The sequence below is a fragment of the Leifsonia shinshuensis genome (genome assembly GCF_031456835.1).
Taxonomy (GTDB): Bacteria; Actinomycetota; Actinomycetes; order Actinomycetales; family Microbacteriaceae; genus Leifsonia; species Leifsonia shinshuensis_C.
Genome location: NZ_JAVDVK010000001.1, coordinates 782971 through 895002, shown reverse-complemented (window position 1 = coordinate 895002; position 112032 = coordinate 782971). Strand labels below are relative to the sequence as shown.

Here is a 112032-nt window from a genome sequence, read left to right as displayed (position 1 = left end):
ACACGGCCGTGTCGCCGGCGATGACGATGGGCCGCTCCCCCGCATCCACCACCACGATCTGCGATCCCCGGGTGTGCCCGGGTGCCGGGACGAGTCGGACGCCGGGCAGCAGCTCCAATTCGCCGTCGACCGGGACGTAGTCGACACCCGGAGCATCCACCCACTCCCGGATCGTGTAGTCGTCCAGCGTCCGCGCGTCCTCGAGTTCGGCCCGCTGCACGTAGATCGGGCGCCCCGCGAAGAGGTGGTTCCCGCCGCAGTGGTCGAAGTGCAGGTGGGTGTTGACGATCGCGGTGATGCTGCCGAGATCCACGTCCGACTGCTCGTTCAGGGGCTCCAGCTGCGGGTCCATGTCCGCGACGGCAGGGTCCAGGGCGGTCAGCCCGGTGTCGACGAGGATGCTGCCGTCCGGGTGATCGATGAGGTGGACGAACACCGGCAGCCGTTCATCCTCCCCCACCAGGAGGCTGGCGACACGGATCGGGGTGACGGTCACAGACGCGGTCATGCGGTCACTGTACCGGTCTGGGCACAAAAAAATGCGAGGATATCACCTCGCATTTCCAGAATATATCACGCCAGGGTACTTGCCACAAGAGCCCCCCTGCCGGGCAGAATGCCCTTTCGCAACCGATTCCCACCAAGAAGGCAGGCGCGCGTCATGAGCACCGTCGTCGTCAATCAGACCATCACCGCCGACGGCTACGCGGCCGGGATCAACCAGACCGAGGAGCGCCCGTTCGGCGAGGACGGCGGGGACGGCTGGGGCGACCGGCTCCACGCCTGGATGTTCGACCAGGGCGACGAGAACCGGGCGGAGGTCGAGCAGATGGCCGGCGCGCGTGCACACATCATGGGCCGCAACATGTTCGGGCCGGTGCGCGGCGGGTGGGACCGGGACTGGAGGGGATGGTGGGGCGACAATCCTCCGTTTCACGGTCCTGTCTTCGTGCTCACTCATCACCCGCGCACGCCGCAGCCGATGGAGGGCGGCACCACCTACTACTTCGTCACCAACGGAATCGAGTCGGCGCTGGCCCAGGCGCGCGAGGCGGCGGGCGATGGCGAGATCTCGATCCAGGGCGGTGCGACCACGATCAACCAGTACCTCGCCGCGGGGCTGGTCGACGAGCTGCGACTGCACATCGTCCCGTTCACCCTCGGCGCCGGGGTGCGCCTGTTCGACGACGTGCCACCGCTGGATCTGGAGCAGGTCTCCGCGCGCGCGACGAGCACGGTCATCCACGTCACCTACCGGGTGTCGCCGAACACAGTGAGAAGGAGCAGCTGATGTCCACCGTCCTCTACATGTCGGTCTCGGTCGACGGCTACGTGTCGACGCCCGACGACTTCCTCGGCGGAGCCGATGGGAACAGACTTCACGACTGGTACGAGCCCGGTGGAGACCCGGCTGCGCTCACCGGCGAGGCGAAAGCGCTGGCGGCAGAGCTGGATGAGATCGGCGCGGTGGTCACCGGCCGCCGCACCGCGGAACTGATGGACCACTGGGGCGGCGACGTGCACAACGGGGTACCCATCTTCGTCCCCAGCCACCGGCCGCCCGGACCTGCCGCGCGCTGGGGCTACCCCAACGTGACGTACGTGCTCGACGGCATCGCGAGTGCGATGAAGCAGGCCGTCGCCGCGGCCGGCGATCGCGACGTGTACGTTCAGGGCGGCTACACGGCGCAGAAGGCGCTCGAGGCAGGCGTGCTGGATGAGATCCAGATCCACCAGATACCGGTGCTCCTCGGCGGTGGGCATCGTCTCTTCGACGCGCTTCCCGGCGAGATCGAACTCGAGATCGTCAAAGTCATCGACACTCCGCACGCCACCCACATCCGCTACCGGGTGCTGCGCTGAATGACCGCGATCACTCGAGTCTCCCCGTCCCCGTTCGCCCTCGACGCGCATCCGGCCAAGGCCGAACCCGCCCTGATCGACGACGATGTCCGCCACTTCGCCCGGATCGAGGCCCACCTGGCCGCAGAGCGCGACGAGCTCGACCGTCGTCTCGCCGTCCTGCTGGCGACACCCGGCGGGAACGGGCAGGAGGCCTACGAGCGCGAGGTGGAGATCGTGCGGCTGAACCGGCGGGCACGGCTACTGCGCCGGTTCGGTGCCGACCTGTGCATCGGCCGGGTCGTCGCCGGCACGGGAACGGTCTATATCGGTCGCATCGGCCTGGCGGACGCGGCCGGCGACAGACTCCTGGTCGACTGGCGTACCCCGGCGGCCGAGCCGTTCTTCGGCGCCACGCTCGCGCATCCCATGGGAGTCACCGCCCGGCGCCGTTATCGGTGGACCGACCGCCGGGTGACGGACTACTGGGACGAGACGTTCACCGACGCGGGCGTCCCCTCCCCTGCCGCGCTCGACGACCAGTCCGCCTTCATTGCCAGCCTCGGCGCGAGCCGGACTCCTCGGATGCGGGACGTTCTGGGCACCATCCAGGCGGACCAGGATGCGATCATCCGCGCGGACGGGCACGGCGCCCTCGTGGTGGACGGCGGTCCGGGCACAGGGAAGACGGTGGTCGCGCTGCACCGCGCCGCCTACCTTCTCTACTCAGACCCGCGCCTGCAGAGCGGGCGTGGCGGCGTGCTGTTCGTCGGACCGTCACACGCCTACACCGACTACGTCGCGGACATCCTGCCGGGTCTCGGCGAGGAGGGCGTGCGCACCTGCACGCTTGCCGACCTCGTGCCCGAGGGCGCAGAAGCGGTCCCCGAGACGGACCGCCGCGTCGCCCTCCTGAAGGCGGACGGCCGGATGCCCGGCGCCGTCGAGGCGGCCATCCGGCTCTCCGAAGTGCCGCCGTCGCGTCCGACGGTGCTCGACACACCGTGGGGCGAGGTCCGTATCGGCCCGCGGGAATGGGACGAGGCGTTCGGCGCGGCAGACCCCGCGGCTCCGCACAACGACGCTCGGGCGGAGATCTGGGAGGCTCTGCTCGACATCCTCGTGGACGTCGTGGCGGCGCGGCCGGGCGAGAGCGAGCCGCGGGGCGCGTGGGGTGACGAAGGGTGGGGCGATGCGGGCGCCGGCCGGGACGACGACGCGCAGCGCTGGGGCTTCGACGACGAGGAGGAGTTCGACGCCTACGGGCTCGGGGGTCGGCGGCCCGACGCCGACGCGGTCCGTCGCGCGCTGATCCAGGACACCGACCTGCGGGCGGCATTCGACGCGGTGTGGCCGCTGCTCGACCCGGGCGCGGTCGTGCGGAGGCTGTGGAGTTCACCCGCGCAGGTGCTGCGCTGCGCGCCGTGGCTGACCGCCGACGAGGCTTCGCTGCTCCAGCGCGCGCCGTCCCACCCGTGGACGCTCTCCGACCTCCCGCTGCTTGACGCGGCCCGGCAGCGGGCGGGCGACCCCGAGCGGGACCGCCGCCGCCGGGCGGAGCAGGCGCGCGCGGCCGCCGACCGGGAGGTGATGGACGATGTCATCCAGGACCTCATCGCGACGGACGACTCGGACCTCAAGACGATGTCCATGCTGCGCGGCCAAGATCTCCGCGCTGCGCTGGACACGTATGCGGGACCGGCCGCGACATCCGTCGAGCTGCTGGCAGGCCCGTTCGCGCACATCATCGTGGACGAGGCGCAGGAGCTGACGCCGGCCGAGTGGGCGATGATCACCCGACGCGTTCCGTCGCTGAGCCTGACGGTCGTGGGCGATCGCGCGCAGGCGCGACACGGCTTTCCGGAGAGCTGGACGGAGCGGCTCGCCGCTGTCGGGGTGCCCGGTGCGACGGTGGCGACGCTGTCCGTCAACTACCGGACACCGGTCGCCGTGATGGAGCAGGCGGCGCCGGTGATCCGGGCGGTCCTCCCGGACGCCAACGTACCGACCTCGATCCGCGACAACGGCATCCCCGTGCGCTACGCACCCGCCTTGGACCGCGACCGGATTCTCCGCGAGTGGCTGGAGCATCACGCGGAGGGAACCGCGTGCGTCATCGGCGATCCCGCCTACGCGGGAGCGCCGCGCGTCCGATCGCTCAGCGCGGTCGAGGCGAAAGGACTCGAATTCGACCTCGTGCTTCTGGCGGAGCCCGGTCCACCTCGTCGCGACGGCATCCCGCTCGATCGTGCGGAGGAGATCGAGGCGGGGGTCGACCGCTACGTCGCCATGACCCGGACGACCGGTGAGCTCGTCATCCTGGACTCCGGTCGGTGACCCCGCCTCAGCCAGCGGTGTGCACGGTGTACGCGTCGAACAACACGAGCTCGGCCGGCTCAGGCGCTTCGAACCTGTGCACGCTCTCCTCGAGGACCTCCTGTGTTATCGGCACGACCCCATGCGCCGGGGACGCGTTGCGGGCGTCGAGCCGGCTCCGCAGAACGTCCAACGGGATGTCGAAGTAGTGGAGTTCCGCGCTGGCCTGGCGTGCGCTCGCGAAGCGGCGGATCTCGTCGCGTTCCCCGCGCTTCCAGCTTCCGTCCTCGAGGATGACGCTGACCTGGTGTTCGACCAGTTGCCTCCACAATCTGTCGAGGCGCGCCTGCAGCCGGTCGCGGACCTGGTCGAAGTAGTCGAAGCCGAGATCAGCCATCCACTCGTCGGTGCTGAAACGGACCGCGCCCCTCTCCCGCTCCAGCTTGCGCGCGAACGTCGTCTTGCCTGATCCGGGGAGGCCGCACAAGATGATCACCTCGGGCCGTACCTGAACGTCCATCCCTCGAAGCTACGCCGATCCGTCGCCGGGGACGCCGTGGCACAGACCTCATAGAGTGGTCGCGATGATCACGCTCGTCTCCGCTCCCAGCAACCTGGGACTCCGGCCACCGCAGCCCGGCGGCGTCCCCGGCGCGGCGAAGGCCCCCGAGGCTCTGCGCGAGGCCGGGCTGTACGACCGGCTCTCGTCGGCGGGTGCGCGCGACGGCGGTGTGGTGCTGCCCGGCCGCTACGTGGACGACGACGCGACGCGCGCACCGGGGAGGGTCCGGAATCAGGACCCCCTGGTCGATCACACGTGGCGGCTCGCCGAACGGATCGGGCGCGTCTGGGGCGACGGCCGCACTCCCCTCGTCGTCGGTGGCGACTGCAGCGTGCTCCTGGGCGCCGGGGTGGCGACCGCTCGGCGCGGGCGCGCGGGACTCATCCACATCGACGGCCACACCGACTTCCGTCACCCGGGCAACAGCGACGCGTGCGGCAGCGTGGCCGGAGAGGACCTGGCCGCCGCCGTCGGCCTGCACTGGAGCGGACTGTCCGACCTCGGGGGCCTCTCCCCCTATGTCGAACCCCGCCGCGCCGCGCACATCGGGCACCGCGCGGACGATGAGTACGCTGCCGAAGCGCGCGAACGGCTCGGGTGCGTGCTGCCCGCCGCCGCCCTCTCCGAGGTCGGGGTGGAGGCGGTGAGCGAGCAGCTGCGGAGGGCGGCGGGACCCGACTACTGGGTGCAGGTCGACGTGGATGTGCTCGACCCGTCGATCATGCCGGCGGTGGACAGCCCGGACGACGGCGGGATCACCGCCTCCCAGCTCACGGACCTTCTGCGTGCCCTCGCCCCGGATGCGATCGGCGCCTCCGTGACGGTGTTCGACCCCGATCTCGATCCGCACGGGGACTACGCGCGGCTGCTCGTGGACATCCTGGTCCCCGGCCTGTCGTCGCTCGGCGGCGGTCGCCGGTGATCCGAGTGCGGACGTTCCGGCGCGGGGTCTGAAATGCTGGGGCGGTGACCGTGTCAGACCTCTCCAGCGCGTTCCCTCCGTTCGGCGTCACCATCCGGGCGGGGTCGCTGACCCTGCGCCCGATCACCGACGAGGTTCTTCCGCGGCTGATCCAGGTCGCGGCCGCTGGAGTCCACGACCCCGAACGGATGCCGTTCTACTATCCGTGGACGGACGCGCCCGCCGACCGACTGCCCACAGAGTTCGCGCAGTACCACTGGGGTACGCGCGCAAGGTGGTCGCGCAGCGCCTGGACGCTCGAGTTCGCCGTCGAGGACGACGGGGTGACCGTCGGCACGCAGGCCTTCTCCACACAGGACTACCTCGTCACGCGCTCGGGCGAGACCGGGTCCTGGCTGGGTCTGCAGTACCAGGGACGGGGCATCGGCACGCGGATGCGGCAGGCCGTCTGCGCGTTCGTGTTCGACCACCTGGATGCGGAGGAGATCGTGTCGGGCGCGTTCACCGACAACCCCGCATCCCTCGCCGTCAGCCGCAAGGTCGGTTACCGGACGAACGGGACCAAGCGGGTCGCACGTCGTGACGCCCTGGCCGTCGACCAGCGCCTGATCCTGACGCCGGACGATTTCGTACGCGGCGATCCGATCGAGGTCACCGGCCGGGACGCGTTCCGTTCCTTCATCGGCCTCCCCTGAATCCATTCCTCAGTTGATCCCGCGACACGCCGGCCGCACGCGGATCAAGTGAGGAAGCGATGGCGGAGGTGGGGCCTGTCCGGGAGGGGCGGGGCTGCCGTAGCCTCAGCGGCGAGGAGGGTCGCATGCTGAGCGTCATCGGACAGCTTCTGCCGCTGGCTGTCGCGGTCGCGCTGAGCTCCGTCCCGATCCTCGCCGTGCTGGTACTGCTGCTGGAGTCGTCTCGGCCGCTGGTGCCCACGCTCTTCGTCGTCGGCTACGTGGTCGGCCTCGTCATCATCACGTCGCTGTTCGCGATCTTCCTGCACGCCATCCCGGCGAACACCTCCACCGGCCCGGAGCCCTTCGTCGGCGTGCTGGAGATCGTGGTGGGCATCGCCCTGCTCGTCTACGCGGTGATCGAGGTGCGCCGCCACCCGCAGGCGGCGGAACGCGAGTCGCTCCCCCGCTGGATGGTGGCCCTCGGCCGGATCCGCACGCTGCCGGCTCTGGGACTGGGCTTCGGGCTCAACATCCGGCCGAAGTCCGTCCTGCTCGCCATCGCGGCCGGCCTCGTGATCGGCCCGGCGCAGCTCCCGGTGTCGCAGGACGTCATCGCCATCGCGGTGTACGTCGTGATCGGCGCCAGCTCGGTGGCCACGCCCGCGCTGTTCGCGCTGATCCGGCCGGACAAGGCCCGTCCGGCACTGGCCGCGACCCAGCGCTGGCTGCTCCGAAACGACACCACCATCGCGATCGTCGTCGCGACGGTGATCGGCACGGTCATCATCGGGAACGGCCTCACCCGGTTCTGACCCAGCCTTCTGTCTGCCCGGGGGCGGCCGCTGGGGAGTAGCTTGTGCCCGATCGAGAGAGCGGGCGCAAACATGGACGACCACACCGAACCGCATGCCGCGCGTGTGCACCTGCACGACCCGGCCCCGGCGGGCTTCGACCCGTTCGACGCGGCACCACAGGAGCTGGCCCGGCACGGACTGCCCCGCCGGCCGGACCGCGGTTCCGAACCCGATCTGGCTGCGCTCTGGGAAAGGAAAGCCACGCACTACCGCGACTTCGAGCACCTGCCGCCGCTGGTGATCGAGCCGTCTCCCCCGCTGCCGGGCACAGGTCCCGCGCTCGGACCGGACCCCGTCGACTCGTGCGGCTACTCCCTCACCAGCAGCGCCGGTCCCTTCACGTCCCTCTTCCTCACCTGGACGGTCCCCGACCTCCGGTTCGACCCGGACCCGTTCGGCATAAACAGCATCCACGTCTTCGCGGGACTCGGCTTCCTCGACGTGCACACGCAGCTGACGGTGAACGCGGCCCAGACGGTGACGTGCTCACTCTGGGCGCAGGGCGTGGGGACCATCGGGCTCGGCGTGCGCCCCGGCGACGTGATCAGCGCATCCCTCTGCCTGAACACCAACGCGGCGGGCACGGCCGCCTACTTCTTCACGAACGAGACGACCGGCCAGACGATGAGCGTGAGCGTGGACACGGGCTACCCTCCGGCCGTCACGGTGGATGCGGGGGTGACGAGGGATGGGGTCCTCCGGCCCGGGCAGACGCTCGCCGGGTTCGGGACGGTCTACTTCGACGAGATCAGCGCCTACAACTCGGCGGGCCACCAGTCGCTGCTCTCCGGTCAGGCGATCACGATGACCGACGGCGCCACGGTGCTCGCCACGCCGTACGCGCTCACGGACTACGCGTTCAAGGTCGTGAGAGGGCGGTGACGGGCGGTTCCCGGTCAGTCTGAGGCGGGTCCGAGCGCCTGGGCGAGCATCAGCAGGAAGCCGTCGGGACCGCGCAGGTAGGTGAGCTTGTAGACGTCCTGGTAGTTCGCCACGCCGCGCAGGGGAAGGTAGCCGTGCCGGGCCGCGATCGCGAGTGACTCGTCGATGTCGTCGACGGAGAAGGCCACGCGGTGCATCCCGATCTCGTTGGCGAGCGTCGGGGTCGTCGGGATCGCATCCGGGTGCAGGTACTCGAACAGTTCGATGCGGCCGTAGCCGTCCGGGGTCTGCAGCACTGCGATCTTGGCGTGGTTGCCGTCCAGGCCGACGGCCGTGTCCGCCCACTCGCCGCTCACGGTGTCCCGGCCGACCAGGGTGAGGCCGAGGTCGGTGAAGAAGGCGATGGTCGCCTCGATGTCGCTGACGGCGATGCCGACGTTGTCGAGTCGGATGGGCATCGTGCTCCTCGGGGTGTGAGTGCGGGCGGTGGATATGGGCGTTGGCCGGGATGCTCGTCACACTATCGTCGGAGAAAGGGTTCCAAATCTCCGACGCAACGCTTTGTGGAGGGAGATTTCGGGCGGAACGTCTCGAATCTCCGACGAACGATCGCAGATCTCCGACGATCGTGTGCGGGGGCATGGCGGTCGCGCCGCGTGGCATCATGGCGGCGTGACCGCTCGTCTCAAAGGCCGCCGGCGCGAGGTGGCGCGCTTGCTCGGCAGGTTCGCGGACTGGGCGGCGACCGACACGGCCGTCGAGGCCGTCATCCTCGTCGGGTCGTACGCCCGGGGCGCCGAGCGGATGGCGAGCGATGTGGATGTGGTGATCGTCACGTCCGATCCGGACCGACTCGCACGGAGCGACAGCTTCGCGCCGGTCCTCCGCGGCGCCGCGCACCTCCGCGACGCCCGATGGGGGCCGGTCCGTGAGCGCCGCTACCGCCTGCCGTCGGGGCTCCAGGTGGAGATCGACCTTGCGCCGCGCGAGTGGCTCGCCGTGCCACTCGACGCCGGGACGGAGCGCGTGCTCCGCGATGGGTACCGGGTCGTCTACGACCCGAACGGCCGGATGGACGCGACCGGGGTGGGCGCCCGCTGACGGCTGTCTACTGCCGACGGCGCCCGCGCTCTACGGTGATCCCATGATTCGCACGCGCAAGCTCACCGTGACCCTCACCGTCCTGGTCGCGCTCAGCGCGCTCGCCCTGGGTGGATGCTCGTCGGCGGGTTCCGGGTTCACCGGCTCGTGGGGTTCGACCGCCACCGGGCAGCCCCACCTGACGATCACCGCGGACGGGGGTTTCTCCGGGTCGGACGGCTGCAACGAGCTCTCCGGCACGGGCACCGTGAGCGGCGACACCTTCACGTTCGGGCCGTTCGCGTCCACCCTGAAGGCGTGCGAGGGCGTCAACCCGTGGCTGAGCCGCGCGCACACGGCGAAAGTGTCGGGCGACGAGCTCGTCGTGTACGCCAACGGCGGTCAGAAGGTCGGAACGCTGGCCAAGAAGTGACGACCCTCAGAGGTCGTCGCGCCGCCGGGCGAGGTAGGCGATCTCGGCGCGGTTCGCCGTTGTCGCGATCGCGGCGTCGTACGCGTCGCGCGCCTCCGCCAGGCGTCCCACGCGCACCAGCAGGGCCGCCCGCGCCGCCTGATACGCGTGGTAACCCGACAGCTCCGGTTCGAGCGCGTCGAACTCGGAGAGGGCCGACGCGGCGCCGTCGCGCTCGCCGAGGGCGACCGCCCGGTTCAGGCGGACGATCGGCGACGGGTCGAGCCGCACCAGCTGGTCGTAGAGGGCGACGACCTGGGTCCAGTCGGTCGTCTCGCCGTCCGTGTGCACCGCGTTGATCGCCGCGAGCAGCTGGTGGCGCCCGGGCGCGACACCGGACGCCAGCCGTTCGCGCACCAGGGCGTGTCCCTCCGCGATGAGCCGCGCATCCCAGACGCCACGGTCCTGCTCCCCCAGCGGGACCAGCTCGCCGGCGGACGACACCCGCGCATCACGCCGAGCCTCGATGAGCAGCATCAACGCCAGCAGCCCGGCGACCTCGCCGTCGTGCGGGAGCAGGGTGTGCAGCAGCCGTGCCATCCGCAGGGCCTCGCCGGTGAGCTCCGCACGGACCGGCCCGGCGTCCGCGCTCGAGGCCAGGTACCCCTCGTTGAAGATGAGGAAGAGGACGGTGAGCACCGCATCCACCCGGCGCGGCAGGTCCTCGCGGGCCGGCACCCGGTACGGGATGCGCGCAGCGGCGATCTTGGCCTTGGCTCGGGTGATGCGGGCGCCCATCGTGGTGTCCTGCACCAGGAACGCGCGGGCGATCTCCGGCACCGAAAGACCGCCGACCATGCGCAGCGTCAGAGCCACGCGGGCCTCGACGGACAGCGCCGGGTGGCAGCAGGTGAAGATGAGCCGCAGCCGGTCGTCATCGATCGCGCCGACCGGCGCAGGGTGCGGATCGTGCACGAGCAGCGCCTCCCTCTGTCTCGCTTCTCCGACGCCCTCCCGGCGTAGCCGGTCGATGGCCTTGCGCGTTGCGGTGGTGCTCAGCCACGCGCCCGGGCTCGGCGGGATGCCGTCGGCCGGCCAGCGCTCGGCGGCGACTGCGAACGCCTCCGCGGCCGCCTCCTCGGCGATGTCCAGGCTGCCGAACCGCTTGGCGAGCGTCGCGACCACCCGGGACCACTCCTCGCGGTGTGCCCGGGTGAGCGCGTCACGCGCGTCGGTCACGCGACCAGCAGGGGTCGCAGCTCGAGCCGGCGGTTGCACGCCTTCGAGCCGTCGGCCATGAGCGACAGTGCGACGTCGAGGTCGGAGGCCTCGATGATCCAGAATCCGGCCGCCCACTCCTTGGTCTCCACGAACGGGCCGTCGGTGAAGACCGGCTCCTCGCCGCGGCCGTCGATGACGGTGGATACGGTCGGATCGGCGAGCCCCGCGGCGAACACCCAATGACCGCCCGCGCGCAGACGGTCGTTGAAGGCGTCGATGGCGACGGCCTCCTCCTCGGTCCCCGATTCGCTGCGGTTGTCGATGACGTTGACGAGATACTGCATGGTCACATCCTCCCTGGATCGCGTTGCCTCCGGCAGTGCCGGCCTCACCCCTGCTACGAACACCGACCGGGGATTTCGACAGCAGCCCGGATCTCATGGTGCAGCACCCGCTTGACTGCTCCCACCGACGCGGGTTACGTACTCAGTGAAGACATGCCCGGACCCTGGCGTCTCACGACGAAAGGAGGGGACATGAAAACCGTTGCGACGCGATCCGCGTCCTTCCACACCGGCACCGCGATCGCCGAAGCGGTGCAGTCGTACGCCCTCGAACTGGCGCGCCGGGGTCAGGTCGACGTGGTCGACATCCCCGTGGCGCTTCCCGGCGGCGGCGTCGGCCGGGCGGCCTTCATGGTGGGCTGGCTGATGGATGCCAGCACGGTGGACACCGCCACCGCCGACGCACCCGTCACAGAACACGAAGCGTCCGTCCCGGCGACCGATCGCGCCGAGCTGGCCGACCGGGCCACGCTCGACGATCTGCGGACGCGCTCCGCACTGCTCGCCATGCCCCACGGCGTCCCGTTCTCGTTCGCCGACCTGGCCGCCGACTGGCCCGATCTGGATATGGACTTTCCCGCGGCGCGCGAGCACAGTTGACGTGGAGGGGATCGAAGGGAGCACCCCATGGGCACGCTGCGCTACGACGGGGTCGTGATCGAGTTCGAAGACCGGCTGCTCGCCCACCTGCAGATCGTCATCGCGCAGAAGGTCCGCCGCGGGGAGAGCTTCTTCATGGCGTGGCGGGACTCGCCCGAGACCGGAGACGGCCACAGTTCCATCTGGATCCACCCCACCCAGAACCTGTACTTCAAGTTCAGCGGCAGCCGCTTCCCGAAGATCAACTCCGACTGGGTCGAAGCACTGATGAACTCCGCCAACAGCTCGAAGGGTCTGCTGATCATGACGGAGGACAGCGTGACCACGATCGAGACCGACTCCATCACCCTCGCGACCGCATCGCCGCATCTGCAGGATCTGCGGCCGCGGCACTCCTGAGCGTGATGGATTCGATAGCGTTGGCGGAATGGAGAGCGGCCGCATGAGCGACGACGGGCACGATACGGAGCTGGCGCGCGACGACTACGCCCGTGTCTTCATGGAGGCGCTCCCCGTGGCGGGAACCGCGGTCTCGACCATCGGCGACCTCCTCGGCACGGAGACGGTGTCCGCCAGCGATACTGTCGCCGCCCGCCTCGATGAACTGCAGTTCGACCTCGGCGAGGGGCCGTGCTGGGATGCACTGCGCTCGCGCCGCCCGGTGTTCGAACCGGACCTGAGGGAACGACCGACGTCGCTCTGGCCGACGTTCAGTCCCGCTGCGCTGGACGTCGGCGTCGCCGCACTGTTCGCCTTCCCGATGCTCATCGGTCCGCTCCAGATCGGCGCGGTCGACATGTACGCCCGGGAACCGCTGATGCTGGACGAAGCGGACACCCGGCACGCCGGCCGGCTCGCGGAGCTGGCGGCCCGCCGCATCCTGCACGACGCCCTGAGCACGATGTCCGACGAACTCCGGTCGCAGGACGACAACCCGTTCTCGCGCCGGGTCGTGCACCAGGCCACCGGGATGGTGCTGGCCCAGCTGGATGTCGACGCCGACGACGCACTGATGATCATTCAGGCGCACGCCTACGCGACCGATCGATCGATGATGGAGGTCTCCCGGGAGGTCCTCGAGGGACGGCTCGATTTCGGGAGCTCGAACGCAGGCGGGAGCGGGCCGCGATGACGCTGACAAGGGAGCAGGGCATGCTGCGGGCGTTCGCCGGCCTGGCGGACACGATGGTCGCCGACTACGACGTCGTGGACCTGCTGCAGAACCTCGTCGATTCGTCGAGCCGCTGGCTCGGCGCGTCGGCGGCGGGCGTGATGCTCGCCGACGAGAGGGGCGAACTGGACCTGATCGCGTCCACCAGCGAAGCCAGCCGGCTGGTCGAGGTGATGCAGCTGAGCGCCTACGCCGGCCCGTGCATCGAGAGCTTCACCTCGGGGGCCGTGGTGTCGGTGCCGGACATCTCAGAGGTCCCCGAGCGCTGGCAGGCGTTCCGTGAGCGCGCCGACGAGCAGGGCTTCGCGGCGATCGACGCGATCCCCATGCGCCTTCGCGATCAGACCATCGGCACGCTCAACCTCTTCCGCACCTCCCCCGGCGACCTGCCCGAAGACGACCTGGTCGCGGCCCAGGCCTTCGCCGATGTGGCGACCATCGGCATCCTGCACCAGCGCACACTGGCGGAGAGCGACGCGATCCGTCAGCAGCTGCAGTTCGCGCTGAACAGCCGCATCGTGATCGAACAGGCGAAGGGCGTCGTCGCCCAGACCCGTGGCGTGTCGATCGACCGGGCGTTCGAGCTGATCCGCGACCACGCGCGACGCAACCGGCAGGGCATCTCGGTGGTCTCCTCCGCCATCGTGGAGCGGCGCCTGCGGCTCTGACCCGCGATGCGGTCTAGCCGCGGACCGCCGTCCGACGGGATGCTGTGCGCAGAAACCGCACCATCACGGGAGGGCGTGACATGCCGCAGAACCAGCCGACCGAATCCATCGTCACCGCGAACCGGGCGTGGCTCGACCGAGCGGAGTTCCGCGACACCGCGGACTTCGCGGACGCTGACCGCGGCTTCCTGGGCACCCGCGACGACCCCGCGATCCGGCGCGCCGACGGGACGGTGGTGTTCGACCCCTCCGACTTCGAGTTCCTCACCGGGGACGCGCCCGACTCCGTGAACCCGAGCCTGTGGAGGCAGGGCGAGCTCATCCGGCGCCACGGGCTGTACGAGGTGGTCGACGGGTTGTACCAGGTGCGGGGGTTCGACTTGTCGGTGATGTCGCTCATCGAGGGCGACACCGGCGTCATCGTCGTGGACCCGCTGGTGTCGCAGGAGACCGCCGCGGCGGCGCTCGAGCTCTACCGGGCGCACCGCGGCGACCGGCCGGTGGCCGCCGTGATCTTCACCCACTCGCACATCGACCACTTCGGCGGCGTGCTCGGCATCGTCGACCCGGCTGACGTCGAGGCGGGCCGGGTCGCCGTCGTCGCGCCGGAGGGGTTCCTCGAGCATGCCATCGAGGAGAACGTCTACGCGGGCACCGCGATGGCCCGGCGGGCGAGCTACATGTACGGCGCCGTGCTCCCCCGCGGCCCGCTCGGCCAGGTCGGCTCGGGCCTGGGCCCGACGAACTCCATCGGCACCCCGGGGATCCTGCCGCCGACCCTGAGCATCACTCCGGAGAACCTCCGGCACACCATCGACGGGGTCGAGTTCGAGTTCCAGCTCGCCCCGAACTCGGAGGCGCCGGCGGAGATGCACTTCTACCTGCCGCGCTTCCGGGCGCTGTGCATGGCCGAGAACGCTACTCACAACCTCCACAATCTGCTCACGCTGCGCGGCGCGCTCGTGCGCGATCCGCGGATGTGGTCGCGGTACCTCACCGAGGCGATCGAGCAGTTCGCCGGCCGGTCGGATGTGCTGTTCGCCTCCCACCACTGGCCCACCTGGGGCAACGACCGCATCCTCCACTTCCTGGGCGTGCAGCGCGACCTGTACGCCTACCTGCACGACCAGACACTGCGGCTGCTCAACCAGGGGCTGAACGGCGCCGAGATCGCCGAGGGCTTCCGGATGCCGCCGGCGCTGGAGGCGGAGTGGAGCACGCACGGATACTACGGCTCGGTGTCGCACAACGTCCGGGCGATCTACCAGCGCTACATGGGGTTCTTCGACGGGAACCCGTCGCGGCTGTGGCCGCATCCCCCGGTGGAGCAGGCGCAGCGCTGGGCGGCGCTCGTCGGCGGGGTGGATGCGCTGATCGCCGGCGGCCGGGAGGCCTACGCCGCCGGCGACTACCGCTGGGCGGCGACCGTGCTCGACACGGCCGTGTTCGCCGATCCGCAGAACGACGAGGCGAAGGCGCTGCTCGCGGACACCTACGAGCAGCTCGGCTACGGCGCGGAGAACGCCACCTGGCGCAACTTCTACCTCTCCGGCGCCACCGAGCTGCGCGACGGCAACTTCGGGACGCCGATCCAGGCCAACGCGCCGACGATCGTCGCCCACCTCTCCCCCGACCAGCTCTTCGACGCCATCGCGATCCAGATCGACGGTCCGGCGGCCTGGGACCTCGACCTGGCGATGGACGTCACGTTCAGCGACCTGGGCCGCAGCTTCCGCATCACCCTGCACAACGGGGTCCTGGTGCACGTCGAGAAGGAGCCCGCCGCGGATGCGCAGCTGCACCTGACGGCGACGCACCCGCGGTTCCTGGCCCTCGCCGCCGGAGACACCGCATCCCCGGGTCTCACCCTCGACGGCGACGCCAGTGTGCTGACGCGGCTCACCGCGGTGCTCGACCCGGGCGACCCGGACTTCGAGATCGTGGTGCCGTAGGCGCGGAGACACGCGGCACGCGGCGCCGGCGCCGGCGCCGTCAGGCCGTGATGCGCCCCGGCTTGCCGTGGCCCGGGCAGACGAGGCGGGGTGAGCGGGCGGCGATGAGACGTTCCGTCTCCTCCGCCTGTGCCCGGTCGCTGGTGAGCACGCCCGGCATCTGTACCAGGCGGCCCTTCGACACGCGCACCGAGTCGCCCGCGAACACGATGCCGCGCCACGCCACGATGACGTGTCCCGGCGTGTGGCCGGGCGCCGGGATGGCGACCACTCCGGGCGCGACCTCGGTCTCCTCCGTGGCGGACAGCTCCTGGAGGTCGGCGGGCACCTCGCTCCGCGGCCACACCCGGGCGAGGAAGCGGCGGAACCGGGTCGGCGGTGCATCCTGACCGCGCAGGATGCGCGCATCCCTCTCGCCGATCCACACCCGTGCGCCGGTCTGCCGCTGCAGCACCGCCGCCGTGCCCGCGTGGTCCGGGTCGTAGTGCGTCAGCACGATGTCGGTCACCGGCGACACCCCGCGCTCGTCGCGCAGCTCGGCGGCCAGGGCGGACGCTCCCCCGCGCGTCCCGGTGTCCACGACGACCGACGAGTCGCCAGTGTCGATCAGGTAGGCGTTGGCGCCGGTCGCCTTCTGCAGGCGGTACACGCCCTCGGTCAGGAGCTGCATGCGCTCAGCTTCGCACGGCGCGCGGCACGGAGCACAGCGCCGGACGGGTGAGAATGGGAGCACGACGCCCACCGATCGGAGCAGCCCACGCCACCCCTCTCCGTCCTCCTGACGACCTGGTCGTTCGACCCCGCCGCGGCAGCCCTGCTGGCCGCGGCCGCTGCGCTCTACCTGCTGGGGGTGCTCCGGCTGCGGGCGCGCGGCCACCGCTGGCCCGCCCGGCTCACGGTGGCCTTCCTGGCGCTCGGACTCGGGTCGTACGCCGTCGTCTCCTTCGGGTTCCTCGGGGCGGAGAGCACCGACCTGCGCTGGGCGTTCACGACCCGGATCGCGCTGCTCCTGTTCGTCGTGCCCGCCCTCGTCAGCCTCGGCCGGCCTATTGCGCTCGCCCGGGTGGCGCTGGGACCCGTAGGCCGTCGGCGCGCCGACCGGGCGACGCGGTCGTGGCCCGCGCGGGTGTTCGGCAACGCGATCTTCGCGCCCGCCTTCGCCTGCGCGGTGTTCCTGGTGTTCCTGACGCCGGTCGCGGCGATCCTCCGCGACTCGGTGTGGTCCGAGTGGTCGATCTCGGTCCTGGTTCCGCTGTGCGGGCTGCTGCTGGTGCTCCCGATCGCCGCCCACTCGGTCATCCGCACCGGGTTCTTCATCACGGTGGAGTTCCTGCTGGCGTTCGTCGAGCTGCTGCTCGACGCGATCCCCGGGCTGCTGCTGCGGCTCAACGACGGGGTGCTCGATCACGCGCCGGCGATCCTCGGCCGGCTGCCACTCTGGTTCCCCACTCCCCTGCACGACCAGCACCTCTCCGGCGACCTGCTGTGGTTCATCGCCGAGATCGCGGACGTGCCGGTGCTCGTCCTGCTCTTCGTGCGCTGGATGCGCCTGGACCGCCGCGAGGGCCGGCGCCTGGACGAGCTGAGCGACGAGGAGATGGCGGAGCTGACCCGCCAGCATCTCGGCCACCGCGGCTGACGCGCAGTCCCCTGTTTCGCATCCCCCCGAAATTCTTCGGTATTCAGTGTTGCCAAGTACCGGTACTCAGTGTTACTTTCTACCAGTAGTCAACATCACTGAGTAGGAGCTGACCCGATGGGCAACCAGATGACGGAGATGCTGAAGGGCACTCTCGAAGGCATGGTCCTCGCGATCCTCGCGGACCGGCCGGCGTACGGGTACGAGATCACCGGCCGCCTGCGGGACCAGGGCTTCACCGACCTCGTCGAGGGCACCGTGTACGCGCTCCTCGTCCGGATCGAGCAGCGCGGATTCGTCGACGTGACGAAGGTCCCGTCCGAGAAGGGTCCGCCGCGCAAGGTGTTCTCCCTCAACGACCAGGGCCGCGCGCAGCTCGACGAGTTCTGGACGACGTGGGAGTTCCTCTCGCAGCGCATCCAGCGGCTCCACGGCGACAGCACCGACAGCACCGACAGCAGCACCAGCACCGACAGCACCGACACAGCGGCGGACGCCGCAGACACCGAAGGGAACGACTGATCATGGCAGCGAAGTGGTTCGAAGCCCTCACCGGCTCGCTCGAGCAGAAGAAGCAGTACAAGCAGTACGTCGCGCGCATCGACGCGCTCCCGGAGCCCTACCGCGGTTCCGCCAAGGCCTTCCACCGCTACTTCATGTACCAGGGCGGCCTGGTCGACGGCGAGGTGCTGGTCACCATGCTGGGCGACTTCGCCGACCTGTGGGAGCGCGCGGCGACGGACGGCACGCCCATCCGCGAGCTGGTCGGCGACGACCCGGCCGAGTTCGCCCAGACGTTCACCGAGGCCTACACGGGCCAACGGTGGATGGACAAGGAGCGGGACCGCCTCACCCAGGCGATCGACACGGCCGTCGACGAGGAAACGAAGGGGAAGAACGCATGAGCACCGCAACACTCGAACCGGCCATCCGGGTCCAGGGCATCACGAAGTCGTTCAAGGACCTGGAGGTGCTGCGCGGCGTCGACTTCGAGGTCGCGCCGGGCACCATCTTCGCCCTCCTCGGCTCCAACGGCGCAGGCAAGACCACGCTCGTCCGCATCCTCGCCACCCTGATCGCGGCCGACGGCGGCGCCGCCTCCGTGCACGGGTTCGACGTGGCGTCCGCCCCGGCGGACGTACGGAGATCGCTCAGCCTCACCGGCCAGTTCGCGGCGGTGGACGAGGTGCTCACCGGACGCGAGAACCTCATCCTGGTGGCGAAGCTCCGGCACCTGCGCGACGCGGGCGCCGTCGCCGACCGGATGCTGGAGCGGTTCTCGCTCACCGAGGCGGGCGACCGCAAAGCCGGAACCTACTCCGGCGGCATGCGCCGGCGGCTCGACATCGCGATGAGCCTGATCGGCGAGCCGCCGATCGTGTTCCTCGACGAGCCGACGACCGGCCTCGACCCGCAGGCGAGGATCGAGGTCTGGGAGACCATCACCGGTCTCGCCCGGAGCGGCACCACGGTGCTCCTCACCACGCAGTACCTCGACGAGGCGGAGCAGCTGGCCGACCGGATCGCGATCCTGCACCAGGGCACCATCATCCAGAACGGCACGCTCGCCGAACTGAAGAAGCTCCTCCCGTCGGCCACGGTCGAGTACGTCGAGAAGCAGCCCACCCTCGAGGAGGTCTTCCTCGCCCTCGTCGGAGACGAGACCGGCACCTCACGGAAGGAACTCTGATGAGCACCTACGTCCTCAGCGACACGCGCACCCTCACGGGCCGTTCGCTGCGCCACATCCTCCGCAGCCCGGACACGATCATCACCACCGCGGTCACCCCGATCGCGCTGATGCTGCTGTTCGTCTACGTGCTCGGCGGCGCGATCCGCATCGGCTCCGGCGAGTCGTACATCGACTACATGCTGCCGGGCATCCTGCTGATCACCATCGCCTCGGGGATCGCCTACACGGCGTACCGGCTGTTCCTCGACCTGCAGGGCGGCATCTTCGAACGGTTCCAGTCGATGCCGATCGCCCGCTCGTCCGTCCTCTGGGCGCACGTGCTGACGTCGCTCGTCGCGAACGTCATCTCGGTCGCGCTGGTGATCGGCGTCGCGCTGATCATGGGGTTCCGCACCGGGGCCTCCGTCGGAGCCTGGCTCGCGGTCGCGGGCATCCTGATCCTGTTCACGCTGGCACTGACCTGGATCGCCGTGATCGCGGGGCTCTCGGCGAAGACGGTGGACGGCGCGAGCGCGTTCAGCTACCCGCTGATCTTCCTGCCCTTCATCAGCTCGGCCTTCGTCCCGACCGAGTCGATGCCGGCGCCGGTGGCCTGGTTCGCGGAGAACCAGCCCGTCACCTCCATCGTCGACACGATCCGGGCGCTGTTCTCCGGCCAGCCGGTGGGCACGGACATCTGGGTGGCGCTGGCGTGGCTGGTCGGCATCCTCGTCGCCGCCTACGCGTACGCCATCGTGAAGTACCGGAGGAAGTTCAACTGATCACGCGACGACGCCGCCCGTCTCCCCCTCGGAGGCGGGCGGCGTCGTCGTAGACGGGCCGTCCACCCCGTCAACTGTTGACGGTTTCTGTCCGCCGAATTGGGGACACGGCCCGCGGCTCGATAGCGTTGTCGAGGCCCGGGGATGCCGGCCCCGACGCGGAAACGAAATCCTTCGAACGGATACGTCTCAACCCGACGCGAACGGACGGCATCCCGGGGGAACCACTACCCGGCGACCGGTGCTGAAGCCTCCCGGGCCTCCGCCTCGGCACGCTGCTCGGCGCTGTGATCGACGAGCGGCTGCACCTGCACCCCGCTGTGGTCGTGCCGGGCCTCCGCGAGCAGCGAGGCGAGCGCGACGGCCGCCTCCCGGTCGGGGACGTCGATCACGTAGAACCCGCCGACGACCTCCTTCGCCTCGGTGAACGGGCCGTCGACCGCGATCGGCTCGCCGTCCGCGCCGCCGCGCAGCGTCACCGCAGTCCGCGGTCCCTGGAGCTCGCCGGAGGCGAGGATCGCCTCCCCCGCGCGCTGCCGGAACGTGCGGTGCGCCGCATCGATCTCGGCGCGGTCGGCCTCGCTCATCGACTCCCAGCGCTGCGCGTCCCCCTGGATCAGGATGATGAACTCGCTCATGACATGTCCTCCTTCGTCTCGGATGATCTCCTGACCAGACGTCGAACGGGAAGACCGCGGATCGACAGGGGTGCCGCTCCGGGGCCGGTCAGCCGGCCGGAGCGAGCACGATGAGCGGCGTCACGTAGCGCTCGACGACCGTCCCGCCCAGCTCGCGGACGGCCTCCGCCGCCTGCTCGGCCTCGGCCTCCGACCAGTCGCTGAAGGTGGTGAAGAGCGCCTGGATGCCGTCGGCGTCGAGCACGATGCTCCAGCCGAGCTCCTCGCGATGGTCGACGACGAACAGCCCTCCGGCGGTCAGCAGCCGCGCCCACGCCTCCGTCTCCGTCTCGTCGGGCCCGGGCCGTGCCGGAGCGTCCCGCCGGTCGGCGATGGCCTGGACGCGTTCGCGGAAAAGCGACGGCGGCACGCTCGTGTCGCCGTACACGGTGCGCCAGACGGCGACGCGGCCACCGGGCGCGAGCGCCTGCCGGAGCGACGGGAGGACACGGTCGAGGTCGAACCAGTGCACAGCGGTCGCGATCGTGACGAGGTCGAGGGAACCCGGCTCCGGTACGTACTCCTCGGCCGTGGAACGGACGACGTGCACCTGGGGGAACCGCTGCTGCAGGATGTCCGCGAGGGCCGGACCCGGCTCGACGGCGGTGACGTCCATCCCTGCGTCCACCAGCAGTCGTGTCGCCTGACCGCTGCCGGCCCCGAGGTCGAGGGCGCGGCGTCCGGGCGTCAGGAGCCCGAGCTGCCGCAACCGGTCGCGGAGGCTGTCCGGGTACGGCGGCCGCGCGCGGTCGTAGAGCGCGGCGTGGCGATCGAAGTGCATCGGATCCGGCATGCCGCGCAGCCTACGCGGACGACGGCCGCGGGATCAGAGGGAGACGCGGTTGCGGCCGGAGTTCTTCGCGCGGTACATGGCCGCATCCGCCGCATCCACGAGCTGCTTCGCCGTCTTCCCCGGCTCGATCGTGATGACGCCGCACGACGCGGTGACCGTCATCGGGCCGCGGGCCGTGTCGATCGGGTCGGCGATGTCGCGCACCAGGCGGGCGGCGAACGCCTCCCCGTCCTCGTGGCCGGTGCCGCCGCTCAGCACGACGAACTCGTCGCCGGCAAGACGCGAGATGACGTCGGACGAGCGGCTGTCCCGGGTGAGGCGCCGGGCGATCGTGCGGAGCACCGCATCCCCCGTCTCGTGCCCGTGCCGGTCGTTGATCGACTTGAACCCGTCGAGGTCGAGGAACAGCAGCACGCCGCCCTCCCCCGCCGAGACGGCCTTCTCGAGCTCGTGCTCGAACGACCGGCGGTTGTGCAGCCCGGTCAGGTGGTCGATCATCGCGAGCTGGGCGAGCTGCGCCTCCCGGCGGCGGTCGAGCGCACGCGCCAGGTCGCGGCCCAGCTCGCGGGCCTCCTCGGCGACGGAGCCCCAGGGCAGCGCGCTGCCCTCGACGCTCTGGCGCCACTCGGAGAACGAGCGTCGCGGAGACAGGGCGGTCTCGCGGTTGGCGGCGGTCTGGTCGCCCAGCCAGCGGATCACGCGGGTCACTTCGTGGCGGAAGAACAGCAGGACGCCGTGGGCGCCCACCGGCACGACCATCAGCCCGGCGAACCCCGGCATCAGCGCCGCGAGTCCGGGGTGCGAGCGCTCCAGTTCGTTCGTGCTCAGCGACTCGGTGCCCGTGGCCGCAAGGAGCAGGCTGCGGTCGATCAGCGGCACGTCGCCGATGCTGCGGCTGACGCCGTCCAGCGCGAGGATCGCGCCGTCGGCGCCGACCAGCCGGCGGAGCTCCTCGCCGCTCTCGACGAGCGTCAGCAGCGGGTCGTCGGAGGACGGGACGCCGGCGAGTACCGCCGCCCGCTGCTCCCGGATGGTCAGGTCGCGGCGCAGCCGCCCGATCGACTCGAGCGCGCCGAGCTGCAGGGTCAGCTGCGCCGCCAGCACCTCCAGCGCACGGCGGAGCAGGATCGGCATCCGGCGCTGGGTGCGATGCGCGCATGTGATCATGCCGACCAGGCGGTCGTCCTGGATGAGCGAGAAGGAGACGGTCGACGCCTGGCCCATGTTGCGCATGAACTGCAGGTGGTGGGGCGACACGGCGCGCAGCTCGGCACTGCTGAGATCGAGCGGTGCGGACTCGGCCACCGAGACGAGCGGCGTGCCCGCGTCCTCCGTGCTGACGATCTGGCGCGAGAGCTTGGTGAGGTAGAGCGAGCGCGCCTGCTGCGGGATGTCCGACGCCGGGAAGTGCAGGCCGCGGTACGACTCCATGTCGGGTTCGGACGCCTCCCCCGCGACCTCGCCGTGGCCGTCCTCGAAGAAGCGGTACACCATCACACGGTCGAAGCCGCTGATGCGCTTCACCTCGTCGGCGGCCGCCTGGCGCAGTGCGTCCGCATCCGCCAGCAGGCCGAGCGACCGGATCGCGGCGACGACGGACGAGTTCGGCACGTCGGGTGCGTCGGTGGGCTCCAGCTCGATCAGCACCTGCTCACCGAGGCGGTGCGTGATCGCGTCATACGGCGCGCCCTGCAGGTCGATCCGGATCGGGTCCCCGTGCGTCTGCGCGGTCACGCTCCACTCGAGCGTCGGGCTGCCCAGCTCGGAGACGGAGCGGCCCAGCCATTCGGCGGCGTTCTCGCTCGCGGTGACGATCTCGTAGGTGGCCACATCGACCACGAACAGCATCCCGAACGATTGGATGCGGCCCGGCGTCCGGATCGGCTCTTTCACGCATTCTTCGAGCCTTCGACGCTCCGAAGCGTCGGACACGGCACCACCATCCACCACCACTCGACCCTAGTACAGGATCGGCAGAACATTCAGTTCGGTCGTTATTCGAATTTGGCGGGTGTGCTCTTCGCGAACGCGGGGGATGATGCCGGGGAGCGATATCCGGGACGCATGCGCCCGACGAACGAGGAGGACGAGATGACGCGCGACGACGCGAACAGCGACCGCAACGACGAGTACCCGGACGACGCCGGCTACCCCGACGGCGAGGGCACGCTCGACGAAGGCACCGGGGCGTTCCAGTCCGGTCCGACCGGTGACGAGGCCGCCGACGACGGCGGGCGCGACGACACCGGCGCGGAAGGCGAGGCGGTCGTGGAGGAGCTCGAGGAGTTCGACGGGCCGGACTCGCGGGACGAGTGAGCGCGGCTCAGACCGGGACCGCCGCCACGGCGTCGATCTCCACCAGGGCTCCCGGCCGGGCCGGCGCCACGGTCAGCACGGTGACCGCGGTGCGGTGGTCGCCCCACACGGTGCGGGTCGCTCCGTAGGCCTCGGTCGGGTCGATCCCCGGTGCGAGGTGGATCGTCAGCCGGGCGACGTACGCGGGACCACTCCCGGCCGCAGCCAACACCGCCAGCAGATTGCGGAGCGCCTGCTCGGTCTGGGCCGCGAGGCCCTCGAGCAGTGCGCCTTCGGCGTCGACGCCGTTCTGACCTCCGACGAACAGCAGCGGACCGGCGGGCGCGATCATCCCCTGGGCGAAGGCCGGGCTCCGGTACAGCTCCGGCGGGTCGACGGGGGTCACCTGGGCGGACATGAGGTCTCCTCTCGGTCGTGAGACCCATGGTCCCGCTCACCACCGACAGCGGGAAGACACCCTCGGGCCCGCGGCGCCCGGGCGCGGCCGCGATAGAGTGGTGGCGTGAACCCGCTCATCTCGCAGCCCGCTGCAGCCACGGCCGTCGCGCCGTCGGCCGCTGGGCGTCTGGAGGTCGTCGGCGCGCTCAGCGCCGGCGCGAGATAGCACTGTCCCCCTCTCGGTGATTCCCGCGCGCCCTGGCGCGCACCTGTCGCTGCGGCATGCCCGGCGACCTCTCGCGGACCTTCCGTCCGCTCACGACCGATTCACGACAGTCAGGCGTTCATCCATGCTTCCGCTCACTGAGCAACAACTCCGTTCCTCCTTCGTCAACGCGTCACAGCGCGAGCGCAAGGAGCTCACCATCCCCGACCTCGCGGACATCCGCTGGGACCAGCTCGACTTCCTCGGCTGGCGCGACCGACGGCAGCCGCAGGTGGGCTACGTCGTCGCGGAAATCGACGGCGCGCCCGTCGGCGTGCTCCTGCGCCAGGCCGAGGGCCGCATCCGATCGCGTCCCCAGTGCTCGTGGTGCGAGGACGTGCACCTGCCGAATGACGTGCTGTTCTTCATCGCCAAGCGCGCTGGCCGGGCCGGGCGCAACGGCAACACCCTCGGCACGCTCGTGTGCGCCGAGTTCCAGTGCTCGGCGAACGTCCGCCGCCGCCCTCCGACCGCCTACGTGGGGTTCGACGTCGAGGCGGCGCGGCAGCAGCGGATCGACGCGCTCCGCGAGCACGTTGACGCGTTCGTGCGCAAGGTGATGGACGGCGACTGACCGTCGTTCACCTGCGTTTCACCCGGGCGGGGCCGCCGTTCAGGCGGCCTCGTCCAGGAACGGCTCGTGGTGGTAACCGGACGCGTCGACGATCGCGAGGGTCGACTCCGGCACCTCGACGAAGGCGCCCGGGAGGTCGGTCAGCGGTTCCGACACCACGACCTTGGCCTTCTCGCCGAAGACCTCGAGGCGCGCGGCGTCCGGGTACAGCTCACGGAGCTCGGGGATGTCGACCGAGTGGTAGAGCGTGCGGCTCTTGTGCGACGTGGAGTAGCGGAACGCCCAGAGCGTCGAGCCGTCCGACACCGCGACCGTTCCCTGCATCGGGAACTGGATGCCCTTGCTCTGCCCCACCTGCTCGACCATCCGGATGGCGCGCGCCAGTCCGGCGGCGGGGTCGTCCTGCAGGCCCATCGTCAGCGCGAGGTAGAAGAGCACCTCCGTGTCCGTGGTCCCGTGGATCAGCGGATACAGCGACGGGTCGATCGCGAACGCGAGGTCGCGCTTCATCTTCAGGAATCCATCCAGGAAGCCGTTGTGCATGAACAGCCAGTTCTCGTGGCGGAACGGGTGGCAGTTCGACTGCTGGATGGGCGGACCGGCTGCCGCGCGGACATGCCCGAAGAAGAGCGGGCTCGCGATCGAACTCGTCAGCTCGCGCAGGTTCTCGTCGTGCCAGGCCGGCTCGATGCTGTGGAAGAGAGCCGGCACGTTGCCGTGGCTCGTGTCCTCGGGGTACCAGCCGAAACCGAAGCCGTCGCCGTTGACCGTCTCCGCGCCGAGCGGCGAGTTCAGCGACTGGGCCACCAGCGAGTGCTGCGTGTCCAGGATCAGTTCGGAGGGCTTCAGCGGCTCTCCCCAGTATGCGAGCCAACGGCACATGACGACCTCCACGGCGTTCCGGATGCGGACGGCTGAACCATAGCTCCGCCCGGGGACGCGCGGGAATACAGCACTCCTCACACCCGCCGATGTCAGCTGTCAAGGCCTGGCCGCAGAACGGCCGGTCCACTTGGCTGGTGTCATGAAAACGCACGCGAGGTTCGTCCGGCAGGGGCTGGAGGTGTCGGAGATCTCGGACCATGAGTGGCGGGTGAGCGACACCCGCGTCGCCGCGATCGGCGCGCCTCCCGTCGTCGGGTTCATCCTGCAGCTGGACGCCATGTACGAGGTGACGCAGATCGGCCGCCCCGGCCGCCGCACGTACTTCCGGTCGTTCGACGCCGCTCTCGCCGAGCTGCACGGCTGAGCGGGCCGGGCGTCAGCCCTGCTGCTCGGGCGGTGTGCCGGCGATGTTGACCAGCCACTGCACGCCGAACCGGTCGATCGCCATGCCGAAGCTGTCGCCCCACGGCGCCTTGTTGAGCGGCTCGATGACGTTGCCGCCCTCGACGAGCTTCTCCCAGTAGCCGGTCAGCTCGGCCTCGTCGTCGCCGCTGAGCGAGATGGAGATCGAGGAGCCCTGCGTGAAGTCCATGTGGGCGGGCACATCCGCAGCCATGAGCGTGAAGCCCGCCGGGCTGGTCAGCTGCGAGTGCATGATCAGGTCGTTGTCGGCCGGATCTTGGGCCATCTGGTATTCGGCGAAGGTGCTGCGCTGCACCTCCCCGCCGAAGACGGATCGGTAGAAGTCCATGGCCTCCCGGGCGGAGCCGCGGAAGTTGAGGTACGGGTTCAGGATCGACGGCATGGTGTCCTCCTCGTGAGAGCTGGTGGATGCCGGTTCGCCGCCCAGCGTAACGGCCCTGCGCGGCGGCCCACCAGAGGGCGGATGCCCTGAAATGCAGGCGTTCAGCGCCGGTAGGCGGCGACGAACAGCTCGCCCCGGATCTCCCCCAGTCGGTCGAGGATCCGCTCGACCAGCGCATCCGTGACCCCTCCGGCCTGCACGTCGTACGGCCCCAGCGGCTGGAGCTTGCCGCACCGCACGCGGACGACTTCCCAGCCGACGGCGCGCAGCAGCCGGTCCTTCCGCCGGTCGGACGTCTCGCGCGGCCCGACGTGCTCGAGCCCGTGCCGCCCGGTGGTGTCGTACTCGATCGCGACCTTCAGCTCGGGCAGCAGGATGTCGGGCCAGACCTCCAGATGCGAGTGGAACGGCGTCGCGACCCGGACCGCGTTCCTGCTCAGGTCGAGGTCGAGCCGTGCGGCCAGCCGTCGCTTGAGCTCGGGCTCGGCGGCGGAGGCGGGCGCCGTAGCCCAGCGGCTGATGAACGCCTCGCCGACGGGCACGCGGTCCGCGCCGCCGCGGGCGTGCCGGCAGATCGGGCACCGCCGCCCGCCCAGGATGCGCTCGATGCTCGCCTGGTACGACGGATGTCCGGCGTCGCACTGCCAGGAGTAGGTTCCGGCGGTTCCGTTCTCGTTCGACACGGCGACTCGCGCGCCGGGCGTCGCCATGCTGACCAGCTGCTCCCGCGTCAGGCTCTCGCGGTCGAGGCGGCGGCACAGGTAGCAGCGGTCGTCGGCCGGGTCCGCTTCGATGCGCCGCGGGTCGCGCGCGTGCCCGCAGACGTGGGAGCCCGCGTCGGGGGTCGGCGTCCGAACGGGGCGGGGCGCCGCCGCTTCGGCGCAGTCCGGGCACCACGCGGACCGGCGCCGGGTTCCGCCCGGACGGGAGCGCTGCTCTTCCGGGGTGGCGACGAACCGGTGACCGGCGTCGCACTCCCAGACCAGGAAGACGTCGGCCGCGGGCGGCACCTGGGTCAGCGTGATCCCGTGGTTGAGGTCGGGATGGTACTGCCGGACGAGCACGGGGTACCGCTCCCAGTCGCGGCGGTACCGTCCGATCTCGTAGGGCACGCTGGCGCCCTTCGACCACTGGCGGCGCGCCCACCACTGCTCGACGCTCTCCGGCACGGCATCCCTCCTCCCTCCGAGGCTAGAACGCACCACCGTCACTCCCGCCTCCCCACCCCGCCGCATTCGTCACGAATGCACCCTCCCCGCCCGCCTGAGTCGACATTCGTGACGAATGCGCGCCCCGCACCGCCGCGGACATTCGTGACGAATGCGCGCTTCGAGCACGCGAGAGCGGACATTCGTGACGAATGTGCGCCGGGTCAGAGCACGAACGGGATGAGCGCGCGGCGCTCCGGCGGATAGTCCGGGAACGTCTCGCGGTACCAGCGGTGGTTCGCGAACGCGCGTGGCGCGAGGTTCGCGAACGTGTACAGCGCGAAGGAGGCGCCGGCGAGCGACCAGGTGGCGACCGCCCATCCCGTCCACTCGATCATCTCGCCCAGATAGTTGGGGCTCGAGACGTACCGGAAACCACCGCCCCGGGGGATGCGGTACCCGCCTCCCGACCGCCGCAGCAGCCGCAGCGTGCGGTCGGAGCGCACGTTCAGCGCCAGACCGCCCGCGAACAGGACGACGCCGGCCCAGAACCGCCCGTCCGCGAGCCACGCCACCGGGTAGTCCCCGTACTCGGAGATCCAGCGCGCGTTCACCCACGCGTTCAGCAGGTTGAAGCCGATCGCCAGCATCATCACGAGCACCGGCATGCGCGATCCGGAGCGCATCAGGAACGGGTAGACGAACGCCCGGTACACGTAGTGCACCAGCCAGAGCGCCAGGAACAGCAGCGGCACCGGTTCGAAGCGGTGCGACCCGAGCAGGTAGAACACCACGAACAGGATGGACGCGGGCGCCTCCATCACGACCCACCCGACCCGGGCGGGCACGGTCGGACCCCATCCACCGCGTCCGTGGCGCCCGCCGTACGGCGCGACCACGAACAGCAGAGCGACGAACGTCACCGCCGCCAGTGCGAGCTCGGCGTACACGAACCAGCGGTACGGTCCCTCGGGCATGCGGTCAGGCTAGCGCGCGGCACCCCCGCCGGCACGGCACCGGCGCCGACACGCCGCGGCGGGTGCGCCGCCGCGGCATGCCGGTTCCAGCCTCCGACTCAGCCCTGCTGCGCGTTCGCCGCCGCCAGCAGGCCGTCGATCATCTCCGTCGTGACCTGGCCTCCGGCCATCATCCCGACGCGGCCGATCGGGAAGGAGTTCATCATCTTCTCCATCGACACCCCCTCCGGCATGATCGCCGAGGCGCCCTCCATCATCTGCGCCATGCCGGCCAGCGCCGACTGCACCATCGGGCCGGCGACAGGATGCGCCATCACCTCGCCGAGCGACGACTCCCGCGTGAGCGGCAGACGCACCTCATCGCCGTCGACGGACACCGTGGTGCGGGAACGCAGGTCGCGGCTGCTCGCACCCACCTCGACGGTGTACTCGCCGCCCTCGACCACCCAGCGCTCCGCGCGGATGTCCCAGTACGCCAGGTCCGAGCGACGGACGGCGATGACGACCTCACGCGACTCCCCCGCCGCGAGCTCGACCGAGGCGAAGCCCTTCAGCTCGCGCACGGGACGCTGCACCGACGAGTCGGCGAGCGACGTGTAGACCTGGACGATCTCGCGCCCGGCGCGGTCGCCGGTGTTGGTGACGGTGACCCGCACCTCCACGTCGCCGCTCTCAGTGACGGTAGCGGTCGCATCCCCATAGGAGAAGGTCGTGTACGAGAGCCCGTGGCCGAACGGGAACGCGACGGCCATCCGCCGGGCGTCGTACCAGCGGTAGCCGACGAACAGCCCCTCGCCGTAGCGGACGTGGCCCTCCTCGCCGGGGAAGTTGAGGAACGCGGGGGTGTCCTCGAGGCGCAGCGGGATGGTCTCGGTCAGCTTGCCGGACGGGTTCACCGCGCCGAACAGCACGTCGGCGGTGGCCGACCCGCCGGCCTGACCGAGCAGCCACGCCTCGACGATCGCGGGCACCCGCTCTGCGAACGGCAGCGCGACGACGGCTCCGTTCGACAGCACCACGACGGTCCGCGGGTTGGCGGCGACGACCGCATCGATGAGGGCGAGCTGGTCGGCCGGGAGGTCGATGTCCTCCCGGTCGTAGCCCTCGGACTCGAGGCGTGCAGGCAGCCCGGCGAAGACCACGGCGACGTCCGCCGCAGCGGCGGCCTGGACCGCCTCCTCGCGCAGGCGGGCCGTCTCGTCCTCCGGCGCATCCGCCGCCAGCGAGAAGCCGGCCGCGTAGACGGCGTCCGGCGCGACCGCGCGGATCGCCGTGAGCGCGTCGTCCAACCGGGTCGGGTGGATCATCGACGAACCCGCGCCCTGGTAGCGCGGCTTCTCCGCGAAGGCGCCGATGACCGCGAGCGAACGGTCCGCCGCGAGAGGCAGGAGGGGCTCGGCTCCGTCGTTCTTGAGCAGCACGATCGACCGGGCCGCCGCCTCACGCGCCAGCTCGTGGTGCGCATCCACGTCGAGCGGACCCTCGACGCGCGGCGTCGCCGCCCAGCGCACGGCCAGGTCCGCGTTCCGCTGCGCGGACGCATCCAGCAGCGCCTCGTCGAGGCTGCCCTCCGCGACGGCGGCCACCACCTCGGCGTCGGACTGGCCGCCGTTGCCCGGCATCTCCAGGTCCAGACCGGCGCGCAGAGCCGCGACGCGGTCGCTCACCGCGCCCCAGTCCGAGACGACGAGGCCCTCGAAGCCCCACTCCCCGCGCAGCACATCCGTCAGCAGCCAGCGGTTCTCGGACGCGAACACGCCGTTGATGCGGTTGTAGGAGCACATGACCGTGTGCGGCTGCGCATCCTCCACCACCCGCTGGAAGCCGCGCAGGTAGATCTCGCGCAGCGGGCGCGGGTCCACGTCGGACGAGGACCGCATCCGGTCGTCCTCCTGGTTGTTCGCGGCGAAGTGCTTCAGCGACGCGCCGACGCCCTGCGACTGGATGCCGCGCACGATCCCGGCGCCGAGCACGCCGGAGACGATCGGGTCCTCGCTCAGGTACTCGAAGTTGCGGCCGCACAGCGGCGACCGCTTGATGTTGATGCCGGGGCCGAGGATGACAGCGACGTCCTCGATCGACGACTCGACCCCGAGGGCCGTGCCGATGCGCTCGGCCAGCTCGGCATCCCAGGAGGAGCCCAGCGCCACCGCGGGCGGGAAGCAGGTGGCGGGCACGCTGTCGCCGATCCCGAGGTGGTCGCCGCCCTCGCGCTGCTTGCGCAGGCCGTGCGGACCGTCGGTGAGCATGACGGACGGGATGTCGCCGACGGCCTTCGTGCGCCAGAAGCTCTCGCCGCTGGTGAGCGCCGCCTTCTGCTCGACGGTCAGGCCGGTCAGATCGGCGCGGGGGCCGGTCAGGGTGTCGGTCATGGGTTTCCTTTCGATGGTGATGGTCAGCGGGTCGCCTTGATGGGCCACACGGCCAACGCCCCCAGGATGCCGAGGACGATCGCGATCGGGAAGAGCGCGCTGTAGCCGAAGGCGAGGACGATGGCTCCGGCCACTCCGGGGGCCAGTGTCTGCGGGAGCGTCGCGGCGATGTTGACGACGCCGAGGTCCTTCGCGAACGACTTCGCGGACGGGAGAACCTCGCTCATGAGGGCCGTGTCGACGGCCTGGAACATCCCGAACCCGAAGCCGGAGATGATCGTCATGATGATCCAGGCGGTCACGTCCGGCCACACCCACGGCAGCAGGAAGGCCAGGCTGACGACGGCGGCCGAGGCGAACACGAACGGCTTGCGGCGGCCGAACCGGTCCGACAGCGGGCCGGAGACGACGGTGGAGACGATGATGCCCACCAGGCTGAGCAGTCCGAGGAGCGGGATGAGCTGCTCGGGATGCGCGACGTGGAAGTAGTCGGTGAGCAGGAAGAGCTGGAACCCGGTCACCGCGAAGTAGCCGGTGTACAGCAGCAGGCGGCCGGTGAACGCCCAGAAGAAGTCGGGATGCGCGACCGGGTTCACCCAGAAGGTCTTGAGGAAGTCGACCAGCGTGAACGGCTCGCGCTCCAGCCGCGCGCTCGAGTAGTCCGGGTTCGCGAGGACGAACAGGCTGAGCACGGCGAGCGAGAACACCGCGAAGAAGATGTAGCCGACCGTGAGGCTGTTGAAGAACAGCGATCCGACGATCTGGCCGCCGAGCGCGCCCACCATGAGGCCGATGCCGGAGAGCGCGGCGAAGGTGCCGCGGCGCTTCAGCGGCACGCGGTCGGGCATGATCGCGGTGAGCGGGCCCTGGGCGAAGTTGTAACTGATCTGCACCAGGGTCCAGGCGATGACGACGCCGACCAGCGAGTTCGCGAAGGCCAGCCCGACCAGCGACAGCCCTCCCGCGAGCGACCCGATCACGATCCACGGTGCGCGCCGTCCGAAGCGGGAGCGCGTCCGGTCGGAGATCTGACCGGCGATCGGCTGGGCGATCATCGCGGCGAACGCGCCGATCGTCGCGGCGATCGCCAGGTTGGCGACCTTGTCCTGCTCGCCGAACAGCTGCGTGATCTGCTGCGGGAGCAGGATGCCGGGCAGCGCTCCCCAGATCAGGTAGATGCCGAGGTTGGCGGGGATGATCCACACCATCAGCCGGCGGAGGCCCTTGATGGGGGCGGGCGGGTCGTCGTTGCCGGAGGCGGTGCCGACGAAGGTGTTGGTGGTGATCGGTGCCGGATCGGCGCTGGATTCGCCGAGCGGGACGGAGGTGTCAGACGTCATTGTCGAAGGGGTCCTCTCACCATCCACCGTGGATGGTGAGCAAAACCTTACGTCACTCGGTTTTCAGAATGCAAGCGCCATTCGGTTTATGGTGGAGGCATGGCACGACGTGGTTCCTACGCGAAAGGCGTGGCGAAGCGGGACGAGATCCTGGAGAGCGCCCTCGAGGTGATCGCCCGGGAGGGATACCGCGGCGCCTCGGTGAAGGAGCTCGCGGACGCCGTCGGCCTCAGCCAGGCCGGCCTGCTGCACTACTTCGACAGCAAGGACGAGCTGTTCACGGCCATCCTGCGCAAGAGGGATGAGGTGGACTCGCGCCGCTTCGGCGAGGTCGACGCCGATCCCACCCCCGAGCGGCTGCGGGAAGGCTACGTCGGCGTCGTGCGCCACAACGCCGAGGTGCCCGGGTTGGTGCAGCTGTTCTCGCGCCTGGCCGTGGAGGCCGGCGATCCGGCGCATCCCGCGCACGACTACTTCGTGGAGCGCAGCGCAGCCCTGCGTGCGATGTTCGCGCGGACGTTCGAGGCGCAGCAGCAGCGGGGCGAGCTCCCGCACTCCGTCGACGCCGACACCCTCGCGCGCCTGGTGCAGGCGGTCTCGGACGGCCTGCAGCTGCAGTGGCTGCAGGACCCCACCGTGGACATGGCCGCCGCCGTCGACGCGCTGTTCGCGCTGCTGGGCCAGGACGCTTCAGCGACGGCGAGTGAAGAAGTGGGCCCTGCCGGGATCGAACCGACGACATCCACGGTGTAAACGTGGCGCTCTACCAGCTGAGCTAAAGGCCCTGAACGCCCTCCACCCTACCGAACCCGCCACCGCCCCGAGGATTTGTGCCAAATCGCGGTTATGCGGCGCCCATAACCACTATTTGGCACAAATCGTCGCCCAGCGGGGCCGACGAGAGGTGTGTCAGACGTGCGCGGGGAGGCGGTCGAGCGCCGCGCGGTAGGCCTCGATCGAGCGGGCCTCCCCCGGCGCGGTGATGAAGGAGGCGCGGATGATGCCGCGCTCGTCGATGAGGAAGGTCGCCCGGTTGGCGATCCCCTTCTCCGGGAGGAACACGCCGTACTCCTTGGCGATCTCGCCGTGCGGCCAGAAGTCCGCCAGCAGCGAGAAGCCGTAGCCCTCCTGCTCCGCCCACGCGCGCAGCGTGAACTTGGAGTCGACGGAGATCGCCAGCAGCTCGACGCGGTGGTCCGCGAACAGGCCCAGGTTGTCGCGCAGCTCGCACAGCTCGCCCGTGCAGGTGCCCGAGAACGCGAGCGGGAAGAACACCAGCGCCACCGCCTTGCGCCCGCGGAAGTCGCTGAGCCGCACCGTCTCTCCGTACTGGTTGAGCAGTTCGAAGTCGGGTGCCTGGGTGTCGTTCTCGAGGGCCATCGGTCGTCCTTTCAGGCCGGCGCGACGTGGCTCCGCGCAGGCACGAGCACACAGCATAGACCCGCGTTCTCCGAGCGCCAAGCGACGGTCATCAGTACCTCCCGAGTGAGGCTAGGCTGAACGATGGTGCCCGCAGTTGTCGAGAACCGACAGCGCTCCGGCACGTCCACGATCCATCCGACACAAGAAAGAGGTCGAGGGTGACTGTAAACGACCAGGACCCGTACTCGGTGAACAACATCGATTCGGACCCGGAGGAGACCGCCGAGTGGCGTGAATCCCTCGACCAACTGGTTGCGGCCCAGGGCCACGAGCGTGCTCGCGAGATCATGCTCAGCCTGCTGAAGCGCTCGAAGGACCTGCACGTCGGCGTCCCGATGGTGCCGACCACCGACTACATCAACACCATCTCCCCCGAGAACGAGGCGGAGTTCCCCGGCGACGAGGAGATCGAGCGCCGCTACCGCGCCTGGGTCCGCTGGAACGCGGCCGTCATGGTGCACCGCGCGCAGCGCCCCGGCATCGCCGTCGGCGGCCACCTCTCCAGCTACGCCTCCAGCGCGACGCTGTTCGAGGTCGGCTTCAATCACTTCTTCCGCGGCCAGGACCACCCGGGCGGCGGAGACCAGGTCTTCTTCCAGGGCCACGCCTCCCCCGGCGTCTACGCCCGCGCCTTCCTCGAGGGGCGCCTGAGCGCCGACCAGCTCGACGGCTTCCGCCAGGAGAAGTCGCACGCCGGCGGAGGCCTCTCCAGCTACCCGCACCCGCGCCTGATGCCGGACTTCTGGCAGTTCCCGACCGTGTCGATGGGTCTCGGCCCGATCAACGCGATCTACCAGGCCCAGCTCAACAAGTACCTCACCAACCGCGGCATCAAGGATGCGTCCGACCAGCACGTCTGGGCGTTCCTCGGCGACGGCGAGATGGACGAGGTGGAGTCGCGCGGCCAGCTCCAGGTCGCTGCCAACGAGAAGCTCGACAACCTGACCTTCGTCATCAACGCGAACCTCCAGCGCCTCGACGGCCCGGTGCGCGGCAACGGCAAGATCATCCAGGAGCTGGAGAGCTACTTCCGCGGCGCCGGCTGGAACGTCATCAAGGTGATCTGGGGCCGCGAGTGGGACGACCTGCTCGCCCGCGACACCGACGGCGCGCTGGTCAACCTGATGAACCAGACGCCGGACGGCGACTACCAGACGTACAAGACCGAGAACGGCGCCTACGTGCGCGAGAACTTCTTCGGCCGCGACCCGCGCACCCTCGAGCTCGTCAAGGACTACAGCGACGACCAGGTGTGGGGCCTCAAGCGCGGTGGCCACGACTACCGCAAGGTGTACGCCGCGTTCAAGGCGGCCGTCGAGCACAAGGGCCAGCCGACCGTCATCATCGCGAAGACGATCAAGGGCTACGGCCTGGGTCCGTCCTTCGAGGGCCGCAACGCGACCCACCAGATGAAGAAGATGACCCTCGACAACCTGAAGGCGTTCCGCGACGCCATGCGCATCCCGGTGTCGGATGCGCAGCTCGAGGAGAACCCGTACCTCCCGCCGTACTTCAACCCGGGCGCTGAGGACGAGACGATCCGCTACCTGCACGAGCGTCGCCGCGACCTGGGCGGCTACGTGCCGGAGCGCCGCGCGAAGTACACGCAGCTGAACCTGCCGGACGACTCCGCCTACGCGATCTCGAAGAAGGGCTCCGGAACGCAGGAGGTCGCCACCACGATGGCGTTCGTCCGCCTCCTGAAGGACCTGCTCCGCTCGAAGGACTTCGGCCACCGCATCGTCCCGATCATCCCGGACGAGGCCCGCACCTTCGGCATGGACGCGTTCTTCCCGAACGCGAAGATCTACAACCCGAACGGCCAGCACTACACGTCGGTCGACCGCGAGCTCCTCCTCGCCTACAAGGAGAGCCCGCAGGGCCAGATCATCCACGTCGGCATCAACGAGGCGGGCGCGCTGGCCGCGTTCACCAACGTCGGAACGTCGTACTCGACGCAGGGCGAACCGCTCATCCCGGTGTACGTCTTCTACTCGATGTTCGGCTTCCAGCGCACCGGCGACGCCCTGTGGGCGGCAGGCGACCAGATGGCGCGCGGCTTCCTCATCGGCGCGACCGCCGGCCGCACCACGCTGACCGGCGAGGGCCTGCAGCACGCCGACGGCCACTCCCCGCTGCTCGCGGCGACCAACCCCGCCGTCGTGCAGTACGACCCGGCCTACGGCTACGAGATCGGCCACATCGTGCGCGCCGGCCTCGAGCGGATGTACGGCGGCAACCACCCCGACCCGAACGTCATGTACTACCTCACGGTGTACAACGAGCCGATCGTGCAGCCGGCCGAGCCGGAGGGCGTGGATGTGGACGGCATCGTCCGCGGCGTCTACAAGCTCCGCGCCGGCGAGGGCGATGGACCGAAGGCCCAGCTGCTCGCCTCCGGCGTGTCGGTGCCATGGGCGCTCGAGGCCCAGCACCTGCTCGCGCAGGACTGGGGCGTGTCCGCCGACGTGTGGAGCGTCACCTCGTGGGGCGAGCTGCGCCGCGACGGCCTGGCCGCGGAGGAGCACAACTTCCTCTACCCGCAGCAGGAGAAGCAGGTGCCGTACGTCACCCGCAAGTTCCAGGGCTCCGAGGGTCCGTTCGTCGCCGTGACCGACTACTCGCACGCGGTGCCGGATATGATCCGTCAGTTCGTCCCCGGCGAGTACGCCACCCTGGGCGCCGACGGCTTCGGCTTCTCGGACACCCGCCCCGCCGCCCGCCGATTCTTCAAGATCGACGGACCGTCGATGGTGGTGCGGACGCTCGAACTGCTCGCCGCGCAGGGGAAGGTCGACCCGAACGCTCCGGCGTGGGCGATCGAGAAGTACCTGCTGCACGACGTGAACGCCGGCACCACCGGCTCGGCGGGCGGCGAGGCGTAACACCGCCGTGGCAGGCAGCCCGGTGGAGAGGACGAAGCCCGAGACGCTCGCGTGGTTGCGCAAGATCTCGGGTGAGCTGGCGACGACCACGCTCAAGCGACTCGAGGACACCCTTCCCTGGTACCGCGACATGCCACCGGGCCGGCGCAGCGCCGTCGGCCTGGTGGCCCAGGCGGGCATCTCGTCGTTCATCTCGTGGTACGACGACCCGCGGTCGACGCCGTGGATCGCCGCCGACGTGTTCGGCGCGGCACCGCGCGAGCTGCTGCGGAGCGTGAGCCTGCAGCAGACGCTCCAGCTGATCAAGATCACCGTCGAGGTGGTCGAGGAGCGGGTGAAGAGCGGAGGCGGCGAGGACCTGCGGGAGGCGATCCTGCTGTACTCGCGCGAGATCGCGTTCGCCGCGGCCGACGTCTACGCCCGCGCCGCCGAGGCGCGCGGCCTGTGGGACGCACGGCTGGAGGCGCTGGTCGTCGACAGCATCCTGACCGGCGAGTACGACGACGAGCTCCCCAGCCGCATCGCCGCGCTCGGCTGGCACGGTCACGGCGAGGTCAGCGTCCTGGTCGGCACCGCGCCCAAGATGCTCGACGTCGACCAGCTCCGCCGCACGGCCCGCCACATGTCGGCGGATGTGCTGATCGGCGTGCAGGGCAGCCGTCTGGTGCTGGTGATCGGCCGCGCCTGGCCGAGCAACAGCACGCCCGAGGATGCGATCGGGCCGGCGCCGGTCGTCTCGTTCCTGGAGATCGCCCAGCAGCTGGAGCCGGGCTTCGGCGCCGGGCACCTGGTGCTCGGTCACGAGGTGCCCAGCCTGGTGGATGCGTCCAAGAGCGCCAAGGCGGCTCTCGCCGGTTTCGCGGTCGCCAAGGCGTGGCGCAACTGCCCGCGTCCGGTGCACGCCGACGACCTGCTTCCGGAGCGCGCGCTCGCGGGGGACGGCCTCGCCCGGGCCACGCTGATCAGCCGCATCTACCGGCCGCTGCAGGCGTACTCGACCGAGCTGCTGACCACCCTGTGGTGCTACCTCGACAACGGCCGGTCGCTGGAGGCGACCGCCCGCGAGCTCTTCGTGCACCCCAACACCGTGCGGTACCGCCTGAAGCGCGTCTCCGAGGTGATCGGGTGGGATGCGACCGGCGCGCGCGAGGCGCTCATCCTGCAGGCCGCGCTCATCGTCGGCTCGATCAACGAGCCCGACTCGCCCCGCCGCGGCGGGTGAGCACCGTCTCCCGCTTGTAGACAACCACAAGCATTCTCCGAAGACTTCGTATCCATCCGACACATCCGCCCCGCGGAAGATTGGCAGACTGGAAACCGTGATCGTCATCGTGTGCCCCGGGCAGGGATCCCAGACCCCCGGGTTCCTCACCCCCTGGCTCGCCGAGTCCTCGTTCCGCGATCAGCTCACCGGCATCTCCGACGCGGTCGGCATCGACCTCGTCGCGCACGGCACCGTGAGCGACGCCGACACGATCCGCGACACCGCGGTCGCGCAGCCGCTCATCGTCTCGGCCGGCCTGCTGACGCTGTCCGCCCTGTTCGCGGACGGCCGTCGTGACCGCATCGGCGGCATCGCGGGCCACTCGGTCGGCGAGCTCACCGCCGCGGCCGGTGCGGGCGTCCTCAGCGAGACCGACGCCGTCGCCTTCGTGCGCGAGCGCGGCGCGGCCATGGCCCGGGCGGCCGCCGAGGTCGAGACCGGCATGAGCGCCGTGATCGGCGCCGACGAGAACGAGCTGCTGGCGCGGCTGGAGGAGCTGGGCCTCTCCCCCGCCAACTACAACGGCGGCGGCCAGATCGTGGTCGCCGGCGCCCTGGATGCGCTGGCCCAGCTGGCCGAGAACCCGCCGGCTCGCGCCCGCGTCATCCCCCTTCAGGTCGCCGGCGCCTTCCACACCCGCTACATGGCGCCCGCCGTGCCCGCGCTGGAGCAGTTCGCTGCGACGCTGACCACCGGCGACCCGACCCTGCGGCTCTGGACCAACAAGGACGGCACGGAGGTGACCGACGGCGCCGAGTTCCTGCGGCTGCTGGTCGGCCAGGTGTCGTCGCCGGTGCGCTGGGACCTCGACATGAAGGCCTTCGAGGAGGCCGGCGTCACCGGCCTGATCGAGGTCGCCCCCGCCGGAGCGCTCGTCGGCCTCGCCAAGCGCGGCCTCAAGGGCGTGCCGACCGTCGCCATCAAGACGCCCGACGACCTGGCCGCCGCGTTCGACCTCATCGACCAGGCCGCGTAAGGCCGCAAGGAGCTCCCCCGATGACCCACCCCACCCTGCAGCAGTCCCACGGCCCGCAGTACACGCGCATCCTCTCGATCGGCGCCGCCCGTGGCGAGAACGTCGTCCCGAACGACGACCTGGTCGGCCCGATCAACTCGTCCGACGAGTGGATCCGCCAGCGCACCGGCATCATCACCCGCACGCGGGCGGGCCGCGACGTGCTCGCCGTCGACCTCGCCACCGAGGCGTCGAAGGAGGCGATCGAGAAGTCGGGCGTCGACCCGAAGCTGATCGACGCCGTGATCGTCGCGACCGTCTCGAACGTGCAGCAGACCCCGTCCATCGCGGCCGTGCTCGCCGACCGGGTGGGCGCCAACCCCGCCGCGGCGTACGACATGAACGCCGCGTGCGCCGGGTACGCCTACGCCGTCGCCCAGGCGGATGCGCTCATCCGCACCGGCGCTGCGCACTACGCGCTCGTCGTCGGCGCCGAGAAGCTGTCCGACGTCGTCGACCCGACCGATCGCACCATCTCGTTCCTGCTCGGGGACGGCGCTGGCGCGGTCGTCATCGGCCCGAGCGACTACCCGGGCATCGCCAAGACGGTGTGGGGCTCCGACGGCTCGAAGGCCGACGCGGTCGGGATGGGCAACACGCTGCTCGAGTACCGCGACGGTGAGAAGCCGTGGCCGACGCTGCGCCAGGAGGGCCAGACGGTGTTCCGCTGGGCCGTCTGGGAGATGGCCAAGGTCGCCAAGCAGGCGCTCGACGAGGCCGGGGTCTCCCCCGACCAGCTGGCCGCCTTCATCCCGCACCAGGCCAACATGCGGATCGTCGACGAGTTCGCCAAGCAGCTCAAGCTGCCTGACACCGTCGCCATCGCCCGCGACATCGAGACGACGGGCAACACGTCCGCCGCATCCATCCCGCTCGCGACCCACCGGCTGCTCCAGGAACACCCGGAGCTGAGCGGCGGACTGGCGCTGCAGATCGGCTTCGGGGCCGGTCTGGTCTTCGGCGCGCAGGTCGTCGTGCTGCCCTAGACTGTTTCCCGGTCACAACGACACCCCCTCAAGGAGAGATAAACCATGGCATTGTCCACCGAAGAAGTTCTCGCCGGCCTGGCCGAGCTCATCAACGACGAGACCGGCATCGCGACCGACACGGTTGAGCTGGACAAGTCGTTCACCGACGACCTCGACATCGACTCGATCTCGATGATGACCATCGTGGTCAACGCCGAGGACAAGTTCGACGTCAAGATCCCGGACGAGGAGGTCAAGAACCTCAAGACCGTTGGTGACGCGGTCGAGTTCATCGTCAAGGCGCAGAACGCCTGAGCTTCGCGCATGCTTCCGCGCGGGCGGCACGCTGAGTGGCCGCCCGCGCGTGCGTCGCGCTCCCCTGAGCGCGTCGTCGTCCTGATTCACGGAGAGTTGCCGTTATGACCAAGAAGATCGTGATCACCGGCGTGGGCGCATCCTCGCCCCTCGGTGGCACCGCGCCCGAGAGCTGGGCCGCACTGCTCGCCGGCGAGTCCGGCGCGCGCACCCTGGAGCACGACTGGGTCGCCCAGTACGAGCTCCCCGTCACCTTCGCCGCCGAGGCCAAGGTGCGCCCGGAGGAGGTGCTGGAGCGCCCGGTCGCCAAGCGCCTCGACCCGTCCAGCCAGTTCGCCCTCATCTCCGCGATGGAGGCCTGGGAGGACGCCGGCCGTCCGGACGTCGCCCCCGAGCGTCTCGGCGTCGACTACGCCACCGGCATCGGCGGCGTGTGGACGCTGCTCGATGCCTGGGACACGCTGCGCGAGCGCGGTCCGCGTCGCGTCCTGCCCATGACCGTCCCGATGCTCATGCCGAACGCCGCCTCCGCCGCGGTGTCCATGCACTTCGAGGCCCGGGCGTTCGCCCGCACCGTCGCCTCCGCGTGCGCGTCGAGCACCGAGTCCCTGGTGAACGCCTACGAGCACCTGCAGGCGGGTCTCGCCGACGTGGTGATCGCCGGCGGCACCGAGTCCGCGATCCACCCGATCACGGTCGCCTCCTTCTCGTCGATGCAGGCCCTCTCGCGCCGCAACGACGACCCGGCCCACGCCTCCCGCCCCTACAGCGTCGACCGCGACGGCTTCGTGATGGGCGAGGGCGCCGCCAGCCTCGTGCTGGAGACCGAGGAGCACGCGCTCGCCCGCGGGGCCCGCATCTACGCGGAGCTCGCCGGCGGCGGCGTCACCGCCGACTCGTACCACATCACCGCGAACGACCCCGAGGGCCGCGGCGCCAGCCGCGCGGTGCACATCGCGCTTGAGCGCGCGGGCGCCACCCCGGACGAGGTGACCCACATCAACGCGCACGCCACGAGCACGCCGGTCGGCGACCCGTCCGAGTACGTCGCCCTGCGCGAGGTGTTCGGCGAGCGGGTGCACACCATCCCGGTGTCGGCCACCAAGGCGTCCACCGGCCACCTGCTCGGCGGCACCGGCGCCCTCGAGGCTGTGTTCACCATCCTCGCGATGCGCGACCGTCAGGCGCCGCCGACGATCAACATCACCGAGATGGACCCGGCCATCCCGCTGCAGGTGAAGAGCGAGCCCCAGCCTCTCGGCGACGGGCCCCAGCTGGCGATCAGCAACTCGTTCGGATTCGGCGGTCACAACGCGGTCGCCGCGTTCCGCACCTACTGAGCGGACTCCCACCGACAGCAGAAGGCCCCGGTCGTCGCGACCGGGGCCTTCTGCGTGTCACCGCCTGCGGGCGGCCGGAGCCCGGCCCGCCGCGGGACGTCTGGGGGTGGAGCCGGTCAGCCCACGTTGTGCAGCCAGATCACCGAGGTGTCGTCGTGGGCGTGGCGGAACGGCTCCAGCTCGTCGTCCCACGCCTGCCCGAGGGCGAGGCGCAGTTCGCGGTGCAGCTCGAGGGCGTTCGCGCCGGCGATCTCCATGGCGTAGCGGATGCGGTCCTCCGGGACGACCATGTTGCCCGCGGTGTCCACCTGGGCGAAGAAGATGCCGAGGTCGGGGGTGTGCATCCAGCGGCCGCCGTCGGTGCCGTGCCCGGCGTCCTCCGTCACCTCGTAGCGCAGGTGCTCCCACCCGCGCAGGGCGGACGCCAGCCGGGCGCCGGTCCCCTGCGGGCCGTCCCAGAAGAACTCCGTGCGCTGGGAGCCCTTCAGCACGGGCTGGGCCTCCCAGGTGAAGTTGACAGCGCGACCCAGGGCACGACCAGCCGCCCACTCGATGTGGGGGCAGAGCGCGCTGGGAGAGGAGTGCACGTAGAGCACCCCTCGAGCTGCGTGTGCCGACATGATTCTCCTCCGTTCGTTGGTGCGTCTTCCCCTACGACCAGGAACGGATGGGATGCTTCGGCGGTGTGAAGTTGGACGCGCTCACGCGCGTTGCCACGATTATGCCTGAGAACCGCGGTTAGTTACAAGATTGTGATTCGGCGATTCGGTCGCCTGGCGAACGCCGGAGCGGAATAGCATACCGAGTATGTCCGTGCAGAACGGTTTCCTGGCCCTGCTGACGCAGGGTCCCGCCTACGGGTCGCAGCTGCAGAGCGAGTTCCTCTGCCGCGCCGCCCACCGCCGCCAGCTCAACCCTGGGCAGGTGTACTCGACCCTCGACCGTATGACGGACCAGGGCCTGGTGGCCTCCGCCGGGGCGACCGACGACGGCCTCCCCCTCTACGAGCTGACGCCGGCGGGGCGCGAGGCGGCGGACGCCTGGCTTTCCGGCGGACCGGCAGACGGACGCCCCGACTGGGATGAGATGCAGGACCAGGTGCTGATCGCCGCATCCCTCGACGGGGTGGATGCGCTCGCCATCGTCGACGGCTACCGCGCCGCCTACGCCGAGCGCATCCGCTACCTGACGCACGAGGCGGACTCGCGTGCCCTCCTCGCCGCGAACCGCGCGGCCGAACTGGGCGCGAAAGCGGCCATCGAGTGGCTGGACGAGGTCGCGGCGACCCTGGCGGCCCATCCGGCCGCGCTGGTGCAGGCTCGCTCGCCCGAGCGGCCACGCCGCGGGCGCCGCCCGGCTGCCGAGGCGCCGGCCGCCGCGGGCGGCTGACGCGGGGCGTTACTGCTACAGGGCGCTGCGTTGCCGTGCGTCGGAGATCCGGCACGGGCGAGGACCGGCGCCGGCCGGACCCGGGCTCAGTGCAGCAGCTCGCCCTGCTTGTTGAGGACGTTCTTCTCCCCGGCCTCGATCGGCACCGCGAAGCGGTTCTGCGCCGGCGGCAGCGGGCAGTTGAAGTTGTAGCTGAACGCGCACGGTGGCAGCACGGCGAGGTTGAAGTCGAGGGTGACCGTCCCGTCGTCGTTCGGGACGACGAACAGGAACCGGCCGACCGAGTAGGTGCTGTCGCCGTTCGTGGTGTCCGCGAACACGAGCTGCAGCGCACGGCCGGCCTTGAAGGCGGCGAGGTTGTAGTCGACGCCGTCCTTGGTGAACGTGATCTCGCCGGGGACGACCATGTCGCGGGTCGCGCCGTCGTCCTTCAGGTGCTCGAACCCGACGGTCTTGCCGCCCTCGATGGGGGTGAAGGCCGCCTTGATGATCCACTCGGGGTTGAACGGGAACGCGTCGATCGAGCCGAACTCCTGGATGGCCTCGGAGTCCGCATCCCAGACGCGCAGGGCGTAGTCGCCGTCCTCGCTGGCGATGACGAAGCCGGTCTGCGTGTCGCTGAACCGGATCGCCGACGGGTTGGGGTCGTCCTTGCCGCGTACGATCGCGGACCCGTCCACCAGCACCTCGTCCACGAAGATGTCGTCGGTCGCGGAGGCGGTGACCTTGAGGCCCGACTGCCCCTTCGGCAGCGGCGACCACAGGCCCGGGACGCCCCAGATCGGCTGCTCGGTGTCGGGGTCGCCGGTGATCCACTGCGTGTTCACGAGCGCCAGGTTGCCCTGCGGGGCGGTGACCGCCTGCTCGCGGCGGGCGCGGTAGCGCGCCAGCACGTCATCGGGAGTGGGCTTCGCGGTCTCGTCGCGGGCGGTGGCGGTGTCGGTCATGGTGTCCATCCTCGGTCAGGTCCCCAGTGAGAACCAAGTCCGACACTCGGGCATTCCGCCCGCGGGCTCATTTCGCCTCGGCGTAGCTGTCGACGATCGCGGCGGTCACCGGGAACTCGACCGGGAAGGCGCCGAAGAGCAGCCGTCCCGCCTGCTCCGCGGCTGCCCGGACGGCCGCCGCGACCTCTTCCGCCCGGTCGGCCGGCGTGTGGACGATCACCTCGTCGTGCAGGAAGTACACGAGGTGCGGCGCCTCCGTGAGGGCGGCCCCCGGCGCCAGCGCCGTGAGGCGGTTGCGCAGCTCGGCCATCCAGCACAGCGCCCACTCGGCCGCGCTCGCCTGCACGACGAAGTTGCGGGTGAACCGGCCCCAGTCGCGCGCTCGGCTGCGGGCGCGTCGCTCGTCAGCCGCCGTCGAGTCCGCCGCGAACGCCGCCGCCTGGGCGGCCGCCCAGCCGGTGCCGGGCAGCGGCGAGCTGCGGCCGAGCCGCGACGTCACCTTCTCGCCGCGCTCCCCCGCGCGCGCGGCCTCCTCCACCAGCGCGACGGCCCGGGGAAAGGCACGCTGCAGGCGCGGCATCAGCCGGCCGCTCTCCCCCGTCGTCGCGCCGTACATCGCGCCGAGCATGGCGACCTTCGCGTGCGCGCGCTCGTCCACCGCTCCGGACGCGACGATCCCCTCGTACAGGTCCTTGCCGCGGCCGGCGGCGGCCATCGCCTGGTCGGCGGCGAGCCCGGTGAGGACGCGCGGCTCGAGCTGTGCCGCGTCCGCGACCACCAGCTTCCAGCCGGGATCCGCGACGACCGCCCCGCGCACCTGCTTCGGCAGCTGCAGGGCGCCGCCGCCGCGCGTGGCCCAGCGGCCGGTGACGACGCCGCCGGGCACGTAGTCGGGCCGGAACCGGCCGTCGTGCACCCACGCGTCGAGCCACGTCCATCCATTCGCCGTGAGGAGCCGGGACAGCTTCTTGTACCGCAGCAGCGGCTCGATCACGGGATGCTCGATGCGGCGCAGCTCCCACGACCGTGTGGAGGTGGCCATCACCCCGGCGCGCTGCAGCGCCTTGAGCAGGTCGGGCGGGCTGTCCGGGTTGAGCTCGGGGCTGTCGAGCCCGTCGCGGATGGCGCGGGTGAGTTCTTCGAGCACCGCCGGGCGGCCGTAGGCGGGACGCGGACCGAGCAGGCCGGTGAGCAGCTCGTCGTGGCGCTGGGCGCTGTACGGAAGGCCCGCGTGCTGCAGCTCCACGCCGATGAGCGCGCCGGCGGATTCGGCGGCGAGCAGCAGACGCAGGCGTCGGGGGTCGGCGCTCTGCGCCACGGCGTCCTCCTGCAGGGCGAACTCGGCGCGGGGGTCGCGGCCGGCGGGCGCGCCGACGGTCGCTGCCGAGCCCGTCGCGGAGGACGCGGGATCGTCCGGCGCGTCGTCCAGGTCGAACAGTGCGGTGTGCCGGGGCGCCGCCTCCACCACCGGCTCCTCCATCGCATCCCACGGTCCCGGCTCGGCCGTGGCGAGGGCTGTCGCCGCCGTCAGCGTCGAGGTGCGCAGGATGGCGTGGCACAGCCGCAGGTCGACGCACCGCTCGACCCGGACGCCCGCCGCCAGCAGCGCGGGATACCAGGCGCGCGTGTCGTCCCACACCCAGCGCGGCCGCTCGCTCGCCGCCTCCTCCGCGGCGACCAGACCCGGCAGCCCGGCGAGCGGCACGACGCGGCTGCGCTCGGGAGCCGCATCCGCATCCCGTCGCGCGGACTCGAGCCACGTGAGCCGCGCGGCGTCGCGCCCGGAGCGCTCGAGGAGGATGTGCACCCCTCCATTCTCGGGCCCGCCGCCGACACCCGTCGGCGCGTCTCTTGCGCCCGGCGCAGGGTGTGAGGATAATTCACGGAACGACGATGCCGACCCGAAAGGCATGATCGACGATGACCGTCTACCTGCATGACAGCCAGGGGGTCTGGATAGCGTTCCGGACCGACCCGAGGTCCCGCGACCTGTTCAACCCCGATGGCGACTGGATCGGCTGGTTCCCCTGGGGGGACGACGACGCCGTCACCCCCGAGGGCGACTACCTCGGCACGATCCGCGGCGACCGGCTGTTCGCCCGCAACGCGTACCACTATCGCGGTTCGCCCGGGTATCCGGGCGCCCCCGCGTATCCGGGCGCCGCTCCGTATCCGGGCGCCGCGTCGTACACGGGCCTCCCCGACGACTGCGAGGACGTGCCGAGCTCCCTGCTCTGGCCGCGCGTCGCATCCTGACGCACGCCGCTGCGCGCCGCCGCTTGCGCAACAAGGGGGCGCAACACGCCGTTAAGCGCGCGCCATAACGGCGTGTCTCGACCCCTCGTTGCGCCGCCCGCGGCAGCGGCGACGCACGCGCCGCGCTAGTCCGACAGGGCGGCCAGGCGCGCGCGCAGCGACGGCCAGGACGCGGCGAAGCCCGGGTGCAGCGGCAGCGACACCACCTGGTCGACCGGCACCCAGCGCAGTTCGATGCTCTCGACGTCCGCCATGTGCGGCTCGAACGAGCGCACCGCCTGCGCGACCACCGTCGTGTACGACCAGAAGCCGAGGTCGAGCACGCTCTCGAACAGCACGTGGAGCGCGTCGGGCGGCACCGCCGCCTCCTCGGCCGCCTCGCGGAGCGCACCGTCGACCGCGCTCTCCCCCGCGTGCCGCGCGCCTCCCGGAAGCCCCCAGGTGCCGCCGAAGTGGCTCCAGTCCGCCCGGTGCTGCAGCAGCACCCCGCGCCGCAGGTCGTGCACGAGCAGCCCGGCCGCGCCGAACCGGCCCCAGAACCGCTGGCCGTCCGGCCCTTCCACCCACGCGTCACCCGAGTCCACGTCTCCACGTTAGTCGCGCCCGGTAGGGCGGATGCACGAGGTGTCACACGGGGACGCGCGGTCCTAATGTGATGGCATGAATCTGGAGCGCTGGCGCACAATCGCTGACTGGCCGCTCACGGCGGCCGCATTCCTCTTCCTCATCGCCTACGCCTGGGAGGTAATCGGAGACCTCACCGGGTCGGCCGCGGCCGCCGCAGAGGCGGTGATCGCCGTGACCTGGGCGGCGTTCGTCATCGACTATGTCGTGTGCCTAGTGCTGGCCCCGCGCAGGTGGCGATGGTTCTACACGCATCTTCTCGATCTCGCGATCGTCGTCCTCCCAGCACTCCGGCCGCTCCGCCTCCTCAGGCTTCTAGCCGTGCTTGCAGTGCTCCAGCGAACGGCCGGGCGCGCCTTTCGCGGGCGGGTGATCATGTACGTCGCCGGGGCGGTTGCTTTGCTCGTCTTCACCGCCGCGCTCGCGGTGCTGGACGCCGAGCGATCGGCGCCGGCCTCGCCGATCCACACGTTCCCTCAGGCCGTCTGGTGGGCATTCGAGACGATCTCGACCGTGGGATATGGCGACTTCACGCCGATCACCGAAACCGGGCGGCTGGTCGCCGTGGGCCTCATGGTCGGCGGCGTCGCGACGCTGGGCATCGTCACCGCGACCCTCGCCTCGTGGATCGTCGAAAGGGTTGCGGAGACAGAAGCGGACGAGCGGGCGGCGACGCACGGCGAGATCGTCGCCCTGTCGGCCCAGGTCGCGGAACTCAAAGAACTTCTCGAGGAGAGGGCAGCCTCATGACCGTCCGCAGCGCCGCCCTGCTCCTGTACCGCCGTCGCGCCGGGGTGGAGGTGTGGATCGCCCATATGGGAGGTCCGTACTGGACCAGCAAAGACGAAGCCGCGTGGTCGTTCCCGAAGGGCATCGTCGAGGAGGGCGACCTCGGCGATGAGCTGGCTGCCGCCCGGCGAGAGTTCACGGAGGAGATCGGCACCCCGCCGCCCGACGCCGACTACGTGCCGCTCGGCGAGTTCCCCGGGTCCGGCAAGACGATCGTGGTCTTCGCCGCCGAGAGCGAGTTCCAGCCGGATGCGGTGCGCAGCAACACGTTCGAGCTGGAGTGGCCGCCGCGGTCCGGCCGTATGAGGTCGTTCCCGGAGGTCGACGACGCCCGCTGGTTCCCGCTGGACGAGGCGCGCCCGAAACTGACGAAGGCCCAGCGGCCCATTCTGGACGCGCTGCTCGCGCACCTCGAGGAGGACGCGGAAATCCACTAGCCCGCGAAGCCTCCCGCGCCCGTATGGTTGGCCCCACGAGGGGGCATACCTGCGAAGGAGGCACCGTGGCGAAGAGCAAGGCCGAGAAGGCCGCCGAGAAGGCGCTGATGACGGCGCGCGTCGCCGTCGGCGAGGCCGAACAGGCCGTGAAGAAGCTCGACAAGAAGACCCGGCGGGAGGCCGAGGACCTGGCCGATCGGCTCGCGCAGGCCGCGAAGGACGCGAAGAAGGCGGTCCGCCGCGCCAAGAAGACGGCGGTGGAGGCGCGCACGTCCGCGACGTCGGTGGCCGAGCACGTCGCCGGGCCTGCGTCCAGCACCGGCATCCCGACCTTCCGCGAGCTGCGGGACCGTGCGAAGGCGCGCGGCATCCAGGGCTACTCGCGGATGAACAAGGCGCAGCTGCTGCACGCGCTCGGGGAGGGCTGACCACGTCCGGCGTTCACCGGCGCTTAACCCGCCGCCCGTAGCGTGCGGACGTGCCCGACGTGCCCGACGCGGTCCAGCGACCGACAGCCGACCTTCCGCTCGAGGACGACCCGATCGGGCCCGTCCGCGCCGCGGGTCCTTCTACCGGGCTGCTGCTGCGCGGGGATGCCGCACCTCCCCCGCGGACGCTGATCGACATCCTCACCGACACCGCCCGGCGCTACCCGGACGCCTCCGCGCTGGAGGATGCCGCGGGCGCCTTGAGTTACCGGGAGCTGCTGGCCCGGGTCTGGGCCGGGGCCGCCCGCCTGCACGAGAGCGGGGTGAGCCGCGGCGACCGCGTCGGCGTGCGGATGAGCTCGGGCACCCGGGAGCTGTACCTCGCCATCCTGAGCGTCCTCGCCGCCGGCGCGGCCTACGTGCCGGTGGATGTGGACGACCCCGAGGAGCGCGCCGAGCTGGTCTTCGGTGAAGCGGCGGTGCGTGCCGTGCTGACGGATGCCGGACTCCAGGTGCACGGAGAGGCGCGGCCGCAGCCGGTGTTCGCCGCCGCCGCGCCGCATCCGAGCACCGCCGCCGTTCCGGTCGTCGAACCGCCGACGCCGGAGGACGACGCGTGGATCATCTTCACCTCGGGCTCGACCGGCACGCCGAAGGGCGTCGCCGTCCGGCACCGGTCGGCGGCGGCGTTCGTGGATGCCGAGGCGCGGCTGTTCCTACAGGAGGAGCCGATCGGCCCGCAGGACCGCGTGCTCGCCGGCCTCTCCGTGGCGTTCGACGCGTCGTGCGAGGAGATGTGGCTGGCCTGGGGCCACGGCGCGTGCCTCGTGCCGGCCCCGCGGTCGCTGGTGCGCACCGGCATGGATCTCGGCCCGTGGCTCTCGGCCCGGCGGATCACCGTCGTGTCGACCGTTCCGACGCTCGCGGCGCTGTGGCCGGTGGATGCGCTCGACAACGTCCGGCTGCTGATCTTCGGCGGCGAGGCGTGCCCGCCGGAGCTGGTGAGCCGGCTCGCCGTGCCGGGCCGCGAGGTCTGGAACACTTACGGACCGACCGAGGCCACGGTGGTGGCCTGCGCCGCTCCCCTCATAGCGGGCGAGCCGGTGCGGATCGGCCTGCCGCTCGACGGCTGGGACCTGGCGGTGGTGGATGCGCAGGGCGCGCCGGTCGCGGACGGCGACAGCGGCGAGCTCGTCATCGGCGGCGTCGGCCTGGCCCGCTACCTCGACCCTGCGAAGGACGCCGAGAAGTACGCCCCGATGCCGTCCCTCGGCTGGGAGCGGGCCTACCGCAGCGGCGACCAGGTGCGCTTCGACCCTGATGGCCTGTTCTATCTGGGCCGCGCCGACGACCAGGTCAAGCTCGGCGGCCGCCGCATCGAGCTCGGCGAAGTGGAGGCGGCGCTCCAGCAGCTGCCGGGCGTCTCGGGCGCCGCGGCGGCCGTCCGGCGCTCCTCGGCGGGCAACGACGTGCTGGTCGGCTACCTGGCCGTGCCGGACGCCGGCGCGTTCGACCGCCGCGCCGCGCTGGCGCACCTGCGCGAGACCCTGCCTGCCGCTCTGGTGCCGCTTCTCGCGGTGGTGGACGACCTGCCCGTCCGCACCTCCGGCAAGGTGGACAAGGCCGCCCTCCCATGGCCGCTCGAGGATGCGGACGGCGGTGACGGTGCCGTAACCGACGACCCGATCGCGCGGGCGCTCGCCGACGACTGGCGGAGCGTCCTCGGCCTGCCCGTCTCGGGTCCTGACGACAACTTCTTCGACCTGGGCGGCGGGTCGCTGGCGGCGGCGCAGCTGGTGTCGCTGATCCGCCGGCGGCATCCCGACATCACGGTCGCCGACATCTACGCGACCCCGCGCTTCGGGGCGATGGTGCAGGCGCTGGCCGAGAGCTCGCCCTCGGCGTCCGCCGCCTCCACCCACGTGGTGCCGCCCACCCCGCTCCGGATGCGCGCACTGCAGACCGTGCTCGGGGTGCCGCTGTTCATCCTGGGCGGCATCCGCTGGCTCCTCTACCTGCTGACGGCGGCCCTCCTGCTGCGCCCGCTCGGCGGCTTCGACGTCCTGCCGGTCGTCGACCCGGTCTGGCTGATCGTGGGGCTCATCGTGTTCGTCACTCCGTGGGGCCGCATGGCGATCGCCGTCGTCGCCGCCCGGCTGCTGCTCGCCGGGGTCAAGGCCGGCGACCATCCGCGCGGGGGCGGCGTGCACCTCCGGCTGTGGCTCGCCGAGCAGGTGGCGCACCAGATCGGCGCCGCCAGCCTCGCCGGTGCGCCGTGGATCCTCTACTACGCACGAGCGCTGGGTGCGACGATCGACCGCGGCGTCGACCTCCACACACTGCCGCCGGTCACGGGGATGCTGCGCATCGGCGCCGGCGCCTCCATCGAACCCGAGGTGGACCTCGCCGGGTACTGGATCGACGGGGACGTCGTCCGCATTGGGGAGATCCGGATCGGCGCGGGCAGCGCGGTCGGCGCGCGCAGCTCGCTGATGCCCGGCACCAAGATCGGCCGGAACGCGACGGTCGCCCCCGGCTCGGCGGTGTTCGGCCGCGTGCCCGCCGGCCAGAACTGGTCGGGCTCACCCGCCGTGCGCGTCGGCCGTGCGCACGACTGGTGGCCGGCCGAGCGTCCGCCGCGGCGGACCCGCTGGGTGGCCGCGTACGCGCTCGCGTCCCTGGTCGTCTCGCTGGTCCCCGTCGTCTCGCTCGCGGCCGGCGCGGCGGTCGTCGCCGCGTTCGTCCGCGGCGCCGCATCGTGGGGCGACGTCGCCGCCCGGGCTGCCGCCGGCCTCGTCCCGGGCACCCTGGCGGCCGGGCTGGTGCTCGCCGTCAGCGTGGTGCTGTTCGTGCGCCTGCTGGGCATCGGGATGCGCGAGGGCGTCTACCCGGTGCGCAGCCGCGTCGGCTGGCAGGCGTGGTCGACCGAGCGGTTGCTCGACCTCGCGCGCACCGTCCTCTTCCCGCTCTACTCCAGCCTCTTCACCCCCGTCTGGCTGCGGATGCTCGGAGCGCGCGTCGGCAAGGACGTCGAGGCGTCGACGGTGCTCCTCCTCCCCCGGATGACCCGCATCCGCGACGGCGCGTTCCTCGCGGACGACACGCTTGTCGCGTCGTACGAGCTCGGCGGCGGGTACGTGCGCATCGCCGCGGTGGACATCGGAGCGCGCGCCTTCCTCGGCAACTCCGGGATGGCCGGAGCCGGCAACCGCGTGCCGCGCGACGGCCTCGTGGCCGTTCTGTCGTTCGCCCCGCGCAAGGCCAAGGCCGGGTCGTCGTGGCTCGGCTCCCCGCCGGTGCGGCTCCGCCGTCAGGCCCAGGATGCGGACCTCAGCCGCACGTTCGAGCCCCCGACGGCCCTGCGCGTCGCGCGCACCGCGTGGGAGCTGCTGCGCATCGTCCCCGTCTTCGTCACGTGCGCGATCGGGCTGGGCGTCGTGATCGGGCTCGGGGCGATCGACACGGCGTGGGGAACCGTCTGGGCGGTGGTCCTGAGCGGACCGGTGCTCCTGCTCGCGGGCGCGGTCGCGGCGGGCGTGAGCACCGCCGCGAAGTGGGCGCTGCTCGGCCGGCTCAAGCCCGGCGAGCATCCGCTCTGGTCGTCGTTCATCTGGCGCAGCGAGGTCTCCGACACGTTCACCGAGATGGTGGCGGCGCCCTGGTTCGCCTGGGCGGCGGCGGGAACGCCCGCACTGGTCTGGTGGCTGCGCAGCCTCGGCGCCCGCATCGGCACCGGCGTCTGGATCGACAGCTATTGGCTGCCGGAGGCGGATCTGGTCACGCTCGGGGACGCATCCACCGTGAATCGGGGCTGCGTCGTGCAGACGCACCTGTTCCATGATCGAATCATGAGCATGGACCAGGTCACCATCGAACGCGGCGGCACGCTCGGCCCGCACAGCGTCATCCTGCCGGCCGCCGACATCGGACCGGAGGCGACCGTCGGACCGGCGTCGCTCGTCATGCGCGGCGAGACGGTCCCCGCGGGCAGCCGCTGGAGCGGCAACCCGATCGGCCCGTGGCGCGAGGTCGTGGTGCGCGAGTACCGGGCGCGGGTCGGCGGATGACGGACGCCCCACCGCACAGCTACCTGCCCCGGTCGGGCACCCACGACTACTCGGTGCTGAGCTACGACCTCGACCTGAACTACCGGGTCGCGACCAACCGGCTGGACGCCACCGCGGTCATCCGTGGGCGCGCCACCGTCGAGCTGCGCGCCGTCGTGCTCGACCTCGTGCACCTGAAGGCGAAGCGCGTGCGGCTGGACGGCCAGAAGCGCGTCCGGTTCTCGCAGAACGCCACGCATCTGCGCGTCCTCCCGGGATCGCCCATCCCGGCTGGCGCCGAGTTCACGGTCGAGGTGGCCTATGACGGCTCCCCCGCTCCGCGGCGCACGCGCTGGGGCTCCCTGGGCTGGGAGGAGCTCACCGACGGCGCAATCGTGGCGGCGCAGCCGTCCGGCGCGCCAACGTGGTTCCCCTGCAACGACCGGCCGTCCGACAAGGCCGCCTACCGCATCCGCGTCACCACCGAGCAGGCATACACCGTCGTCGCCACCGGGGAGCCGACCAGCCACAGCGTCGGCGGCGGACGCGGCACCTGGGTCTTCGAACGCGAGGAGCCGACCGCGACCTACCTCGCGGCCGTGCAGATCGGCCGGTACACCCTCGAGCGGAGGCACACGGCCGGTGTCGAATGGGCTGTCGCCTACCCGCCCGCGCTCGCCCGGCGGGTGCTGCACGACTTCGAGCCGGTGGGGCGGATGCTCGAGAGCTTCCAGGAGCTCTTCGGGCCCTATCCGTTTCCGTCGTACACGATCGTGGTCACCGAGGACCCGCTGGAGATCCCCCTCGAATCGCAGGCGATGGCGACCTTCGGGTCGACGCACGCCGACGGGCGCGGAGGGTCGGAGCGGCTGATCGCGCACGAGCTCGCGCACCAGTGGTTCGGGAACAGCGTGGGCCTCGCATCCTGGCACGACATCTGGCTCAACGAGGGGTTCGCCTGCTACGCCGAGTGGCTGTGGTCGGAGGCGTCCGGCGGGCTCTCTGCGGCGACGCACGCCCGCGCCCACCACGCCCGGTTGCGGATCGCGCCCAGGGACCTGCTGCTCGGCGACCCGGGACCGGACGCGATGTTCGACGACCGGGTCTACAAGCGCGGAGCCTGCCTGCTGCACGCGCTGCGGAACCGCATCGGCGACGAGCGCTTCTTCGGCCTGCTGCGCGAGTGGACGCGAATCCACCGCTTCGGGACGGTCACGAGCGCCGACTTCGAGGCGCTGGCCGAGCGCGTCGCCGAGGAGCCGCTGGGGACGTTCTTCGACGAGTGGCTGCGTCAGACGCGGCTGCCGTCGCTCTCCGGGTAGAGGGTGGCGGGGCGGCCCGGCGTGCCCGCCGCGCCACGCCCGTCCGCCGGAGGCAGCAGCTCGGCGACGGTGACGACGCACCCCGCGGCGTGCGTGGTGCGCACGCGATATCGCCGGTCATCGAGCCGTGCGCGGCGGAATCCGAGCCGCACCTCGCCGGGTGCGACGCGAAGGCCCCGGCCGTCGGCCTTCAGCACCGCCTCGGCGGCCGTCCAGCGGCGAAGCGGATGCGACCGGCCGGGCGCGAGGGCGTCGATGGCGGCGAGCCGTGCCGGCGGGGTCATTACGGGCTCCGCGTCGATGCCCACCGGGGTGCGGGACGCCACGGCGAAGGCCGCGCCGGCGGCGTGCGCGAGCGAGAGATAGAGCGGCGCCTCGGCACCGGATGCCGTGGGCCGACCGTGCGAGCGGCCGCAGTCCGGGCAGGTGGCGTCGATCAGGATGTCGCGCTCGCCCAGCCGGGCGGCGGCCAGCAGCAGGGCCGACCGGCCCGCGAGCAGACGCCGTTCCGCGCCCGCGTCGTCGCTCAATGCGGCGAGGCGGGCGCGGTCGCCGGGCGAGAGCGCCGCGACGATGGACGGGTCTGCGGTGTCGTAGGGCACCACGACGAAGGGGGGCATCGCGTCCTCCGTCCGTGCGTTCGACGGACCGATGCTACGGGATCAGCGGCCGGTCGTGCTGCTGCCGTCGTCGAAGCGGGGCGCCTCGTGGCGCGGCCCGCGCGCGGCGGAGTCGTCGACCGGAGCGGCGGGAGCGGCGTCGGGCGCGGTGTTCGCCGGGGCGGTGCCGGCGGGTGCGGTCCCGGCGGGCGCTGCGCCTGCCGCGGCGCGGTCGTCGGCGGCACGCGAGCCGTCGTCGACGCGGTTGCCGTGGCGGTCGGTGCGCACGTCGGGGTCGACGTGGTCGGCCTTCCGCAGCTGCTCATCCGACTGGGCGCGCGCGTCGGCTGCGGCGGACTCGCGCTCCTGCGCCTCACGGCGCAGGCGCTCCGCGTCAACCTCGGCCTGCTTGGCATCGGCGGCGGCACGGGCGGCCTTCGCCTCGCGCTCCTGCGCATCGAGCTGCGCCTGCGCGGCGTTCTGCCGCATCTCCTCGGCGCGACGGCGGTCCGCCTCGCGCTTGCGGTTGCGGCCGACGGTGGCGGCGATGATGGCGATCACCACGATCACGACCACCACGACGACGATCAGGATGATCCATCCAGTTGTGTTCATGACGCGTCACGGTACTCCGGACGCGCGGAATAGCTAGGGGATTGAACGATCCGCCGTCGTGAGCGTGCGCGGCGCGAGCGGCACGACCCAGTTCTCGTCCGAGTAGTCGTCTTTGTACACGGCGAGGCGGGTGAAGCCGACGACCGAGCGCCAGGCGTCGCCGAAGCGGAAGCGGCTCGAGCCCGACTCGTGGCCCTCGGCCAGCACGACCGGCACCTCCACCACGCGCAGTCCCTGCTGCTCCGCGGCGAGCACCAGCTCGGTGGTCCACATGAGCCCGGACTCGCGCGAGACCACGGCGAGGGAGCGGCACCATTCGCCGTCCGCCCAGATCGTGCCCTGGCTGTCGCCGACGCGCGACTGCAGCAGCGCCTCGCGGAGGAAGCGGAAGATCTTCGACTGGACCGACCGCCGCCACGACCGGCGGACCTGAGACTCCGGGTGCGCCTTGGACCCGATCGCCACCATCACGTCGTCCGGCAGCCGGAGGAACTGCTCATAGTCCGACATCCCGAACGGCAGGTCGTCGGCCGTCAGGAGCACCCGGCGGCCGCGGCTCGCCAGGGCTCCGGTGCGCAGAGCCTCCCCGAGCCCGGGCGGCGACTGCCGGAGCACCAGAGACGGCGCTCCCGACCAGGCGGCCTGCTCCTGCTGCAGCAGGTCCCAGGTGCCGTCGGTGGAACCGTTCTCGACGACGATGATCTCGTCCTCCGCCGTGAGCTGCTCGCCGAGCGTGGCGAGCGTCGCGCCGAGCACGCCCGAGCCGTTGCGGGTCGGGACGACGACGCTGAGGCGCACCGTCGACTCCGGGAGCGGCGCCGTGGGCAGCGCGCGCGAGCTCAGCCGGTTGCGCTCAGACGCGCGCACGTGCGACGGCATCGAGGTCAGCGACCACACGAGTCCGCCGAGGGCGATGGCGACGAGCACGCTGAGGGCGGCGGTGAGCTCCGAGTAGTAGTACAGCAGCGGCATCACCAGCACCGGCGGGATGAGCCCGATCAGGATGGTCGGGATCGTCACCGTGATGGCCGCGCCGAGCGGCCGTCGTTGCGGAGCCCTCCTCATCAGGGCGAGCACCAGCCCGACCAGGATGAAGACCAGCATGGCGCCGAAGTGCTTGACGACGTAGAGGAACTTCTGGAGGTACAGCTTCGCGACGGTCAGCGGGTGCGCCTTCACCTCGTCGAGGTAGAGGTCCTTGAGGATCAGGTCGTACTTCTCGCTCGCGATCACGACATCCGGGTCGATCGCCTTCGCCTTGTCCCAGCCGAACTGGTCCGACCAGACGATGCCGAGCGGCGAGGGCTGCCCGGTGATGGGCTGCGGGTACGAGAGCCCGAGGTAGAGCGGGTGCCAGGTGCCGTGGGCGTTCGGCAGATTGTCCATCGACTGCCCGGTGGCCTGCGCACGCGCGGCGTTGAGGCCGGTCATGGTCGCGCTCTGCAGCCCGATCGTCAGGGCGATCGCGGTCAGCGCGGCGACGATGCCGGCGACCCAGCGCCACTTCTTGCGGGTGTGGAGCCACCAGAGCACGCCGACGGCGGCCGCGATGCCCATCCCGGACAGCGACCGCGACAGGTTGCCGATGGTGGCGAGCACGACGAAGCCGAAGCTGACCGCGATCAGCAGGCTCGTCCGCAGCCGGAAGGTGCAGAACAGCACGAGGAGCGAGAGCGAGACGAACGCGATGGATGCGGCGATGCCGTAGAGCGCGTAGACACGCGTCGTGCTGACCGAGTCGGAGAGGCCGTACTCGGTTCCCGCGAGGATCGTCCCGTTGTTGAGCAGCCACATGAGCGGCGGAAGCAGCACCACCGCGTAGCCGGCCCGCGCGCGCTTGAAGATGCGGGCGACCGCCGTCGGCAGCCAGAGGAGCGGCAGCGCCACCAGGAGCGCCTCGGCGATCCCGAGCCCTGGGTACGGGGACCCGGAGTGCGTCACCAGGCTCATCAGGCTGGCCACGATGTACGCGCCGGGGTCGTCGTCCCATGCGGCGGAGACCCAGGGACCCGGCGACGCGACCTGGGTGTAGTTGGAGCCCGAGTTGACGGCCTTGATGAGCAGCGTGCCGGTCTCACGGAAGGCGTCGTAGGTCGCGCGCAGTTCGTGGTCGCGCGCGGAGTGCCAGCCGAGCGCGGGCATGTTGATGACGACGATGAACGAGACGACGCTCAGCACGACGCCGACGAGGATGAGGAAGATGCTCGTAGAGCGGGGCCACAGCCGGTTGATGGACGTGCCGTCTGGGGTTCGGGACATGTGTGGAGCAGATTCCTCGGCTGATCGTGGTGCCCGCTGGAGGGGCCGCTGCGCTGTCTTGGGCGTCTGTCGAACGCTCCGGGGAGTCTACCAGCGAGCGAGGATCACTCCGGTGTCGAGGCCAGGGCCTCCGCGATCACCGGACGTCCCTTCGCGCGGCCTCGGCGCAGCTCGACGGCGATGCCGACGACGACCAGCACGGCGGCGATGCCGGAGCTGGTCAGGACGATCGAGGTCACCGACTGGTGGGACCAGAGGGAGACCACGACGATCTGGCAGACCAGCCCGATCGCGGTCAGGATGCCGAGCGCACGCGCCCGCGACGAGAACCCGGCGTACAGGATCACCTGGACGATCGCGAACAGGCTGCCCTCGAGGGCGAACAGCCAGGCGAGGGAGGCGAAGTCGGCGTACTTGTCGCCGCCGATGATCCACACGATCGGCACGGCGAGCACCGCGGTGCCCGCGGTCGCGACCACGCCGATCGCCGCCGACATTCCCACCGCGACGGCGAAGGCATGCCGCATCGTCCCGGCCGTCATCTTCGGGAAGAACACCGTTATGACCGCGTACGGCAGGAAGAAGGCGATCTTCGCGACCAGCGCGCCGAGCGCGTACTCCCCCGACCCGTGACCGTCGAGGAAGATCCGCGCGAGCAACAGGTCGGTGTTCGACAGGGCGTACAGCGCGACCAGCGTGCCGGTGGTCGCGGTCAGCTCGCGCACCAGTTGCGGCGTGAGCCGGCGCTGCGGACGGACCGGCCCGGCGAACCAGACCGCCGCGACCGTCCCGGCCAGGCTGCCCATCAGGATGCCCGCGCACGCGGACGTGACGTCCGGCGCGATCGCGAGCGCGACGATCCCGCCCGCCGCCCGCAGAACGCCGATGGCCGCATAGGCGTAGCCGTAGTGGCGGTGGCGCTCGTCGCCCTGCACGAGGCCGAGCGCGCCGAATCCCGGGATGGAGGCGGCTGTCGCCAGCAGCGTGAGGATCACGGCGGCCGGCGGCACCGTCAACAGCGCGGCCAGCGGCCACGCGACGGCCAGTCCGGCGACGGCGATCAGCGCGGTCAGCCGCAGCCCGAGCGACACGACGGCCGCACGCTCCTCCGCGCCGCCGGCCCCGGCCGCAGCCACGCGCCGGGCGGCGACCGCCTGCACGCCGAGCGCGGCCGTCCCGCCGATGATCGACACGCTGAGCATCGCGCCGAGGGCGCCGTATTCGGGCACGCTCATCCAGCGGGCGGCGAACATCGAAAGGAGATAGGAGGCCGCATTGGCCAGCATGGTCGCGGCTCCGACCAGGAGGATGCCGCCCGCCAGGGCCCGGCGGGACTGATTCACCCGAGGGACTCTACCAGCAGCCGCCTCGGCGGCACGCGTGCGTAGGGCGGACGGGACTTGAACCCGTGACCGAGGAATTATGAGTTCCCTGCTCTGACCAGCTGAGCTACCGCCCCGGTCGCGCGACGGCCCCGGTCACTCCGGGGCGGACACGCTGGAGGCCGCTTCCGTCTCCGGGTCGGCCACCGGCTCACCACGATACAGGCTTTCGAAGGTGCTGATCGTGGTCTGGATGTCGTGCGCCGCGACGATGCGCAGCGACGCGTGCTTGAGGCGGTCGAGCTCCTCCTGGGGCAGCGTGAGGACGCTCTCCAGCTTGTCGGCCAGGTCCTGCGCGTCGCCCGGGCGGAACAGGTGCCCGTTCTCTCCGTCGTGCACCAGGTGGGGAAGCGCCATGGCGTCGGCGGCCACCACGGGGAGGGCGGAGGCCATGGCCTCCATCGTCGCGATCGACTGCAGCTCGGCGATCGACGGCATCGCGAAGACCGTGGCCCGCGTGTACGCCTGGCGCAGCTCCTCGTCGCTGACGTAGCCGAGGAACTCGACGCGGTCGGAGATGCCGAGCGTCTCCGACATCGTCTGCAGGTTCTTCAGCTGGTCGCCGCCGCCCACGATCTGCAGCCGCGCATCCAGGCTCTCGGGCAGCAGCTTGACCGCGTTCAGGAGGACGTCGATGTGCTTCTCGCCGGTCACGCGGCCGACGAACAGGATGCGGTTGGCCGTGCGCGGGGAGAAGTCGGGCGTGTAGTTGTGGGCGTCGATGCCGCAGGAGACCGCGTGGACGCCGCGCAGGCCGGTCGACGCCTCCAGGAACTCGGCCGCCTTCCGCGTCGGCGTCGTGACCGACTCGGCGCGGTCGAAGCTCTTCCGGGCGTCGGCCCAGGCGAGCTTGACGAAGGTCTTGCGCAGGAACTTCGGCAGCAGCGTGAACTCGACGATGTTGTCGGCCATCACGTGGTTGGTGGCGACGATGCGGATGCCGCGCTTCTCGGCCTCCGCCGCGAGACCGCGGCCGACCACGATGTGCGACTGGAAGTGCACGACGTCCGGCTTCACCGCATCCAGCACCCGACGCGCGTTCGCCTTGCTCATCCAGGGCAGGGCGAAGCGCAGCCAGTCGTGCGGGTACCAGCGCCAGCTGCGGAGCCGGTGGGCGGTCATCTTCTGACCCTCGTGCTCCTCGATCCACGTGCCGTGGGTGCGGCTGGCCGCGGGGGCCACGATGTGCACGTCGTGGCCGCGCTCGACGAGGCCGGCGGCGAGGCGCTCGGCGAAACGGGCGGCGCCGTTGACGTCGGGTGCGAAGGTGTCGCACCCCATGACGATGGTCAACGGCTTCTTGACTGCCGGGGCGGGCGGGGTGGGATGCGGTCCGCTCGTATCAGGCACGTGGTTCGTTCCCTACGGTCGTGGGCTTCGGATGGCGAATCCGGCGACGGCGTTCGCGGCCCGGGCTCGTGTTCGCCCGGTCGGTTCAAGCGCTTAGTCTAAGCCGCTTTGGCTCGCCACGTCCGTAATGCGGTCGGCCACCGGCGCGTCCGAGGCGCTCTGCGGGTGGTACTTCGCGAGCCGGAACACGCCGAGCACGGCGACCGCGCCGGTCAGGGCGAACCCAACCATCGCCCACCACGGCGCACCGGCCGCCTCGTTCAGGACGACGATGCCGATCGTGACGGCGACCATCGGGTCGATCACCGTGAGACCGGCGATGACGAGGTCCGGCGGGCCGGACGAGTAGGCGTTCTGCACGAAGTAGGCGCCGAGCACGGCGGCGAGGAGGAGGGCGACGATGCAGGCGACGAGCAGCCAGTCCCACTCCTGGTTGGAGATGCGGTCGATGGCCACCTTGGCGAGCGTCGCCACGAAGCCGTACAGCACGCCGGCGCCGACGATGTAGATGATCGCCTTGAAGCGGTGCCGCAAGAATGCGAACAGCACGCCGAACGCGATGAGCACGACTGCCAGGATGATCAGGATGACGACCAGCGCCCGGCTGGTCACCGGCAGGTCGCGCGCGAAGACGGCGGCCAGCAGCACGAACGCGCCGACACCGCTCACGCACAGGGTGACGGCGATCACCGACTGGTGGTTGAGCTTCACACCGCTCACCCGGGCGTTCAGGATGCTGGTGATGACCAGTCCGACGACGCCGAGCGGCTGCACCAGGATGATCGGCGACAGCTTGAGGCTGACCAGCTGGAAGACGATGGAGAGACCGAGCAGCAGGGTCCCGATGACCCATGACGGCCGCGCGAGCAGGAGGCCCAGCTGGCGCGCGTTCAGCCCGCTCTCTGCGCGCCCCGCGGTGGCCTCGACCTTCGCGACACCGTGGTGCTGGAGCTGAGCGCCGACGGACAGGAACACGGCACCGACGAGCGCGACCGGGATGCCCAGGAGCTGGCTGGGCTGATAGGACAGGTCGAAAGCGTCCATCAGTTCCGTACCCACCCCACGACCCTACCGGGAATGATCCGGATAGTCTTGCTGAATGGCCGTCCTCCCCATCCGGATCACCGGTGACCCCGTCCTGCACTCCCCCGCCCGCCCGGTCGCGGAGATCGACGACGAGATCCGCTCGCTGGTGGCCGACATGTTCGAGACCATGGATGAGGCCCCGGGCGTCGGCCTCGCGGCGCCCCAGGTCGGTGTGCCCCTCCGCCTCTTCGTCTACGGCTGGACGGACGACGACGACGTGCAGCACCGCGGTGTCGCGATCAACCCGACGCTCTGGCTCAGCCCGGCGGCCGTCGGCGAGCCGGACGAGGACTCGGAGTCCGAGGGGTGCCTGTCGTTCCCCGGCGAGCGGTTCCCGCTGCGCCGGTCGCAGAGCGCCATCCTGCAGGCCACCGACCTCGACGGCGCCGCGTACGAGGTGCGCGCCGAGGGCTGGCTGGCCCGCATCTTCCAGCACGAGTACGACCACCTCGACGGCATCCTCTACGTCGACCGGCTGACGCATCCCTACGGCAAGGCCGCGCTCAAGACGCAGCGCAAGAACAGCTGGGGCGTGCCGGGGCTCAGCTGGCTGCCGGGGCGCGACCACCTGGAGGACTGACCCCGCCCGCCGCGGGCAGCGGCAGAGGGCGGCACCAGCGCGCGCAGCGTCAGCGCCGGAGGTCGACCCCGTGCACGCCGTTGTGGTGGCGGAGAGCCGGAAACACCACCGACAGGGTGAAGCCGACGCCCGGGATGGTCTGCGCGGTGAGCGTCCCGCCGAAGAGCGCCGCCCGCTCGCGCATCTCGATGATGCCCGCGCCCTCGTAGTGCTCGGTCAGCGCCTCCACGTCGTCGCGGATCGTGTACGCGGTCGCCTGGTCCACGCCGTCGCGGTCCAGCCCCAGCCGGCGGGCGGCGGCGCGGATGCCGTCGTCCTCAACACTGACCTGGAGGCCCTCCGCGGTCCACGAGAAGGCGACGGACGCGTTCGTGCCGGGTCCGCCGTGCTTCAGCGCGTTCTCGAGGCTGGTCTGCAGGATGCGGAACACCGCGAGCTCCGCCCCCTGGCGCAGCTCGAAACGCTCCCCGTTCTCGTGGAACGTGACCGCGAGCCCGGCGTCGCGGAGCACGCGGAACAGGTCGCGCGCCGAGTGGAGGCTGGGCTGCGGCAGCGCCGCATCCTGCGCCTCACGGGCGACCGCCTGGAGCCGGCGGAGGTCGCCGAGCGCCTCGCGGGCGGCGCTCTCGAGCGCCCCGACGGAGCGGACGGCCGCCGCGGGGTCGGCATCGGCCGAATAGCGGACACCCTCCGCCTGGGACACCAGCCGCGAGACGGACTGGATGGCCACGTCGCCGAGGTCGCCGACGATGCGGAACCGTCCCGCCTGCTCGGCGAGGTCGAGTTCGCGGTCGATGCGGTCCCACTCCGACTCCTGACGGGTGTCGCGCAGCCGGATGCGGCGGGCGCGCTCCGTGAGCCACAGAACGAGGAAGAGGATGGCGGCGACGGCGGCCACGACGGCGGCCACCAGGGCGACGGCGTCCATCGCTCCTCCTCTCCGCCGCGCGCTGCGCGGCCCGGTCGATCCTACCGGGCCGCGCGGAGCGGGGATCCTCAGGCGCTGTCGCGGTTGGCGCGCAGCACCTCCAGGCGGGCCCGGTACTCCTGCTCGTCGATGTCCCCGTTGGCGTAGCGCTGGGCGAGCGTCTGCTCGGCGGAGCGGGTGGCGCCGCGCGGGCCCCAGCCGTCGTAGCCGCCGCGCATCGCGGCCGCACGGCGCCACCGGCGACCGGCGAATCCGAAGATGAGGACGAAAACGAGGATCCAGAAGATCGGGATGAAGATCCACCACCAGCCGACGAACGGCGGGCCGTAGGCGACGACGCACGGAGCGGCGGCGACGGCGGTGGCCAGTGTGCTGAGCATGATGTGTCCAATCGATGAGGGTCCGCGACTCTCGCGGACAGCACTGTCAGCCTCGTCCGCGGCGCGCTCCGGCGAATCCGCCGGCGGGTGCGACGCTGCCTACTCCCCCGGGAGCACGCGGAGCGTCGCCGCGGCACGGGAGGATGCCCCCTGTCGGAGCTCCGCCGCACCGACGTACGATGCGCGCATGGACCAGGACGAGGCACGGCACGACGACCACAGCACCGAGGAACCGGACGACGAGGTCGCGGCGTACGAGAACGACGACGCGGAGAACCGCGAATCGCTCGAACGGGAGGCTGGCCTGACGTCGTTCGGCGGCCCGACCTTCGGGCACCTGTTCGATCGCCATCCGGACGACGGCGGCTTCAACGCGCAGAACAACCCGTGAGGCGCCCGGGTACTCCCCCGGGAGTACCCGCGAGACACCGATCGGCCGACGTCCGCACAGGAGCGCGTGGCTAGCATGAGGAGATGCCCTGGAATGCGCCCGCCGATCGAGGCGCGGACGCGCGCTCCGGAGGTTCGGATGCCTCGGTGAGCGCGCCGACCGGCGGCTGGGGACGGCCACCCTGGACCGACCGCGGCCGGCCCCGGGGTGCGCGCTGGTTCGCCGTCATCGTCGCCGTCCTCATCCAGCTGCCGGGGGTCGTCCTCGCGGCCCGGGACGCGGCGACGGATCCCGTCGCCCTCGGTTTCACGCTGCTCGCCTTCGCCGCCTCCTTCCTGCTCCTCGCCGGGCGCAGCCATCCCGGTCTCACGGTCGTGCTGGTGGCGGCCCTGTGCGCGCCGGCGATCGCGGTGACGACGGGCCCGCCGTTCTCGGCGGTGCCGCTGGCGTTCGCCGTCGTCGGTGCGGTCGTGCGCGGCGCCCGGGTCTGGGCCTGGTGGACGCTCGCCGGCTTCGCGGTCGCGGGTCCGGCGGCCGCCTATCTACTCCGCGGGCAGCCGGCGGCCATGATCCGGCCACTGATCGTCGCTCTGCTGCTGTGCCTCCTGGTCGGCGTGGGCGAAGCGGTCCGCAACCGGCGGGAGCGGTACCGGGAGGTGGCCCGCTCCGTCGCGGCGCGCCGCGAGGCGGCGGCGGAAGCCGAGCGGCTCCGGATCGCCCGCGAGCTGCACGACGTGCTCGCCCACTCGCTGTCGCAGATCAGCGTGCAGGCGGGGGTCGGCCTCCACCTGTTCGACTCCCGGCCGGAGAAGGCGCGCGAGAGCCTGGAGGCCATCAAGACCACCAGCAGCCAGGCGCTCGAGGAGGTGCGCGGGGTGCTCGGCTTCCTCCGCGGCCCCGACGGGTACGCCGCCCGCTCCCCCGAACCCGACCTCGCCCGCGTGCCCGTGCTCGTTGAGACGTACCGGAAGGCGGGGCTGACGGTCGACTACCGGCCCGACCTGCACTCCACCCCGTCCGCCGCGACCCAGCTCGCCCTGTACCGAATCGTGCAGGAGGCCCTCACGAACATCGGCCGCCACGCGCAGGCCAGCCGTGCGACCATCCTGCTCACGGAGGAACCCGGCTGGTACGTGCTGAGCGTGCAGGATGACGGGCGCGGCCTGCCCGGCGATGTCGCGGACGCCGACACGGGCAGCACCGGGCGCGGGATGCTCGGGATGCGCGAGCGCGCCGAGCTGCTCGGCGGCACCTTCGACGCCCGCACCCCGGCCGAGGGCGGTCTGCTGCTGGAGGCGCGCCTCCCCGCCGCTGTACCCGCCGCGTCGTCCCGTCCGTCCTCGCCGTCGCATCCGGGCGGCCTCTCGTGATCCGCGTCGCGCTGGCCGATGACCAGCACCTGGTCCGGGCCGGCTTCCGTGCGCTCCTCGAGGCGGAGGACGACATGGACGTCGTCGGCGAGGCGTCGACCGGCCACGACGCGGTGGAGCTCGTCCGCCGCGAGCACCCCGACGTGGTGCTGATGGACATCCGGATGCCGGACGGCGACGGCCTGTGGGCGACCGGCGAGATCGTCGGCGACGCGGCTCTCGCCGGCACCCGGATCGTGATCGTGACCACCTTCGAGCTCGACGAGTACGTCGCGCAGGCGATCGTCGCGGGCGCGAGCGGCTTCCTCGTCAAGGACACGGAGCCCGTCGAACTCATCCGCGCGGTGCGCGTGGTCGCGGCCGGCGACGCCCTGCTGTCGCCCGGCGTGACCCGGCGGCTGATCGAGCGCGTATCGGGCGGCCTGCGTCCCGCCCCCGACTCTGCGCGGCTCGAGCAGCTGACCGAGCGCGAGCGCGAGGTGCTGGCGCTCGTCGCGCACGGACTGACCAACACGGAGATCGGCGAGCGGCTCTACCTGAGCCCGCTGACCGCGAAGACCCACGTGTCGCGGATCATGACGAAGCTGGATGCGCGCGACCGCGTGCACCTGGTCGTGCTGGCCTACGAAACCGGCCTGGTGCAGCCGGGCTGGCAGTAGCCGCCGACGGTCGCCGGGCAACGAGAAAACCCCCAGTCTTCCGCAGAAGACCGGGGGTTTCGATCGCTCCCCGACTTGGACTCGAACCAAGAACCTGCCGGTTAACAGCCGGCTGCTCTGCCAATTGAGCTATCGAGGAATGCTTGATCAGCGAAGCTACTCTAGCAAGATTCGCCGCCGCTCCGGAAATCGGCCCGGCATCCCGGGTGCGTCGAGGTCAGTAGCCGGCCCGAGGGTCCACGACGCCCACGAAACGGCCGTCGTCGAGGAACGCACGGACGTTCAGCCGGATGCGCTCCGCCAGCAGCGGCGCCGTCATCTCGGGGGTGTCGGCCTGGTGCGGGGTGATGATGACGTTCGGCTCGTCCCAGAGCGGATGGCCGTCCGGCAGGGGTTCGGGATCGGTGACGTCGAGCCCCGCGCCCGCGATCGCGCCGCTGCGGAGGGCGTCGAGCAGCGCATCCGTGTCGACCAGTCCCCCGCGCGCGATGTTGACCAGGTACGCCGTGTCCTTCATCGCCGCGAACTCCGCGGGCCCGAACAGGTGCCGCGTCCCGTCGGTGAGCGCGGCGGCGATCACCACGAGATCGGCAGACGGCAGCACCTCGTCGAGGTGGTCCGCGGTCACCGTGCGGACGGCGCCGGCGACCGGCGACTCCGACCGGCGGACGATCGTCACCCTGACGCCGAACGGCTCCAGCAGCCGCATCAGCTCCAGCGCGATGCCGCCCGCGCCCACGATGACGACGTCGAGGCCGTAGAGCGAGCGCCCCTCGGGCTCCGTGGCCCACGACCGGGCACGGACGCGCTTCGGCAGCACCCGCAGCAGCGCGAGGCTGAGCACGAGCGCGTGCTCGGCGACCGGCTGGGCGTATGCGCCCTTGGCGCTGGTCCAGACGAGCCCGGGCCGGTCCTCCTCGGCGATGATGCGGCTGAACGCATCCACACCGGCGAAGGGCAGCTGCACCCAGCCGATGCCGGGATGCTCCTCCAGCACCGCGGGGAACGCCGCGGCGTCCTTGTTCGACAGCCACACCACGCCGCGGGTGCGTTCCGACAGAGGTTCCACCGTGCCGCCGGCCGCTTCGACGGCGTCGACGAACTGCTGCTCGGGGTTCGGCAGCACGGCGATCGGACCCGGCTCCGGGCGCTGGTCCTCGGGCAGTGCGGTGACCTCGTCCGCGAGCACCGCGCGGTGCCGTCCTTCGCCGTTCATCCGTTCTCCTTGGGTCTCGGGCGTGCCGCGGCACGCTGCGGTCGTCGCTCGGTGCGTCGCTGGGGCGGCTTGAGCGCGCGGGCGAGGCCGGCGACGAAGGGGTGCGCCGGGTCGGCGAGCACGTCCTCGATGGGCCCGTAGCCGACCGGCCGGCCGGCCTGGAGCACGAGCGACACATCCGTCGCACGGCGCAGCACGGCGAGGTCGTGGCTGACGACGACCGCCGTGAAGTCCTTGTGCTCGCGCAACTGGCTCAGCAGGTCGATCACCGCGTCGCGCACGGTCGCGTCGATCCCGGCGGTCGGCTCGTCGGCGACCAGGATGCTGGGCCCGAGCACGAGCGCCCGCGCGAGGGCCACACGCTGACGCTGCCCCGAGCTCAGCTCGTACGGGTACTTGTTCAGCACGCTCAGGGGCAGGTGCACGGTGTCGAGCATCGTCGCCGCGCGCTCCCCCGCGGCCCGGCGCGGGTAGTGCTCGTCGCGCTCGAAGATCGGGAGGGCGACGTTGTCCTGCACGCTCAGCGAGGGCTCCAGCGTGGCAGCGGCCTCCTGCGGCAGGTATCCGACGTGGAACGTCACCTCGGCCAGGTCGCGCTTCTTCGCTTTGCGCAGCCGGTGCCCGAGCACCGACGCCTCGCCGCCGCTGATCCGCGGCCCGGGCTCCGACGCACGAGGCGGCAGCACCCGCCCGGCGAGCACCTGGGCGAGCGTACTCTTGCCCGAACCCGTCTCACCGAGGACGCCCAGCACCTGGCCCTGCTCCAGACGGAAGCTGACCCCGCGCAGGGCGACGCAGGAGGCGCTCGGGCCCCGCGCGGGGTACTCGACGGACAGGTCGCTGACGGCGATGGCGGGCTCGGAACTCACACCCTCGACCCTAGGCGCTCTGCGTCTGCAACCGGTGCAGCTCCTCCCGCCGGTCGGCCTGTTCGATCGGATCGGGCACAGGCAGGGAGGCGAGCAGGCGCTGCGTGTACGCCTCGCGCGGGTTGCCGAGCACTTCGGCGCCGGTCCCCTCCTCGACCAGCTTGCCGCGGTGCAGCACCGCGATCCGGTCGGCCAGGAGGTCGACCACGGCGAGGTCGTGGCTGATGAACAGCGACGCGAACCCGAACTCCTTCTGCAGGTCGGCGAACAGCTCCAGCACGCGGGCCTGAACCGAAACGTCCAGGGCGGAGGTCGGCTCGTCGGCGATCAGCAGGGTCGGCTCGAGCGCGAGCGCCCGCGCCAGGCTGGCGCGCTGGCGCTGGCCGCCCGACAGCTCGTGCGGGAACCGGTCCCCGTACGCCTTGGGAAGCTGCACGGCCTCCAGCAGCTCGTCGACACGGCGGCGCGCCTCGAGGGCGTTGGATGCGCGACCGTGCACCACGAGCGGCTCGGCGACGCACTCCGCGATGGTGAGCAGCGGGTTGAAGCTCGACGCCGGGTCCTGGAACACGAAGCCGATGTCGCTGCGCACCTTGCGGAACTGCCGCTCGCGCACGCCGTTCATCTCCAGGCCCAGCACCTGCAGCGAGCCGCCGGTGACCTTGTTCAGCCCCGCGATGGCGCGCCCGATCGTCGTCTTGCCCGACCCGGACTCGCCCACCAGGCCGAGCACCTCACCCGGCCGGATGTCGAACGAGACGCCGTCGACCGCGACGAACCCGGGACGGCCCAGCCGGCCCGGGTACTGGATGCTCAGATCGCGCGCCTGCACCACCGGCGCCTGCTGCGGGCGCTCGGCCCGCGCGATCGCGCGGTCCTGCGTCGCGGCCAGGCCCTGGCCGATCTTCGGCACCGCGGCGAGCAGCTTCTTCGTGTAGTCGGCCTGCGGCGACGCGAACAGCGTGCGGACGTCGGCCTCCTCGACCAGCTTGCCCTGGTACATGACCGCGACCCGGTCGGCGAGGTCCGCGACGACGCCCATGTTGTGGGTGATCAGCACGATGGCCGCGCCGAACTCGTCGCGGCACCGGCGCAGCAGGTCGAGGATCTCGGCCTGCACCGTCACATCGAGTGCCGTGGTCGGCTCGTCGGCGACGATCAGGCCCGGGTTCAGAACGAGTGCCATCGCGATGACGATGCGCTGCTTCTGGCCTCCCGAGAACTGGTGCGGGTAGTACTTGACCCGCTTCTCCGGCTCCGGGATGCCCACACGGCCGAGGATCTCGATCGCGGTGGCCTGGGCCTCCTTCTTCGACAGCTTGCCGTGGGCGCGCAGCCCCTCGGCGATCTGCCAGCCCACCGGGTAGACCGGGTTGAGGGCCGTGGACGGCTCCTGGAAGACCATCGCGACATCCGTGCCGCGCACCTCGCGCAGGCGGTGCTTGTCGATAGTGACGATGTCCGCCTCCGTCTTCCCGTCGCGGCTCCGCAGGACCACGGCGCCCGAGGCCGTCGCGGTCTCGGGAAGCAGTCCCAGGATGGTCTTCGCGGTGACGGTCTTGCCCGAGCCGGACTCGCCGACGATCGCGAGCACCTCGCCCGGCCCGACGGTCAGGCTGACGCCGTCGACCGCCTTGACGGCGCCGGCGTCGGTGGAGAAGGAGACCGACAGGTCGTCGATCCGGACGACGTCGCTCATGGACGCACCTCGATTCCGTGCTCGTCGAAGGACTCCCCGCCCTCGAGACCGTCCACCCCGCCGGGGCCGGCGGTGAGGGTTCCGCCCGGGACCACCGAGGTCTCGGCGACCTCCCCGGAGGCGGCGGCGGCGCGGCGGCGCCCGCGCAGACGTGGGTCCGCCAGGTCGTTCAGGCTCTCGCCGACCAGCGTGATGCCGAGCACCACGAGAACGATCGCGAGGCCCGGGTAAATCGCCGTCCACCAGATGCCGCTGGTCACGTCGTCGACGGCCTTGTTGAGGTCGTAGCCCCACTCGGCCGCCGCGGTCGGCTCGATGCCGAAGCCGAGGAAGCCCAGGCCCGCGAGGGTGAGGATCGCCTCGGACGAGTTCAGCGTGAAGATCAGCGGCAGCGTCCGGGTGGAGTTGCGCAGCACGTGACGCGCCATGATCCGGGTGTTGCTGGCGCCGACCACCTTCGCGGCCTCGACGTACGCCTCCGCCTTGATGCGGACGACCTCGGACCGGATCACCCGGAAGTACTGCGGGATGTAGACCACGGTGATCGAGATCGCCGCGGCGAGGATTCCGCCCCAGAGGCTCGACTGGCCGCCGCTGATCGCGATGGCCATGACGATGGCAAGCAGCAGCGACGGGAACGCGTAGATCGCGTCGCAGATGACGACGAGCACGCGGTCGAGCCAGCCGCCGAAGTAGCCGGAGATGAGCCCGAGGAACACGCCGAGGAAGATCGACAGGATGACCGCGACGATGATCACCAGGATGGCGGTCTGCGTTCCCCAGATCACGCGGGAGAACACGTCGTACCCGCCGGAGGTGGTGCCCCAGATGTGCGCGGCGCTCGGCGGCTGCTGGGCGCCGAACGACTTGCCGTCGGCCTTCGACTGCGCGAAGCCGTACGGGGCGACCAGCGGCGCGAAGATCGAGAGCAGGATGAAGACGGCCGTGAGCACGAGGCCCACGACGAGCATCCCGCGCTGCAGGCCGACGCTCTGCCGGAGCTGGTGGACGACGGGCAGGCGGTCCCAGAGCGGACGCTTGCGGGTGGTGAGTGATGCCGTCGACATGTCAGTACCTCACTCTCGGGTCGATGAGGGCCGCGATGACGTCGACCACGAAGTTGGTGAGGGTGACGATCACCGCGAGCAGCACGACCATGCCCTGCACGGCGACGAAGTCGCGCGCCTGCAGGTAGTGCACCAGCTGGAAGCCGAGGCCCTTCCACTCGAACGTGGTCTCGGTGAGCACCGCGCCGCCGAGCAGCAGCGCGATCTGCAGTCCGATGACCGTGATGATCGGGATGAGGGCGGGACGGTAGGCGTGCTTGCGGAGCAGCCGCGACTCCGTCACACCGCGCGAGCGAGCCGCATCCACGTAGTCGGTCGACAGCGTCCCGATCACGTTGGTGCGCACCAGGCGCAGGAAGATGCCGGCCGTGAGCAGGCCCAGGGCGACCGCGGGCAGGATCGCGTGCAGCAGCACGTCGCCGACCACCGCCGGGTCACCGGTCTGGAAGGCGTCGATCAGGTAGATGCCGGTCTTGTTCTCCAGCGTCTGCATCTCCAGCTCCGAGCCGGTGGATGCGCGGCCCGAGACGGGGAGCCAGCCCAGCCAGATCGAGAAGACGAGCTTGAGCACCAGGCCGACGAAGAAGACGGGCGTGGCGTAGCAGAGGATCGCGAAGACGCGGAGGCTCGCATCCTGCGCCTTGTCGCGGAAGTACGCGGCGACGAGACCCAGCGGGATTCCGACGATGAACGCGACAATGAGCGCGTAGAACGCGAGCTCCAGAGTCGCCGCGCCGTAAGTCAGGAGCACCTGGGTCACCGGCTGGTTGTCGGTGAACGTGGTGCCGAAGTCGCCGCGCAGCAGCTGGCCGAGGTACTCGAAGTACTGCACGATGATCGGCCGGTCGTAGCCGGCCTCGTGCACGCGCTGGGCGAGCTGCGCGGGCGGGAGCTTGCCGCCGAGCGCCGCCGTGATCGGGTCTCCGGTCGACCGCATCAGGAAGAAGACGACGGTGACCAGGATGAAGATGGTGGGGATGATGAGGACGGCGCGGACCAGGATGTAGCGGCCGAGGCCGCCTCCCGATCGCCGCTTCGCCTTCGTCCGTTCGGGACCGGGGGCCGTTCCCGCGCCCGCGGTGCTGACAGTCGCTGTCATGGAAGCCAATCGTGGTGGTTCGTGGAAGGGGGTGGCTCGCTGCGTGAGCGAGCCACCCCCCGGTCGGCTCAGAGCTGGTGGCTCCGGGCCTTCTTACTTCGAGAGCGCCGCGTAGCGGAACTTGAACGACGGGTCGAGCGTCTTGTCGGCGCCCTTCACGTCCTTGCCGACGACGGCGACCTGCGAGCCCTGCAGCAGGGGCAGGGTGCTGAGGTCGGCGCCGACCTTGGCCTGGATCTCCTCGATCAGCTTGGTGCGCTCGGCCTTGTCGGTCGTGCCCGCCTGCTTCGCGATGAGGCCCTGGACCTCGGCGTTGTCGTAGTGGTTCGCAAGGAAGTTGTCCTTGATGAAGAACGGCGACAGGTAGTTGTCGGCGTCGGAGTAGTCCGGGAACCAGCCCAGCTGGTAGGCCGGGTAGACGTCGTTCGTGCGGTCCTTGGAGTACTGCACCCACTCGGTCGACTGCAGGTTGACCTTGAACAGGCCGCCGTTCTCCAGCTGCTCCTTGACCAGCGCGTACTCGTCACCCGAGGACGGGCCGTAGTGGTCCGGGTTGTACTGGAGGTTCAGCGAGACCGGGGTGGAGACGCCGGCCGCCTCGAGGGCCTGCTTGGCCTTGTCGAGGCTGGGGCCGCCCTTGCCGTCGCCGTAGAGGTCCTTCAGCACCGTGGTAGCGCCGGTCAGCCCGTCCGGGACGAACGAGTAGAGCGGCGTGTAGGTGCCCTTGTAGACCTGGTCGGCGATCGCCGAGCGGTCGACGAGGTCGGCGGCCGCCTGGCGCACCGCGAGGGCCTTCTTGGCGTCGGCGTCCGAGGTGGTGGCGCCGAAGGGCTGGGTGTTGAAGTTGAACACGATGTAGCGGATCTCGCCACCCGGGCCCTTGACGACCTTCACCTTGTTGTTGTTCTCGAGGCTTGCGATGTCGGTCGCCGAGAGGCTGCGGTAGGCGACGTCGATGGCGTTCTTCTGGATGTCGAGCTTCAGGTTCGACGACTCGGCGTAGTACTTCACGTTCACCTTGGCCGTCGCGGGCTTGCCGAGCAGGCCCTTGTAGCCGTCGAAGGCCTTGTAGGCGATCAGGTTGTTGAAGTCGTAGCTGCTGATGTCGTACTGGCCGGCGAACGGGTGACCCTTGACGATCGTGTTGTCCGGCGTGACCTTGTCGGCCGAGAAGACCTGCTCGTCCACGATCGGACCGGCGGGGCTGGAGAGCACCTGCGGGAAGGTCTGGTCGTTGGGGACCTTCAGCTTGAAGACGACGGTGGTCTTGTCCGGCGTCGACACGCTGTCCAGGTTCGCGAGCAGCGACGCGGGACCGTTCGGGTCGTTGATCTTGATCTGACGGTCGAAGGTGAACTTCACATCCGACGAGGTGAGGTCGTGGCCGTTCGCGAACTTGAGACCCGGCTTCAGCTTGACCGTGTACTCGGTCGGGGAGGTGAAGTCCGCGCTCTCGGCGATGTCCGGCTTGACGTCGGGGCTGCCGTACGGGGTGTTCAGGAGGAACGGGTAGACCTGGTTCATCACGGCGAAGGAGCCGTTGTCGTACGAACCGGCCGGGTCGATCGAGGTGATCTTGTCGGTCGTGCCGACGGTGAGGGCGCCACCGCCCCCGGAGCCGTTGTTGCTCCCCGAGCAGCCGGCGAGCACCAGTGCCGCGGCCGCGAACGCGGCGGATACGGCGAGCAACCGCCGTCCGCCGTTGTGTGCGGATGTCATATCCGAATACCTCTTCCTGGTGTGGGATGCGCGGCGGCGTCGTTGCGGGCGTGCGTGATCGCCGTTTCGCGTGAGAACTTTCCTAGCACGGAATGCTCGTGGACCCCGCATCCGGAGGCGGATCCGGCCGTGATCTTTACACGGACGCAACAAAAGCGCGCTCATCCGCGCGGCCGACGGAGGATTCCGTCTGCCGTCACTCGCCGCGGAGGCGCCGCCGTTCGGTCTCGATGGCGACCATCGCGATGGAGATCTGGCGGCGCAGCTCCGGGTCCTCCGTGCGGCCCAGACGCGACGTGAGCTCCGCCTTCTCGCGGAGCAGGTCGCGGTCGATCAGCCCGTCGACGATCGAGCGGGCGTAGCGTCCCGGGTCGCCGCCCTGCGGCAGCTCGGCGACGGCCAGAGCGTTGACCGTCGGGGCGTACGCCTGCGGAACCTCCGCGAGCACGCGATCCACCCATCCCGGCTGGGCCATCGTCGGCAGCTGACTCGCGATGGCGTCGCGCACCACAGCGTGGGTCGGGTTCACGAAGGGCACCTGCACGGCGCGGGCGGCGCGCTCCTGCCCCACCTCGCCCGGGAGCTGCAGGAGGACCATGAGGCTCTCGCGCTCCGTGCGCTGGGTGGGGTCGGTCGGCTCGGTGAGCGGGACCGGGCGGGATGCGCCGTCGCCGGGGCGGTCGTCCGGGTACCCGCTGGACGTGGGGGCGCCGGGGCCGCTGTTCCGGCTGCCGTCACGGGAGTCTGCGCGGCCGTCCCGGCCGTCGCGGCCGTTCCCGGCGCCGGTGCTGCGCTGGGCGGCTCGCACGGCGCGGATCGCGTCCTGGAGGTCGGCCCCCGACAGGCGGGCGAGTTCGCGGGTGTAGCCGTTCTGCGAAGCGGGGTCGCGGATCGTGGCCACGATCGGCGCTCCCGCGCGCAGGGCCGCCGTGCGTCCCTCCACCGAATCGAGGTCGAAGCGCTCGACGACCTGACGGATCATGAACTCGAACATCGGCTTGCGGGCGTCGATCATCCGGCGGACGGCGTCGTCGCCCTTGCTGAGCCGCAGGTCGCACGGGTCGAGCCCGTCCGGTCCGACGGCGACGTAGGTCTGGGCGGAGAAGCGCTGCTCCTCGCCGAACGCGCGCGTCGCCGCCTTCTGGCCGGCGGCATCCGGGTCGAACGTGAAGATGACCGACCCCTGGCTGTTGTCGTCGCCCATCACACGGCGGATCACCTTGATGTGGTCGACGCCGAAGGAGGTGCCGCAGGTCGCGACGGCGGTCGTGATGCCGGCGAGGTGGCACGCCATCACGTCGGTGTAGCCCTCGACCACGACGACCTGGTCCTGGCGCGAGATGTCGCGCTTGGCGAGGTCGAGGCCGTAGAGCACCTGCGCCTTCTTGTAGACGGCCGTCTCGGGGGTGTTCAGGTACTTGGGGCCCTTGTCGTCGTCGAGGAGACGCCGCGCGCCGAAGCCGATCGTCTGTCCCGTGACATCGCGGATGGGCCACACCAGACGGCCGCGGAAGCGGTCGTAGACGCCGCGGTCACCCTGCGACACGAGACCGGCCGCGAGCAGCTCCTCCGGCGTGTAGCCCTTGCTGCGCAGGTGCTTGGTCAGCTCGTCCCAGCTCTTGGGCGCGAAGCCGACGCCGAAGTGCGCGGCGGCGACGGAGTCGAAGCCACGCTCCCCCAGGAAGCGGCGGCCCGGGTCGGCGTCGGGAGCGGAGAGACGGTCGCGGAAGAACTCCTCCGCCGCCGAGTTGGCGGCGAGCAGACGTGCGCGGTTGCCGCTGCTCTCGGAGGGACCGCCGCCGCCCTCCTCGTAGTGCAGCTGGTAGCCGATGCGGGCGGCGAGCCGCTCGACCGCGTCGGTGAACGAGACGTGGTCCATCTTGAGCAGGAACTCGTAGACGTCGCCGCCCTCGCCGCAGCCGAAGCAGTGGTACCGGCCGACGCCCGGGCGCACGTAGAAGCTGGGGCTCTTCTCGTCGTGGAACGGGCACAGGCCCTTCAGCGCCCCGACGCCGCCGGTCTTGAGGCTGACGTAGTCGCCGACGATGTCACCGATGTTGGTGCGGGCCTTGACCTCTTCGATGTCGCTCTGTCGAATCCGGCCGGCCATGCTTCGATTCTAGTGAGCCGGACCGACGCTCATCCCGCGCACCGGCGCTTCGGCTCCCGTCACTCCCCCGGCGGCCGTCGGCGGCGCGTGTTCTGGGCGATCTCGATGATGGCGCAGAACACTTCGATGCCGACGCGGAGCAGCAGCACCGAGAGCATCGCCCCGACGAGAGTGATCAGCACGCCGAACAGGAAGACGAACGCGCCGATGGGCGAATGCGTCGCGATAGCCGACGTGAGCGAGTTCGCGAAGCCGACGACGATGCCGAGGCCGATCAGCACGAGCCCGACGACGTACACCGGACCGGCCAGCTTGCGCGTGACGTAGTTGGTGAACGTGAAGTCGAACAGCGACGAGAAGAAGCGCGAGTCGTCGAGCCGGTCGGCGAGGTCGTGGACCGTGCGGCCCTGGTGGGCGGCGTGGGGATCGGCGGGGTGGGTGCCGGGCGTATGGGCGTCAGCGTCTTCGGTAGCGGGCGGCGTCACGGCCTCGGTCTCGGCGGAGTCCGCGGATGCGGCGGATCCGGATGCGGTGGATCCGGATGCCGCAGGCACTGCCGCGGGGACTGCGGCTGCGGCGGTCGCCGGTGCCACGTGCTCGCGCTCTTCGCCCGAAGCGGCGAACGGTTCCGGGTCGGGGCCGGCGGCGACCGCCTCGTCGGCGTCCGCGGGCACCTCGGCTGCGTCGGAGGCGGGCACTGCTGCGGGCACCGCTGCGGGGGCGCTTGCGGACGCCTCCCCGTAGAGCTCGGCAGCGGTCGGGAGACGCTTCGTCGTCGCATCGCCCGTCGTGTCGTCAGCGGCGCCGTCCGTCTCCACCAGCGGTTCGGCCGGCGACGACGAGGTGTCGGTGCCGGCCGCTGTGGTCGGTGCCGGCGCGGGTGCGAGCGGTTCCTTGGCGCCGAGGGTCGCATCCATGATGCCGGGGGCCTCGCCTTCCGGGGCGATCGGGGCGGCCTTCGCGGTCGTCCGGCGCGTCCGCGGCGTGGTCGGCTTCTTCGCCGCGGTCGTGGCGGTGCCGGCGGGCTTGCGGGCAGCCGGAGCCTTGGCGGCTGTAGACGAGCCGCCGGCCGGCTTCTTGGCGGCGGGCTTCCGCGCGGCCGGGGTCTTCGGTGCGTCTTGCTCGGCCTGTACAGCGTCCGGGTTGGGGCTCGCGTCGTCGGCCGCTGCGGCCGCGGTGGAGCGGGAGCTCGAACGAGCGGCACCGGTCCCCGTGGACGCGCGCGGCGTGCGGCGGGGAGCAGCCGGCGTCGCCGGGCTCGCCTCCGCTGCTCCGCCCTGTTCGGGGCGGTCGCCGTCCGACGGTGGTAGTGCGTTGCTCATTCGTCTCCTCCCGAAGGCCTGACCTCAAGCATTCTGCACACGGTCACCGGTTTCAACCCCGGTCGTGCGCGCATCCCGTCGGCCGGCCCGTCAATGCTGCACGAGTCGTTCGTACCAGCTGAGCGCGGACTGGTCCGTCAGGCTGGCCACCTGGTCCACGATCACCCGGCGGCGCTCGTCTTCGCTGCCGGCGTCGCGCCAGTCCTCCGCGAACCCGGGGTCGAGCTCGGCCGGTCCGCGCTGGTAGAGAAGGTCGGCCAGCGTGGTGAGGATCTGCCGCTGCTGCGCGTAGATCGGCTGACGGGTGTTCCGCGACATGACGAAGGTCGCGACGATGCCCTTCAGCACGGCGATCTCGGCGCGGATGCCGAGCGGCACGACCACGTCGGCGCCGAAGCGGATGAGGTCGGTGCGGCCCGCCGCCTCCTTCGTCGCGTGGACCGCCGCATGGGCGAAGCGCCCGATGAGCTGACTGGTCAGGTTCTTCAGGCGGGCCTGGGAGCGGCGGGAGCCGTCCCAGCCGTCTAGCCAGATGTCCATGCTGTCGAGCCGGTCGAACGCTTCGATGAGTTCCTGGTGGCTGACCTCGCCTCCGACCCACTCGTGCATGGACTCGACGAGGTCTTCGTGGTCGACCCGGCTGCCGAGCGCGGCGACGTCGATGTAGCCGTTGACGACCGCATCCTCGAAGTCGTGCACGGAGTAGGCGATGTCGTCGGAGAGGTCCATGACCTGCGCCTCGATGCAGCGCTGGCGGTCGGGCGCGCCGGCGCGCATCCACTCGAACACCGCCCGGTCGTCGGGGTAGAAGCCGAACTTCGCGCGTCCGCTGGGGTCGGCGACCGAGGACGTCGCGGGCCAGGGGTACTTGCAGCTGGCGTCGAGGCTCGCGCGGGTCAGGTTGAGCCCGTAGGGGCGGCCGTCGCGTCCGAAGACCTTGGGCTCCAGGCGCGTGAGCAGTCGCAGGGTCTGCGCGTTGCCCTCGAAGCCGCCGATGTCCTCCGCCCACGTGTTGAGCGCGCGCTCGCCGTTGTGACCGAACGGCGGATGCCCGATGTCGTGGGCGAGGCACGCGGTGTCGACGATGTCGGGGTCGAGGCCGAGGCTGTTGGCGAGCTCGCGGCCCACCTGCGCCACCTCGAGGGAGTGCGTGAGCCGGTTTCGCGCGAAGTCGAGGCCTGCCGTGGGGCTCAGTACCTGCGTCTTCGCCGCCAGACGGCGCAGCGCGCTCGAGTGCAGGAGGCGCGCCCGGTCGCGGGCGAAGTCGCTCCGGCGGTTGGAGTGGTGCTCCGGCAACCACCGCTCACGGTCGTGCTCGGTGTAGCCGGCCTGTGCCGATGCGTCGGTCGCCGCTGCGTCGTGCGCTGATGCGTCGTGCGCTGATGCGTCGTGCGCTGATGCGTCGTGCGCTGATTTATCGGCGCCCGCTGCCTTCGCCGCCGCTGCGCGCGTGCTCGCCGCCACGTCATCCACCACTGTTGTGCACCTCCGCGTCGGCGACCTCGGCGCGCTGCACGCCGTCGAGGTCGCGGCTCTGCAGCCAGCCGTCGGGCAGGGCCGGGCGCTTGGGAGAGCCGGCTCGTCCGCGCTGGCCCTCTGCGGCCTCGCCCGGGTACTCCTGGTCCCAGTCGAGGGTGGCGAGCAGGTCGTCGAGGTGCTGCAGAGTGTCGACGGTGGCGAGGCTGGCCCGGAGGTCGCCGCCGACCGGGTACCCCTTGAAGTACCAGGCCACGTGCTTGCGGATGTCGCGGCAGCCGCGCTCCTCGCTGTCGAAGAACTCGACCAGCAGCTCGGCGTGACGGCGGAACGTCTGCGCCACCTGCCCCAGCGTCGGGTGCGCCTGCGCGGCGTCGGCCTCCGCCTGGGTGAGCTCGCCGGCGCGGGCACGGAAGGCCGCCGCCAGGTCGCCGAACAGCCACGGGCGCCCCAGGCAGCCGCGGCCGACCACGACGCCGTCGCAGCCGGTCTCCTCCACCATCCGGATCGCGTCGGCCGCGGACCAGATGTCGCCGTTGCCGAGCACCGGCGTCGACGTGACCGTCTCCTTCAGCTTCGCGATGGCCGACCAGTCGGCGTGCCCCGAGTAGAACTCAGCGGCCGTGCGCGCGTGCAGGGCCATCGAGGCGACACCCGCGCCTTCGGCGATGCGGCCGGCCTCGAGGTAGGTGAGGTGGTCGCCGTCGATGCCCTTGCGCATCTTGATGGTGAGCGGGATGTCGCCCGCCGCCTCGACGGCGCCCTCGACGATCTCGCGGAACAGCCCGAGCTTCCACGGCAACGCGGCCCCGCCGCCCTTGCGGGTGACCTTGGGCACCGGGCATCCGAAGTTGAGGTCGATGTGGTCGGCGCGATCCTCCGCCACGAGCATGGTGACGGCCTCGCGGACCGTCTTCGGGTCGACGCCGTAGAGCTGGATGGAGCGCGGCGTCTCGGACTCGTGGTGGGTGATCAGCCGGAGCGACTCGGGCGTGCGCTCGACGAGCGCGCGCGACGTGATCATCTCGCTCACGTAGAGCCCGGCCCCGAACTCACGGCAGAGCCGCCGGAACGCCGTGTTGGTGATCCCGGCCATGGGTGCGAGGACCACGGGCACGTCGAGCGCCAGCGGACCGATGGTCAGCTGGGGGGCGTGGCTTATCGTTGCAGTGGTAGACATCTCACTCGATTCTCCCAGAAAGCGTGCTGAGCTATGGCCGAGAGCCCGGAATCCGTGGAGTACTCCCCCGACGGCGGTCCTGTGGACGAAGGACGGCAGCGTGTAGCGGCGGATGCCGCGGCCCGCGGCGTCGAGATCCGGATCGTCGAACGACCCGCCGCCCGCAGCCTCCACGAGGCCGCCGAGCTGCTCGGCATCCAGCCCGGTGACATCGTGAAGACGCTCGTCGTCAAGCGCAGCGACGACACATTCGTCTTCGCGCTCGTGCCCGGCGGCCGCAAGATCGCCTGGCCGAAGCTGCGCTCGGTGCTCGGCGTCAACAAGCTGCAGCTGCCCGACGCGAGCGTCGCCCTGGCCGCGACCGGCTACGAGCGCGGCACGATCACCCCGTTCGGCAGCACGACGGCGTGGCCCGTCGTCGCCGACGCGACGATCCCCGGGCGCACGGTCTCGATGGGCGCCGGCGAGCATGGCTACTCGCTCTACGTCGACGCCGACGCCCTGATCGCCGCCTTCGGCGCGACGGTCGCCGACATCACCGACCCGGAGTAGCCGCTCCGCTCACGGGATGACGCAGGTGTCGCCCTCGCAGGCGGCGGCCGGTGCGCCCAGCGGGATGAGGGACGGACGCGCAGCGGGAGCGGGAGCGGCCGCCTCGGGCGTGGCGCCCTGCGCGCCGCTCACGCGGTCACCGCCGCGCGCTCGGACCAGACCTGCTCCAGGACCTGCGCGAACGTCTGAGCGTCCTGGGCGCCGGAGACGCCGTAGCGGCCGTCGATCACGAAGAAGGGGACACCGTTGATGCCGTACTCGGCCGCGGTCGCCTGGTCGGCGCGCACGGCGGGCTCGAAGCGGGACGACGCCAGGGCCTCGAGGGCCTGCGCGCGGTCGAGGCCGACCTCGGCGGCGAGGTCGGCGAGGTCCTCGATGCGGCCGACGTGGCGTCCCTCGACGAAGTACGCCCGGAACAGGCGCTCGGCGAGCTCCAGCTGCTTGCCCTGCTCCTTCGCGAAGTGCAGCAGCTCGTGCGCCTTGACGGTGTTGGTGTGCTTGAGGTTGTCGAAGTCGTAGTCGAGGCCGACGGAGGAGGCGATGCCCGCCACACGCTCCAGCATCTGCTCCACCTGGCCGGCGGGCAGACCCTTGTGGCCCGCGAGGAAGTCCACCTCGCTGCCCTCGAAGTCCACCGGGGTGTCGGGCGACAGCTCGAACGAGTGGTACTCCACCTCGACGCCCCGGCCGTCACCGGCTCCGGCGAACAGGCCGCTGCCCGCCTCGAACTTGCGCTTGCCGATGTAGCACCACGGGCAGGCGATGTCGGACCAGATGTCGATCTTGATGGGTTCGCTCACGCTGAGGACAACGCTGCAGTACTGCACCTATTCCGGCAGCGCGCCATCCGGCAGCGCGGCACTCAGGACGCGGCCTCCGCCGTTCCCGCGCGGGGCGCATCCACCGCTCCCCCGAACCGCCGGTTGCGGCTCAGGTACAGCCCGATCGCGTCCCACAGGTCGGTCCGGCTGAAGTCGGGCCAGAGCGTGTCGAGGAACACCATTTCGGCGTAGGCGCTCTGCCACAGCAGGAAGTTGCTCGTGCGCTGCTCCCCCGAACTCCGCACGAAGAGGTCCACGTCCGGCATGTCCGGCAGGTAGAGGTGGCGCTGGATGGTCTTCTCGCTGACCGCGGACGGGCGCAGGCGACCGGCCGCCACGTCGTCGGCGATCGACCGCACGGCGTCCGCGATCTCGGTGCGGCCGCCGTAGTTGACGCACATCGTCAGGGTGAGCACGTCGTTGCCGGCGGTCAGCTGCTCGGCGTACTGCAGCTCCTTGATGACGGAGGACCACAGGCGCGGCTTGCGCCCGGCCCAGCGGACGCGCACGCCCCACTCGTTCAGCTGGTCGCGCCTCCGGTGCAGCACGTCGCGGTTGAAGCCCATCAGGAAGCGCACCTCCTCGGGCGACCGCTTCCAGTTCTCGGTGGAGAATGCGTACACGCTGAGGTGCTTCACCCCGGCCTGGATGGCGCCGGCGACGACGTCGAGGAGCGCCGCCTCTCCCGCGCGGTGGCCCTCGATGCGGGTCAGGCCGCGGCGGTTCGCCCAGCGGCCGTTGCCGTCCATGACGATGGCGACGTGCTCCGGGACGCTGCCCGCCGGGAACGCGGGCGGGTACACCCCGGTCCAGTCGAGCGGCCGGTATTCGACCGCATCCTTGTGCGTGTACGGCTTGGGACTCATCCACTCGCCTTCTGGTCGGTGGGCACGGGGTCGGTGGGTACAGGGTCGGCGGGCACAGGCTCAGCGGGCGGGATGCGCCTCGCGGCCGGCGCCGGAGCACCCGAGCGGGCCCGATCATGCTGCACGTGCTGAAGTGACCGCAGTCCGCGCTCCAGGTGCCACTGCGTGTAGGCGGCGACGACGCCGTTGGCGCGCCCCTGCGTCGTCTCGGACGCGGCCTCCGCCGCCTCCCAGTCGCCCGCCAGCAGCGCGCCGAGCAGCGCGATCGTCTCCGGGTCGACCCTCGGCGCACCCTGCGGGGCGCAGTCGGGGCACACGACTCCGCCGAGCTGGACGACGACCGATGTGTGCGGGCCGGGGGCGCCGCAGCGCGAGCAGTCCTGGAAGCTCGGCGCCCATCCCGCCAGCGACAGCGCGCGCAGGAGGTACGAGTCGAGCGTCAGGCCCGGTCCGTGCTCCCGCCGCGAGAGGGAACGCAGCGCGCCGACGAGGAGCAGGTACTGCTGCAGCGACGCCTCGGCGTCGGTGAGCCGGTCGGCCGCCTCCACCATGGCGTTGGCGGCGGTGTAGCTGGCGTAGTCGTCCGCGATCAGGGCGCCGTACGCCCCGAGAGTCTCGGCCTGCGTGATCGTGTCGAGGCTGCGGCCCTCGTACAGCTGCACGTCTGCGACCATGAACGGCTCCAGCCGAGAACCGAAACGGGACGCCGTGCGCCGCACGCCCTTGGCCACCGCGCGGATCTTGCCGTGCTGGCGGCTGAGCATGGTGACGATGCGGTCGGCTTCCCCCAGCTTGTGGGTGCGGAGCACGACGGCTTCATCACGGTAGACAGGCACACTCCAGTATCGCGCCTGCGGCTGACAGCGCGGCGGACGGCGCGGCGGACCGGGGATGGTACACATGAAGCGTGAGCACGACCGCCCTCAACATCGGCGCATTGGCCATCCCGCTGTGGGGCGACCTCCTCGCCGTCGGCGTGGGCAGCCTCCAGGGCGCGATGTTCGCCTCCGGCTTCCGCGACCGCCGGCTCGATCTGCTCGGCGTCGCGATCATCGGCGTCGCCACGGGCGTCGGCGGCGGGCTGCTGCGCGACATCCTGCTCAACGTGACGCCGGTCGCGCTGCAGTCGAACTGGTATCTGCCGATTACCGTGGTCGCGGCGCTGCTCGGGATGCTGCTGGTTCGGCTGTTCCGCCGGCTCGACCCGATCATCACGTTCCTGGACGCGCTGACCATCGGCCTCTTCGGCGCGATCGGCGCGACGAAGGCGCTCGCGCTCGGGCTGCCGGAGGTTCCGGCCGTGTTCGTGGGCGTCGTGTCGGCGGTGGGAGGCTCGATCCTCCGCGACATGCTGCTCAACCTGCCGATCGCACTGATGCACGTCGGATCGCTCTACGCGGTCGCCGCGGGCGCGGGGACGATCGTGCTGGTCGTGATGGTGGACCTGGGCGTCCCGCTCATCCCGGCGGCGGTGGTGTGCGTGGTCGTGACGCTGATCATCCGGCTGCTCGCGGTGCGCTTCGGCTGGAGCCTGCCCGAGCAGCGCGAGCTGGGCCGCCTCCCCCGGATGCGCTGGCCGCGCTTCACGCGCCGCCAGAGCGCCGCGCAGACCGACGAGCGCACCGAGACCGGCGCCATCCCGCGCTACCGCATCGACCGCGGCGAGTAGCGCGCCCGCTCCCGCCCGGCGGGGACATTCGTCACGAATGTCGCCTCCGCACCCGCGTAACGCGACATTCGGCACGAATGTACGGCAGCGCAGCGGGACGCATTCGGCACGAATGTGCGCCCCGCACGCACGGAACCCGACATTCGGCACGAATGTCGGGTTCCGCAGCAGAAGCGAACGCGCGCAGGGCGCGAGCGGGGTCACACCCCGACGAGCTGCTCCTCCGAGCGGCCGGCGCCCGAGCGCACAGCGCGGTTGACGGCGGAGACGACCGCCTTGAAGGATGCCGTGGTCGTGTCCGCGTCGATGCCGACGCCCCAGCGGCGCTGGCCGTCCACATCCACCTCGACGTAGGCCGCCGCCAGGGCGGACTCGCTCGCCGACAGCGTGTGCTGCGAGTAGTCGTAGAGGTGGGCGTCCACACCGTGCTGGTGCAGGATGTCGAAGAACGCCGCGATCGGGCCGTTGCCTTCCCCGGTGGCCTTCGACACGGTGTCCCCGTCGCGCAGCGTCACCGTGAGCACGACGTGGTCCCCGGTCTCGTTCGACGTGGTGGTGCTGCCCAGCTCGAAGCGGCCCCACTTGGCGTCCGGGTCGCTGGTCGGCGCCGGCAGGTACTCGTCCTGGAAGATCTCCCAGATCTGGTCGCTGGTGACCTCGCCGCCCTCGGCGTCCGTCTTGGCCTGCACGACGCCCGAGAACTCGATCTGCAGCTTGCGCGGCAGGTCGATGGAGTGGTCGCTCTTCAGCAGGTAGGCGACGCCGCCCTTGCCGGACTGCGAGTTGACGCGGATGACCGCCTCGTAGCTGCGGCCCAGGTCCTTCGGGTCGACCGGCAGGTAGGGAACCGCCCACACCAGGTCGTCGACCGACACGCCCTCGCGCTCGGCCCGCGCCTCCATCGCCTCGAACCCCTTCTTGATGGCGTCCTGGTGCGACCCGCTGAACGCGGTGAAGACGAGGTCGCCGCCCCAGGGGCTGCGCTCGCCGACGGGCAGCTGGTTGCAGTGCTCGACGGTGCGCTTGATCTGGTCGATGTCGCTGAAGTCGATCTGCGGGTCGATGCCCTGCGTGAACAGGTTGACGCCCAGCGTGACCAGGTCGACGTTGCCGGTGCGCTCGCCGTTGCCGAACAGGCAGCCCTCGATGCGGTCGGCGCCGGCCATGTAGCCGAGCTCGGCCGCGGCGACGGCGGTCCCGCGGTCGTTGTGCGGGTGCAGCGACAGGATGACGTTCTCGCGGTGGTTCAGGTGGCGCGACATCCACTCGATCGAGTCGGCGTAGACGTTCGGCGTCGCCATCTCGACGGTGGCCGGCAGGTTGATGATGACCTTGCGCTCGGGCGTCGGCTCGAACACCTCCAGCACCTGGTTGCAGATGTCGGCGGCGAACTCGAGCTCGGTCCCGGTGTAGCTCTCGGGCGAGTACTCGTAGTAGATCGTCGTTCCGGGAACCAGCTCTTCGAACTGCCGGCACAGGCGCGCGCCGCTCAGAGCGATGTCGATGATGCCCTGCTGGTCGGTGCGGAACACCACCTCGCGCTGCAGGATGCTGGTCGAGTTGTAGAGGTGCACGATGGCCTGCTTGGCGCCGACCAGCGACTCGTAGGTGCGCTTGATGAGGTGCTCGCGCGACTGGGTCAGCACCTGGATGGTGACGTCGTCGGGGATCGCGTCCTCTTCGATCAGGCTGCGGACGAAGTCGAAGTCGGTCTGGCTGGCCGACGGGAAGCCGACCTCGATCTCCTTGTAGCCCATCCGGACCAGCAGGTCGAACATGATGCGCTTGCGCTCGGGGCTCATCGGGTCGATCAGCGCCTGGTTGCCGTCACGGAGGTCGACGGCGCACCAGCGCGGCGCCTTCTCGATGCGGGCCGAGGGCCAGGTGCGGTCGGGCAGGTCGACGCGGATCTGCTCGTGGAAGGGACGGTACTTGTGGATCGGCATGGCGCTCGGCGCCTGCGTGTTCTTCATGGTCTTCTTACTCCTCGCGGTGTGTCTGGAGAGCCGACGACGAACTCCGCGACGAGTGAGGCCCGGAACTAGGACTCGTCGCGGCAGCTAAGAAGGAGCAGACCGTACACAGCACCGAGAGTACCACCTCCGGGTCAGCCGCGCCCCCGCACGAACGTCGCCGCCTGGCGCACCGACAGCCCGGGCAGGTAGGCGCGGACCAGCGCGATGCCGATGGCCGGCAGTGCCACCGGGTCCGGGTAGGCCATGATCAGCGGGTGCAGTTCGGGCTGGAACTTCTGCTTGAACTTCAGCAGCGAGCGGAAGCCGTACACCGGTTCGAGCGACGAGCTGAGGTAGCCGAGGAGCCGGTCCGTCGTGTCCTTCTCCCCCTCCTGCGCCCCTGCGGTGTGGGCGAGCGGGGCGGCGGAGAGCGACATGAACTCGATGCCGTCCGCCTTCATCCGCGTCGCCGCCTCCGCGATCAGGAACTCCATGACGCCGTTGATGCTGTCGGGACGTCGGCGCATGAAGTCCAGCGTCCATCCGACCACGATGCCGTTGCGGTAGGTGGGCAGCCAGCTGGTGACGGCCTCGATGCGGCCGTTCTCCGGGCCGTCGCCCTCGTTGACGGCGAGCATGAGCCGCACCTCCGGGTCGCGCAGCTCGTCGAGCCCGCCGAGGGTGAACCCCATCTCGGGCAGGTCCTTCTCGGCGACCCACTGCTCCGAGATGTCGGAGAGCTGCACGGCCGCCGTCAGGCTCAGCGCGGCGAAGGTCGTCCATTCCGAGCGGATGCCCGCACGCTCGGCCCGGTTGATGGAGGAGCGGACGTCCTGCCACTTCTTGCCGGTGGTCGCCCACAGCTGCGGGCGGATGACCGTCTCCTCGGCGACCGTCATGGTCGACCAGCCGAGGCGCTCGAACAGACCGGCGTGGTGCGCCTCCACGCTGTAGAACACCGGGATCCAGCCGTTGTCGTCGCAGAACCGCGCGAAGCCCTGGATCGCTCCGTCCTTCGGGCCCGGGTCGCCGAACGGCCCGCCGGTGGTCAGCGCCACACGTCCCTCCACCCGGTACGCGATCGCTCCGCCCCCGATGGGGTCGAACCAGTACGAGTTGCCCGGCCAGGTCGCCATGAACGAGATCGCGTCGCCGCCGCCGCGGTGCAGCAGCTCGCGCACGTGCGCGGCCTCGCCCGTGCCGCGCCGCCGGAGGCCGCGGCCGAGCATCGCGGGGATGGCGCCGATGATCGCGACCAGCCAGAAGACCGTTCCGATGTTGTGGTAGACGATCGTCGCGAGCGGGGTGGTCGGCAGGTACTGCACCGGCTCCCGCCGCAGGAAGCTCACCGGGACGAAGCGTTCGAGGACGTCGTCGAACAGGTCGCTGAGGTCGATGGGCCGCGTGAAGCCGGTGTCCTTCTGCAGCCAGCCGACCAGCACGTACAGGCCGATCAGCGCAACGCCGGTGATCGTCACCAGGAGCAGGTACCGCCGGACGGCCCGCGCCGAGGGCATCACGGTGAAGTGCCGGCGGAAGACGATCAGCAGCACCGCCATCGCCAACGGCACCAGCGTCGATAGGGCCAGGATGGCCGTGATCTCCCAGTACCGCGGCGACACCTCCGGGCGGGCCGACGCGATCGGCAGGATGCCGTAGTAGAGGGCGGAGAGGAGGGCGAGCAGGCCGTTCACCGCGACGGCGAGCCAGACGGCGAACCGGCGCCCGCGCAGGAGGCCGTAGGCGGCGACCAGCAGCAGCAGGAGCGGGAGCACCGACAGGAGGACCGGCCCGAGGCCGTTGATCCGCTCGAGGGTGAGGTCGCGCACGCACTGCCGGGTGACGGCGAAGGCCTGGCAGCGTTCGATCACAGAACTCGCGTTCGGCGCCTCGTTGCTGAACAGGAGTCCGACCGGCGACAGCATCCCGTAGCGGGTCGATCCCAGGAGGCCGATCACCGGCCCGAGCGCCGTGATGGTCACGGCGGAGGCCAGCAGCACCCGGACCTCGTGGCGGGAGCTGCGCAGCCAGTCCGCGGCGATCGTCGTCTGGCGGAGCAGCGGCCCCAGGGCCAGTCCGGTCAGCACGGCGAGCAGGCGGTAGAGGTCGGAGGGAAGCCCCGAGTAGAGCATGTACATGATCGCGACCAGGAGCGTGATCACGCGGATGCGGCGCCGCCAGAGCGTGCCGGCGAAGGCGCTCGCGGTCATGATCGTGCCGCCGATCGCCGTGAACGCGTCGAGCACGAGGAGGCCGTGCACGTTGCGCGCCCACAGCTCGCCGATGTCGTTGGCCGCGACCTGCAGCACAGCGCCGACGACGATCCCGACGACCGCGGTGCCGAAGAAGGCGAGCGCGGTGCGCCACGTCCCCATGAGCCGCTCGGACGCCCCCACGAGCACCACGGTCAGCACGAGCACGACGATCAGCTCGAGCAGGTCGTCGGTGAAGAGCACCGCGGTGAAGGGCGACCACCAGTGCCCGTCCAGCAGCTGGACCGCGCCCGCGCCGAGCCAGCCGCGGAGGGGGCGGTGCGGTCCGCGAAGAGGTCCGGTCGCCAGGGCCAGCACCAGGATGAGCAGCGTCACCCCGGTCGTGAAGGGATGCTGCGCGATCAGGCGGCCGGTCCGCGTGAGCAGAGCGGCCGGTTTCACGACCCCAGCCCCATCTGAGCGGCGATCGCTGGGAAGCCGTGTGCGAGCACGTAGCGGACGGTCTTCCAGTCGTGGGCGGTGCCCGGCGAGCTCAGCAGCTGGGCGCGCACCCCCGCGCGCTCCGCGTCGCCGTAGAGCGTCCGGGCGAACGCGCTGTACTTGGCGTCGTTCGCTCCGGCGCCGAAGACCATCACCGAGTCGCGGTACGGCGCGTTCTTCGTCATCATGGCGGCGGGCTGCGCCGCCTCGTAGGCGGCCTTCGACCCGTCGAACCCCGTGCTGATGGTCAGTGCCTCATCCCCCAGTGTCGGCCCCAGCTCGCTCGAGGAGGCCAATGCCGAACCGAACAGGTCCGGTCGGCCGCTCGCGAACTGGACGGCGCAGGTGGCGCCCTGCGAGTAGCCGAACACCCCCCATCCTGCCGGGTCACTGCTCACCCGCAGGTTCGAACGCACCCAATTCCGCACATCCGTCAGCAGATACGTCGCCGAGTTGCCGTAGTCGCGCGAGTCGACGCACATCGGGTTGCGCCCGGGCCCGCCGAGCTGGTCGGCCGCGACGACGATCGGCGCGTAGCCGCCGTGCGCTGCGGCGAACCGGTCCATCGCCGCCCCCACGCCGCCGGCGGTGAACATGTCGGCGGGGGCGCCGGGCTGCCCGGAGAGCGCGTAGAGCACCGGAAGCGCCGGCGGGTTCGCGGTCAGTGCGATCGGGGGCAGGTAGACGACGGCCTTCCGGGCCGGGAACCGCGACTCCGTGCCCGGGATGCGCACCGTGCCGACCTCCCCCTTGGCGGGGATCGCGCCGGGATCGCCCACGCCCGCCGTGGCCTTCCAGTCCGTGCCGGCCACGACCTCCCCCCGCTCGGTGTGCAGGTCGAGCGCCTTGTAGGGCACCACGCCGAGCGCGTCGTTGAGGTTGCGGTACGCGCCGAAGTCCACGTTGATCCCGCAGAACGCCGCGGCCAGGAACACCGGGATGCTGACGATCGCGATGACCTTGCGCCACCACCGCGAGCGGAACAGGTTGGCCACCGCGAGGCTCACACCGCCGAAGCCGAGCGCCGTCCAGAGGGTGGTGACCGGTGTCAGCGCCACGCCGAACAGGTCCATCGCGTCGGTCAGCAGCCACACCAGGAACCACCCGACGAGACCGCCGAGGAGTGCCGCGGTCAACCCGGCGAGCGTGCGCTTCCAGGTCGGGCGGATCAACAGGTACAGCGCGAGAACGGCGGCGAGGACGTCGAGCGCGATGAGGAACGGCGGCTTGTCGATCCTCAGGGTCAGCAGCCAGTTCAGGACGGGTCCTCTCGGTACGGGCGTGGATGCGGTGCTCGGCGGCACGGCCGGGTTCGATTATTCAGTGCCCAGTTCACCGATAGCTGAGGCTCTGTGAGAGTTCAGCCAACATTCAGCGGCGATCTGCGGCGGTCACTCGACCGCCAGCGCCTCCACCGGGGACACGCGGGTCGCCCGGCGGGTCGGCGCCAGCGCCGCCAGCACGGCGAGGGCCGCCGCGGCGACGACGATCGACGCGAGGAACGGCCACGGGAGTGCGGGCGCCAGCAAGCCGCCGCCGGGGATCGTCCCGAGCAGCGACTGCGCGCCGATCCACCCATACAACGTGCCGAGCACCAGGCCGGTGAGCACCGAGGCGACGGTCAGCTGCGCGCTCTCCGTCAGGATCATCCGTCGCACCTGGGCGGCGCTGAAGCCCAGTGCGCGCAGCAGCCCGAGCTCGCGAGCACGCTGGAGCACGCTCAGCGACAGGGTGTTGACGACGCCGCACGCGGCGATGACGGCGGAGAAGCCGACCAGCACCGTGAACACGGCCAGCGTGCCGCCGATCACTCCGTCGGCGCCCTCGTACATCCCCGGCTCCTGGGCGGCCGCCTCGTGGATCAGCTGCTGCCAGCTCGACGCCGCGACCACGAACATCGTGATGAGCGTCACGCCGATCACGAGGCCGATCCCGGTGCGCGAGCTGCGTTCGGGGTTGCGCACCGCGTTGGCCGCCGCGAGGCGGCCGGCGGCGCCGCGCCCCACGAGCAGCCCGACCGCGCGCAGCACGCCCGGCAGGAAGAACGGCGCCGCGAGCACGATCCCGGTGAACGAGAGGATGCCGCCGAGCATCGCGACGAGCACTCCGTACGGCGACAGGGTGGCGAGGGTCGCACCGAGCCCGGCGAGCACGCCGAGGCCGAGCAGGAGACCCAGGGTCAGCAGTCCGCCACCGGCCACGATGAGCATGACGGAGACCGCGAGCCGCCCGCGGCTGCGCACCGCGGCGGCCGGCCGCTCCTGCGCCGCGCCGAGCGCCTGGATGGGCGTGACGGCGAGCACCCGGCGGCTGCCGACCCAGGAGGCCAGCCAGGTGGTCAGCACGACGATCGCGGCCGGCGGGATCATCGTCCACGACAGCACCGGGTAGAGGGCGTCGGGCAGCACGCCGGTGAGGACCAGCGCGCGGACCGCCACGAGGGCCAGGACGGCCGCCGCCGCTCCGCCCAGCACGGACCCGAGCAGGCCGACGGCGAACCCTTCCCCGGCCACCGAGCGGCGCTGCGCACGTGCGCTCGACCCGATGAGCCGCAGGAGGGCGATCGTCCGGGTGCGTCCGGCGATCACCGTGGCGAAGGTGTTGGTGGTCACGATCGCGCCGACGTACACGGCCACGACGAAGAAGATCCCGGCCACCACGGTGATCGCGAGCTGCACGCTCCCGTGCTCCCCCATGGCCGATCCGCCGATGTAGGCGCCGAGCACGTTCACGCCGCCGACCAGGGCGACCCCGAACGCCGCGCTCAGGGCGGCGACCAGGAGGCCGGCGCGGTGGTCGCGGGCGTTCGCGCGGAAGGCGGAGAAGGGCCGGCTCACGCGCCCGCCTCCATCCCGAGCATGAACGAGGAGATCTCCTCGGCGCTCGATGCGGGACGCTCGGCGACGACGCGGCCGTCCGCGAGGAACACGATGTGGTCGGCGAAGCTGGCGGCGACCGGGTCGTGGGTGACTATGGCGATGCTCTGGCCGAACGTGCGCGCCGCCTCCTGCAGCACGCCGAGCACCTCGCGTCCGGTGCGCGAGTCGAGGTTGCCGGTCGGCTCGTCCGCGAAGACGAGGTCCGGGCGCGTGGCGAGTGCGCGCACGATGGCCGCCCGCTGCTGCTGCCCGCCGGAGAGCTCGTGCGGGCGGTGGGTCAGCCGACCGCGCAGGCCCAGCGTGTCGATGAGGTGGTCGATCCACTCCATCTGGGTGCGCGTGGGCTTGCGCCCGTCGAGCTCGAAGGGCAGCAGGATGTTGCCCCGCACATCCAGCGTGGGCACCAGGTTGAACGACTGGAAGACGAACCCGACGCGGCGGCGCCGCAGCAGCGTCAGCTCCGCATCCCCCAGGTGCGTGATCTCGGTGTCCCCGAGGAACACGCGGCCGCTCGTCACCGAGTCGAGGCCGGCCATCACGTGCATCAGCGTGGACTTTCCCGAGCCGCTCGGGCCCATGATCGCGGTGAAGGCGGCGGCGGGGATGCCGATGGTGACGTCATCGAGCGCGTTCACGCGCCCGGCCCCGCTGCCGTAGGTCTTCGTGGCCGCTTCGACGCGCGCCACCGTTCCGGTGAGAGTCAGCTCCATGCCTTCAACGCTAGGGAGCGGGCCCGGTGCGGCGGATCGGGCGGCGGGCCGATCCTGTGTCCTCCCTGAGGATGACGCGGACCCGGCGCGGGCGTTCTCCGAGGGCTACTCCGCCGCGGTCAGACCGTGCTCGAAGGCGTAGACGACCATCTGCACGCGGTCGCGCAGCCCCAGTTTGGCGAGGATGCGCGAGATGTGCGTCTTCACGGTCGCCTCGCTGAGGAACTCCGACCCGGCGATCTCGGCGTTGCTGAGCCCGCGGGCGGCGAGCACGAAGATCTCGCGCTCACGCGAGGTGAGGGACGCGAACTCCGGCGGCTCCGGCCTGGTCGGCTGGGCGGACGAGAAGTACTCGAACAGCTCGCGCGTCGCGCCGGCGGCGATCACGGCGCTGCCCGCGTGGACCGTCCGGATGGCGGCGAGCAGGAACTCCGGCTCCGCGTCCTTGAGCACGAACCCGCTCGCGCCGCCCCGGATCGCCCGTGCGGCCGCCTCGTCGAGGTCGAAGGTGGTGAGCACGACGATCCGCGGCGGCGTCCGGCCCGCGCGCTCGGCGTCGGCGATGATGGCGCTCGTGGCCGCGATGCCGTCCATGACGGGCATCCGGATGTCCATCAGCACGACGTCGGGACGCGTCTCCGCGGCGAGCCGCACACCCTCCTGTCCGTTCCCGGCCTCGCCGGCGAACTCCAGGTCCTCCTGCGATCCCAGCAGCATCCGCACCCCGGCGCGGAACAGCGGCTGGTCGTCCACCAGCAGCACCCGGATGCGGGTGCCCACGTCCGTCCCGGTCATGCGGCCGCCCCCGGGAGGAACGCCGACACGACGAACTGCTGCCCGTCGGGTCCGGCGGTCAGCGAGCCGCCGGCGAGGGAGGCGCGCTCGCGCATCCCGGGCAGGCCGTGGCCGATGCGTGACAACGAGCCGGTGGTGGTCGGTTCGACGGTGGTGTCTCTCATGGTGTTCCTCACGGTGATGATGAGCCCGGGACCCCGTTCCTCCGGGGCGTCGGCGAGCACGACGCTCGCGGAATGCGCGGTGTCGCCGTGGCGCAGGGCGTTGGTGAGCGCCTCCTGCACGATGCGGAAGGCGGCCAGCTGCTGCGCCGATCCGAGCGCCTCCCCGGTCGTGGTGCGCTCGAGGGTCACGTCGAGGCCCGCCGAGCGGATGTGCTCGACGGTCTGGTCGAGGTCCGCGAGCGACGGCTGCGGGCCGTCGTGCCCGGACGCGCCGCCAGCAGAGTCGGCGGGATGCGACTGCCGCAGCTCGGCGAGCAGCACGCGGACGTCGCCGAGGGCGGAGCGCGCGGTGGAGGCGATCGTGCTGAGGGCCTCGTCCACGGCATCCGGATCGGAGTGCCGGGCGTAGCGCGCGCCGTCCGCCTGCGCGATGACGACCGCGAGCGAGTGGGCGACCACGTCGTGCATGTCCCGCGCGATGCGGGTGCGCTCCTGCTCGACCACGACATCCTCGACGGCGCGGTCGCGGTCGAGTTCTGCCGCCTGCCGCGCGCGTCGCGCGACCCGGGCGTTCCGCCAGGTGCGCACCAGCAGGCCGAGCACCCAGGACAGCCCGAGCACCGTCACGCTGACCACGAACAGGAACGCGAACTGCAGCGCGACGCTCGCGATGGCGCTCGACAGCAGGTCGTAGTACCCCTGGGCGACGGCCGCCGTCACCGTCAGATAGAGGGCAGCGACGAGGGCGCCGAGACCGGCGGAGATGAGACCGGCGGCCCGCACGATCCGGTCGCCGTAGGCCGCGGTCGCGTAGAGCACGATGAGCACGCCGAGGTCGCTGACCAGGATGCTGTGGCCGGTCGTCATCTGCACGACCGCCGCCAGCCACGCCAGGGAGAGCGCCACCGCCGGCGACATGCGGCGCAGGGCGACGGCCACCGCGAAGACGGTGATCACGACGAACGCCGTGCGGTCCTGCTCACCCACGATGAGGCAGAACACCTCGAACACGACCGCGCCGATGATGTCCGCCGTCAGCTGGGTGCGCGTCAGCCGCCGCACCAGCTGGGCACGGTCCGGGTCGTCCTCCGCGACCTCCGCCCCTCCGCTGGACGCCAGCCACACCAGCACCGACGAACCGTCGGAGCCGGGCCCGGCCTGCGCGGCACGCTGCCGGGCGACCAGGAACCCGAGCAGCCAGCCGGCGACGAAGATCACCGCGAGCAGCAGGCTCATCAGCAGGAAGCCGATCCCCTGGCTGGTGTAATACCCGCCGATCACGGGACCGAACTGCGGGAACTTGAGCTCGCCGCGCACCGTGAACAGGTACGCCATCGCCGGGGCGAGCAGGATGGCCGACGCGAAGTCGACCCAGCGCAGCACGCGGCCGCTGTGCGCGGCGACGCCCACCAGCGCGGTCACCACGGCGATCGCCGCGATCACGCGGAACGCGCCGTGCGCGGACTCCTGCTCCGTCAGCTCCAGTAGCACCGCCACCCACACCAGCGCGAGCGACACGGCCGGCAGGATGCGCGACAGCGCGACCGCCCCGCAGTAGAACACGAGCGCGAGCGCCGCCGCGAGCTCGAACGGCAGCCCGGTGACGAACCACGCCCCGAACAGCGCGACGGCCAGCGCGGGCTCCAGCACCCAGCGGTACGGGGCCAGCGCGCTCAGGAGTCGGCGGCGGGAGGGCATGCTTCTACCGTAGAGTCCGTCCCTCCGGCTTCGGGCATCCGGGCGGCGGAATCATCCTCGGGATGTACGGGCGCTGCGCTCGGCCGCCGCCTCAGAAGCCGAGGCGCCCCAGCTGCTTCGGGTCGCGCTGCCAGTCCTTCGCGACCTTGACGCGGATCGACAGGAACACGTGGCGGCCCATCAGCTGCTCGATGGGTGCGCGGGCGGCGGCGCCGACATCGCGGATGCGGCTGCCGCCCTTGCCGATGACGATCGCCTTCTGGCTGTCGCGCTCCACGAAGAGGTTCGCGTAGATCTCCACCAGGTCTTTGTCGTCGCGCTCGACGATGTCGTCGATGGTGACCGCGAGCGAGTGCGGGAGCTCGTCCTCGACGCCCTCGAGCACGGCCTCGCGGATCAGTTCGGAGATGCGGTCCTCGAGGCCCTCGTCGGTGGTGGCCTCGTCCGGGTACAGCGGCGCGGGCGACGTCGGGAGCAGCTTCATGAGCTCCGAGGTCAACGTCTCCAGCTGGATGTGGCTGACGGCGGAAACGGGCACGATCGCCTCCCACTCGCGCAGGGCGGACACGGCGAGGAGCTGCTCGGCGACCTGGGCCTTGCCCACCGCGTCCACCTTGGTGACGATGGCCACCTTCTTGGCGCGCGGGTACTCGTCGAGCTGGTCGTTGATGAAGCGGTCGCCCGGGCCGATCTTCTCGTCGGCCGGCACGCAGAAGCCGATCACGTCGACGTCGCCGAGCGTCGACTGCACGAGCGTGTTGAGACGCTCGCCGAGCAGGGTGCGGGGGCGGTGGATGCCCGGGGTGTCGACCAGGATGAGCTGGCCGTCCTTCTGGTGCACGATCCCCCGGATCGCCCGGCGCGTGGTCTGCGGCTTGGAGCTGGTGATCGCCACCTTCTCACCCACCAGGGCGTTGGTCAGCGTCGACTTGCCCACGTTGGGGCGGCCGACGAACGAGACGAATCCGGCGTGGTACTCGGTCACGATCTGGTCTCCTGCGCGGTGTGACGGTGGTCGGTGCGGGCGGTCTGCCGCTCGGTCTGGTGCCGCTCTGACGCGTGCCGCTCTGATGCGTGCCGCTCTGACGCGCGCCGCTCTGATGCGTGCCGGTCGGGTCGGTCTTCGTCCTTCGGCATGGGGACGTGCCCGCCGTCGGGTTCCGGCAGCAGCGCCACGTCCCGTTCGACCAGCACCGAGGCGACGTGCTTGTGCTTGCCCTCGATGCGGTCGACCGTGAAGCGGAGCCCGTGCACGTTCACGGTCGAGCCGACTTCGGGCAGCCGCCCCAGCGCCTTGGTGACGAGGCCGCCGACGCTGTCCACGTCCTCGTCCTCGATCTCCAGGTCGAACAGCTCGCCCAGGTCGTCGATGGGCAGGCGCGTCGCGATGCGGTAGCGTCCCTCGCCGAGCGGCTGGATGAGCGCGACCTCGTGGTCGTACTCGTCCGAGATGTCGCCGACCAGTTCCTCGATGAGGTCTTCGAGCGTGACCAGCCCGGCGATGCCGCCGTACTCGTCCACCACCATCGCCAGGTGGTTCGACTCGCGCTGCATCTGCGCGAGCAGCGCATCCGCCTTCTGCGATTCGGGTACGAACAGGGCCGGCCGGGCGAGGTCGCGGACCGTCAGCTCGTCGGCGCCGAGGGGGCGCTCGAAGCTCAGCTTGGCGGCGTCCCGCAGGTACAGGATGCCGACCACCTCGTCCGGGTCGCCGCCGTCGATCACGGGCATGCGCGAGACGCCGGTGGAGAAGAAGAGCCCCATCGCCGTGCCGAGGCCGGCGGTCGCGTCGACGGTGATCATGTCGGTGCGCGGGATCATCACCTCGCGCACGACGGTCTCGTTGAACTCGAAGATGGAGTGGATCAGCTCGCGGTCGTCCTCCTCGAGCACGTCGAACTCGGTCGCCTCGTCCACGATCGAGAGCAGCTGCTCCTCGCTGGTGACCGGGGCCGACCGGGCGCGGGACGGCGTGACGCGGTTGCCGAGCGCCACCAGCCCTCCGGGGATCGGGCCGAGCACCACGCGCACGAACCGCACGAGGGGCGCCGTGAGCCGCAGCAGGAGGGTGGAGTTCGCCCGGCCGACGCTCCGCGGGCTGACGCCGACGAGCACGAACGACACGGCGGTCATGATGAGGGCGGCGAGGATGAGCGACACCCACCACTCGGCGAAGATCTGCTCGAACGCGAGGGTGACGAGCACGGCGGCGGTCGTCTCCGCCAGCAGGCGCGTGAAGCTGACGGCGTTGAGGTACGCCCCGGGGTCCTCCGCGATGGATCGCAGCGACTTCTTGGCGCGCGATGTCTCCGCCAGGTCGGCGATGTCGCCGCGCGACTGCACCGCGAGGGCGGAGTCGACGGCCGCCATGAGGCCGCCGAAGGCCACGAGCAGGAACGCGACGACGAAGAAGAGCGCCTGCAGCATCCCGCCCCCTAACGCTGTCGGTCGTAACGGGCGAAGCCCACGAGGATGTCGCGCTGGATCGCGAACATCTCGCGCTCCTCCGCCGGCTCGGCGTGGTCGAAGCCGAGCAGGTGCAGGATGCCGTGCGTGGTGAGCAGGAGCAGCTCGTCCATCAGGGAGTGACCGGCCGTCTCGGCCTGCACCTGGGCGACCTGCGGGCAGAGCACGACGTCGCCGAGGAGACCGGCCGGCGAGGGCTCCTCCTCGGTGCCCGGGCGAAGCTCGTCCATCGGGAAGCTGAGGACGTCGGTGGGACCCGGCTCGTCCATCCACTGCACGTGGAGCTGCTCCATTGCAGCCTCGTCGACCAGCACGATCGCGAGCTCCGCATCCGGGTGCACGTGCAGGATGTCGAAGGCGTAGGTCGCCAGCCGCTGCAGGGCGGCCTCGTCGACCTCGATGGTCGACTCGTTGTTGATCTCGATGCTCACTGCGGCCCTATCGTCGCTTCGGGAGGTGGTCGCGCGGCGTGCCGCTGCGGCGCTCGGCGCGGTTGGCGAACTCGGCCGCCTGCTCGCGCTCGTAGTGCCGCGCCTGCTGGCGCGCGTCGTACTCGGTGTAGGCGTCGACGATCCGGCCGACCAGGCTGTGCCGCACCACGTCTTCGCTCGTCAGGCGGGCGAAGTGGATGTCGTCGATGTCGTTGAGCACGCGCGTCACCAGCCGCAGACCGCTGGCCGAGTTGGGCAGGTCGATCTGGGTGATGTCGCCGGTCACGACCATCTTCGAGTTGAAGCCGAGGCGCGTCAGGAACATCTTCATCTGCTCGGGCGTCGTGTTCTGCGCCTCGTCGAGCACGATGAAGGAGTCGTTGAGCGTGCGACCGCGCATGTACGCGAGCGGGGCCACTTCGATCGTCCCGGCCGCCAGGAGCTTGGGGACCAGCTCCGGGTCCATCATCTCGTTGAGCGCGTCGTAGAGCGGGCGCAGGTACGGGTCGATCTTGTCCGTCAGCGTGCCGGGCAGGTAGCCCAGCCGCTCCCCCGCCTCCACCGCCGGACGCGTCAGGATGATGCGGTTGACCTCTTTGCGCTGCAGGGCCTGCACGGCCTTCGCCATCGCCAGGTAGGTCTTGCCGGTTCCGGCCGGGCCGATGCCGAACACGATGGTGTTGTGGTCGATCGCGTCGACGTACTGGCTCTGACCGAGCGTCTTCGGGCGGATGCTCTTGCCGCGCGCGGTCAGGATGGCCTGGCCGAGAACGTCGGACGGGCTGAGGTTGAGATCGCTGCCGAGCATGCGGGCGGAGCTGGTGACCTCGGCGGCCGACAGCTCCTGGCCGTTGCGGACCATCTGCAGAAGCTCTTCCACCAGCCGCTGCGCCGCGGCCACCTGGGTCGGGTCGCCCGCGAGCGTGATCTCGTTGCCGCGCACGTGCACGTTGACGAGGGGGTACTGCCGCTCGAGCGTGGTGAGCAGCCGGTCCTGCGGCCCGAGCAGGCGGACCATCTGCACACCGTCGACGCTCAGGTGCGCCTCGGCGGCGCTGCCCGGGTTGCCGGCGTCGCCCTCCGGGATCGCTCCGGGGGCGGTGGAATCAGAGTTGGCCAAGGCGTCCTTCCTCGAGCTGACCGCTCAGTACGTGCGCGTGGACGTGGAACACGGTCTGACCCGCGCCCGGTCCGGTGTTGAAGATGAGACGGAAATCACCGTCGGAGTGCTCGGCGGCGAGCTTCTTGGCCGTCGCGACGAGCTCCGCGAGCAGGTCGGGGTCGCCGGCGGCGAGCTCCGTCACATCGCGGTACTGCTCGGTCTTGGGGACCACGAGCAGGTGGAGCGGCGCCTGCGGCGCGATGTCGCGGAACGCGATGATCCGCTCCGAGTCGTACACCACGTCGGCCGGGATCTCGCCCGCGATGATGCGCGAGAAGATCGAACGCTCCGTCTCTGCCATGCCTCTATCCTATTCGCGCGCGCCGACAGCGCGCCGGGCGTTCACCAGCGGCGGAGCGCCGCGTTGAGCACGGCGAGGGCGGCGGGTCCCGCGGTGGAGGTGCGCAGCACCGTCGCGCCCAGCCGGACGAGCTCGGCGCCCGCGTCCCTGAGCGCCGCGAGCTCCTGCGGCGCGATGCCCCCCTCGGGCCCGACCACCAGCACCAGGCCGCGGTCGTCGGGCACGATGCCGGTCAGCGGCTCCTCCGCATCCGGCTCGAGCACGAGGACGCGGGCGGTCGCCGCCAGCGCGGCCAGCTGCTTCGTCGTGGCCAGCTCGCCGACCTCCGGCGTCCAGGCGCGGATGGATTGCTTGGCCGCCTCCCGGACGATCGAGGTCCAGCGCTCCCGGCCCTTCGCCACCTTGGCGCCTTCCCAGCGCGAGACAGAGCGGGCTGCGGACCACGGCACCACCGCATCCACCCCGAGCTCCGTCGCCGCCTGGATCGCGAGCTCGTCGCGGTCGCCCTTCGCCAGCGCCTGCACCAGCGTGATCGCCGGTGCCGGGCGCTCGACGCGCGAGACGGCCTCGACGTCGATCGTCAGCTCGGTGTTCGTCGCCACCAGCACCTCGCCGGAGGCGACGAGCCCCCGGCCGTTGCCGATCAGCACCGACTCGCCGGGCCGCGTGCGGTTGACGGTCGCGGCGTGCTTCGCCTCGGCGCCCGTCAGCGACAGGCGCGCTCCGACCTCGACGTCGTCGAGGTCCTCGCGCAGGTAGAGGGACGCCATCAGGGTTACAGGTTGAGGAACCGGTCGCGGAGCTTCGCGAACAGGCCCTGCTGGAAGTGCGCCAGCGAGGGCTCCTGCGTCCGGTGGGACGCCGCGAACTTCTTGATCAGCTCCTTCTCCTTGTGGTCGAGCTTGGTGGGCGTGACCACCTGGATGCCGACCCGAAGGTCGCCGCGGCCGCTGCCGCGCAGGTGCGTGATGCCGCGGTCTTTGACCGTGATGATGTCGGCCGACTGGGTTCCGGGCTTGAGCTCGAGGCGGATGTCGCCGTCGAGGGCCTTCACGTTCGCGGTCGTGCCGAGGATCGCATCCGTCATCGACAGCTCGAGCGTGCAGAGCAGGTCGTCGCCGTCGCGGCTGAACACCTCGTGGTGCTTGACCTTGATCTCCAGATAGAGGTCGCCATTGGGGCCACCGGCCGGACCGGCTTCGCCGCTGCCCGGCATCTGCAGGCGCAGGCCGGTGTCGACGCCGGCGGGGATGTCCACCGGCACGGTGCGGCGTGCGCGCACGCGGCCCTGGCCCTGGCAGGTGACGCACGGGGTCGCGATGACGGTGCCGTACCCGCGGCAGGTGCCGCACGGGCTCGACGTCATGACGTTGCCGAGCAGCGAGCGCACCGAGCGCTGGATGCTGCCCGTGCCGTGGCAGATGTCGCAGGTCACCGGCTGGGTGCCGGGCTGGCAGCACGAGCCGTTGCAGGTCTCGCACACCACGGCCGTGTCGACCTCGAGGTCGCGGTGCGTGCCGAAGATGACCTCGTCGAGGTCGACCTCCACCCGGAGGAGGGCGTCCTGGCCGCGCTCGCGGCGCGACCGCGGGCCGCGCCCGCCCGGGGCGCCGCCGCCGAAGAACGTCTCGAAGATGTCGCTGAACCCGGCGAAGTCGGCGCTGCCCGCGCCGCCGCCGAATCCCCCGGAGCCGCCGAGATCGTACTGCTGCCGCTGCTGCGGGTCGCTGAGCACGTCATACGCGTGCGTCACGAGCTTGAACCGCTCCTGCGCCTCGGAGCTGGGGTTCACGTCCGGGTGCAGCTCGCGCGCGAGCCGGCGGTACGCCTTCTTGATCTCGTCGGGGCTTGCGTCGCGCTCGACGCCGAGGACTTCGTAGTGGTCGGCCACGTGGGCTGTTCCTTCTTCTTTCGTCGCGTGTGGTGGTCGAGGGATGCCGGACGGCCTACTGGTCGCCGAGCAGCCGGGAGAGGTAACGGGCCACGGCGCGGACCGCCGCCATGTTGCCCGAGTAGTCCATGCGGAGCGGTCCGAGCAGTCCGACGCGGGCGACATCCGACCCCGCCGCACTGTAACCGCTGGAGAGGACGGATGCTTCCGTCAGGCCGAAGCCGGCGTTCTCGCGCCCGATGCTGACGGCGACGCCGTGCTGGTCCGAGGCCATCTCGTCGAAGAGGCGCAGCAGCACCACCTGCTCCTCGATCGCCTCGAGGACCGGGGTGATGGTGCCGGGGAAGTCGAGCTCGGTGCGCACGAGGTTCGCCGCGCCCGCCATGACGAGCTTCTCCTGGCGGTTCGCCGCGATCTGGTCGAGCAGGGCGCTGACCACGGGCTCCACCAGGGCGCGCGTGCGCTCCGTGAGCGCGCCGGGCAGCTCGCGCAGCCGCGTGGTCGCCTCGGCGAGGGTGAGTCCCGCCGCCGCGCCGTTTATCGCGCCGCGGATCTCGGCCACGTCTTCGTCGCTCAGCTCGGCGATGGGCTCGATGACCCGCTGCTCGACCGCTCCGGAGTCCGTGATCAGCACGCTGAGTAGCCGGCGCGGGGCCAGGGCGACCAGCTCGATGTGACGGATGCGCGAGCGCGCGACCGTCGGGTACTGCACCAGCGCCACCTGATTGGTGAGCTGGGAGAGCAGGCGCCCGGTGCGCGAGAGCACGTCGTCGAGGTCGACGGACTGGCCGAGGAAGGTCTCGATCGCGGTCCGCTGCGCCGACGTGAGCGGCCGCATCTCTGCGAGGTGGTCGACGAAGAGCCGGTAGCCCTTGTCGGTCGGCACCCGGCCGGACGAGGTGTGCGGAGCCGCGATCAGCTCCTCCTCTTCGAGCAGGGCCATGTCGTTGCGGATCGTCGCCGCGGAGACGCCGAAGGAGTGCCGCTCCACGATGCTCTTGGACCCCACCGGCTCGCGCGACGCCACGTAGTCCTGGACGATGACGCGCAACACCTCGAGGCTGCGTTCCGAGACCATACCCGCCTCCCGTCGATCGATTAGCACTCGCTGATCCTGAGTGCCAATCCTACCGCGCCGAAACGCCCGCAGGATGATTGCTGGCTGAGACACGGCGGCAGTACCGTATGGGCACCGGTTCGACCCGCTCGCAACCGATCACGAAAGGGTTCCGCAGATGACAGACCCGAACCAGCCCGCCGACCCGGCAGGCGGCGTCCCGCCGCAGCAGCCCGGAGGCGTCCCTCCCCAGCAGCCCTACGGCAACGTGCCGCCCCAGCAACCGTACGCGCAGCCGGCCGGAGCCGGCCAGCAGCCCTACGCCGCCGCGGGCGCCGCACCCCTCGACCCCGCCCAGGACAAGCAGTGGGCGTCGTTCGCCCACCTGGGCGGCATCCTCTGGTTCCTGCCCTCGCTCATCATCTGGCTCGTCTTCAAGGACCGCGGCCGTCTCACCGACCAGGAGGCCAAGGAAGCCCTCAACTGGCAGATCACCTGGATCATCGCCTGGGTGGCCTCGCAGGTCATCGGGATCATCATCGGCAGCTTCACCTACGGCATCGGCTACCTGCTCTTCGGCCTGCTGATCCCGTGGGCGCTGTACATCCTGAACCTGGTGTTCTCCATCCTCGGCTTCGTGCGCGTGAACAGCGGCGGCACCTACCGCTACCCGGTGAACTTCCGCTTCATCAAGTAGCGGTCGCGCGTTCAGGCTCTTTTCAGCCTACGGCGCTGCGCCCTAGGCTGGATGGACCACGTCCACCCCTGGCCAGTCAGAGGAGAACAGCACCATGTCCGCCACACCCCCGCCGCCCCCGCCGCAGCAGCCTTACGGCGGCGCGCCGCAGCTCAGCCCGGCCGACGAGAAACTCTGGGCGACGCTCGTCCAGATCGGCGGCATCCTGTTCAGCTGGATCCCGGCGCTCATCGGCTACCTCGTCCTCAAAGACCGTGGGCCGTTCGTGCGCGCGCACACCGCGACCGCGCTGAACTTCCAGATCACCATCTTCATCGCGTACGTGGTGGGCGGCATCCTGTCGATCGTCGTGATCGGCATCTTCATCATCATCGCCGCGTGGGTGCTGAACATCGTGTTCAGCATCATCGCCGCGGTGAAGGCGAACCAGGGCGAGTTCTACACCTACCCGGTCGCCATCCGCTTCGTCAGCTAGCGGTCCGCTCCGCGGCGTCCTCGGCGAGCAGTCGGCGGACGACCGCGTCAGCCAGGAGCCGCCCCCGCAGGGTCAGCACGATCGACCCGCGGAGGGCGGCTCTTCCGTCGATCAGGCCGTCGGCGATGAGCGACGGCACCTCGCGACGGCCGGCGTCGCCGAGCTCCGCGGTCCGCACACCCTCCCGGATGCGGCTCAGCAGCAGGACGCGCTCGACGTGCCGCGTCTCCGCATCCAGCGTCTCGCGCCCCGCCGCCGGGGACTCCCCGGCCAGCACGCGCTGCGCGTATGCGGCCGGGTGCTTGACGTTCCACCAGCGGACGCCGCCTACGTGGCTGTGCGCCCCCGGCCCGATCCCCCACCAGTCGTGACCGAGCCAGTAGGCCAGGTTGTGGCGGGAGCGATGCTCCTCGTCGGTCGCCCAGTTGCTGACCTCGTACCAGTCGTAGCCCGCGTCGGCGAGCCGCTGGTCGGCGAGCTCGTACATGTCGGCCTCGAGGTCGTCGTCGGGCTCGGCCACCTGGCCGGAGCGGATCTGCCGCGCCAGCTTGGTGCCGGGCTCGACGATCAGCGCGTACGCGGACAGGTGGTCCGGCTCGCACGCCAGCGCCGCGTCGAGGCTGCGGGACCAGTCGTCGAGCGACTCCCCCGGTGTGCCGTAGATCAGGTCGAGGCTCACCTGCAGACCGGCCTCGCGCGCCCAGCCGACCACGAGCGGGACGCGCGCCGGGTCGTGCGTGCGCTCCAGCGTCTCCAGCACGTGGGGCACGGCCGACTGCATCCCGAACGAGACGCGCGTGAAGCCCGCGTCGGCCAGCCGCCGCAGGTCGTCGGCGTCGACCGAGTCGGGGTTCGCCTCCGTGGTCACCTCGGCGCCGTCGGCGAGACCCCACGCGTCGCGGACCGCACCGAGCATGGCCGTCAGGTCGCCGGGCGGCAGGAGGGTCGGCGTGCCGCCCCCGAAGAACACCGTCGACACCGGGCGGTCGGGGACGCCGCTCGCGCGCAGCGCACGCGCGGCGAACTCCACCTCGCGGACGGCGTGACCGGCGTAGTCGGACTGGGAGACGCCGCGCAGCTCGGTCGCGGTGTACGTGTTGAAGTCGCAGTAGCCGCAGCGCACGCGGCAGAACGGCACGTGCAGGTAGACGCCGAAGTGCCGGTGGGCTGCATCCACCGCGGTGGATGCGGGCAGCAGGCCGTCGGCGGGAGCGGGGTCGCCGAGGGGAAGGGTGCTGGGCATCAGGCGGAGCTCACCGGGTGCAGTGCGCGCAGGTACTTGGCGGTGAAGCGGCGCTGCATGAAGGACAGGACCGGCGAACCGAGCCGGTAGAAGGCGTTGGACGGGCGGGACAGGGCGCGCAGCACGAACCAGACAGTGCCGTCCTCGCGCTGCTCCACCAGGAACAGCTCCTCACCGCTCTCCGGGTGCCCGTGCAGAGTCCCGTAGGCGAAACCGCGCCGGTGCGGCTCGTCGACGACGTACACGACCCGGATCGGGGCGGACACGCGGAACGGGCCGAACGGGATCTTCAGCACCGCGGTCATGCCGTTGCGCACGAACGGCGTGCCGTCCTCGGAGAACACGTCCTCCTCCGGGCGGTTGGCGCGCATCCGCATCGGCGTGCCGTCGGGGCCGAACTCGACGCCCTCGTACTGCACGCCGGTGCCCTCGCGCACATCCGTCACGTGGATGCCGCTCCCCTTCTGCACGCCCCACGCCATGAGCGCCGTGGCAGAGGTCTCGAAGCGCTCCTCGCCGCTGCCCAGCCGGATGCTGCGCTCGAGCGGCTTGTAGCCCTTCGGCGGGTAGTACAGCAGATCGGCCGCCTGGGTGGCGCCGACCGCCCCGTACGTGACGGGTTGGTCGGTGAAGCTCGAGCGGCGCATGTACTCATCTTCCGTCATGACGGAGGGGTTCGCGAAACGGGGTTCCGCCGCGCGCCGGGCGGCGCGCTGCAGCCTACTTCTTGTCCTTCTTCTCCGTGTCGCCGGAGAGCGCGGCGATGAAGGCTTCCTGGGGGACCTCGACGCGGCCCACCATCTTCATGCGCTTCTTGCCCTCCTTCTGCTTCTCGAGGAGCTTGCGCTTGCGGGTGATGTCACCGCCGTAGCACTTCGCGAGGACGTCCTTGCGCATCGCGCGGATGTTCTCGCGCGCGATGATGCGGGCGCCGATTGCGGCCTGGATGGGGACCTCGAACTGCTGGCGCGGGATCAGCTCGCGCAGCCGCGACGCCATCATGGTGCCGTAGGCGTAGGCCTTGTCGCGGTGGACGATCGCGCTGAACGCATCCACCGTCTCACCCTGCAGCAGGATGTCGACCTTCACCAGGTCGGATTCCTGCTCCCCGAACGGCTCGTAGTCGAGCGAGGCGTAGCCGGCGGTCTTGGACTTGAGCTGGTCGAAGAAGTCGAAGACGATCTCGCCGAGGGGCATCGTGTAGCGGATCTCGACCCGGTCCTCGCCCAGGTACTCCATGCCGAGCAGCGAACCGCGGCGGCTCTGGCACAGCTCCATGATGACGCCGACGTAGTCCTTGGGGGCGAGGATGGCCGCCTTGACGACCGGCTCCTCCACCTTGTCGATCTTGCCGCCGGGGAACTCGCTCGGGTTGGTGACCGTGATCGTCTTCTTGTCCTCGGTCGTCACCTCGTAGATCACGCTCGGTGCGGTGGTGATGAGGTCGAGGCCGAACTCGCGGGAGAGGCGCTCGGTGATGATCTCGAGGTGCAGCAGGCCGAGGAAGCCGCAGCGGAAGCCGAAGCCGAGCGCGACCGAGGTCTCCGGCTCGTAGACGAGCGCGGCGTCGGAGAGCTTGAGCTTGTCCAGCGCCTCGCGGAGCTCCGGGTAGTCGCTGCCGTCGATCGGGTACAGGCCCGAGAACACCATGGGCTTCGGCTCGGTGTACCCGGGGAGGGCCTCGGTGGCGGGCTTCGCGGCGGTGGTGATCGTGTCGCCGACCTTGGACTGGCGGACGTCCTTCACCCCGGTGATCAGGTAGCCGACCTCGCCGACGCCGAGCCCCTTGGAGGGCGTCGGCTCGGGCGACGAGACGCCGATCTCGAGGATCTCGTGGGTGGCGCGGGTCGACATCATCTGGATGCGCTCGCGCGGGTGCAGCGTGCCGTCGACCATGCGGACGTAGGTGACCACGCCGCGGTAGCTGTCGTAGACCGAGTCGAAGATCATCGCGCGGGCCGGGGCGTCGGCGACGCCGACGGGCGCCGGGATCTCCGCGACGACCCGGTCGAGGAGCGCCTCGACGCCCATCCCGGTCTTGCCGGAGACGCGGAGCACGTCCTCCGGCTTCCCGCCGATCAGGCTGGCGAGCTCCTGGGCGTACTTGTCCGGGTCGGCGGCGGGCAGGTCGATCTTGTTGAGCACGGGGACGATGGTGAGGTCGTTCTCGAGGGCCAGGTAGAGGTTGGCGAGCGTCTGCGCCTCGATGCCCTGGGCGGCATCCACGAGGAGGATGGCTCCCTCGCACGCCGCGAGCGACCGGGACACCTCGTACGTGAAGTCGACGTGCCCGGGGGTGTCGATCATGTTCAGCGCGAAGGTCTGGCCGTCGACCTCCCACGGCATCCGGACGGCCTGGCTCTTGATCGTGATGCCGCGCTCGCGCTCGATGTCCATGCGGTCGAGGTACTGGGCGCGCATGTCCCGCTCGGCGACCACGCCGGTGATCTGCAGCATCCGGTCGGCCAGCGTCGATTTGCCGTGGTCGATGTGCGCGATGATGCAGAAGTTGCGGAGGGAGGCCGGGTCGGTCGCGGCGGGCTCGAGGGCCTGGAGAGCTCGTGGTGACATCGTCCGGCCATTCTCCCATGTCCTCGGGCCGCGCAGCGCACCCGCGTGCGCACCCGGCAGCGCACCCGGGTGCGGGCCCGCGTGCGCGCCCGGGACGACCGCGGCCCGCGGTCAGGCGAACCGCTCGGCGCGCTCGACCACGCGCCCCTGTCCGTCTTCGAACCGGTAGACCTCGGCGCCCTGGATGAACACGCGCTCGGCGCGCGAGTTCACGTCGAGCGGGTCGCCCGACCACACGACCACGTCGCCGTCGAGACCGGGCGTCAGCGAGCCGACCCGGTCGTCCAGCCGCAGGAATGCGGCCGGGTTGACCGTCAGCGCTTCGAGCGCCGTCTCGCGCGGCAGCCCGTCCTTCACCGCGAGGGCCGCCTGGTAGATCAGGAAGTTGATCGGCACCACCGGGTGGTCCGTCGTGATCGCGACCCGCACGCCCGCCTTCGCCAGCACCGCGAGGTTGGCGATGGCACGGTCGCGCAGCTCGACCTTGGACCGCGACGTGAACATCGGCCCGAAGATCACCGGGATGTCGCGCTCGGCCAGCACGTCGGCGATCTTGTGCGCCTCGGTGCCGTGGTTGACGACCAGGCGGTAGCCGAACTCGTCCGCGAGGCGCAGCGCGGTGGCGATGTCGTCGTGGCGGTGCGTGTGCTGATCCCACGCGAGCTCGCCGTCGAGCACCCGGACCAGGGTCTCCTTCGACAGGTCGCGGTCGAACGGCTTGCCCTCCCGCTCGGCGTTGTCGCGCTGCGCCCGGTAGTTCTGGGCGGCGACGAACGCCTCGCGGACGATCATGGCGACGCCGAGACGCGTGCTCGGCGTCTGGTTCTTGCCGCCGTAGACGCGCTTCGGATTCTCGCCGAGAGCCGACTTGACGCTCACCGCCTCGTGGATGATCTGCTCGTCGATGATGCGACCGCCCCAGGTCTTGATCGCGACGGTCTGACCGCCGATGGGGTTGCCCGACCCGGGCTTCACGACCACCGAGGTGACACCGCCGGAGAGCGCGTCGCGGAACCCCTCGTCGTCGATGTTGATCGCGTCGATCGCGCGGACGGCCGCCGTGTTCGGGGTCGTCATCTCGTTCGTGTCGTCGCCGGCCGGTCCGTTCGCCTCCTCGTGGATGCCGACATGGCCGTGCGACTCGATGAAGCCCGGGAGCACCCACTTGCCGGCCGCATCCACCACCGTGACGCCGTCGGGAATTGTCACCTGGTCGGCCGGCCCGACCGCCTCGATGACGCCGTCGCGGACGAGGACGGTGCCGTTCTCGATGGGCGGCTGGGCGACGGGGACGACGTGACCGTTGACGATGGCGATAGTGGAGGAAGTCATAATCCGAGCGTACGCGCGTCGCGTGCGGGCCCATCGGGACCGATGCGATCTGCGGAATATTCATCCGCTCCGTCAGTTGTGGACGATTATGAACATCCTCCTCACCGGCGCGACCGGCTTCATCGGATCCTCCGTGCTCACCCGCCTTCTCGACGAGGGCCACAGCGTCACCGCCCTGGTCCGCGACGCGGACAAGGCCTCAGCGGTCGAGGCCGTCGGCGCGTCGGCGGTCGTCGGCGACGCGTCCGACGCGGACCTCGTGGAGCGTACGGCGCGCGTCAGCGACGGCGTCATCCACCTGGCGTCGGGCAAGGACGTCGACGCCGTGCTGGTGCCTGCCGTCCTGGCCGGTCTCGCCGGGTCGGGCAAGCCGTTCGTGCACACCGGGGGGATCTGGACCTACGGATCGAACGACGACATCACCGAGGAGTCGCCCGTCGCACCGCCGGCGATCACCGCCTGGCGCTCGGCGGCCGAGGGCCTGGTCCGCGGCGCCAAGGGCGTGCGCGGGACCGTCGTGGTCCCGTCGATCGTGTACGGGCACGGCAAGGGCCTGCCGAACGTGGTGGCCGACGCTCCGCGGACCGAGGGCGCCGCTCCGGCCCTCCGCCTGATCGGCGACGGGTCGCAGCACTGGGCGACCGTGCACGTCGACGACCTGGCCGCTCTGTACGTGCTGGCGCTGGAGCACGGCACCGCCGGCGCGACGTACATCGGCGCGGGTGGTCAGAACCCGACCGTGCGCGAGCTCGGCGAGGCGGCCGCGCAGGCCGCCGGCCTCACCGGCGGGGTGGTCACGGAGCCCGTAGACGAGACGCGCTCCCGCCTCGGCGAGGGCCTCGCGGAGGCGCTTCTGCTCGACCAGCAGGCGCGCGGCTCGAAGGCCCGGATCGACCTCGGCTGGGAGCCGAACGGCGCCACTCTGCTGGAGGAGCTGCTCGTCGGTTCGTACGCGCCGGCGCGGGTCTGAGCCGGCTCGCGCGTCCGCGCCTGCCGGGCCGTCTCAGCGATTCTGTCGCAGCGATTTTGGCGGGATGCGGGACCCGCTGGTAGAGTTGTTTGTTGGCTTGCGTGTGGATGTGTCCGCACGAAACGCCGCAAGGCGCCCTCTCCGCTGAGCGGCACATCCCTAACTCACTCAGAAACGAAAGTGACCACTCGTGGCAAACATCAAGTCGCAGATCAAGCGCAACCGCACCAACAAGAAGGCGCAGGAGCGCAACAAGGCCGTCAAGAGCGAGCTCAAGACCGCCATCCGCGCCACCCGTGAGGCCGTCGTCTCCGGCGACAAGGACAAGGCGACCGCGGCGCTGCGCCTCGCTGCGAAGAAGATCGACAAGGCGGCCAGCAAGGGCGTCATCCACAAGAACCAGGCGGCGAACCGCAAGTCTGCGATCGCCAAGCAGGTCGCCGCGCTCTAAGCGACGACCGACCGCGGGACCTGTCCCGCGCCGCGAGCGAGCCCCCGCTTCTGGACCACGGTCCGGGCGGGGGCTCGCTGCATGTGCGGACGCGGTCGAGTCGCGTTCCCGGTCCGACCGCGCGGTTCAGTCGCGCCCGCGGGCGCTGACCACGCGGATCATGCGCTCGAGGGCGAACACCGGGTCGCGGCCGCCGCCCTTGACGTCGGCGTCCGTCTCGGCGAGGAGCTCGATGCAGCGTCCGAGCCCGTCCTCCGTCCAGCCCTGGAGGTCGCGGCGCGCCCGATCGACCTGCCAGGGCGCCAGGCCGAACTGCTGAGCGAGCTGCCCGGATCCGCCCTGCGCGCCGGAGATCTTGGCCATCGTGCGGATCTTGCTGGCGAAGGCCGCGACCATGGGCACGGGATCGGCCCCCGACGCAAGCGCGTGGCGCATCGTGACGAGCGCCTCACCGTGGCGGCCGGCGATCGCCGCGTCCGCCACCTGGAACGCGTTCGTCTCGACGCGTCCGCCGTAGTACTTGTCGACCGTCGCCTCGGTGATCTGCTCCGCCGAATCGGAGAGCAGCTGCTGGCACGCGGCCGCGAGCTCGGCGAGGTCGTCGGAGAACGCCGACGTGATGGCGCGGAGCGCTCCGGGGGTCACCTTGCGGCCCGCGGACGCGAACTCGGCCTGCGCGAAGTCGTACTTCTCCGCATCCTTCTTGAGCTCGGCGCAGACCACCTCGATGCCGCCGCCGGTGCCCGCACGGATCGCGTCGAGCAGCTTCTTGCCGCGCACACCGCCGGCATGCCGCAACGTCACCACGGTGCCGTCGGCGGGGGCGTTCAGGTAGTCGAGCATGTCGGCCAGGAACGCGTCGTTGCACTTCTCGACGGCGTCCACCCGGATGAGGCGCGGCTCACCGAACAGGGAGGGGCTCGCGAGGGTGAGCAGCTCCCCCGGCGCGTAGTCCCCCGCGTGCAGATCGCTGATCTCGAGACTGGGGTCGTCGGCCTTGAGTGCGTCGCGCAGTGTGCGCACGGCCCGGTCGGCGAGGAAGCCCTCCGAACCCGTGACGAGCACCACCGGGGCCGTGCGGATCTGGTTCCACGGGAGCTGCGGGATGGCGCTCGCGGCGGGCCGCGTCTTGCTCGCTCCACCTCTGCTGCCGGCTCGGGTCGCCACGTGTCTCCTTGCGCTTGTGCGGATCCGGCGTCGGGCCGGTTCACTCCTCCAGGATACGGGGGACCACCGGCACTCGACGCGGGCGGCCGTTCGCTCCAGACGCGGATCCCGTCCGGCCCGGGCGACACGAGGACCAGCCCCTGCTCATCGGTCCGTGCCACGGGTGTCCCGCAGGACGCCAGCAGATCGAGTGCCCGGCGCGTGGGATGCCCGTAGCCGTTGTGGACGCCGACCGAGACCAGTCCCAGGCGTGCGCCGAGCGCGCGATACATCGCCGGGCTCTGGTCGGCCGATCCGTGGTGCGCGACTTTGACCACGTCGACGGGACGGACCGCCCGCGTGGCGAGCACGGCATCCTGCGCCTCCTCCCCCAGGTCGCCCAGGAACAGCGACCGCAGCCCTCGGCCCTCCGCCTCGACGGTGAGGCTGCCGGGGTTGCCGGTGTCCATGCCGGACCCGCCGGAGTCCATTCCGGACCCGCCGGTCGCCGTCGGCCAGAGCAGTCGCCAGCTGAGTGCGCCCAGTTCGCCGTGCAGTCCGGCGCTCCCCCGCTCCACCGGCACGCCCGCTGCGCGCAGGACGTCGAGCGTGCGCTCGTCGGCATCCCGCACCGGGCGTTGCACGATCGCACGGCGGACGCGCGAGGCGACCCCTTCCACCCCGCCGACGTGGTCCGCGTCGAAGTGGCTGAGGATCAGGACATCGATGTGCTGGATCCCGAGCCGGTCGAGGCACGCGGTGGCAGGCTCCGGGTGGCGCCCGACATCGATCATCCCGACCGCGTCGCCGTCGCGCAGGAGCAGGGCGTCTCCCTGACCCACGTCGCACGCGGCCAGCTGCCAGTCGGCGGGCAGGGCGACGGCGCGTCCGACGGCGGCTCCGCCGAGGGCGCCGACGTACCCGACGACGCCGATGAGGAGGGCGGCGCACGCGACGATCGCGACGGCACGCGGCGCACGCCGCCCGAGGACGAGAACGGCGACCGCCACCAGCACAGCCCCGCTCAGGGCGACGCCGAGCGGACCGGGAGCCCACGGCAGCGCCACACCGGGAAGCGCGCTCATCGCGGTCGCCACCTGGGCGATCCAGGCGGCCGGGAGCCACGCCAGCCGGACGATCAGCTCGCCGAGTGCCGGCGCCCAGGGAAGCACGGCGCACGCCAGGCACCCGAGCATGGTCGCGATCGGCGCGGCGGGCTCGGCGAGCAGGTTGGCCGGGACGCCGTACAGCGGGAGCGTCGGCGAGAGCAGCACCAGGACCGGCTGACAGGCCAGCTGAGCAGCGGTCGGGATCGCCAGGGCGAGCGCCAGCGCCCGCGGCATCCACCGCGTGAGCACCGTCGCGAGCGGTCCGGCGAGCACCAGCAGCCCGGTTGTCGCGAGCGCGGACAGGACGAAGCCGTAGTCGCGAGCCAGCCAGGGGTCGTGCACCAGCAGCACGATGCCCGCCAGCGCGAGAGCCGGGACGCCGTCGGCCGGACGTCCGCGGGCGAGCCCGATGAGGACGACGCCCGCCATCGCGGCCGCACGGATCACGCTCGCGCCGGGCCCGACCAGCGCGACGAAACCTGCGAGCGCTGCGCCGGCGGCCACGATGCGCGTGCGCCGACCGGCTCCCGCGGCGCGGGCGATCAGGAACACCAGCCCGATCACCAGAGCGCAGTTCGCCCCGGACACGGCCGTCAGGTGGCTGAGCGATGAGGCGGTCATCGCCTCGTCGAGTGCCGGTGAGAGGTCGGTCTCGTCGCCGATGGCGAGGCCGGGCAGCAGGGTGCCGCCGTCGCCGGGTGTCCGCGCGGCGGCTGCAGCGAAGGTCGTCCGCGCCGCGGCGGCCCATGCCAGCCAGGGCGGCGGAGGCTCTGTGATTCTCACCGCGTCGGCGCCCGCGCTGCGCACCGTGTAGCTCGTCGCCTCTCCCGGGTCGTCACGGCGTGGCACTCCCTCCGCGCGTGCCGTCGCTCCGAGGGCGAAGGCGCGCGCTTGGTCCGGTGCCGCGTCGAACTGCACGCTGACCGGGACCCCGCGCGGCTCCTCCACGGTCGTGCCGCGCAGCGTCCAGCGGGGCTCCGAACCGAAGCCCCCGGCCAT

Annotated in this window: 109 protein-coding genes, 3 tRNA genes and 1 pseudogene (1 of these 113 only partly in view); 46 read left to right on the top strand and 67 right to left on the bottom strand. The window is 71.1% G+C overall.

Annotated elements, in window-relative coordinates:
• Window positions 1-508, bottom strand: partial view of an MBL fold metallo-hydrolase gene (locus tag J2W45_RS04400; protein ID WP_310129331.1) — the 5' portion only. Its footprint begins 107 nt before the window's first position; only the first 508 of its 615 coding nucleotides appear in the window; it begins with the start codon at window positions 506-508; its stop codon lies off the left edge, out of view.
• Window positions 509-661: 153 nt separating this feature from the next.
• Between J2W45_RS04400 and J2W45_RS04395 the strand changes: the two genes are divergently transcribed.
• Genes J2W45_RS04395 through J2W45_RS04385 form a run of 3 tightly spaced genes read left to right on the top strand, consistent with a single transcriptional unit; the run spans window position 662 to window position 4179 of the window.
• Entirely contained in the window at window positions 662-1291 is a 630-nt protein-coding gene (locus tag J2W45_RS04395; RefSeq protein ID WP_310129329.1) for a dihydrofolate reductase family protein, read from the top strand.
• Window positions 1291-1863, top strand: coding sequence for a dihydrofolate reductase family protein (locus J2W45_RS04390; protein ID WP_310129327.1), 573 nt, complete (start codon window positions 1291-1293; stop codon window positions 1861-1863). The genes J2W45_RS04395 and J2W45_RS04390 overlap by 1 nt, the downstream gene beginning before the upstream one ends.
• Window positions 1864-4179: a HelD family protein gene (locus J2W45_RS04385; protein WP_310129325.1), complete on the top strand. Its 2316-nt coding sequence runs from the start codon at window positions 1864-1866 to the stop codon at window positions 4177-4179.
• Window positions 4180-4186: 7 nt separating this feature from the next.
• Here the strand turns inward: J2W45_RS04385 and J2W45_RS04380 are convergent, their stop codons facing one another.
• The gene (locus J2W45_RS04380) at window positions 4187-4678 is read right to left on the bottom strand and encodes a P-loop nucleotide/nucleoside kinase family protein (protein ID WP_310129323.1); all 492 of its coding nucleotides are present in this window, start codon (window positions 4676-4678) and stop codon (window positions 4187-4189) included.
• A 64-nt stretch (window positions 4679-4742) separates the two neighbouring features.
• On the opposite strand from J2W45_RS04380, the gene J2W45_RS04375 reads away from it, so the two are divergent.
• The 4 genes from J2W45_RS04375 to J2W45_RS04360 all read left to right on the top strand — a co-directional run bounded on the left by J2W45_RS04375 (window position 4743) and on the right by J2W45_RS04360 (window position 8055).
• The gene (locus J2W45_RS04375; RefSeq protein WP_310129321.1) at window positions 4743-5642 is read left to right on the top strand and encodes an arginase family protein; all 900 of its coding nucleotides are present in this window, start codon (window positions 4743-4745) and stop codon (window positions 5640-5642) included.
• A gap of 44 nt (window positions 5643-5686) precedes the next feature.
• On the top strand, window positions 5687-6337 hold the full coding sequence (locus J2W45_RS04370; RefSeq protein WP_310129320.1) for a GNAT family N-acetyltransferase: 651 nt from the start codon (window positions 5687-5689) through the stop codon (window positions 6335-6337).
• A gap of 125 nt (window positions 6338-6462) precedes the next feature.
• Complete coding sequence (locus tag J2W45_RS04365; protein ID WP_310129317.1) at window positions 6463-7131, top strand: GAP family protein; 669 nt, start codon at window positions 6463-6465, stop codon at window positions 7129-7131.
• Between the two features lie 72 nt (window positions 7132-7203).
• A complete protein-coding gene (locus J2W45_RS04360; RefSeq protein WP_310129315.1) occupies window positions 7204-8055 on the top strand; it encodes a G1 family glutamic endopeptidase in 852 nt (283 codons plus the stop codon).
• A gap of 14 nt (window positions 8056-8069) precedes the next feature.
• Here the strand turns inward: J2W45_RS04360 and J2W45_RS04355 are convergent, their stop codons facing one another.
• Window positions 8070-8513 carry a VOC family protein gene (locus J2W45_RS04355; RefSeq protein WP_310129313.1) on the bottom strand — a complete coding sequence of 148 codons (444 nt, stop codon included), beginning with the start codon at window positions 8511-8513 and terminating at the stop codon, window positions 8070-8072.
• Between the two features lie 214 nt (window positions 8514-8727).
• Between J2W45_RS04355 and J2W45_RS04350 the strand changes: the two genes are divergently transcribed.
• Complete coding sequence (locus tag J2W45_RS04350) at window positions 8728-9156, top strand: nucleotidyltransferase domain-containing protein (RefSeq protein WP_310129311.1); 429 nt, start codon at window positions 8728-8730, stop codon at window positions 9154-9156.
• Between the two features lie 43 nt (window positions 9157-9199).
• Window positions 9200-9568, top strand: coding sequence for an META domain-containing protein (locus J2W45_RS04345; RefSeq protein ID WP_310129310.1), 369 nt, complete (start codon window positions 9200-9202; stop codon window positions 9566-9568).
• 6 nt (window positions 9569-9574) lie between these two features.
• Here J2W45_RS04345 and J2W45_RS04340 read toward each other — a convergent pair whose 3' ends face one another.
• Complete coding sequence (locus tag J2W45_RS04340) at window positions 9575-10786, bottom strand: RNA polymerase sigma factor (protein WP_310129308.1); 1212 nt, start codon at window positions 10784-10786, stop codon at window positions 9575-9577.
• Complete coding sequence (locus J2W45_RS04335; protein ID WP_310129306.1) at window positions 10783-11112, bottom strand: YciI family protein; 330 nt, start codon at window positions 11110-11112, stop codon at window positions 10783-10785. The genes J2W45_RS04340 and J2W45_RS04335 overlap by 4 nt, the downstream gene beginning before the upstream one ends.
• 192 nt (window positions 11113-11304) lie before the next feature.
• On the opposite strand from J2W45_RS04335, the gene J2W45_RS04330 reads away from it, so the two are divergent.
• From J2W45_RS04330 to J2W45_RS04310, 5 genes are all read left to right on the top strand, one after another.
• A complete protein-coding gene (locus J2W45_RS04330) occupies window positions 11305-11712 on the top strand; it encodes a hypothetical protein (protein WP_310129304.1) in 408 nt (135 codons plus the stop codon).
• A 27-nt stretch (window positions 11713-11739) separates the two neighbouring features.
• Window positions 11740-12111 (top strand): DUF7882 family protein, encoded by a 372-nt coding sequence (locus J2W45_RS04325; RefSeq protein ID WP_310129303.1) that lies wholly within the window; start codon window positions 11740-11742, stop codon window positions 12109-12111.
• A gap of 28 nt (window positions 12112-12139) precedes the next feature.
• Window positions 12140-12844 (top strand): GAF and ANTAR domain-containing protein, encoded by a 705-nt coding sequence (locus tag J2W45_RS04320; RefSeq protein WP_310129301.1) that lies wholly within the window; start codon window positions 12140-12142, stop codon window positions 12842-12844.
• On the top strand, window positions 12841-13551 hold the full coding sequence (locus tag J2W45_RS04315; protein ID WP_310129300.1) for a GAF and ANTAR domain-containing protein: 711 nt from the start codon (window positions 12841-12843) through the stop codon (window positions 13549-13551). Before J2W45_RS04320 ends, J2W45_RS04315 begins: the two co-directional genes overlap by 4 nt.
• 80 nt (window positions 13552-13631) lie before the next feature.
• Window positions 13632-15503 (top strand): alkyl/aryl-sulfatase, encoded by a 1872-nt coding sequence (locus J2W45_RS04310; protein ID WP_310129298.1) that lies wholly within the window; start codon window positions 13632-13634, stop codon window positions 15501-15503.
• A gap of 40 nt (window positions 15504-15543) precedes the next feature.
• On the opposite strand, the gene J2W45_RS04305 is transcribed toward J2W45_RS04310, so the two are convergent.
• A complete protein-coding gene (locus tag J2W45_RS04305; RefSeq protein WP_310129297.1) occupies window positions 15544-16173 on the bottom strand; it encodes an MBL fold metallo-hydrolase in 630 nt (209 codons plus the stop codon).
• A gap of 108 nt (window positions 16174-16281) precedes the next feature.
• On the opposite strand from J2W45_RS04305, the gene J2W45_RS04300 reads away from it, so the two are divergent.
• The 5 genes from J2W45_RS04300 (at window position 16282) to J2W45_RS04280 (ending at window position 19596) form a co-directional block, all read left to right on the top strand.
• Window positions 16282-17142, top strand: coding sequence for a cytochrome c oxidase assembly protein (locus tag J2W45_RS04300; RefSeq protein ID WP_310134911.1), 861 nt, complete (start codon window positions 16282-16284; stop codon window positions 17140-17142).
• A 117-nt stretch (window positions 17143-17259) separates the two neighbouring features.
• The gene (locus J2W45_RS04295) at window positions 17260-17664 is read left to right on the top strand and encodes a PadR family transcriptional regulator (RefSeq protein WP_310129296.1); all 405 of its coding nucleotides are present in this window, start codon (window positions 17260-17262) and stop codon (window positions 17662-17664) included.
• Between the two features lie 2 nt (window positions 17665-17666).
• Window positions 17667-18047: a DUF1048 domain-containing protein gene (locus J2W45_RS04290; RefSeq protein WP_310129295.1), complete on the top strand. Its 381-nt coding sequence runs from the start codon at window positions 17667-17669 to the stop codon at window positions 18045-18047.
• A complete protein-coding gene (locus tag J2W45_RS04285) occupies window positions 18044-18832 on the top strand; it encodes an ABC transporter ATP-binding protein (protein ID WP_310129294.1) in 789 nt (262 codons plus the stop codon). Before J2W45_RS04290 ends, J2W45_RS04285 begins: the two co-directional genes overlap by 4 nt.
• A complete protein-coding gene (locus J2W45_RS04280) occupies window positions 18832-19596 on the top strand; it encodes an ABC transporter permease (protein WP_310129291.1) in 765 nt (254 codons plus the stop codon). Before J2W45_RS04285 ends, J2W45_RS04280 begins: the two co-directional genes overlap by 1 nt.
• Before the next feature lie 227 nt (window positions 19597-19823).
• Here J2W45_RS04280 and J2W45_RS04275 read toward each other — a convergent pair whose 3' ends face one another.
• The 3 genes from J2W45_RS04275 to J2W45_RS04265 all read right to left on the bottom strand — a co-directional run bounded on the left by J2W45_RS04275 (window position 19824) and on the right by J2W45_RS04265 (window position 22959).
• Entirely contained in the window at window positions 19824-20234 is a 411-nt protein-coding gene (locus tag J2W45_RS04275; protein WP_310129289.1) for a YciI family protein, read from the bottom strand.
• A gap of 88 nt (window positions 20235-20322) precedes the next feature.
• A complete protein-coding gene (locus J2W45_RS04270) occupies window positions 20323-21066 on the bottom strand; it encodes a class I SAM-dependent methyltransferase (protein ID WP_310129287.1) in 744 nt (247 codons plus the stop codon).
• A gap of 33 nt (window positions 21067-21099) precedes the next feature.
• Window positions 21100-22959 carry a diguanylate cyclase domain-containing protein gene (locus J2W45_RS04265; protein ID WP_310129286.1) on the bottom strand — a complete coding sequence of 620 codons (1860 nt, stop codon included), beginning with the start codon at window positions 22957-22959 and terminating at the stop codon, window positions 21100-21102.
• Between the two features lie 171 nt (window positions 22960-23130).
• Between J2W45_RS04265 and J2W45_RS04260 the strand changes: the two genes are divergently transcribed.
• Window positions 23131-23382 (top strand): hypothetical protein, encoded by a 252-nt coding sequence (locus J2W45_RS04260; RefSeq protein WP_310129284.1) that lies wholly within the window; start codon window positions 23131-23133, stop codon window positions 23380-23382.
• A gap of 7 nt (window positions 23383-23389) precedes the next feature.
• Here the strand turns inward: J2W45_RS04260 and J2W45_RS04255 are convergent, their stop codons facing one another.
• On the bottom strand, window positions 23390-23779 hold the full coding sequence (locus J2W45_RS04255) for a RidA family protein (protein ID WP_310129283.1): 390 nt from the start codon (window positions 23777-23779) through the stop codon (window positions 23390-23392).
• Window positions 23780-24110: 331 nt separating this feature from the next.
• On the opposite strand from J2W45_RS04255, the gene J2W45_RS04250 reads away from it, so the two are divergent.
• On the top strand, window positions 24111-24599 hold the full coding sequence (locus J2W45_RS04250; RefSeq protein WP_310129281.1) for an FBP domain-containing protein: 489 nt from the start codon (window positions 24111-24113) through the stop codon (window positions 24597-24599).
• A gap of 39 nt (window positions 24600-24638) precedes the next feature.
• Here J2W45_RS04250 and J2W45_RS04245 read toward each other — a convergent pair whose 3' ends face one another.
• Window positions 24639-25481 carry a class II glutamine amidotransferase gene (locus J2W45_RS04245; RefSeq protein WP_310129279.1) on the bottom strand — a complete coding sequence of 281 codons (843 nt, stop codon included), beginning with the start codon at window positions 25479-25481 and terminating at the stop codon, window positions 24639-24641.
• A gap of 142 nt (window positions 25482-25623) precedes the next feature.
• Between J2W45_RS04245 and J2W45_RS04240 the strand changes: the two genes are divergently transcribed.
• The gene (locus J2W45_RS04240) at window positions 25624-25848 is read left to right on the top strand and encodes a hypothetical protein (RefSeq protein ID WP_310129277.1); all 225 of its coding nucleotides are present in this window, start codon (window positions 25624-25626) and stop codon (window positions 25846-25848) included.
• 12 nt (window positions 25849-25860) lie between these two features.
• Here J2W45_RS04240 and J2W45_RS04235 read toward each other — a convergent pair whose 3' ends face one another.
• The 5 genes from J2W45_RS04235 to J2W45_RS04215 all read right to left on the bottom strand — a co-directional run bounded on the left by J2W45_RS04235 (window position 25861) and on the right by J2W45_RS04215 (window position 32126).
• A complete protein-coding gene (locus J2W45_RS04235) occupies window positions 25861-26289 on the bottom strand; it encodes a VOC family protein (RefSeq protein WP_310129274.1) in 429 nt (142 codons plus the stop codon).
• A 101-nt stretch (window positions 26290-26390) separates the two neighbouring features.
• On the bottom strand, window positions 26391-27458 hold the full coding sequence (locus J2W45_RS04230; protein ID WP_310129272.1) for a zinc-ribbon domain-containing protein: 1068 nt from the start codon (window positions 27456-27458) through the stop codon (window positions 26391-26393).
• Between the two features lie 203 nt (window positions 27459-27661).
• Window positions 27662-28414, bottom strand: a complete 753-nt coding sequence (locus J2W45_RS04225; RefSeq protein ID WP_310129270.1) for a phosphatidylethanolamine N-methyltransferase family domain-containing protein — start codon at window positions 28412-28414, stop codon at window positions 27662-27664.
• A gap of 98 nt (window positions 28415-28512) precedes the next feature.
• The gene (locus J2W45_RS04220) at window positions 28513-30786 is read right to left on the bottom strand and encodes a glycoside hydrolase family 3 C-terminal domain-containing protein (protein ID WP_310129268.1); all 2274 of its coding nucleotides are present in this window, start codon (window positions 30784-30786) and stop codon (window positions 28513-28515) included.
• 23 nt (window positions 30787-30809) lie between these two features.
• Window positions 30810-32126, bottom strand: a complete 1317-nt coding sequence (locus J2W45_RS04215; RefSeq protein ID WP_310129266.1) for an MFS transporter — start codon at window positions 32124-32126, stop codon at window positions 30810-30812.
• Window positions 32127-32225: 99 nt separating this feature from the next.
• Between J2W45_RS04215 and J2W45_RS04210 the strand changes: the two genes are divergently transcribed.
• Window positions 32226-32879 (top strand): TetR/AcrR family transcriptional regulator, encoded by a 654-nt coding sequence (locus tag J2W45_RS04210; RefSeq protein WP_310134909.1) that lies wholly within the window; start codon window positions 32226-32228, stop codon window positions 32877-32879.
• Here the strand turns inward: J2W45_RS04210 and J2W45_RS04205 are convergent.
• Window positions 32839-32911 (bottom strand) — tRNA-Val (locus tag J2W45_RS04205). The two genes, J2W45_RS04210 and J2W45_RS04205, sit on opposite strands and share 41 nt — an antisense overlap.
• A 124-nt stretch (window positions 32912-33035) precedes the next feature.
• Window positions 33036-33506: a peroxiredoxin gene (locus J2W45_RS04200; protein ID WP_310129264.1), complete on the bottom strand. Its 471-nt coding sequence runs from the start codon at window positions 33504-33506 to the stop codon at window positions 33036-33038.
• Window positions 33507-33706: 200 nt separating this feature from the next.
• Between J2W45_RS04200 and aceE the strand changes: the two genes are divergently transcribed.
• From aceE to J2W45_RS04170, 6 genes are all read left to right on the top strand, one after another.
• Window positions 33707-36433, top strand: coding sequence for a pyruvate dehydrogenase (acetyl-transferring), homodimeric type (gene aceE / locus J2W45_RS04195; protein WP_310129262.1), 2727 nt, complete (start codon window positions 33707-33709; stop codon window positions 36431-36433).
• A 22-nt stretch (window positions 36434-36455) separates the two neighbouring features.
• On the top strand, window positions 36456-37655 hold the full coding sequence (locus J2W45_RS04190) for a PucR family transcriptional regulator (RefSeq protein WP_310134907.1): 1200 nt from the start codon (window positions 36456-36458) through the stop codon (window positions 37653-37655).
• Between the two features lie 97 nt (window positions 37656-37752).
• Window positions 37753-38673: an ACP S-malonyltransferase gene (locus J2W45_RS04185; protein ID WP_310129260.1), complete on the top strand. Its 921-nt coding sequence runs from the start codon at window positions 37753-37755 to the stop codon at window positions 38671-38673.
• Window positions 38674-38693: 20 nt separating this feature from the next.
• Entirely contained in the window at window positions 38694-39698 is a 1005-nt protein-coding gene (locus J2W45_RS04180) for a beta-ketoacyl-ACP synthase III (protein ID WP_310129258.1), read from the top strand.
• 45 nt (window positions 39699-39743) lie between these two features.
• Window positions 39744-39995 carry an acyl carrier protein gene (locus J2W45_RS04175; protein WP_018190963.1) on the top strand — a complete coding sequence of 84 codons (252 nt, stop codon included), beginning with the start codon at window positions 39744-39746 and terminating at the stop codon, window positions 39993-39995.
• Window positions 39996-40099: 104 nt separating this feature from the next.
• The gene (locus J2W45_RS04170; RefSeq protein WP_310129256.1) at window positions 40100-41335 is read left to right on the top strand and encodes a beta-ketoacyl-[acyl-carrier-protein] synthase family protein; all 1236 of its coding nucleotides are present in this window, start codon (window positions 40100-40102) and stop codon (window positions 41333-41335) included.
• Window positions 41336-41451: 116 nt separating this feature from the next.
• Here J2W45_RS04170 and J2W45_RS04165 read toward each other — a convergent pair whose 3' ends face one another.
• Window positions 41452-41955 (bottom strand): DUF3145 domain-containing protein, encoded by a 504-nt coding sequence (locus J2W45_RS04165; RefSeq protein WP_310129254.1) that lies wholly within the window; start codon window positions 41953-41955, stop codon window positions 41452-41454.
• 187 nt (window positions 41956-42142) lie between these two features.
• On the opposite strand from J2W45_RS04165, the gene J2W45_RS04160 reads away from it, so the two are divergent.
• Complete coding sequence (locus J2W45_RS04160; protein ID WP_310129252.1) at window positions 42143-42724, top strand: PadR family transcriptional regulator; 582 nt, start codon at window positions 42143-42145, stop codon at window positions 42722-42724.
• Window positions 42725-42810: 86 nt separating this feature from the next.
• Here J2W45_RS04160 and J2W45_RS04155 read toward each other — a convergent pair whose 3' ends face one another.
• A complete protein-coding gene (locus tag J2W45_RS04155) occupies window positions 42811-43671 on the bottom strand; it encodes a DUF1684 domain-containing protein (RefSeq protein ID WP_310129247.1) in 861 nt (286 codons plus the stop codon).
• A 67-nt stretch (window positions 43672-43738) separates the two neighbouring features.
• Entirely contained in the window at window positions 43739-45478 is a 1740-nt protein-coding gene (locus J2W45_RS04150; RefSeq protein ID WP_310129246.1) for a bifunctional 3'-5' exonuclease/DNA polymerase, read from the bottom strand.
• Between the two features lie 113 nt (window positions 45479-45591).
• On the opposite strand from J2W45_RS04150, the gene J2W45_RS04145 reads away from it, so the two are divergent.
• The gene (locus J2W45_RS04145; RefSeq protein ID WP_310129244.1) at window positions 45592-45927 is read left to right on the top strand and encodes a hypothetical protein; all 336 of its coding nucleotides are present in this window, start codon (window positions 45592-45594) and stop codon (window positions 45925-45927) included.
• Window positions 45928-46052: 125 nt separating this feature from the next.
• Here J2W45_RS04145 and J2W45_RS04140 read toward each other — a convergent pair whose 3' ends face one another.
• On the bottom strand, window positions 46053-46511 hold the full coding sequence (locus tag J2W45_RS04140) for an NUDIX domain-containing protein (RefSeq protein ID WP_310129242.1): 459 nt from the start codon (window positions 46509-46511) through the stop codon (window positions 46053-46055).
• A 76-nt stretch (window positions 46512-46587) separates the two neighbouring features.
• Between J2W45_RS04140 and J2W45_RS04135 the strand changes: the two genes are divergently transcribed.
• The 5 genes from J2W45_RS04135 to J2W45_RS04115 all read left to right on the top strand — a co-directional run bounded on the left by J2W45_RS04135 (window position 46588) and on the right by J2W45_RS04115 (window position 53573).
• On the top strand, window positions 46588-47301 hold the full coding sequence (locus J2W45_RS04135) for a potassium channel family protein (protein ID WP_310129240.1): 714 nt from the start codon (window positions 46588-46590) through the stop codon (window positions 47299-47301).
• Window positions 47298-47777, top strand: coding sequence for an NUDIX hydrolase (locus J2W45_RS04130; RefSeq protein ID WP_310129238.1), 480 nt, complete (start codon window positions 47298-47300; stop codon window positions 47775-47777). The genes J2W45_RS04135 and J2W45_RS04130 overlap by 4 nt, the downstream gene beginning before the upstream one ends.
• Window positions 47778-47842: 65 nt before the next feature.
• On the top strand, window positions 47843-48205 hold the full coding sequence (locus tag J2W45_RS04125) for a hypothetical protein (protein ID WP_310129236.1): 363 nt from the start codon (window positions 47843-47845) through the stop codon (window positions 48203-48205).
• A gap of 113 nt (window positions 48206-48318) precedes the next feature.
• Window positions 48319-52272: a Pls/PosA family non-ribosomal peptide synthetase gene (locus J2W45_RS04120; RefSeq protein WP_310134905.1), complete on the top strand. Its 3954-nt coding sequence runs from the start codon at window positions 48319-48321 to the stop codon at window positions 52270-52272.
• Window positions 52269-53573 carry a M1 family metallopeptidase gene (locus J2W45_RS04115; protein ID WP_310129234.1) on the top strand — a complete coding sequence of 435 codons (1305 nt, stop codon included), beginning with the start codon at window positions 52269-52271 and terminating at the stop codon, window positions 53571-53573. Before J2W45_RS04120 ends, J2W45_RS04115 begins: the two co-directional genes overlap by 4 nt.
• On the opposite strand, the gene J2W45_RS04110 is transcribed toward J2W45_RS04115, so the two are convergent.
• The 7 genes from J2W45_RS04110 to J2W45_RS04080 all read right to left on the bottom strand — a co-directional run bounded on the left by J2W45_RS04110 (window position 53543) and on the right by J2W45_RS04080 (window position 60837).
• The gene (locus J2W45_RS04110) at window positions 53543-54193 is read right to left on the bottom strand and encodes a 4'-phosphopantetheinyl transferase family protein (protein WP_310129232.1); all 651 of its coding nucleotides are present in this window, start codon (window positions 54191-54193) and stop codon (window positions 53543-53545) included. The genes J2W45_RS04115 and J2W45_RS04110 overlap by 31 nt on opposite strands.
• A gap of 42 nt (window positions 54194-54235) precedes the next feature.
• A complete protein-coding gene (locus tag J2W45_RS04105; protein WP_310129230.1) occupies window positions 54236-54787 on the bottom strand; it encodes a hypothetical protein in 552 nt (183 codons plus the stop codon).
• Between the two features lie 33 nt (window positions 54788-54820).
• Entirely contained in the window at window positions 54821-57046 is a 2226-nt protein-coding gene (locus J2W45_RS04100; protein ID WP_310129228.1) for a glycosyltransferase, read from the bottom strand.
• Window positions 57047-57150: 104 nt separating this feature from the next.
• Window positions 57151-58389, bottom strand: a complete 1239-nt coding sequence (locus J2W45_RS04095) for an MATE family efflux transporter (RefSeq protein ID WP_310129226.1) — start codon at window positions 58387-58389, stop codon at window positions 57151-57153.
• Window positions 58390-58431: 42 nt separating this feature from the next.
• Window positions 58432-58505, bottom strand: a tRNA-Ile gene (locus tag J2W45_RS04090).
• Window positions 58506-58524: 19 nt separating this feature from the next.
• Complete coding sequence (locus J2W45_RS04085) at window positions 58525-59778, bottom strand: glycosyltransferase (RefSeq protein WP_310129224.1); 1254 nt, start codon at window positions 59776-59778, stop codon at window positions 58525-58527.
• 93 nt (window positions 59779-59871) lie between these two features.
• Window positions 59872-60837, bottom strand: coding sequence for a DMT family protein (locus tag J2W45_RS04080; RefSeq protein WP_310129222.1), 966 nt, complete (start codon window positions 60835-60837; stop codon window positions 59872-59874).
• Between the two features lie 40 nt (window positions 60838-60877).
• Here J2W45_RS04080 and def point away from each other — a divergent pair, with 40 nt between their 5' ends.
• A complete protein-coding gene (gene def / locus J2W45_RS04075) occupies window positions 60878-61444 on the top strand; it encodes a peptide deformylase (protein WP_310129220.1) in 567 nt (188 codons plus the stop codon).
• 49 nt (window positions 61445-61493) lie between these two features.
• Here the strand turns inward: def and J2W45_RS04070 are convergent, their stop codons facing one another.
• A complete protein-coding gene (locus J2W45_RS04070; protein WP_310129218.1) occupies window positions 61494-62372 on the bottom strand; it encodes a sensor histidine kinase in 879 nt (292 codons plus the stop codon).
• A 68-nt stretch (window positions 62373-62440) separates the two neighbouring features.
• Complete coding sequence (locus J2W45_RS04065) at window positions 62441-62752, bottom strand: SHOCT domain-containing protein (protein ID WP_310129217.1); 312 nt, start codon at window positions 62750-62752, stop codon at window positions 62441-62443.
• Between the two features lie 187 nt (window positions 62753-62939).
• On the opposite strand from J2W45_RS04065, the gene J2W45_RS04060 reads away from it, so the two are divergent.
• From J2W45_RS04060 to J2W45_RS04050, 3 genes are all read left to right on the top strand, one after another.
• Entirely contained in the window at window positions 62940-63143 is a 204-nt protein-coding gene (locus J2W45_RS04060; protein ID WP_310129214.1) for a hypothetical protein, read from the top strand.
• A 146-nt stretch (window positions 63144-63289) separates the two neighbouring features.
• On the top strand, window positions 63290-64513 hold the full coding sequence (locus J2W45_RS04055; protein WP_310129213.1) for a histidine kinase: 1224 nt from the start codon (window positions 63290-63292) through the stop codon (window positions 64511-64513).
• The gene (locus J2W45_RS04050; protein WP_310129211.1) at window positions 64510-65172 is read left to right on the top strand and encodes a response regulator transcription factor; all 663 of its coding nucleotides are present in this window, start codon (window positions 64510-64512) and stop codon (window positions 65170-65172) included. Before J2W45_RS04055 ends, J2W45_RS04050 begins: the two co-directional genes overlap by 4 nt.
• Window positions 65173-65238: 66 nt before the next feature.
• Here the strand turns inward: J2W45_RS04050 and J2W45_RS04045 are convergent.
• The 11 genes from J2W45_RS04045 to dusB all read right to left on the bottom strand — a co-directional run bounded on the left by J2W45_RS04045 (window position 65239) and on the right by dusB (window position 78929).
• A tRNA-Asn gene (locus J2W45_RS04045) sits at window positions 65239-65311 on the bottom strand.
• A 78-nt stretch (window positions 65312-65389) separates the two neighbouring features.
• Window positions 65390-66388, bottom strand: coding sequence for a D-isomer specific 2-hydroxyacid dehydrogenase family protein (locus J2W45_RS04040; protein ID WP_310129210.1), 999 nt, complete (start codon window positions 66386-66388; stop codon window positions 65390-65392).
• A complete protein-coding gene (locus J2W45_RS04035; protein ID WP_310129208.1) occupies window positions 66385-67257 on the bottom strand; it encodes an ATP-binding cassette domain-containing protein in 873 nt (290 codons plus the stop codon). The genes J2W45_RS04040 and J2W45_RS04035 overlap by 4 nt, the downstream gene beginning before the upstream one ends.
• A 10-nt stretch (window positions 67258-67267) precedes the next feature.
• Window positions 67268-68956 carry an ABC transporter ATP-binding protein gene (locus tag J2W45_RS04030; RefSeq protein ID WP_310129206.1) on the bottom strand — a complete coding sequence of 563 codons (1689 nt, stop codon included), beginning with the start codon at window positions 68954-68956 and terminating at the stop codon, window positions 67268-67270.
• Entirely contained in the window at window positions 68953-70023 is a 1071-nt protein-coding gene (locus J2W45_RS04025) for an ABC transporter permease (RefSeq protein ID WP_310129204.1), read from the bottom strand. The genes J2W45_RS04030 and J2W45_RS04025 overlap by 4 nt, the downstream gene beginning before the upstream one ends.
• A gap of 1 nt (window position 70024) precedes the next feature.
• Window positions 70025-71122 (bottom strand): ABC transporter permease, encoded by a 1098-nt coding sequence (locus J2W45_RS04020; protein ID WP_310129202.1) that lies wholly within the window; start codon window positions 71120-71122, stop codon window positions 70025-70027.
• A 93-nt stretch (window positions 71123-71215) separates the two neighbouring features.
• Window positions 71216-72841, bottom strand: a complete 1626-nt coding sequence (locus J2W45_RS04015; RefSeq protein WP_310129201.1) for an ABC transporter substrate-binding protein — start codon at window positions 72839-72841, stop codon at window positions 71216-71218.
• 196 nt (window positions 72842-73037) lie between these two features.
• On the bottom strand, window positions 73038-74951 hold the full coding sequence (gene dnaG, locus J2W45_RS04010) for a DNA primase (protein ID WP_310129200.1): 1914 nt from the start codon (window positions 74949-74951) through the stop codon (window positions 73038-73040).
• 59 nt (window positions 74952-75010) lie between these two features.
• Complete coding sequence (locus tag J2W45_RS04005) at window positions 75011-76273, bottom strand: DUF4282 domain-containing protein (protein WP_310129198.1); 1263 nt, start codon at window positions 76271-76273, stop codon at window positions 75011-75013.
• A gap of 90 nt (window positions 76274-76363) precedes the next feature.
• Window positions 76364-77749, bottom strand: a complete 1386-nt coding sequence (locus J2W45_RS04000) for a deoxyguanosinetriphosphate triphosphohydrolase (protein WP_310129196.1) — start codon at window positions 77747-77749, stop codon at window positions 76364-76366.
• A complete protein-coding gene (dusB, locus tag J2W45_RS03995; protein ID WP_310129194.1) occupies window positions 77739-78929 on the bottom strand; it encodes a tRNA dihydrouridine synthase DusB in 1191 nt (396 codons plus the stop codon). The genes J2W45_RS04000 and dusB overlap by 11 nt, the downstream gene beginning before the upstream one ends.
• 33 nt (window positions 78930-78962) lie before the next feature.
• Here dusB and J2W45_RS03990 point away from each other — a divergent pair, with 33 nt between their 5' ends.
• Window positions 78963-79481, top strand: coding sequence for an aminoacyl-tRNA deacylase (locus J2W45_RS03990; protein WP_310129191.1), 519 nt, complete (start codon window positions 78963-78965; stop codon window positions 79479-79481).
• 9 nt (window positions 79482-79490) lie between these two features.
• Here J2W45_RS03990 and J2W45_RS03985 read toward each other — a convergent pair whose 3' ends face one another.
• From J2W45_RS03985 to recO, 4 genes are all read right to left on the bottom strand, one after another.
• Window positions 79491-79613: a hypothetical protein gene (locus tag J2W45_RS03985; RefSeq protein WP_310129188.1), complete on the bottom strand. Its 123-nt coding sequence runs from the start codon at window positions 79611-79613 to the stop codon at window positions 79491-79493.
• Window positions 79610-80281, bottom strand: a complete 672-nt coding sequence (locus J2W45_RS03980) for a DsbA family oxidoreductase (protein WP_310129186.1) — start codon at window positions 80279-80281, stop codon at window positions 79610-79612. Before J2W45_RS03980 ends, J2W45_RS03985 begins: the two co-directional genes overlap by 4 nt.
• 62 nt (window positions 80282-80343) lie before the next feature.
• Window positions 80344-81168 (bottom strand): isoprenyl transferase, encoded by an 825-nt coding sequence (locus J2W45_RS03975; RefSeq protein ID WP_310129183.1) that lies wholly within the window; start codon window positions 81166-81168, stop codon window positions 80344-80346.
• Window positions 81165-82004 carry a DNA repair protein RecO gene (gene recO, locus J2W45_RS03970; protein ID WP_310129181.1) on the bottom strand — a complete coding sequence of 280 codons (840 nt, stop codon included), beginning with the start codon at window positions 82002-82004 and terminating at the stop codon, window positions 81165-81167. The genes J2W45_RS03975 and recO overlap by 4 nt, the downstream gene beginning before the upstream one ends.
• A gap of 71 nt (window positions 82005-82075) precedes the next feature.
• Here recO and J2W45_RS03965 point away from each other — a divergent pair, with 71 nt between their 5' ends.
• Window positions 82076-82837 (top strand): trimeric intracellular cation channel family protein, encoded by a 762-nt coding sequence (locus J2W45_RS03965; RefSeq protein ID WP_310129179.1) that lies wholly within the window; start codon window positions 82076-82078, stop codon window positions 82835-82837.
• A 200-nt stretch (window positions 82838-83037) separates the two neighbouring features.
• On the opposite strand, the gene leuA is transcribed toward J2W45_RS03965, so the two are convergent.
• From leuA to hrcA, 15 genes are all read right to left on the bottom strand, one after another.
• On the bottom strand, window positions 83038-84810 hold the full coding sequence (gene leuA, locus J2W45_RS03960; protein ID WP_310129177.1) for a 2-isopropylmalate synthase: 1773 nt from the start codon (window positions 84808-84810) through the stop codon (window positions 83038-83040).
• A 134-nt stretch (window positions 84811-84944) separates the two neighbouring features.
• Window positions 84945-87446, bottom strand: a complete 2502-nt coding sequence (locus J2W45_RS03955; protein WP_310129175.1) for a bifunctional lysylphosphatidylglycerol flippase/synthetase MprF — start codon at window positions 87444-87446, stop codon at window positions 84945-84947.
• A complete protein-coding gene (locus tag J2W45_RS03950) occupies window positions 87443-88789 on the bottom strand; it encodes an alpha/beta hydrolase (protein ID WP_310129173.1) in 1347 nt (448 codons plus the stop codon). The genes J2W45_RS03955 and J2W45_RS03950 overlap by 4 nt, the downstream gene beginning before the upstream one ends.
• A gap of 87 nt (window positions 88790-88876) precedes the next feature.
• The gene (locus J2W45_RS03945) at window positions 88877-90322 is read right to left on the bottom strand and encodes an ABC transporter permease (RefSeq protein ID WP_310129172.1); all 1446 of its coding nucleotides are present in this window, start codon (window positions 90320-90322) and stop codon (window positions 88877-88879) included.
• On the bottom strand, window positions 90319-91074 hold the full coding sequence (locus tag J2W45_RS03940) for an ABC transporter ATP-binding protein (RefSeq protein WP_310129170.1): 756 nt from the start codon (window positions 91072-91074) through the stop codon (window positions 90319-90321). Before J2W45_RS03940 ends, J2W45_RS03945 begins: the two co-directional genes overlap by 4 nt.
• Before the next feature lie 105 nt (window positions 91075-91179).
• Complete coding sequence (locus J2W45_RS03935; RefSeq protein ID WP_310129167.1) at window positions 91180-91869, bottom strand: response regulator transcription factor; 690 nt, start codon at window positions 91867-91869, stop codon at window positions 91180-91182.
• On the bottom strand, window positions 91866-93731 hold the full coding sequence (locus J2W45_RS03930) for a sensor histidine kinase (RefSeq protein ID WP_310129165.1): 1866 nt from the start codon (window positions 93729-93731) through the stop codon (window positions 91866-91868). Before J2W45_RS03930 ends, J2W45_RS03935 begins: the two co-directional genes overlap by 4 nt.
• Before the next feature lie 91 nt (window positions 93732-93822).
• The gene (era, locus tag J2W45_RS03925; protein ID WP_310129163.1) at window positions 93823-94716 is read right to left on the bottom strand and encodes a GTPase Era; all 894 of its coding nucleotides are present in this window, start codon (window positions 94714-94716) and stop codon (window positions 93823-93825) included.
• Window positions 94713-96158, bottom strand: coding sequence for a hemolysin family protein (locus J2W45_RS03920; protein WP_310129162.1), 1446 nt, complete (start codon window positions 96156-96158; stop codon window positions 94713-94715). The genes era and J2W45_RS03920 overlap by 4 nt, the downstream gene beginning before the upstream one ends.
• An 8-nt stretch (window positions 96159-96166) precedes the next feature.
• Entirely contained in the window at window positions 96167-96628 is a 462-nt protein-coding gene (gene ybeY / locus J2W45_RS03915) for an rRNA maturation RNase YbeY (protein ID WP_121260820.1), read from the bottom strand.
• 7 nt (window positions 96629-96635) lie between these two features.
• On the bottom strand, window positions 96636-97748 hold the full coding sequence (locus J2W45_RS03910; RefSeq protein ID WP_396427059.1) for a PhoH family protein: 1113 nt from the start codon (window positions 97746-97748) through the stop codon (window positions 96636-96638).
• The gene (locus tag J2W45_RS03905; protein ID WP_310129159.1) at window positions 97735-98091 is read right to left on the bottom strand and encodes a histidine triad nucleotide-binding protein; all 357 of its coding nucleotides are present in this window, start codon (window positions 98089-98091) and stop codon (window positions 97735-97737) included. Before J2W45_RS03905 ends, J2W45_RS03910 begins: the two co-directional genes overlap by 14 nt.
• Before the next feature lie 41 nt (window positions 98092-98132).
• The gene (locus tag J2W45_RS03900; RefSeq protein WP_310129157.1) at window positions 98133-98861 is read right to left on the bottom strand and encodes a 16S rRNA (uracil(1498)-N(3))-methyltransferase; all 729 of its coding nucleotides are present in this window, start codon (window positions 98859-98861) and stop codon (window positions 98133-98135) included.
• Between the two features lie 5 nt (window positions 98862-98866).
• Entirely contained in the window at window positions 98867-99982 is a 1116-nt protein-coding gene (dnaJ, locus tag J2W45_RS03895; RefSeq protein ID WP_310129154.1) for a molecular chaperone DnaJ, read from the bottom strand.
• A 55-nt stretch (window positions 99983-100037) separates the two neighbouring features.
• Window positions 100038-101060 (bottom strand): heat-inducible transcriptional repressor HrcA, encoded by a 1023-nt coding sequence (gene hrcA / locus J2W45_RS03890; protein ID WP_310129152.1) that lies wholly within the window; start codon window positions 101058-101060, stop codon window positions 100038-100040.
• Window positions 101061-101217: 157 nt separating this feature from the next.
• On the opposite strand from hrcA, the gene J2W45_RS03885 reads away from it, so the two are divergent.
• Together J2W45_RS03885 and J2W45_RS03880 are read left to right on the top strand one after the other, a co-directional pair.
• Window positions 101218-101736, top strand: a complete 519-nt coding sequence (locus tag J2W45_RS03885; protein ID WP_310129150.1) for a DUF4870 domain-containing protein — start codon at window positions 101218-101220, stop codon at window positions 101734-101736.
• 94 nt (window positions 101737-101830) lie between these two features.
• Window positions 101831-102211 carry a DUF4870 domain-containing protein gene (locus J2W45_RS03880; protein WP_310129148.1) on the top strand — a complete coding sequence of 127 codons (381 nt, stop codon included), beginning with the start codon at window positions 101831-101833 and terminating at the stop codon, window positions 102209-102211.
• Here the strand turns inward: J2W45_RS03880 and hemW are convergent.
• The 4 genes from hemW to J2W45_RS03860 all read right to left on the bottom strand — a co-directional run bounded on the left by hemW (window position 102204) and on the right by J2W45_RS03860 (window position 107357).
• Complete coding sequence (gene hemW, locus J2W45_RS03875; protein WP_310129146.1) at window positions 102204-103454, bottom strand: radical SAM family heme chaperone HemW; 1251 nt, start codon at window positions 103452-103454, stop codon at window positions 102204-102206. The genes J2W45_RS03880 and hemW overlap by 8 nt on opposite strands.
• On the bottom strand, window positions 103454-104119 hold the full coding sequence (locus tag J2W45_RS03870; protein ID WP_310129144.1) for a DUF1990 family protein: 666 nt from the start codon (window positions 104117-104119) through the stop codon (window positions 103454-103456). The genes hemW and J2W45_RS03870 overlap by 1 nt, the downstream gene beginning before the upstream one ends.
• Window positions 104120-104174: 55 nt before the next feature.
• A complete protein-coding gene (gene lepA / locus J2W45_RS03865) occupies window positions 104175-106025 on the bottom strand; it encodes a translation elongation factor 4 (protein ID WP_310129142.1) in 1851 nt (616 codons plus the stop codon).
• A gap of 111 nt (window positions 106026-106136) precedes the next feature.
• Entirely contained in the window at window positions 106137-107357 is a 1221-nt protein-coding gene (locus tag J2W45_RS03860; protein ID WP_310129140.1) for an amidohydrolase, read from the bottom strand.
• Between the two features lie 88 nt (window positions 107358-107445).
• On the opposite strand from J2W45_RS03860, the gene J2W45_RS03855 reads away from it, so the two are divergent.
• A complete protein-coding gene (locus J2W45_RS03855; protein ID WP_310129137.1) occupies window positions 107446-108327 on the top strand; it encodes an NAD-dependent epimerase/dehydratase family protein in 882 nt (293 codons plus the stop codon).
• Between the two features lie 190 nt (window positions 108328-108517).
• Window positions 108518-108778, top strand: a complete 261-nt coding sequence (gene rpsT / locus J2W45_RS03850) for a 30S ribosomal protein S20 (protein ID WP_310129135.1) — start codon at window positions 108518-108520, stop codon at window positions 108776-108778.
• Between the two features lie 126 nt (window positions 108779-108904).
• On the opposite strand, the gene holA is transcribed toward rpsT, so the two are convergent.
• Both holA and J2W45_RS03840 read right to left on the bottom strand, forming a co-directional pair.
• Window positions 108905-109945, bottom strand: a complete 1041-nt coding sequence (gene holA, locus J2W45_RS03845) for a DNA polymerase III subunit delta (RefSeq protein ID WP_310129134.1) — start codon at window positions 109943-109945, stop codon at window positions 108905-108907.
• Window positions 109946-110238: 293 nt separating this feature from the next.
• Window positions 110239-112032: pseudogene (locus J2W45_RS03840) on the bottom strand (ComEC/Rec2 family competence protein); the annotation flags it as partial.

What these genes read in the sequence shown, in the direction of transcription:
- J2W45_RS03905 (WP_310129159.1), bottom strand. Translation starts at nt 98,091, where the DNA reads ATGGCAGAGACGGAGCGTTCGATCTTCTCGCGCATCATCGCGGGCGAG.
- J2W45_RS04375 (WP_310129321.1), top strand. Translation starts at nt 4,743, where the DNA reads ATGATCACGCTCGTCTCCGCTCCCAGCAACCTGGGACTCCGGCCACCG.
- J2W45_RS04305 (WP_310129297.1), bottom strand. Translation starts at nt 16,173, where the DNA reads ATGCAGCTCCTGACCGAGGGCGTGTACCGCCTGCAGAAGGCGACCGGC.
- J2W45_RS03855 (WP_310129137.1), top strand. Translation starts at nt 107,446, where the DNA reads ATGAACATCCTCCTCACCGGCGCGACCGGCTTCATCGGATCCTCCGTG.
- J2W45_RS03940 (WP_310129170.1), bottom strand. Translation starts at nt 91,074, where the DNA reads ATGGAGCTGACTCTCACCGGAACGGTGGCGCGCGTCGAAGCGGCCACG.
- J2W45_RS04020 (WP_310129202.1), bottom strand. Translation starts at nt 71,122, where the DNA reads ATGACAGCGACTGTCAGCACCGCGGGCGCGGGAACGGCCCCCGGTCCC.
- J2W45_RS03935 (WP_310129167.1), bottom strand. Translation starts at nt 91,869, where the DNA reads ATGACCGGGACGGACGTGGGCACCCGCATCCGGGTGCTGCTGGTGGAC.
- J2W45_RS03975 (WP_310129183.1), bottom strand. Translation starts at nt 81,168, where the DNA reads ATGAGTCCCAAGCCGTACACGCACAAGGATGCGGTCGAATACCGGCCG.
- J2W45_RS04325 (WP_310129303.1), top strand. Translation starts at nt 11,740, where the DNA reads ATGGGCACGCTGCGCTACGACGGGGTCGTGATCGAGTTCGAAGACCGG.
- J2W45_RS04165 (WP_310129254.1), bottom strand. Translation starts at nt 41,955, where the DNA reads ATGTCGGCACACGCAGCTCGAGGGGTGCTCTACGTGCACTCCTCTCCC.
- J2W45_RS04130 (WP_310129238.1), top strand. Translation starts at nt 47,298, where the DNA reads ATGACCGTCCGCAGCGCCGCCCTGCTCCTGTACCGCCGTCGCGCCGGG.
- dusB (WP_310129194.1), bottom strand. Translation starts at nt 78,929, where the DNA reads ATGTCTACCACTGCAACGATAAGCCACGCCCCCCAGCTGACCATCGGT.
- J2W45_RS04330 (WP_310129304.1), top strand. Translation starts at nt 11,305, where the DNA reads ATGAAAACCGTTGCGACGCGATCCGCGTCCTTCCACACCGGCACCGCG.
- J2W45_RS03860 (WP_310129140.1), bottom strand. Translation starts at nt 107,357, where the DNA reads ATGACTTCCTCCACTATCGCCATCGTCAACGGTCACGTCGTCCCCGTC.
- leuA (WP_310129177.1), bottom strand. Translation starts at nt 84,810, where the DNA reads ATGAAGAACACGCAGGCGCCGAGCGCCATGCCGATCCACAAGTACCGT.
- J2W45_RS03990 (WP_310129191.1), top strand. Translation starts at nt 78,963, where the DNA reads ATGGCCGAGAGCCCGGAATCCGTGGAGTACTCCCCCGACGGCGGTCCT.
- J2W45_RS04215 (WP_310129266.1), bottom strand. Translation starts at nt 32,126, where the DNA reads ATGACGTCTGACACCTCCGTCCCGCTCGGCGAATCCAGCGCCGATCCG.
- J2W45_RS04145 (WP_310129244.1), top strand. Translation starts at nt 45,592, where the DNA reads ATGACCGTCTACCTGCATGACAGCCAGGGGGTCTGGATAGCGTTCCGG.
- J2W45_RS04380 (WP_310129323.1), bottom strand. Translation starts at nt 4,678, where the DNA reads ATGGACGTTCAGGTACGGCCCGAGGTGATCATCTTGTGCGGCCTCCCC.
- J2W45_RS04100 (WP_310129228.1), bottom strand. Translation starts at nt 57,046, where the DNA reads ATGTCCCGAACCCCAGACGGCACGTCCATCAACCGGCTGTGGCCCCGC.
- J2W45_RS04015 (WP_310129201.1), bottom strand. Translation starts at nt 72,841, where the DNA reads ATGACATCCGCACACAACGGCGGACGGCGGTTGCTCGCCGTATCCGCC.
- J2W45_RS04255 (WP_310129283.1), bottom strand. Translation starts at nt 23,779, where the DNA reads ATGTCCGCCCAGGTGACCCCCGTCGACCCGCCGGAGCTGTACCGGAGC.
- J2W45_RS04365 (WP_310129317.1), top strand. Translation starts at nt 6,463, where the DNA reads ATGCTGAGCGTCATCGGACAGCTTCTGCCGCTGGCTGTCGCGGTCGCG.
- J2W45_RS04160 (WP_310129252.1), top strand. Translation starts at nt 42,143, where the DNA reads ATGTCCGTGCAGAACGGTTTCCTGGCCCTGCTGACGCAGGGTCCCGCC.
- hrcA (WP_310129152.1), bottom strand. Translation starts at nt 101,060, where the DNA reads ATGGTCTCGGAACGCAGCCTCGAGGTGTTGCGCGTCATCGTCCAGGAC.
- hemW (WP_310129146.1), bottom strand. Translation starts at nt 103,454, where the DNA reads ATGCCCAGCACCCTTCCCCTCGGCGACCCCGCTCCCGCCGACGGCCTG.
- J2W45_RS04390 (WP_310129327.1), top strand. Translation starts at nt 1,291, where the DNA reads ATGTCCACCGTCCTCTACATGTCGGTCTCGGTCGACGGCTACGTGTCG.
- lepA (WP_310129142.1), bottom strand. Translation starts at nt 106,025, where the DNA reads ATGTCACCACGAGCTCTCCAGGCCCTCGAGCCCGCCGCGACCGACCCG.
- J2W45_RS04260 (WP_310129284.1), top strand. Translation starts at nt 23,131, where the DNA reads ATGCGCCCGACGAACGAGGAGGACGAGATGACGCGCGACGACGCGAAC.
- J2W45_RS04235 (WP_310129274.1), bottom strand. Translation starts at nt 26,289, where the DNA reads ATGCCGTCGATCCTGAACCCGTACCTCAACTTCCGCGGCTCCGCCCGG.
- J2W45_RS04110 (WP_310129232.1), bottom strand. Translation starts at nt 54,193, where the DNA reads ATGCCCCCCTTCGTCGTGGTGCCCTACGACACCGCAGACCCGTCCATC.
- J2W45_RS03880 (WP_310129148.1), top strand. Translation starts at nt 101,831, where the DNA reads ATGTCCGCCACACCCCCGCCGCCCCCGCCGCAGCAGCCTTACGGCGGC.
- J2W45_RS04315 (WP_310129300.1), top strand. Translation starts at nt 12,841, where the DNA reads ATGACGCTGACAAGGGAGCAGGGCATGCTGCGGGCGTTCGCCGGCCTG.
- J2W45_RS04355 (WP_310129313.1), bottom strand. Translation starts at nt 8,513, where the DNA reads ATGCCCATCCGACTCGACAACGTCGGCATCGCCGTCAGCGACATCGAG.
- J2W45_RS04280 (WP_310129291.1), top strand. Translation starts at nt 18,832, where the DNA reads ATGAGCACCTACGTCCTCAGCGACACGCGCACCCTCACGGGCCGTTCG.
- J2W45_RS04065 (WP_310129217.1), bottom strand. Translation starts at nt 62,752, where the DNA reads ATGCTCAGCACACTGGCCACCGCCGTCGCCGCCGCTCCGTGCGTCGTC.
- J2W45_RS04025 (WP_310129204.1), bottom strand. Translation starts at nt 70,023, where the DNA reads ATGTCGACGGCATCACTCACCACCCGCAAGCGTCCGCTCTGGGACCGC.
- J2W45_RS04180 (WP_310129258.1), top strand. Translation starts at nt 38,694, where the DNA reads ATGACCCACCCCACCCTGCAGCAGTCCCACGGCCCGCAGTACACGCGC.
- J2W45_RS04290 (WP_310129295.1), top strand. Translation starts at nt 17,667, where the DNA reads ATGGCAGCGAAGTGGTTCGAAGCCCTCACCGGCTCGCTCGAGCAGAAG.
- J2W45_RS04155 (WP_310129247.1), bottom strand. Translation starts at nt 43,671, where the DNA reads ATGACCGACACCGCCACCGCCCGCGACGAGACCGCGAAGCCCACTCCC.
- J2W45_RS03870 (WP_310129144.1), bottom strand. Translation starts at nt 104,119, where the DNA reads ATGACGGAAGATGAGTACATGCGCCGCTCGAGCTTCACCGACCAACCC.
- J2W45_RS03920 (WP_310129162.1), bottom strand. Translation starts at nt 96,158, where the DNA reads ATGCTGCAGGCGCTCTTCTTCGTCGTCGCGTTCCTGCTCGTGGCCTTC.
- J2W45_RS04310 (WP_310129298.1), top strand. Translation starts at nt 13,632, where the DNA reads ATGCCGCAGAACCAGCCGACCGAATCCATCGTCACCGCGAACCGGGCG.
- J2W45_RS04250 (WP_310129281.1), top strand. Translation starts at nt 24,111, where the DNA reads ATGCTTCCGCTCACTGAGCAACAACTCCGTTCCTCCTTCGTCAACGCG.
- J2W45_RS04385 (WP_310129325.1), top strand. Translation starts at nt 1,864, where the DNA reads ATGACCGCGATCACTCGAGTCTCCCCGTCCCCGTTCGCCCTCGACGCG.
- J2W45_RS04360 (WP_310129315.1), top strand. Translation starts at nt 7,204, where the DNA reads ATGGACGACCACACCGAACCGCATGCCGCGCGTGTGCACCTGCACGAC.
- J2W45_RS04270 (WP_310129287.1), bottom strand. Translation starts at nt 21,066, where the DNA reads ATGCCGGATCCGATGCACTTCGATCGCCACGCCGCGCTCTACGACCGC.
- J2W45_RS04245 (WP_310129279.1), bottom strand. Translation starts at nt 25,481, where the DNA reads ATGTGCCGTTGGCTCGCATACTGGGGAGAGCCGCTGAAGCCCTCCGAA.
- J2W45_RS04210 (WP_310134909.1), top strand. Translation starts at nt 32,226, where the DNA reads ATGGCACGACGTGGTTCCTACGCGAAAGGCGTGGCGAAGCGGGACGAG.
- J2W45_RS04070 (WP_310129218.1), bottom strand. Translation starts at nt 62,372, where the DNA reads ATGGACGCCGTCGCCCTGGTGGCCGCCGTCGTGGCCGCCGTCGCCGCC.
- J2W45_RS04220 (WP_310129268.1), bottom strand. Translation starts at nt 30,786, where the DNA reads ATGACCGACACCCTGACCGGCCCCCGCGCCGATCTGACCGGCCTGACC.
- J2W45_RS03885 (WP_310129150.1), top strand. Translation starts at nt 101,218, where the DNA reads ATGACAGACCCGAACCAGCCCGCCGACCCGGCAGGCGGCGTCCCGCCG.
- J2W45_RS03900 (WP_310129157.1), bottom strand. Translation starts at nt 98,861, where the DNA reads ATGGCGTCCCTCTACCTGCGCGAGGACCTCGACGACGTCGAGGTCGGA.
- J2W45_RS04240 (WP_310129277.1), top strand. Translation starts at nt 25,624, where the DNA reads ATGAAAACGCACGCGAGGTTCGTCCGGCAGGGGCTGGAGGTGTCGGAG.
- J2W45_RS04105 (WP_310129230.1), bottom strand. Translation starts at nt 54,787, where the DNA reads ATGAACACAACTGGATGGATCATCCTGATCGTCGTCGTGGTGGTCGTG.
- J2W45_RS04060 (WP_310129214.1), top strand. Translation starts at nt 62,940, where the DNA reads ATGGACCAGGACGAGGCACGGCACGACGACCACAGCACCGAGGAACCG.
- dnaG (WP_310129200.1), bottom strand. Translation starts at nt 74,951, where the DNA reads ATGGCCGGCCGGATTCGACAGAGCGACATCGAAGAGGTCAAGGCCCGC.
- J2W45_RS04115 (WP_310129234.1), top strand. Translation starts at nt 52,269, where the DNA reads ATGACGGACGCCCCACCGCACAGCTACCTGCCCCGGTCGGGCACCCAC.
- J2W45_RS04225 (WP_310129270.1), bottom strand. Translation starts at nt 28,414, where the DNA reads ATGCCCGAGGGACCGTACCGCTGGTTCGTGTACGCCGAGCTCGCACTG.
- J2W45_RS04345 (WP_310129310.1), top strand. Translation starts at nt 9,200, where the DNA reads ATGATTCGCACGCGCAAGCTCACCGTGACCCTCACCGTCCTGGTCGCG.
- J2W45_RS04170 (WP_310129256.1), top strand. Translation starts at nt 40,100, where the DNA reads ATGACCAAGAAGATCGTGATCACCGGCGTGGGCGCATCCTCGCCCCTC.
- J2W45_RS04285 (WP_310129294.1), top strand. Translation starts at nt 18,044, where the DNA reads ATGAGCACCGCAACACTCGAACCGGCCATCCGGGTCCAGGGCATCACG.
- J2W45_RS04030 (WP_310129206.1), bottom strand. Translation starts at nt 68,956, where the DNA reads ATGAGCGACGTCGTCCGGATCGACGACCTGTCGGTCTCCTTCTCCACC.
- J2W45_RS04135 (WP_310129240.1), top strand. Translation starts at nt 46,588, where the DNA reads ATGAATCTGGAGCGCTGGCGCACAATCGCTGACTGGCCGCTCACGGCG.
- J2W45_RS04395 (WP_310129329.1), top strand. Translation starts at nt 662, where the DNA reads ATGAGCACCGTCGTCGTCAATCAGACCATCACCGCCGACGGCTACGCG.
- def (WP_310129220.1), top strand. Translation starts at nt 60,878, where the DNA reads ATGGCCGTCCTCCCCATCCGGATCACCGGTGACCCCGTCCTGCACTCC.
- J2W45_RS04275 (WP_310129289.1), bottom strand. Translation starts at nt 20,234, where the DNA reads ATGAGCGAGTTCATCATCCTGATCCAGGGGGACGCGCAGCGCTGGGAG.
- J2W45_RS04175 (WP_018190963.1), top strand. Translation starts at nt 39,744, where the DNA reads ATGGCATTGTCCACCGAAGAAGTTCTCGCCGGCCTGGCCGAGCTCATC.
- J2W45_RS04040 (WP_310129210.1), bottom strand. Translation starts at nt 66,388, where the DNA reads ATGAACGGCGAAGGACGGCACCGCGCGGTGCTCGCGGACGAGGTCACC.
- J2W45_RS04335 (WP_310129306.1), bottom strand. Translation starts at nt 11,112, where the DNA reads ATGCAGTATCTCGTCAACGTCATCGACAACCGCAGCGAATCGGGGACC.
- J2W45_RS04320 (WP_310129301.1), top strand. Translation starts at nt 12,140, where the DNA reads ATGGAGAGCGGCCGCATGAGCGACGACGGGCACGATACGGAGCTGGCG.
- J2W45_RS04200 (WP_310129264.1), bottom strand. Translation starts at nt 33,506, where the DNA reads ATGGCCCTCGAGAACGACACCCAGGCACCCGACTTCGAACTGCTCAAC.
- J2W45_RS03930 (WP_310129165.1), bottom strand. Translation starts at nt 93,731, where the DNA reads ATGCCCTCCCGCCGCCGACTCCTGAGCGCGCTGGCCCCGTACCGCTGG.
- J2W45_RS04295 (WP_310129296.1), top strand. Translation starts at nt 17,260, where the DNA reads ATGGGCAACCAGATGACGGAGATGCTGAAGGGCACTCTCGAAGGCATG.
- J2W45_RS04005 (WP_310129198.1), bottom strand. Translation starts at nt 76,273, where the DNA reads ATGAGCAACGCACTACCACCGTCGGACGGCGACCGCCCCGAACAGGGC.